At 49.5% G+C, this 115,343-nt stretch carries 104 protein-coding genes, 1 tRNA gene, 1 other RNA gene and 3 pseudogenes (2 of these 109 cut by a window edge); 64 read left to right on the forward strand and 45 right to left on the reverse strand.

Going from position 1 to position 115,343, the window contains the following annotated elements:
* The 3 genes from AB1552_00280 to AB1552_00290 all read left to right on the forward strand — a co-directional run.
* Positions 1-568 carry the 3' end of an ATP-binding protein gene (locus tag AB1552_00280; GenBank protein MEW6052214.1) on the forward strand. The gene continues 851 nt to the left of window position 1, outside the view, so only the last 568 of its 1,419 coding nucleotides appear in the window; its start codon lies off the left edge, out of view; it ends in the stop codon at positions 566-568.
* Between the two features lie 58 nt (positions 569-626).
* Positions 627-2,003 (forward strand): sigma-54 dependent transcriptional regulator, encoded by a 1,377-nt coding sequence (locus AB1552_00285; protein ID MEW6052215.1) that lies wholly within the window; start codon positions 627-629, stop codon positions 2,001-2,003.
* A gap of 139 nt (positions 2,004-2,142) precedes the next feature.
* Positions 2,143-2,577: a hypothetical protein gene (locus tag AB1552_00290; protein ID MEW6052216.1), complete on the forward strand. Its 435-nt coding sequence runs from the start codon at positions 2,143-2,145 to the stop codon at positions 2,575-2,577.
* A gap of 38 nt (positions 2,578-2,615) precedes the next feature.
* On the opposite strand, the gene AB1552_00295 is transcribed toward AB1552_00290, so the two are convergent.
* Positions 2,616-3,524 (reverse strand): cyclic nucleotide-binding domain-containing protein, encoded by a 909-nt coding sequence (locus tag AB1552_00295; GenBank protein ID MEW6052217.1) that lies wholly within the window; start codon positions 3,522-3,524, stop codon positions 2,616-2,618.
* A 114-nt stretch (positions 3,525-3,638) separates the two neighbouring features.
* On the opposite strand from AB1552_00295, the gene AB1552_00300 reads away from it, so the two are divergent.
* From AB1552_00300 to AB1552_00310, 3 genes are all read left to right on the forward strand, one after another.
* Positions 3,639-4,799, forward strand: coding sequence for an LL-diaminopimelate aminotransferase (locus AB1552_00300; protein ID MEW6052218.1), 1,161 nt, complete (start codon positions 3,639-3,641; stop codon positions 4,797-4,799).
* Positions 4,800-4,950: 151 nt separating this feature from the next.
* Complete coding sequence (gene folK, locus AB1552_00305; protein MEW6052219.1) at positions 4,951-5,418, forward strand: 2-amino-4-hydroxy-6-hydroxymethyldihydropteridine diphosphokinase; 468 nt, start codon at positions 4,951-4,953, stop codon at positions 5,416-5,418.
* A 4-nt stretch (positions 5,419-5,422) separates the two neighbouring features.
* Positions 5,423-7,420, forward strand: coding sequence for a diguanylate cyclase (locus tag AB1552_00310; GenBank protein MEW6052220.1), 1,998 nt, complete (start codon positions 5,423-5,425; stop codon positions 7,418-7,420).
* A 4-nt stretch (positions 7,421-7,424) separates the two neighbouring features.
* Here AB1552_00310 and hisH read toward each other — a convergent pair whose 3' ends face one another.
* Positions 7,425-8,036 carry an imidazole glycerol phosphate synthase subunit HisH gene (gene hisH, locus AB1552_00315; protein ID MEW6052221.1) on the reverse strand — a complete coding sequence of 204 codons (612 nt, stop codon included), beginning with the start codon at positions 8,034-8,036 and terminating at the stop codon, positions 7,425-7,427.
* A gap of 235 nt (positions 8,037-8,271) precedes the next feature.
* Between hisH and AB1552_00320 the strand changes: the two genes are divergently transcribed.
* The 12 genes from AB1552_00320 to AB1552_00375 are packed head-to-tail and all read left to right on the forward strand — an operon-like array spanning position 8,272 to position 21,918.
* Positions 8,272-9,396 carry a DUF4388 domain-containing protein gene (locus tag AB1552_00320; protein ID MEW6052222.1) on the forward strand — a complete coding sequence of 375 codons (1,125 nt, stop codon included), beginning with the start codon at positions 8,272-8,274 and terminating at the stop codon, positions 9,394-9,396.
* A gap of 48 nt (positions 9,397-9,444) precedes the next feature.
* Positions 9,445-9,816, forward strand: a complete 372-nt coding sequence (locus AB1552_00325) for a response regulator (GenBank protein MEW6052223.1) — start codon at positions 9,445-9,447, stop codon at positions 9,814-9,816.
* Positions 9,813-11,774, forward strand: a complete 1,962-nt coding sequence (locus tag AB1552_00330; GenBank protein MEW6052224.1) for a chemotaxis protein CheA — start codon at positions 9,813-9,815, stop codon at positions 11,772-11,774. The genes AB1552_00325 and AB1552_00330 overlap by 4 nt, the downstream gene beginning before the upstream one ends.
* Positions 11,767-12,585 (forward strand): AAA family ATPase, encoded by an 819-nt coding sequence (locus tag AB1552_00335; protein ID MEW6052225.1) that lies wholly within the window; start codon positions 11,767-11,769, stop codon positions 12,583-12,585. Before AB1552_00330 ends, AB1552_00335 begins: the two co-directional genes overlap by 8 nt.
* Complete coding sequence (locus tag AB1552_00340) at positions 12,566-13,327, forward strand: chemotaxis protein CheW (GenBank protein ID MEW6052226.1); 762 nt, start codon at positions 12,566-12,568, stop codon at positions 13,325-13,327. Before AB1552_00335 ends, AB1552_00340 begins: the two co-directional genes overlap by 20 nt.
* Positions 13,328-13,362: 35 nt before the next feature.
* Positions 13,363-16,251, forward strand: coding sequence for a PhnD/SsuA/transferrin family substrate-binding protein (locus AB1552_00345; GenBank protein MEW6052227.1), 2,889 nt, complete (start codon positions 13,363-13,365; stop codon positions 16,249-16,251).
* 53 nt (positions 16,252-16,304) lie between these two features.
* Entirely contained in the window at positions 16,305-16,781 is a 477-nt protein-coding gene (locus tag AB1552_00350) for a chemotaxis protein CheW (protein ID MEW6052228.1), read from the forward strand.
* On the forward strand, positions 16,756-18,735 hold the full coding sequence (locus tag AB1552_00355; GenBank protein MEW6052229.1) for a HEAT repeat domain-containing protein: 1,980 nt from the start codon (positions 16,756-16,758) through the stop codon (positions 18,733-18,735). Before AB1552_00350 ends, AB1552_00355 begins: the two co-directional genes overlap by 26 nt.
* 34 nt (positions 18,736-18,769) lie before the next feature.
* Positions 18,770-19,633 (forward strand): protein-glutamate O-methyltransferase CheR, encoded by an 864-nt coding sequence (locus AB1552_00360; GenBank protein MEW6052230.1) that lies wholly within the window; start codon positions 18,770-18,772, stop codon positions 19,631-19,633.
* Positions 19,626-20,678, forward strand: a complete 1,053-nt coding sequence (locus AB1552_00365; protein ID MEW6052231.1) for a chemotaxis response regulator protein-glutamate methylesterase — start codon at positions 19,626-19,628, stop codon at positions 20,676-20,678. Before AB1552_00360 ends, AB1552_00365 begins: the two co-directional genes overlap by 8 nt.
* Before the next feature lie 26 nt (positions 20,679-20,704).
* A complete protein-coding gene (locus AB1552_00370; GenBank protein ID MEW6052232.1) occupies positions 20,705-21,529 on the forward strand; it encodes a GAF domain-containing protein in 825 nt (274 codons plus the stop codon).
* A gap of 23 nt (positions 21,530-21,552) precedes the next feature.
* Positions 21,553-21,918 carry a response regulator gene (locus AB1552_00375; GenBank protein ID MEW6052233.1) on the forward strand — a complete coding sequence of 122 codons (366 nt, stop codon included), beginning with the start codon at positions 21,553-21,555 and terminating at the stop codon, positions 21,916-21,918.
* Position 21,919: 1 nt separating this feature from the next.
* On the opposite strand, the gene AB1552_00380 is transcribed toward AB1552_00375, so the two are convergent.
* The 16 genes from AB1552_00380 to AB1552_00455 form a co-directional block, all read right to left on the reverse strand.
* Complete coding sequence (locus AB1552_00380; GenBank protein MEW6052234.1) at positions 21,920-22,498, reverse strand: response regulator; 579 nt, start codon at positions 22,496-22,498, stop codon at positions 21,920-21,922.
* A gap of 142 nt (positions 22,499-22,640) precedes the next feature.
* Complete coding sequence (locus tag AB1552_00385) at positions 22,641-23,558, reverse strand: peptidyl-prolyl cis-trans isomerase (GenBank protein MEW6052235.1); 918 nt, start codon at positions 23,556-23,558, stop codon at positions 22,641-22,643.
* A 107-nt stretch (positions 23,559-23,665) separates the two neighbouring features.
* On the reverse strand, positions 23,666-25,924 hold the full coding sequence (locus AB1552_00390; GenBank protein MEW6052236.1) for an EAL domain-containing protein: 2,259 nt from the start codon (positions 25,922-25,924) through the stop codon (positions 23,666-23,668).
* Positions 25,921-26,982, reverse strand: a complete 1,062-nt coding sequence (locus AB1552_00395; protein ID MEW6052237.1) for an FIST N-terminal domain-containing protein — start codon at positions 26,980-26,982, stop codon at positions 25,921-25,923. The genes AB1552_00390 and AB1552_00395 overlap by 4 nt, the downstream gene beginning before the upstream one ends.
* Before the next feature lie 854 nt (positions 26,983-27,836).
* A complete protein-coding gene (locus AB1552_00400) occupies positions 27,837-28,646 on the reverse strand; it encodes a nitroreductase family protein (protein MEW6052238.1) in 810 nt (269 codons plus the stop codon).
* 34 nt (positions 28,647-28,680) lie between these two features.
* Positions 28,681-29,973 carry an IMP cyclohydrolase gene (locus tag AB1552_00405; protein MEW6052239.1) on the reverse strand — a complete coding sequence of 431 codons (1,293 nt, stop codon included), beginning with the start codon at positions 29,971-29,973 and terminating at the stop codon, positions 28,681-28,683.
* A gap of 198 nt (positions 29,974-30,171) precedes the next feature.
* Positions 30,172-30,972, reverse strand: a complete 801-nt coding sequence (locus tag AB1552_00410; GenBank protein MEW6052240.1) for a YkgJ family cysteine cluster protein — start codon at positions 30,970-30,972, stop codon at positions 30,172-30,174.
* Positions 30,973-31,139: 167 nt separating this feature from the next.
* A complete protein-coding gene (locus tag AB1552_00415) occupies positions 31,140-33,212 on the reverse strand; it encodes a sodium-translocating pyrophosphatase (protein ID MEW6052241.1) in 2,073 nt (690 codons plus the stop codon).
* A 117-nt stretch (positions 33,213-33,329) separates the two neighbouring features.
* On the reverse strand, positions 33,330-34,583 hold the full coding sequence (gene qmoC, locus AB1552_00420) for a quinone-interacting membrane-bound oxidoreductase complex subunit QmoC (GenBank protein MEW6052242.1): 1,254 nt from the start codon (positions 34,581-34,583) through the stop codon (positions 33,330-33,332).
* A gap of 34 nt (positions 34,584-34,617) precedes the next feature.
* A complete protein-coding gene (locus AB1552_00425) occupies positions 34,618-36,846 on the reverse strand; it encodes an FAD-dependent oxidoreductase (protein ID MEW6052243.1) in 2,229 nt (742 codons plus the stop codon).
* A 9-nt stretch (positions 36,847-36,855) separates the two neighbouring features.
* Positions 36,856-38,109, reverse strand: a complete 1,254-nt coding sequence (locus AB1552_00430) for a CoB--CoM heterodisulfide reductase iron-sulfur subunit A family protein (GenBank protein MEW6052244.1) — start codon at positions 38,107-38,109, stop codon at positions 36,856-36,858.
* Between the two features lie 171 nt (positions 38,110-38,280).
* Positions 38,281-40,284: an adenylyl-sulfate reductase subunit alpha gene (aprA, locus tag AB1552_00435; protein MEW6052245.1), complete on the reverse strand. Its 2,004-nt coding sequence runs from the start codon at positions 40,282-40,284 to the stop codon at positions 38,281-38,283.
* A gap of 20 nt (positions 40,285-40,304) precedes the next feature.
* The gene (gene aprB, locus AB1552_00440; protein ID MEW6052246.1) at positions 40,305-40,724 is read right to left on the reverse strand and encodes an adenylyl-sulfate reductase subunit beta; all 420 of its coding nucleotides are present in this window, start codon (positions 40,722-40,724) and stop codon (positions 40,305-40,307) included.
* A 165-nt stretch (positions 40,725-40,889) separates the two neighbouring features.
* Positions 40,890-42,110 (reverse strand): sulfate adenylyltransferase, encoded by a 1,221-nt coding sequence (gene sat / locus AB1552_00445; GenBank protein ID MEW6052247.1) that lies wholly within the window; start codon positions 42,108-42,110, stop codon positions 40,890-40,892.
* Positions 42,111-42,159: 49 nt separating this feature from the next.
* A complete protein-coding gene (locus AB1552_00450) occupies positions 42,160-42,804 on the reverse strand; it encodes an adenylate kinase (protein ID MEW6052248.1) in 645 nt (214 codons plus the stop codon).
* A 256-nt stretch (positions 42,805-43,060) separates the two neighbouring features.
* On the reverse strand, positions 43,061-43,654 hold the full coding sequence (locus tag AB1552_00455; protein MEW6052249.1) for an XTP/dITP diphosphatase: 594 nt from the start codon (positions 43,652-43,654) through the stop codon (positions 43,061-43,063).
* 143 nt (positions 43,655-43,797) lie between these two features.
* On the opposite strand from AB1552_00455, the gene AB1552_00460 reads away from it, so the two are divergent.
* The 10 genes from AB1552_00460 (at position 43,798) to AB1552_00505 (ending at position 52,143) form a co-directional block, all read left to right on the forward strand.
* Entirely contained in the window at positions 43,798-44,796 is a 999-nt protein-coding gene (locus AB1552_00460) for a hypothetical protein (GenBank protein MEW6052250.1), read from the forward strand.
* Between the two features lie 24 nt (positions 44,797-44,820).
* The gene (locus tag AB1552_00465) at positions 44,821-45,288 is read left to right on the forward strand and encodes a universal stress protein (protein ID MEW6052251.1); all 468 of its coding nucleotides are present in this window, start codon (positions 44,821-44,823) and stop codon (positions 45,286-45,288) included.
* A 109-nt stretch (positions 45,289-45,397) separates the two neighbouring features.
* Complete coding sequence (locus tag AB1552_00470; protein ID MEW6052252.1) at positions 45,398-45,823, forward strand: RDD family protein; 426 nt, start codon at positions 45,398-45,400, stop codon at positions 45,821-45,823.
* Positions 45,823-46,857, forward strand: coding sequence for a rod shape-determining protein (locus AB1552_00475; GenBank protein ID MEW6052253.1), 1,035 nt, complete (start codon positions 45,823-45,825; stop codon positions 46,855-46,857). The genes AB1552_00470 and AB1552_00475 overlap by 1 nt, the downstream gene beginning before the upstream one ends.
* Positions 46,857-47,639, forward strand: coding sequence for a rod shape-determining protein MreC (gene mreC / locus AB1552_00480; GenBank protein MEW6052254.1), 783 nt, complete (start codon positions 46,857-46,859; stop codon positions 47,637-47,639). Before AB1552_00475 ends, mreC begins: the two co-directional genes overlap by 1 nt.
* Positions 47,636-48,088 (forward strand): rod shape-determining protein MreD, encoded by a 453-nt coding sequence (gene mreD, locus AB1552_00485; protein ID MEW6052255.1) that lies wholly within the window; start codon positions 47,636-47,638, stop codon positions 48,086-48,088. Before mreC ends, mreD begins: the two co-directional genes overlap by 4 nt.
* Positions 48,089-48,100: 12 nt before the next feature.
* The gene (gene mrdA / locus AB1552_00490) at positions 48,101-49,867 is read left to right on the forward strand and encodes a penicillin-binding protein 2 (GenBank protein MEW6052256.1); all 1,767 of its coding nucleotides are present in this window, start codon (positions 48,101-48,103) and stop codon (positions 49,865-49,867) included.
* A 13-nt stretch (positions 49,868-49,880) separates the two neighbouring features.
* On the forward strand, positions 49,881-50,786 hold the full coding sequence (locus AB1552_00495; GenBank protein MEW6052257.1) for a cysteine synthase family protein: 906 nt from the start codon (positions 49,881-49,883) through the stop codon (positions 50,784-50,786).
* Positions 50,787-50,879: 93 nt separating this feature from the next.
* Positions 50,880-52,001: a rod shape-determining protein RodA gene (gene rodA, locus AB1552_00500; GenBank protein MEW6052258.1), complete on the forward strand. Its 1,122-nt coding sequence runs from the start codon at positions 50,880-50,882 to the stop codon at positions 51,999-52,001.
* 65 nt (positions 52,002-52,066) lie between these two features.
* A tRNA-Met gene (locus AB1552_00505) sits at positions 52,067-52,143 on the forward strand.
* A 101-nt stretch (positions 52,144-52,244) separates the two neighbouring features.
* On the opposite strand, the gene AB1552_00510 is transcribed toward AB1552_00505, so the two are convergent.
* From AB1552_00510 to AB1552_00535, 6 genes and pseudogenes are all read right to left on the reverse strand, one after another.
* Positions 52,245-52,367 (reverse strand): hypothetical protein, encoded by a 123-nt coding sequence (locus AB1552_00510; protein MEW6052259.1) that lies wholly within the window; start codon positions 52,365-52,367, stop codon positions 52,245-52,247.
* Between the two features lie 209 nt (positions 52,368-52,576).
* Positions 52,577-53,878, reverse strand: a pseudogene (gene ltrA, locus AB1552_00515) (group II intron reverse transcriptase/maturase).
* 670 nt (positions 53,879-54,548) lie between these two features.
* Positions 54,549-55,742, reverse strand: coding sequence for an O-antigen ligase family protein (locus AB1552_00520; protein ID MEW6052260.1), 1,194 nt, complete (start codon positions 55,740-55,742; stop codon positions 54,549-54,551).
* Positions 55,743-55,758: 16 nt separating this feature from the next.
* Positions 55,759-56,895 (reverse strand): glycosyltransferase, encoded by a 1,137-nt coding sequence (locus tag AB1552_00525; GenBank protein MEW6052261.1) that lies wholly within the window; start codon positions 56,893-56,895, stop codon positions 55,759-55,761.
* A gap of 4 nt (positions 56,896-56,899) precedes the next feature.
* On the reverse strand, positions 56,900-57,745 hold the full coding sequence (locus AB1552_00530) for a lipopolysaccharide kinase InaA family protein (protein MEW6052262.1): 846 nt from the start codon (positions 57,743-57,745) through the stop codon (positions 56,900-56,902).
* Positions 57,723-58,805, reverse strand: coding sequence for a glycosyltransferase (locus AB1552_00535; GenBank protein ID MEW6052263.1), 1,083 nt, complete (start codon positions 58,803-58,805; stop codon positions 57,723-57,725). Before AB1552_00535 ends, AB1552_00530 begins: the two co-directional genes overlap by 23 nt.
* 237 nt (positions 58,806-59,042) lie before the next feature.
* Here AB1552_00535 and AB1552_00540 point away from each other — a divergent pair, with 237 nt between their 5' ends.
* Complete coding sequence (locus AB1552_00540) at positions 59,043-59,981, forward strand: sulfotransferase (protein ID MEW6052264.1); 939 nt, start codon at positions 59,043-59,045, stop codon at positions 59,979-59,981.
* Positions 59,982-60,038: 57 nt separating this feature from the next.
* A complete protein-coding gene (gene cysC, locus AB1552_00545) occupies positions 60,039-60,644 on the forward strand; it encodes an adenylyl-sulfate kinase (protein MEW6052265.1) in 606 nt (201 codons plus the stop codon).
* A 5-nt stretch (positions 60,645-60,649) separates the two neighbouring features.
* Here the strand turns inward: cysC and AB1552_00550 are convergent, their stop codons facing one another.
* Together AB1552_00550 and AB1552_00555 are read right to left on the reverse strand one after the other, a co-directional pair.
* A complete protein-coding gene (locus tag AB1552_00550; GenBank protein MEW6052266.1) occupies positions 60,650-62,359 on the reverse strand; it encodes an ABC transporter ATP-binding protein in 1,710 nt (569 codons plus the stop codon).
* A 62-nt stretch (positions 62,360-62,421) separates the two neighbouring features.
* The gene (locus AB1552_00555) at positions 62,422-63,159 is read right to left on the reverse strand and encodes a DUF3108 domain-containing protein (GenBank protein MEW6052267.1); all 738 of its coding nucleotides are present in this window, start codon (positions 63,157-63,159) and stop codon (positions 62,422-62,424) included.
* A 50-nt stretch (positions 63,160-63,209) separates the two neighbouring features.
* On the opposite strand from AB1552_00555, the gene hisA reads away from it, so the two are divergent.
* Both hisA and hisF read left to right on the forward strand, forming a co-directional pair.
* The gene (gene hisA / locus AB1552_00560) at positions 63,210-63,932 is read left to right on the forward strand and encodes a 1-(5-phosphoribosyl)-5-[(5-phosphoribosylamino)methylideneamino]imidazole-4-carboxamide isomerase (protein MEW6052268.1); all 723 of its coding nucleotides are present in this window, start codon (positions 63,210-63,212) and stop codon (positions 63,930-63,932) included.
* Complete coding sequence (gene hisF / locus AB1552_00565) at positions 63,932-64,813, forward strand: imidazole glycerol phosphate synthase subunit HisF (GenBank protein ID MEW6052269.1); 882 nt, start codon at positions 63,932-63,934, stop codon at positions 64,811-64,813. Before hisA ends, hisF begins: the two co-directional genes overlap by 1 nt.
* Before the next feature lie 7 nt (positions 64,814-64,820).
* Here the strand turns inward: hisF and AB1552_00570 are convergent, their stop codons facing one another.
* The 3 genes from AB1552_00570 to AB1552_00580 form a co-directional block, all read right to left on the reverse strand.
* Entirely contained in the window at positions 64,821-65,822 is a 1,002-nt protein-coding gene (locus AB1552_00570; GenBank protein ID MEW6052270.1) for a hypothetical protein, read from the reverse strand.
* 36 nt (positions 65,823-65,858) lie between these two features.
* A complete protein-coding gene (gene rfaE1, locus AB1552_00575) occupies positions 65,859-66,854 on the reverse strand; it encodes a D-glycero-beta-D-manno-heptose-7-phosphate kinase (protein MEW6052271.1) in 996 nt (331 codons plus the stop codon).
* A 309-nt stretch (positions 66,855-67,163) separates the two neighbouring features.
* Positions 67,164-68,576 carry an alginate export family protein gene (locus AB1552_00580; GenBank protein ID MEW6052272.1) on the reverse strand — a complete coding sequence of 471 codons (1,413 nt, stop codon included), beginning with the start codon at positions 68,574-68,576 and terminating at the stop codon, positions 67,164-67,166.
* A 525-nt stretch (positions 68,577-69,101) separates the two neighbouring features.
* On the opposite strand from AB1552_00580, the gene AB1552_00585 reads away from it, so the two are divergent.
* Positions 69,102-70,292 carry a DUF401 family protein gene (locus tag AB1552_00585; protein MEW6052273.1) on the forward strand — a complete coding sequence of 397 codons (1,191 nt, stop codon included), beginning with the start codon at positions 69,102-69,104 and terminating at the stop codon, positions 70,290-70,292.
* Positions 70,293-70,381: 89 nt separating this feature from the next.
* Here the strand turns inward: AB1552_00585 and AB1552_00590 are convergent, their stop codons facing one another.
* Both AB1552_00590 and AB1552_00595 read right to left on the reverse strand, forming a co-directional pair.
* Complete coding sequence (locus AB1552_00590) at positions 70,382-71,317, reverse strand: transporter (GenBank protein ID MEW6052274.1); 936 nt, start codon at positions 71,315-71,317, stop codon at positions 70,382-70,384.
* A 281-nt stretch (positions 71,318-71,598) separates the two neighbouring features.
* Complete coding sequence (locus tag AB1552_00595) at positions 71,599-73,044, reverse strand: RtcB family protein (GenBank protein ID MEW6052275.1); 1,446 nt, start codon at positions 73,042-73,044, stop codon at positions 71,599-71,601.
* A gap of 85 nt (positions 73,045-73,129) precedes the next feature.
* Between AB1552_00595 and AB1552_00600 the strand changes: the two genes are divergently transcribed.
* Positions 73,130-75,088, forward strand: a complete 1,959-nt coding sequence (locus AB1552_00600; protein ID MEW6052276.1) for a PAS domain S-box protein — start codon at positions 73,130-73,132, stop codon at positions 75,086-75,088.
* A 90-nt stretch (positions 75,089-75,178) separates the two neighbouring features.
* On the opposite strand, the gene AB1552_00605 is transcribed toward AB1552_00600, so the two are convergent.
* On the reverse strand, positions 75,179-75,625 hold the full coding sequence (locus AB1552_00605; GenBank protein MEW6052277.1) for an archease: 447 nt from the start codon (positions 75,623-75,625) through the stop codon (positions 75,179-75,181).
* 59 nt (positions 75,626-75,684) lie between these two features.
* Entirely contained in the window at positions 75,685-76,602 is a 918-nt protein-coding gene (locus AB1552_00610) for a peptidylprolyl isomerase (GenBank protein ID MEW6052278.1), read from the reverse strand.
* A 103-nt stretch (positions 76,603-76,705) separates the two neighbouring features.
* On the opposite strand from AB1552_00610, the gene hemL reads away from it, so the two are divergent.
* The 4 genes from hemL to AB1552_00630 all read left to right on the forward strand — a co-directional run bounded on the left by hemL (position 76,706) and on the right by AB1552_00630 (position 79,467).
* Positions 76,706-77,992, forward strand: coding sequence for a glutamate-1-semialdehyde 2,1-aminomutase (hemL, locus tag AB1552_00615; protein ID MEW6052279.1), 1,287 nt, complete (start codon positions 76,706-76,708; stop codon positions 77,990-77,992).
* A gap of 88 nt (positions 77,993-78,080) precedes the next feature.
* Positions 78,081-78,326 (forward strand): AtpZ/AtpI family protein, encoded by a 246-nt coding sequence (locus AB1552_00620; GenBank protein ID MEW6052280.1) that lies wholly within the window; start codon positions 78,081-78,083, stop codon positions 78,324-78,326.
* On the forward strand, positions 78,301-78,690 hold the full coding sequence (locus AB1552_00625) for a hypothetical protein (protein ID MEW6052281.1): 390 nt from the start codon (positions 78,301-78,303) through the stop codon (positions 78,688-78,690). The genes AB1552_00620 and AB1552_00625 overlap by 26 nt, the downstream gene beginning before the upstream one ends.
* A 216-nt stretch (positions 78,691-78,906) precedes the next feature.
* Complete coding sequence (locus AB1552_00630) at positions 78,907-79,467, forward strand: tetratricopeptide repeat protein (protein MEW6052282.1); 561 nt, start codon at positions 78,907-78,909, stop codon at positions 79,465-79,467.
* Positions 79,468-79,473: 6 nt separating this feature from the next.
* Here the strand turns inward: AB1552_00630 and AB1552_00635 are convergent, their stop codons facing one another.
* The gene (locus AB1552_00635; protein ID MEW6052283.1) at positions 79,474-79,788 is read right to left on the reverse strand and encodes a PilZ domain-containing protein; all 315 of its coding nucleotides are present in this window, start codon (positions 79,786-79,788) and stop codon (positions 79,474-79,476) included.
* A 322-nt stretch (positions 79,789-80,110) separates the two neighbouring features.
* On the opposite strand from AB1552_00635, the pseudogene AB1552_00640 reads away from it, so the two are divergent.
* A pseudogene (locus tag AB1552_00640) lies at positions 80,111-80,173 on the forward strand (hypothetical protein).
* Here the strand turns inward: AB1552_00640 and AB1552_00645 are convergent.
* Both AB1552_00645 and AB1552_00650 read right to left on the reverse strand, forming a co-directional pair.
* A pseudogene (locus AB1552_00645) lies at positions 80,173-80,298 on the reverse strand (DDE-type integrase/transposase/recombinase). The pseudogenes AB1552_00640 and AB1552_00645 overlap by 1 nt on opposite strands.
* Before the next feature lie 51 nt (positions 80,299-80,349).
* A complete protein-coding gene (locus tag AB1552_00650; GenBank protein ID MEW6052284.1) occupies positions 80,350-82,185 on the reverse strand; it encodes a tetratricopeptide repeat protein in 1,836 nt (611 codons plus the stop codon).
* Positions 82,186-82,520: 335 nt separating this feature from the next.
* Here AB1552_00650 and AB1552_00655 point away from each other — a divergent pair, with 335 nt between their 5' ends.
* The gene (locus tag AB1552_00655) at positions 82,521-82,739 is read left to right on the forward strand and encodes a hydantoinase B/oxoprolinase family protein (protein ID MEW6052285.1); all 219 of its coding nucleotides are present in this window, start codon (positions 82,521-82,523) and stop codon (positions 82,737-82,739) included.
* Between the two features lie 43 nt (positions 82,740-82,782).
* Positions 82,783-83,469, forward strand: a complete 687-nt coding sequence (locus tag AB1552_00660) for a hydantoinase B/oxoprolinase family protein (GenBank protein MEW6052286.1) — start codon at positions 82,783-82,785, stop codon at positions 83,467-83,469.
* Between the two features lie 2 nt (positions 83,470-83,471).
* On the opposite strand, the gene AB1552_00665 is transcribed toward AB1552_00660, so the two are convergent.
* The 4 genes from AB1552_00665 to epsC all read right to left on the reverse strand — a co-directional run bounded on the left by AB1552_00665 (position 83,472) and on the right by epsC (position 87,472).
* Entirely contained in the window at positions 83,472-84,926 is a 1,455-nt protein-coding gene (locus AB1552_00665) for a sigma-70 family RNA polymerase sigma factor (GenBank protein ID MEW6052287.1), read from the reverse strand.
* On the reverse strand, positions 84,923-85,069 hold the full coding sequence (locus tag AB1552_00670; GenBank protein ID MEW6052288.1) for a hypothetical protein: 147 nt from the start codon (positions 85,067-85,069) through the stop codon (positions 84,923-84,925). Before AB1552_00670 ends, AB1552_00665 begins: the two co-directional genes overlap by 4 nt.
* Positions 85,070-85,540: 471 nt before the next feature.
* Positions 85,541-86,467: a cysteine synthase A gene (gene cysK / locus AB1552_00675; protein ID MEW6052289.1), complete on the reverse strand. Its 927-nt coding sequence runs from the start codon at positions 86,465-86,467 to the stop codon at positions 85,541-85,543.
* 63 nt (positions 86,468-86,530) lie between these two features.
* Positions 86,531-87,472, reverse strand: coding sequence for a serine O-acetyltransferase EpsC (gene epsC / locus AB1552_00680; protein ID MEW6052290.1), 942 nt, complete (start codon positions 87,470-87,472; stop codon positions 86,531-86,533).
* Positions 87,473-87,661: 189 nt separating this feature from the next.
* On the opposite strand from epsC, the gene AB1552_00685 reads away from it, so the two are divergent.
* On the forward strand, positions 87,662-87,946 hold the full coding sequence (locus AB1552_00685; protein ID MEW6052291.1) for a hypothetical protein: 285 nt from the start codon (positions 87,662-87,664) through the stop codon (positions 87,944-87,946).
* A gap of 121 nt (positions 87,947-88,067) precedes the next feature.
* Here AB1552_00685 and AB1552_00690 read toward each other — a convergent pair whose 3' ends face one another.
* A complete protein-coding gene (locus AB1552_00690) occupies positions 88,068-88,421 on the reverse strand; it encodes a hypothetical protein (GenBank protein ID MEW6052292.1) in 354 nt (117 codons plus the stop codon).
* Positions 88,422-88,563: 142 nt separating this feature from the next.
* Between AB1552_00690 and AB1552_00695 the strand changes: the two genes are divergently transcribed.
* The 3 genes from AB1552_00695 (at position 88,564) to AB1552_00705 (ending at position 90,223) form a co-directional block, all read left to right on the forward strand.
* Positions 88,564-89,286: a PilZ domain-containing protein gene (locus tag AB1552_00695; GenBank protein MEW6052293.1), complete on the forward strand. Its 723-nt coding sequence runs from the start codon at positions 88,564-88,566 to the stop codon at positions 89,284-89,286.
* 173 nt (positions 89,287-89,459) lie between these two features.
* A complete protein-coding gene (locus AB1552_00700) occupies positions 89,460-89,663 on the forward strand; it encodes a GSU3473 family protein (protein MEW6052294.1) in 204 nt (67 codons plus the stop codon).
* Between the two features lie 176 nt (positions 89,664-89,839).
* A complete protein-coding gene (locus AB1552_00705) occupies positions 89,840-90,223 on the forward strand; it encodes a hypothetical protein (protein ID MEW6052295.1) in 384 nt (127 codons plus the stop codon).
* A gap of 162 nt (positions 90,224-90,385) precedes the next feature.
* Here the strand turns inward: AB1552_00705 and AB1552_00710 are convergent, their stop codons facing one another.
* Positions 90,386-90,856 carry an ATPase P gene (locus AB1552_00710; protein ID MEW6052296.1) on the reverse strand — a complete coding sequence of 157 codons (471 nt, stop codon included), beginning with the start codon at positions 90,854-90,856 and terminating at the stop codon, positions 90,386-90,388.
* Positions 90,857-91,120: 264 nt separating this feature from the next.
* On the opposite strand from AB1552_00710, the gene hcp reads away from it, so the two are divergent.
* From hcp to AB1552_00725, 3 genes are all read left to right on the forward strand, one after another.
* Positions 91,121-92,746, forward strand: coding sequence for a hydroxylamine reductase (gene hcp, locus AB1552_00715; protein ID MEW6052297.1), 1,626 nt, complete (start codon positions 91,121-91,123; stop codon positions 92,744-92,746).
* A gap of 465 nt (positions 92,747-93,211) precedes the next feature.
* Positions 93,212-93,838 carry a LysE family transporter gene (locus AB1552_00720; protein MEW6052298.1) on the forward strand — a complete coding sequence of 209 codons (627 nt, stop codon included), beginning with the start codon at positions 93,212-93,214 and terminating at the stop codon, positions 93,836-93,838.
* 177 nt (positions 93,839-94,015) lie between these two features.
* Positions 94,016-94,780: a hypothetical protein gene (locus AB1552_00725; GenBank protein MEW6052299.1), complete on the forward strand. Its 765-nt coding sequence runs from the start codon at positions 94,016-94,018 to the stop codon at positions 94,778-94,780.
* 58 nt (positions 94,781-94,838) lie between these two features.
* Here the strand turns inward: AB1552_00725 and AB1552_00730 are convergent, their stop codons facing one another.
* Both AB1552_00730 and AB1552_00735 read right to left on the reverse strand, forming a co-directional pair.
* Entirely contained in the window at positions 94,839-95,804 is a 966-nt protein-coding gene (locus tag AB1552_00730; protein MEW6052300.1) for an EamA family transporter, read from the reverse strand.
* A 163-nt stretch (positions 95,805-95,967) separates the two neighbouring features.
* Positions 95,968-96,348, reverse strand: coding sequence for a hypothetical protein (locus AB1552_00735; GenBank protein MEW6052301.1), 381 nt, complete (start codon positions 96,346-96,348; stop codon positions 95,968-95,970).
* Between the two features lie 555 nt (positions 96,349-96,903).
* Here AB1552_00735 and AB1552_00740 point away from each other — a divergent pair.
* From AB1552_00740 to AB1552_00765, 6 genes are read left to right on the forward strand one after another with little or no spacing between them, the layout of a single operon-like run.
* The gene (locus AB1552_00740; protein ID MEW6052302.1) at positions 96,904-102,183 is read left to right on the forward strand and encodes a hypothetical protein; all 5,280 of its coding nucleotides are present in this window, start codon (positions 96,904-96,906) and stop codon (positions 102,181-102,183) included.
* Between the two features lie 2 nt (positions 102,184-102,185).
* Positions 102,186-102,713 carry a GspH/FimT family pseudopilin gene (locus AB1552_00745; GenBank protein MEW6052303.1) on the forward strand — a complete coding sequence of 176 codons (528 nt, stop codon included), beginning with the start codon at positions 102,186-102,188 and terminating at the stop codon, positions 102,711-102,713.
* Complete coding sequence (locus AB1552_00750) at positions 102,700-103,128, forward strand: prepilin-type N-terminal cleavage/methylation domain-containing protein (GenBank protein MEW6052304.1); 429 nt, start codon at positions 102,700-102,702, stop codon at positions 103,126-103,128. Before AB1552_00745 ends, AB1552_00750 begins: the two co-directional genes overlap by 14 nt.
* A complete protein-coding gene (locus AB1552_00755) occupies positions 103,125-104,291 on the forward strand; it encodes a prepilin-type N-terminal cleavage/methylation domain-containing protein (protein MEW6052305.1) in 1,167 nt (388 codons plus the stop codon). The genes AB1552_00750 and AB1552_00755 overlap by 4 nt, the downstream gene beginning before the upstream one ends.
* 8 nt (positions 104,292-104,299) lie before the next feature.
* Positions 104,300-105,040, forward strand: coding sequence for a hypothetical protein (locus AB1552_00760; protein ID MEW6052306.1), 741 nt, complete (start codon positions 104,300-104,302; stop codon positions 105,038-105,040).
* A gap of 34 nt (positions 105,041-105,074) precedes the next feature.
* Positions 105,075-105,797 carry an Ig-like domain-containing protein gene (locus tag AB1552_00765; protein ID MEW6052307.1) on the forward strand — a complete coding sequence of 241 codons (723 nt, stop codon included), beginning with the start codon at positions 105,075-105,077 and terminating at the stop codon, positions 105,795-105,797.
* Positions 105,798-105,842: 45 nt separating this feature from the next.
* Here AB1552_00765 and AB1552_00770 read toward each other — a convergent pair whose 3' ends face one another.
* Positions 105,843-106,622 carry a class I SAM-dependent methyltransferase gene (locus tag AB1552_00770; protein ID MEW6052308.1) on the reverse strand — a complete coding sequence of 260 codons (780 nt, stop codon included), beginning with the start codon at positions 106,620-106,622 and terminating at the stop codon, positions 105,843-105,845.
* A 172-nt stretch (positions 106,623-106,794) separates the two neighbouring features.
* Between AB1552_00770 and AB1552_00775 the strand changes: the two genes are divergently transcribed.
* The 10 genes from AB1552_00775 to rph form a co-directional block, all read left to right on the forward strand.
* Positions 106,795-107,553 carry a lipopolysaccharide kinase InaA family protein gene (locus tag AB1552_00775; protein MEW6052309.1) on the forward strand — a complete coding sequence of 253 codons (759 nt, stop codon included), beginning with the start codon at positions 106,795-106,797 and terminating at the stop codon, positions 107,551-107,553.
* Between the two features lie 94 nt (positions 107,554-107,647).
* Complete coding sequence (locus AB1552_00780) at positions 107,648-108,775, forward strand: glycosyltransferase family 4 protein (protein MEW6052310.1); 1,128 nt, start codon at positions 107,648-107,650, stop codon at positions 108,773-108,775.
* A gap of 1 nt (position 108,776) precedes the next feature.
* Positions 108,777-109,631, forward strand: coding sequence for a lipopolysaccharide core heptose(I) kinase RfaP (gene rfaP, locus AB1552_00785; GenBank protein ID MEW6052311.1), 855 nt, complete (start codon positions 108,777-108,779; stop codon positions 109,629-109,631).
* Positions 109,632-109,736: 105 nt separating this feature from the next.
* Positions 109,737-111,038: a UDP-glucose/GDP-mannose dehydrogenase family protein gene (locus tag AB1552_00790; protein MEW6052312.1), complete on the forward strand. Its 1,302-nt coding sequence runs from the start codon at positions 109,737-109,739 to the stop codon at positions 111,036-111,038.
* A 19-nt stretch (positions 111,039-111,057) separates the two neighbouring features.
* The gene (gene smpB, locus AB1552_00795; protein MEW6052313.1) at positions 111,058-111,501 is read left to right on the forward strand and encodes an SsrA-binding protein SmpB; all 444 of its coding nucleotides are present in this window, start codon (positions 111,058-111,060) and stop codon (positions 111,499-111,501) included.
* A 58-nt stretch (positions 111,502-111,559) separates the two neighbouring features.
* Positions 111,560-111,909, forward strand: a transfer-messenger RNA (tmRNA) gene (gene ssrA / locus AB1552_00800).
* A gap of 143 nt (positions 111,910-112,052) precedes the next feature.
* Positions 112,053-113,051 (forward strand): N-acetylmuramoyl-L-alanine amidase, encoded by a 999-nt coding sequence (locus AB1552_00805; protein ID MEW6052314.1) that lies wholly within the window; start codon positions 112,053-112,055, stop codon positions 113,049-113,051.
* A 102-nt stretch (positions 113,052-113,153) separates the two neighbouring features.
* A complete protein-coding gene (locus tag AB1552_00810; GenBank protein ID MEW6052315.1) occupies positions 113,154-113,714 on the forward strand; it encodes a GerMN domain-containing protein in 561 nt (186 codons plus the stop codon).
* Positions 113,704-114,519, forward strand: coding sequence for a glutamate racemase (gene murI, locus AB1552_00815; GenBank protein ID MEW6052316.1), 816 nt, complete (start codon positions 113,704-113,706; stop codon positions 114,517-114,519). Before AB1552_00810 ends, murI begins: the two co-directional genes overlap by 11 nt.
* A gap of 194 nt (positions 114,520-114,713) precedes the next feature.
* On the forward strand, positions 114,714-115,343 hold the 5' portion of the coding sequence (gene rph, locus AB1552_00820) for a ribonuclease PH (GenBank protein MEW6052317.1). The gene runs 102 nt beyond the window's last position; only the first 630 of its 732 coding nucleotides appear in the window; it begins with the start codon at positions 114,714-114,716; the stop codon falls past the right edge of the window.

The raw sequence follows: 115,343 nt of genomic DNA on the forward strand, positions 1-115,343 counted from the left end.
ACACGCGCCTGCAGAAGAAAAAGACAGGGTGGTATTTGAATCGCTTATCACAAGCATAAAACATGAAATCCAGAGACTGAATAAGCTTGTCGGCGATTTCCTCGATTACGGGAAACCGTTAAAGCTCAGCCTGCAGGAGGTCAACCTTGCAGGTCTCATAAAGGAAATTATTTCCCTTGTATGGGCAAAGGCAGAGAAAGACGGGATCAGGATACATTTCCTTGATCAGGGAATTCCAAAACTTTCAGTTGATCCGGAACTCCTCAAGACATGTATTCTCAATATTGTCCTGAATGCATTCCAGGCGATGCCGTCAGGAGGGAAACTCTCGATAGATGCAAAGAAATCTCAGCACAAGGTTTACATCGTCATTGAAGATACGGGAATCGGTGTCCCAAAGGAAAACCTGCCGAAACTGTTCGATCCGTTTTTCTCGACAAAAAGCACCGGACTCGGACTCGGACTTGCTATGACCAGACGGGTTATCGAAGAACACGGAGGAAAGGTCGACTTCCAGAGTGAAGAAGGCAGGGGAAGTATAATAACGATATCTTTACCTGTCAGGTAAAGCGGAAATATCTGCCGCTTCCTGTATCAAAAAAACGGTGACGCGGCTGGAGGAACCCATGGCTGTCATATTGATAATAGATGATGAACCCCTGCAAAGGGATATCCTGAAGACGATACTTGACGATGAAGGATATGAGACTTATACCGCTGCTTCCGGTGAAGAAGGATTACGGCTTCTCGGTGAAATAAAGCCTGATGTCATACTCACTGACCTGAAGATGGAAGGCATTGATGGCATAGAATTCATCGAATCAATGCCTGATGCATACTTTACTCCTCCGGTAATCGTGATGACCGCATACGGAACTATTTCGTCTGCCGTTGAAGCAATCAAAAAGGGGGCATTTGACTATTTTACCAAGCCGCTTGATAAGGATCTGCTCCTGATTACCGTAAAAAGGGCGGCGGAAAAAGCCGAACTGCTGAAGGAAAATCTCCAGCTTCAGAAGGCACTGTTTGACAGATTCAAAATAGAAGGCATTGTAGGCAAGTCCCGCAAAATGGTGGAAGCAATGGAGATCATGAAAAAGGTCTCCTCAAGCTCTGCAACGGTTCTCATCTTCGGGGAAAGCGGTACCGGGAAGGAGCTGGTTGCAAGGGCCATTCATTATAACAGCCAGCGGAAGGCCAGGCCCTTCTTCGCGGTAAACTGTGCGGCAATCCCGGAAAACCTCATTGAGAGTGAACTTTTCGGCTATGAACCCGGGGCCTTTACCGGTGCAACAGCAAAAAACATCGGGCTTTTTGAAGCCGCAAACGGCGGCACCATGTTCCTGGATGAGGTCGGCGACCTGCCCCCGCTGACACAATCAAAAATCCTGCGGGTACTCCAGGAAAAAGAGCTGCGCAGGCTCGGGAGCCGTGAGAATATCAAGGTGGACGTAAGGATTCTGGCAGCGACAAACAAGGATCTTGAAAAAGAAATCGCCAGCAAAAATTTCAGGGAGGATCTCTATTATCGGCTCAAGGTGATTACGATTGAACTGCCTCCCCTGCGTGAAAGAAGAGAAGATATCCCTGATCTGGTCACTTTTTTCATAAAAAAATACAATCAGGAGTTCGGCAAAAGGATTAAGGGCATCGAGGAAAACGCCCTGAAGGCGATCAGGGAATACCACTGGCCAGGAAATATACGACAACTTGAATCCGTTATTGAGCGGGCGGTCCTGATGTGCGACACTTCCAACATCAGCCTTAAGGATATCAAAAGCGAGCTGAGATTCTTTCAGGATAAGGACGTCCTCGATTTCGAACTGCCGGACGAGGGCATAGATATTGAGGAACTCGAGAAAGATCTTTTGCGGAAGGCAATGCACAAGGCAAATGGCGTCGCAGCAAAAGCAGCCAAGCTACTGGGGATGAGCTATAAGACGTTCTGGTACCGGTGGGAAAAGCTCAACCTTCAATCCCCAAAAAAGGATTCCCTTTCCTAAAAGAGGAAGAGGAGATATTCCACCTTCCGTTATTTATAAGCCTTTTCCCCCCTGGCATGCAGCTTGCTATCCTCCTTCCTGCTGAAATCATTGATTGCAGATGCTCAGTACACACGACAATTGAAAGGAGGTGATTTTGATGAAGAAAGCAGTCGCGATTATCGTTTCAGTCCTCTTCGTATTTGCCATTACCTCAGTGTCCTTCGCAACAGAGAAGGCTGCCTCTGCTCCGGCAGAGAAGAAAGCGGCCCCTGTAACGATGGAGGAGAAGAAGGCCCCTGCAAAGATCAAGCAGGTCACCGGTCCGGTCACCGCAATTGATGCAAAGGCCAAGACAATCACCATCAAAGGCAGAAAAGGCGATGTCACAGTCAGCACCGATGACAAGACAAAGGTTGTAATTGGCAAGGATGCGAAGACAGTCGGTGATGTGAAGACTGGAGACAAGGTAACGGCGAAATATTCAGAGGCTGACGGCAAGAATGTAGCAAAAAGTATTGCCATTAAGCCAGCAGTGACCGCAGTGCCTGCCGAGAAAAAGACCGAGGCACCGAAGCCGGCAGAAAAAAGATAATACTTGCCTTACAGAAAATAGGGCACTGAAAAAGTGCCCTATTTTTTTCTTGCCGATTTCACCTTCTCAACGGTGTCCCGGACACGGTACTCATAAAAAACATGGAGCTTGTTCAGCACTTCCGGATATCTCTCAAACACATCCTCCAGAAGCGGTTTGTTGAACTCAAGGATTTCTATACTCCCCGAAGCAAATACAGAGGCTGTTCTCGGTCTTCCGGTCAGAAAAGCAACTTCACCAAATACATCACCGGGGGAAAGGGTTGCGAGCTGAATCTCCCTGCCGAACATACGCGTAACAACAATCGCATGTCCTGACTTAATAAGGAAAACGGCGTCTCCCGAATCTCCTTCTTCTATGATGCAGTATCCGGAAGGATAATTCCGCGGGCTGGCTTTTTCGATCAACCGTATTATTTCTTCAGGCGGCAGCGAATCGAATACTGCGGGGATATAGAATGTCTCTTCCTGCCGTACATCGTCAGCGTCTGATGCTGCCGGTTCAGGTTTGATAAAGCGGTCCTGCAACTCCTCCTCTTCTCCCGGTACAAGCGGCAGCCCCTTTTCTTCCTCAGGTTTCTCTTCGTCAGACTGGGCAGCGGCAGAAAAATGCCACGCACTCTTCTGTCCCGCAACCTCTGCTTCCAGCATCAGTTCCCGTGACAGCTTCAATGCCTCTTCGTTCTCAGGATCGATCCTGAGGATTATCTTGTAGAGGGCAATTGCCCTGTGCAGGAAACCCTGCTTCTTGAGAAGCCATGCGGACCTGTGATAGGCCGAAACAGCATCAACTGTCTTCCCCATCCGCTGATAGATATCCCCGAGTTTCAGTTCAACCCTAGGATTGGCCTTTTCAATCACCGTCAGACGCTGCAGACATGCTTTTGCCTGTCCCCAATCCTGCTTCTTCACTGCGTTATAGTACAGTTCCCAGAATTTTTCGCTCATGGCATCTCTCCGCAAAACTTCATATACCCGGTTATCACACCCTTCATATTTTCTCTCTGGCTATAGTATATAATATACAATTCAAGAAACCAGGAGGCAGCATTGAAAAAAAAGATGACTTTTAAACTTTCTTCCCGAATACAACATCTCCCTCCGTACCTCTTCGCATCCATAGATAAAATGAAGCATAACGCACTTGCAAAGGGTATTGACCTTATAGACCTGAGCATCGGTGACCCTGACATCCCGACTCCGTCCCCCATCGTCAACGCAATGAAGAAGGCTGTCGCAAAACCTGTTCATCACCGTTATCCGTCTTACGAGGGAATGATCTCCTACCGTGAAGCAGTCGCCGGATGGTATAAAAAACGGTTCAATGTCAGGCTTGATCCCGTTGCAGAGGTCCTCTCCCTTATCGGCTCAAAAGAAGGCATCGGGCATATGCCACTGGCGTTTGTAAACCCCGGAGACACGGTTCTCGTTCCTTCACCGGGGTATCCCGTATATTCCATCGGCACTCTTTTTGCGGGTGGAGAGAGTTACTTTATGCCGCTCACGGAAGAAAACAGATTCCTGCCTGATCTGGATGCGATACCGAAAAAAATATTGCAGAAAGCCAAGCTCATCTTTATTAACTATCCCAACAATCCAACTGCAGCCACTGCACCCAGGGAATTCTTCGAGGAAATCATCAGGATTGCCCTCAGATACAATATCATTGTCTGCCACGACGCCTCGTACACAGAGATCTACTATGAAAGAAAGCCCCTGAGCTTTATGCAGATCCCCGGAGCAAAAGACGTTGGGATCGAATTCCATTCTCTGTCCAAAACCTATAACATGACCGGCTGGAGGATAGGGTTTGCCGTTGGAAACAGTGAGATTCTTGCAGGTCTCGGAAAAATAAAGACCAATCTTGATTCAGGAGTATTTCAGGCAATACAGGAAGCAGCCATAGTTGCACTGGATATGCACCAAGAAAGCCTCCAGCGGATAAGAAAAATCTATCAGCAGAGACGCGATGTCATGTATGGCGGACTGAAGAAAATCGGGATGCAGCTCATGAAACCAAATGCCACATTTTATATTTGGGGAAAGGTACCCGGTCGCTTTGATTCCATGAGCTTTGTATCCCATATGCTGGACACGGCAGGGGTGCTCGCGACCCCTGGCAACGGATTTGGTGCTGCAGGAGAAGGATATGTGAGATTCGCCCTCACAGCCAAAGCTGACAGAATACAGGAAGCGGTCAACAGAATCGAAAAGATCCTGTAGGGCTCTTGCATCCTCACAGGAGGCGTAACGCCTCCTGCGCTCAGGAACAGGAAATAACCAATGGCGCTTGTCCAGCGATTCTTTAACTGTCCGGATTTTCGATGAATTTTTCCTGGTTCAGGGTTTTTCCGATTGCTTTTTTTTGCGCGAAATGTCTATTGTATATTTAGGTATCGGTTCAAACCTCGGAAACAGAGAAAAAAACTGTCTTCATTCCATAGAGCTTCTTCAAAATAGGGGGGTATCCGTCAGGAAGAGGTCTTCCATGCATGAGACAGCACCATGGGGAGTGGAAAATCAGCCTCCGTACCTGAACATGGCAATAGAAGTCGAGACAGAACTCGGGCCTGAAGCCCTTCTGCATGTTTTGCAGGACATTGAATCTGAAGTTGGCCGTGCAAAAACATACCGATGGGGTCCGCGCGTTCTTGACCTTGATATACTGCTCTTCAATCAGCTTGTGATGAACACTGAAGAGCTGACAATTCCCCACCCGTATATGCACCAGAGGGTTTTTGTCCTGAGGCCGCTGAATGAGATTGCCCCTGGTGTGAAGCACCCGTTGCTCCAATCAAGCATCAGCGAGTTACTGAAGAAGGCTGAAAGCAGGTCATCCTGAAGGTATGGAGTTCCCTGATATTGATAGTATTTCCTCGTTCCAGATACATCTGTCCAAACTTACAGGGTTTCATCTTTCGATCTACGGCCTGAACGGCAATCTTGTGCTCCCGCCGGCACAGGAAAGCCGCCTGCTTACTGCGATAAGGTCAACCCTTAAGGGGAGAGACGACTTCCATGCCTTTATAAAAAGGCATATTGAAAAGACCTCGTACCGGAACACTATTTCTTTCTTCAAGGGTCCTGCGAACCAGTATTATTTCTTTGCCCCGCTTCGCATTGAAAAAACAATCTTTATCCTGACAGGGAGCGGAGGATTCATCTCTCTCCAGGATTTCGAGGAGTTTTACAAAACAGATGGTCCTTCATACGGTCTGCTGCAAAGGCATATGAAATCCTGGTATCCTGAGATCACGGTAAGGGAATATCCGGAATTTCAGCAGACCGCCCGGCATATCCATGGCATCTTCAGGCTCGTTCTCGGAAACAGCCACAGACTGTCCGTGCAGGAAAAAAGATACCGTCTGATGAAAACCATCCTCAGCCTGATCGCGGATATGAAACCGGGGCAGCATCCTGATGACATTCGTGACCTCCTGATAGATGTCATCCTTTTCCTGTTCAGTGCCGAGAGCGTCTCCGTCATGTCAAGGGAAAAAGACGTATTCATCCCGATAAAGGCCGCCGGCAGATTCAGGGATCACCTGCAGGCAATGCCGATCAGGATCACAGGGATTATGTCAGACTTTCCTGAAAAAAAGACCCGCGTACACACGGACAACGTTCTTGACCTTCTGCGGATGGGTTTTCCCGATGACGTCACATCCTTTCATGCATTTCCCATCATATCTGATGACAGCGTTACCGGCCTGCTGGGCATTCTGAATTCTGATATCAGCCAGGAGGATGCGGACATTCTTCTGGTCATCTGCAGGGTAGCTGGTTTTGTTCTGAGCCTTACAGAACTTCACGCGCTTCACAACAGATACATGAAAGAGACGGATGCGCTCAATTCTGCTGCACGGCGTCTCAATGAGATTAAGGAGCCGGAAATGTTGTATGAGGCAATCCTTGATGCATCAGTCGGTCTTACGGCAGCAGAGAAGGGATCCCTGATGCTGGCCGAAGACAATACCTCATGCCTGACTATCAAGGCTGCACGAGGAATCCACAAGAGACTTTACAGTGAAGTGAAAATCCAGGCAGGTGAAGGGATTGCGGGTAAAGTATTCAGTGAAGGGATCCCGCTCGTGGTTGATGACATAGAAAGAAAAGATCTTGGGCTCCAGAAAAAAAGACCGAAATACCGCACAGGATCGTTTATCAGTATTCCGCTGAAATCCGGAGAAAAGACGATCGGGGTGCTCAATATTTCTGACAAGATTACAGGGGAGATTTTTTCCCATGAGGATCTGTCAGTACTCTGCGCCTTTGCCTCCTATGCGTCGATCGCCCTCGAACGGTCAAATTATTACAGCCTCGCAGGTCACCTGAAGGAGCTTTCCATCACTGATCCCCTTACGGGGCTTTTCAACAGGAGGTATTTTGAAGAGCGTTTTTTTGAAGAACTTCACCGTTCAGAGCGTCACACATTGTCCTTTTCCTTAGCTATGCTGGACATCGATGACTTTAAACTCTTTAATGATACAGAAGGCCATCTTGCAGGTGATGAGGTATTGAAACATATTGCGAACATCGCAAAGGATTGTCTCAGGGTCAGCGATGTTTTTGCACGATTCGGCGGGGAGGAATTCGCGATAATCATGCCCCAGACAGAAAAAGAAGAGGCATTCTCTGTTGCCGAGAGAATACGGCAGTCTATCAAAGAACAGTTGCCCAAAACCTGGAAAACCTTTCCAAGAGACAATATCACCATCAGCATCGGGCTTGCGACTTTCCCCTTTGACGGGAAAGACCGCAAGGAGCTCATCCGCAATGCTGACAGGGCACTCTACAGAAGCAAAATGGAGGGAAAGGACAGAACGGTGGTATGCAGCAGTTAGGGGATTACCCTTTTTTCACAAACTCGGCAAACCGTTTCAGGATCTTAAGCCCGTTTTCCTGACTTTTCTCAGGATGGAATTGTGTGGCAAAAATATTCTCCTTCCATATCATTGAGGTAAAGGTTACCCCGTAATCAGTAGTCGTTGCGATAACGTTCCTGTCTTCTGGCACAACATAATAAGAATGGACAAAATAGAAGAACGATTCATCGCTGATTCCGTTCATGACAGGCGGTTTTCTCAGAAATTTCACCGTGTTCCACCCCATATGAGGGACTTTCAGATCCGCCTGAAACCTCACAACCCTGCCCGGCAGGATATCCAGGCCCCTGTAAACCCCGAATTCCTCCGATTCAGTAAACAGAATCTGAAGCCCCAGACATATTCCGAGATAGGGTTTCCCTTTGCGGATCGCTGTCACCACTGGATCGAGAAGTGACATCTCCCCGAGATTTTTCATGCAGTCCCTGAACGCTCCGACACCGGGAAGCACAATGGCTCCGGCATCATCAACCGCTTTCGGTTCCGTAACAATCTTTACATCGGCGCCGACCTTGAGAAATCCCTTCTCGACACTCCTCAGGTTTCCCATTCCGTAATCGATAATCGCAATCATAGGCTGTTATTATACAATAAATATCTTGCCGGCATTTTTCCAATGGCTCCGTGAAACGGAACCTTCATTGACACTCTATAATTTTCCTTGATATACTCGATTATAATTCATAATTATTAACATATAAACCTGCACTGAATGAGGTCATTACTGTTAAACGCCCTTATTCGACTGCCGGCATTTTTAGGTTACCGTTTCAGAAAACGGAGAAGATCCCGGAGGTATGTGAACACACATGAGTCTTGTAGGAAGGCTTGAAGACCTCGCCCTTTCAGATATCTTTCAGATACTCAGCATCGGGAAAAAAACCGGGATTCTCATTCTGAAGGGGAGCCGGGGCAATGCCCTGGTCACTTTCAGGAACGGTCTGGTGGTAAGGGCAGAGACGAGCGATATTGAGAGAAACCTCGCCGAAGACCTGCTGAATGCAGGCATTATCAAAGACACCATATATAACCTTGCTGCTGAAGTCAAAAAAACCCTCCCCTCGAAGTCCTATCCGGAGATACTGTACGAGCTCGGCTCGGCAAACAGGGAAACACTCGAAAAAACAACAAAAAAGAGGATAGAAAGAGTTATTTGTCAGCTCCTGTACTGGCATGATGGTGATTTCCAGTTTGAACTGGATGATACAGACCCTGCGGGGAAGGTCGATATCCCTGATCTTGGATGGGAACTCTCGAAAGGGATGAGTCCGGAATATCTGCTGATGGAAGGCGCGAGGGTTCAGGACGAATCCTCCCAGACTGCCTCAGGTCAACAGAGAGAACTGGGCGACCTGAGAGAAGGCGAAGATATTTGGGAGGAAGACTGGGATATCCAGCCGACGACGGAGAGGAAAGATATCTCTTCTCTGAAATCGCTGACCCAGGAACTGAGATTCCCGAATTCGACGTCAGAAATAACCCTGTTGATATTGCGATTCGCGAGTGACATATTCCAGAGAGGCGTCCTGTTCATGGTTGGCGATACGGAAATAGTCGGTCTCGGGCAATTTGGACTTACCATTGAGAGGCCTGACGAAAAAATCAGAGGGATCACGCTCCACTACAGTGAAAGCGTGACTCTCAAGAAGATCATATCAGAAAAACGTCCTTACAGAGGCATTCTCGAAAAAGACCCGATCACCGAGTTCTTCATCAATGAAATAGGCGGAGGATGGCCGGATGAAGCAGTAATGTTCCCGTTAATAGCGGAAGGACGGGTTGTCGCCCTTCTCTATTGCGACAACATCATGTCCGGTGAGACGATCGGGGAGACAGAAGGGCTCGAGATTTTCATAGATCAGGCCGGAATGGCCCTTGAAAAGTCTCTGCTCCAGAGAAGGCTGCAGGAGATGGAAAAAAAGTCACAACGGTAATGTTTTTTTTGTTTTAATCTGATAAAATTTAAAAATATGCACCAGGAAATGATAAAATCCATCCTTATCGTTGAAGATTCAGCCACAACACGGGCGCTCATTAGGGCTGTCATCGATGAGATGGGCGATTTCAATACTGTTGAGGCTGCCTCAGGGTTTGAGGCCCTGAAAATTCTGCCTACGGAGGAATTCAGCCTTGTGATCACTGATGTGAATATGCCGGATATCAATGGTCTTGAACTTATCAGTTTTATCAAGAATACCCCGAGATACAGCCATATCCCTCTGATAATCGTCAGCACCGAAAGAAGCGAGGAAGACAAGAAAAGAGGCATAGCCCTCGGTGCGAAGGCATATGTCACCAAACCATTCAAGGCACATGAGCTTCAGGAAGTAATCAAACAGTCTATAATCGTATGAAAGCCTCCAAAAAGGAATTCATAGCCGAGACAGAAGATCTCCTGTTTGAATGCCAGCAATATGTTCTTGAGATCCAGGATACGTATCTCACCACAATCAATCCCGACACCATCAATGCGCTTTTCCGCTCTATCCATACACTGAAAGGGCTTTCAGGTCTTTTTGGAAATCAGGGGGTAACCGATCTCAGCCATGCAATGGAATCCCTGCTGGATGACATCCGTCTTGGGAAGATCCCTGTGACTGAGGATGTCGTGGATTTTCTTTTCAAAAACATCGATCACCTGAGGTCTGCTGTTGATGCGATCAAGGAAGATAAGGAAAAGGATCTCACTGAACAGATAAACGATATCAGGAAATTCAGGTCATCGCTCCAGGAAAGCTCCGGCTCTCTGGAAATAAAGGGACTTATTGATGATTCGATACTGAAAGTACTTTCAGAGTATGAGGAACACCGGCTCAAGGCAAATATAAAAACCGGGAACAGTGTTTTTCTCATGAAGGCGGTATTCGAACTCGCAACCTTCGACACCTCTCTGGAGGAGCTGACAAAAAAAATTAAGGCACAGGGGGAACTCATATCCACCCTTCCGACTTCTTCCGATGTTCCCGATGGTTCAATCGCCTTTAATCTGATGTTCGCATCAGACCGGCAGTTCAGCGAACTGAAAGGGCAACTGGGGGAGAATCTGGAGATACTGGTAAAACCCAGATCCCCGGAAAAACCACCGGCAAAAAAGCAGGAGAAGTCTATTAAAAGCTCAACAGCAACCGTGAGAGTCGATATCGACAAGCTTGACAGGATACTCAACACCATAGGTGAACTTACTCTCGCAAAGGATGCGGTGAAGAGAATAGCGAGAGAAATGTCCGAAGCACACCTCCTGTCCTCTCTGGTGCGGGATATGCACAAAATCTCTCAGACTCTCGAAAGAAAACTGACCGAACTCCAGGATGAAGTCCTTGAAATACGGATGGTCCCTGTAGGCCAGATATTCTCCAGGCTCGCTCAGGTAATCAGGCGTTACTCAAGAGAAATCGGCAAGGAGATCGATCTTGAACTCTACGGGGAAGACACGGAACTTGATAAATCGCTTGCAGAGGAAATCGTCGACCCGCTCATGCACCTTGTAAGGAATTCCCTGGATCATGGCATTGAGTCATCAGAAGAAAGGAAAAGGAATGGTAAAAGGGAACACGGCACTATCATTCTAAGGGCATTTCAGAGCGGCAACCATGTGGTCATTGAGGTGACAGATGACGGCAAAGGGATTGATATAGAAAAAGTCAGGGCAAAGGCGAAGGAAAAAGGTCTCATAGAGAAGGACAAGGAAATGGAAGACCGCGATATTGTCAATCTCATCTTCACCCCGGGGTTCAGCACAAAAGACGTAGTGAGTGAGATTTCCGGAAGGGGTGTCGGAATGGATGTGGTGAAGGAAAAACTCAGTGCGCTGGGAGGGTTTATCGAGGTAAATACAATAAGGCATAAAGGCTCGACATTCACCATGACCCTGCCGATCACCCTCGCAATCATAAAGGCCCTGCTCGTGAAAGTCGGGGCAGAAAAGTTTGCCATACCCCTCACGACTATTTCCGAAACAATCGCAATAGAACACAGCGATATCCAGACCATAGAATGGAAGGATGTGTACTACCTAAGGGGAGAAATGCTCCCCATACTGAGTGTCAGCAAGATTTTTCATATCACAACAGCACAACAGGAGGCATCCTTTGCGGTTATTGTCGGCTTCGGGAAGAGGAAACTGGGGCTCCTTGTCGATGAAATAATCGGCCAGCACGAGATAGTCATCAAGTCGCTGGGCGAGTACTTCAAGGGCGTCAGTGGATTTGCCGGTGCGGCAGAAATAGGCAGACATGAAGTGCTACTCGTTCTCGATATCGAATCCATCGCAGAGAAGTCCCTCATGAGGCAGGAAGGGGTGTCCCATGTATGAGAATTTCTATGGGTTGAAACTGCGGCCATTCAGCAAAACCCCTGACCCGAGATTTCTCTATTTCAGCAAAAGCCATGAGGAAGCGCTCGCCAGACTGCAATACGCGGTTGAAGAAAAGGAACTTATCCTGCTTACCGGTGAGGTCGGAAGCGGAAAGACGACTCTCACCCGTGCGCTGATGGATTGTCTTGGCGAAAAATTCAGGGTTGTTCTCATTCTGAATCCCAGACTCACCCCTGCACAGTTCCTCAGGACCGTTGCCAAACGTTTTGACATAGACGTTCCCTATAATTATAAGGATAACCTTCTCGACACCGTGTATGAAAAGGTTTACGCAGACTATGCATCCGGCATAACGCCGGTGATCATCATAGATGAGGCGCAACTCATTCCCAACAAAAGCACCTTTGAGGAAATACGGCTACTTACAAATTTTCAGCTTGACCACGCAAATCTGCTGAGTCTTGTGCTTGTCGGCCAAACAGATCTCAAAAAGAGACTGAACCATAAGACTTATCTCCCGCTGCGCCAGAGGATCGGCCTCTTCTATCATCTCGGACCACTGACGGAAAATGAAGTAAAAGGATACATTGAGCACAGATTAAGGATATCGGGGCTTCATGAACCCCTCTTTACCGAAAGTGCACTGAAACGTCTGTATCATTATTCAGGAGGGATCCCGAGGGTAATAAACAGCCTGGCAACATCCGCACTTCTTGAGGGATTTGGCAGGGAACTGCCGGTCGTGGATGAATATCTTATTCATGAAGCAGCAAGGGAACTCGGGTTGAATGGATATCGCGAAAATTAGAAAAAAACTTAAGAAGTCCGAAGAAGACCGTGAGAAAAACGGCGCGGCTGCACACACTCCGCACGCAGATGATGAAAGTGGCTCAAGTCCCGCTGACACCGGGACTGAAACAACCGGGAAAAAAACACCTCTGTCTGAAAGCGAACCAGAATCCTCTTCTGAGGACAGGGAGAAAGCCGATCCCGGAACCAGTGATTCTGCACAATCACCGCCTCCTGGAAAGGAACCCAAGGCCGAGCACATCAAGGAACAAAGCAGTTCCCGGGAAAGTGCCGTCAAAGAAAGGGTCTCAGCAGAACAGGAGGAGGAGAGTGTTGAGATTCTTACCTTCAGCCTGTTGAAAGAGGAATTCGCGTTCAGGATCTCCCAGCTCGAAGAAATCATACGGCATCAGAGAATTACAAGGGTTCCCAAGACCCCCGCGTATGTTCTCGGCATAACCTCACTCAGGGGGAAAATAATCCCGGTTATTGACCTCAAGCTGAAGCTTTCCCTTTCCGACAACGTATCACTTGATACAAATGTGGGCAAGATACTGATCATTAAGAGCTCGCGAGGGCCCATGGGCGTTGCGGTCGATAAGGTCACCGGTGTTATCCCGGTTGCCAAGTCACAGATCCTTCCGCCACCTTCCCATCTTTCGGATATAGAACTGAAATTTATTGATGGGATAGCGGTCATAAACAAACGTTTCGTATCGATTATCAATATGGGAGAGGCAACAGCACTGAATCTGAAATAACATTCAGAACTCTTTAATCCTTTTAAGGGGGGCTTATGCTAAAGATGTCAATAAAAAGCCTTGAACTGAAATACATCCTTTTTGTCGGCATCCTGTTGCTTGCCGGCATTCTGTTTGCCGGAATTCTGTCATTCATGGCAAAAGACAACCTGTATTCCCTGGCAGAAGACAATATCAGCTCAGCTTCCGAGATTATCGCATTACAGATCAATCGGATAATGCAGGAACCGGCTGAAAGAAAGGGTGCTTTGGCCAGAGAGACAATCGATGGTCTGAAAAGGATACAGGGCATTGAGGACATCAGGATAATCAATATGTTGGGGAAAGAGTCCTTCAACAAAAATTCAGAGGCTGCTGATGCAGCTGCAATGCAGAAGATTTCTGCAAGACCCGGTCCGTTGTCCATTAAAACAGACAAATCACTGACATTTTACAGGCCGCTTGAAAACACCGCTGCCTGCAGAGGGTGCCACTCTCGTGAAGGACCGTTATTAGGTGCGGTAAAACTCTCCGTCCCGCTTGACAGGATTTACAGGAAAAGCCAGCATTTTATACTCTGGACTATAATCATCACCATCGCCGGCATCGCTGGCCTGACCCTGCTCTTCTGGGCCGTTTTGAGAAAACTTGTATTCATTCCGATAAAATCTGTTGAGAAGGCAGCGAAATCAATGTCTGACGGAGATCTCACCCTGCGGCTTGACTTCAGAGAGAATGACGAGATAGGAAGGCTGGGCAGCGCAATCAATGAATCCGTGCTTTCTCTCGGGAATATCCTTCAAAAAGTCAGGAATGGGTCAAAACGCGTATCAGACATAACGCAGAAGGTAGATGGAGAATTCAAAACCATTTCGGAGAACACAAAGCTCGAATCTGAAGCAATAGCCAATATTGCCAGTTCTCTTGAACAGATGAATTCAGCGTCAAAAGACATATCTGACAGTACAGAGCGTCTCGCCACTACCACAGAGGAAAAGGCAGCTTCAATGGAAGAGATGGTAATGAGCATCAGTGAGGTTGCAAACAGCGCACAGGATCTTTCACATGTGGTTGATACGACCGCCGTGTCAATCGAGCAACTGTCTGCAACGATCAGGGAAGTTGCAGACAAGGCGGAAGACCTGAGCGTCGCTTCCGAAGAAACGCTGGCTGCAACGGAAGAGATATCCTCCTCCATTAAGGAAGTTGAGCAGCATGCAAAGGAATCGGCAATGCTGTCGGAAAAGGTAAAGAATGAAGCCTCATCCTTCGGAATAGCTTCTGTTGAGAAGACAATACAGGGAATACAGGATATCAAATCCTCTTTTGAAAAAACTGCAAGCTTCATACAGAGGCTCGGCGGAAGGTCAGATGAGATAGGCAAGATTCTGAACGTGATCGATGAGATAACCGATCAGACAACCCTGCTCGCCCTGAACGCCGCGATACTTGCTGCACAGGCAGGGGAGCACGGAAAAGGGTTTTCCGTCGTCGCCGATGAGATCAAGGACCTTGCAGAGAGAACGTCCTATTCAACCCATGAGATTGCCGAACTCATCCTGGCGGTACAGAAGGAAGTCAGGGATGCGATACTCGCGATGGAAGAGGGTCTCAGGTCTGTAGAGGAAGGGTTAAGGGTCTCAAAGGATGCAGGCGATGCCCTGAAAAAGATTGTCGACAGTTCGAAACAATCTGCGGAGATGTCAATCTCGATCGAGCGTTCAACAGCCGAGCAGGCAAAAACAACGAAGCTCGTTTCAGAGGCCATGGAAAGGGTAAAGAACATGGTTGCCCAGGTAGCAAAGGCAACCGCTGAGCAGAGCAAAGGGGCTCAGCTCATTACAAAGGCAACGGAAAAAATGCGGGAGGTTGCCGCGCATGTGAGATCAGCAACAGGCGAACAGCTCATCAATACCAAACAGATTTCCGAAGCCATTGAACTGGTCTCAGAAAAGAGCCGTCATATAGCACGGGCTGTCAATGAGCAGCGTTCCGGGTCAGCCCAGATATTCGTCGCAATCGAAAAAATCAAGGATATTCCCAAGACTGTCGTTGACAGTGTCTTCAGTATAAGCAGATCTCTCGGAGGATTGAAGAAAAACACCGACCTTGTGAACAAGGAACTGGAAAGAATCAGGCTGCCAGACGAAAGCACAGTGTCTGTTGCCGAAAGAGGGATTATCGGGTTCGGCATCGAACCGGTCGGGATGACTTCCGTTGAGGCGAAGGAGAAATTCAGACCGATCGCCGAGTATCTTTCAGGGAAGATCGGGAAAAAAATCGAGTTGAAACTGGCATCTGATCATGAGGGTATTTTGCGGGATATCAGTACGGGAGCAGCACAGTTCTATTTTGTGTCCCCTGCAACCTATGTCATTGCACACAAGAAATACGGGGTTGCGCCTCTTGTGAAGGCGCTGACAGGGGGTAAATCAACATACCGTTCCGTTATCATCACAAAAAGCGGGGGTTCAATCAACTCTATTGAGGACATCAGGGGACGGACGTTCGCATTCGGGGACTCTCACTCCGTTTCCAGCTATATCGCACCGAGGGTCATGCTTCTCGATGCCGGGATGGACACAAAAGACCTTCTTTTTTATGAATATCTCGGTTCACATGAAGCAGTAGTCAAGGCTGTTTTGGAAGGCAGATTTGAAGCAGGTGGGGTCACGGAAAGCACCGCATTCAAATACAAGGATAAAGGAATCAAACATGTTGCGTTTTCAGGTGATTTGCCCGGATTCAGTATATGTGTCGGCAGGGAAGTTCCTCAGAACATACGATCTGCTATTGAATCTGTCCTTACCTCACTTTCTGATGCAAGGCCCGAGGAAGCCGCGGTCATTCATGCCATTTATCAGCGATACAGCGGCTTTGAAAAAACCTCTGACGCCGATTTTACCCATCTGAGAGCCATGATGTCCAGATTGGGCTTGATATAGATGATGACGGATATCGCCGTCAGTTTCACCAAGAGATACAGGAGCGTTCTCATATGAAAGTAGCGGTATTCATAATAGGATCAGACTATTTCGGGATTGATATCAAGAGAATCGTGGAGATACTAAATCCACAGAAGGTCTATTCCCTGCCCGAGCTTCCCGAATTTCTTTCCGGTGTTATCACAGTGAGAGGCGAGGTCATACCTCTTCTGGATCTCCGAAAAAGGTTCGGCATAAAGTCTGCCGCATCAAAAGAGCTTATCATTGTAGTGCATTATGACAATGAAAAGATAGGCCTGCTTGTGGATGAAATAAAGGGGATAATCCCCCTTAACCCGGATGCGATTACTTCCCCCCCTGCCATCTTCAAGGGACTGAAAAAAAGATATCTCACGGGCCTCGCAAGGCAGGAGGATAATATTATAATCCTCCTGAATATGGATTATCTGCTCACCTCGGAGGAAAAGATACTGCTCAGGGAATCAGAGGAGATTTTTGAAAAAGATGCAGGGACTGGAGAAACTTCTTAACGACAACGACATCGAGATCAGAAGGGAGGCCCTTGAACACCTCAGGGGACAGTCCGGAGATTTCGCGATTAAGATCCTCCTGAAGGCAATGGAGGACACAAGCTGGAGGGTCAGGAATACCGCAACAGATATTCTCATTCAAGATCATCCTGCGGAATCCTTTATTAAAGGTCTGATCAATCTGCTTTATTTCGAGGATAATGCCGGTGCCAGAAATTCCGCAATAGATGCGCTCATACGACTTAATACCAAAGTCACCCCATATCTGATAGAAGCATTTGATACCCCCAATAAGGATGTGAGGAAATTTATAATAGATGTGCTGGGTGAATATAAGGACAGCAGATCATTGCCACTGATGCTGAATGCGCTCAGGGACGAGGATGAAAACGTACGTGCCACAGCCATAGAGCATATCGGCAAAGTCCGCGAGTCATCCGTAGTTGATGCCTTAATAGAAATAACCGGGGGTGACGATATCTGGACAGCATATCCGGCTGCTGACGCACTCGGCAGGATAGGGGACCGCAAAGCTGTTCCCGCGCTTCTGAAGGCCCTCGAAAAGAAAACGCTCAGGTCACCGTCCATCAAAGCGCTGAGCCTGATTGGCGACCCTGATACCCTGAAATATATCATACCCTTTCTGGAAGACCCCACAAAAACCATTCAGGAAGAAGCCCTCCGGGCAACCGAACGGTTTTATCATAAGGGAACGAGCGAGGAGTTCATTACAGGCGAGATCGCGAAGCGATTCGGTGACCGGGCCCTGGAGATCCTCGTATCCCACGCATGGTCAAGCAAACCGAAGGTCAGGACATCCGCGATTCTGATTCTCGGCCTCATGAGAGATGAGAGGGCTTTCTCTCCGTTGCTGGAGATTTCCCAGGAGGAGGATTTGGCCGAGGATGTCAAGCGGGCATTCGTGTTTATCGGCAGGAACCGTCCTGAATCCCTTGTAAGGCTTTTTGATACGGAAAGTATTGCCCAGAAGCGCTTCATCTGTGACGTTGCCGGGAGAATAGCCTCTCATGTATATTACCCCGTCTTTGAGAAACTGCTGCAGGATGATGACGGACACATCAGGTCTATTGCCGCTCTCGCTCTCTCAAGAATCGGTGACCCGCGGGCAATAGAGCCGCTAAAACATCTGCTGGCAGACCCGTATGAGGATGTCCAGGAGGCTGCCGTTGATGCGCTTTCTCATTTCGGCAGCATGCTTGCAGTCAAAGAGCTCATTGAAATGCTCAGACATCCGAGTTCCCGCATCAGAAAAAATGCATCCCTGCTCCTCGGAAAAATAGGAGCCAAAGAGGCCATCCCGTATCTCGGTTTTGCATTGAAGGATGGTGATGTCAATGTCAGAAAAGCCTGTGTCGAGGCATTTTCGCTTCTGAAAACAGAGGATTCTGTCCGTTACCTCATTATTGCACTCACTGATGAGGACACGTCTATAAGGGTCTCGTCTGCACTCAGCCTCGGCCGCATAGGAGGAGAAGAAGTGTTTAATGCCCTTACCCTTCTTTTATCCGATTCGGATGATTCTGTGAGGGTTGCAGTCTCAAAGGCCTTCGGCAACCTGAAGGATGCAAGGGCAGTTGATCACCTCATCACACTCCTTACTGACAAAAACGGGTTTGTAGTGACAACGGCCATTGAATCTCTCAGCAGGCTGGGAGGAGCCAAATCAAAATCTGCGCTGCTTCAGATGCTTTCTGCCGATGACCAGGAAATCAGGAGGACGGCAATTAAGGCACTTGCGAATTTCGAGGCCGTAGATGATTATCTGATTCCTTTCCTGAAAGACAGTGACTGGGCGACGAGAATGGCAGCCGTCGAGGTTTTGGGAAAGAACGCAAAGGGTGCGGTTCGGAATGAACTCGAAAAGCTTCTCGACAGAGAGGAAGATCCGATTGTGAAAAAAGCGGCTGAAAAAAGCCTGAAAAATACCCCCTGATTCTCTGTCAACCGGATATGCTGAGAAAATGTCCATGTTTGAAAAAGAAGAGATAATTCCGCTTGAAGACGACGTCTTCAGGCTTTTGAGGGATTTTATCAGGGATTATTGCGGCATTTTTTTTGATGACGACTCAAAGTATCTCCTTGAAAAAAGACTCTCAAGAAGGATCCGGCTTCTTCATTTCAGCAATTTCAGGGAATACTTCAGGTACCTGCTCTACCACAAGAAACGGGACGAGGAACTCTCGTCCATTATCGATATCCTTACCGTAAATGAAACATATTTCTTCAGGGAACAGAACCAGCTCAGGACATTCAGCGAAGAGATACTCCCGGAGCTTAAGGAAACCAACGATGACATCAGATCCGTCAGGATATGGTCTGCCGGGTGTTCGACAGGTGAGGAGCCGTATACCCTTGCAATGCTTATACTTGAGAAAAGGCGGTTCCAGGAATGGAAAGTTGAAATCTTCGGGAGCGATATCAACCAGAGGGTTCTCCAGGTGGCGAGAAGCGGCATATACAGGAAAAATTCCTTCAGGACAACAGAACCGTATTTCCTGACAAAATATTTCGAGGAAAAGGAAGGCGGATTCAGAATATCAGACAGCGTCAGGCAATATGTAAATTTCAGCCACCTCAATCTCCTCGACCCCTTTAAGGTCAGGCTGGTCGGCAAGGTTGATGTTATTTTCTGCAGAAACGTGTTAATCTATTTTGATTACCCGTCAAGGAAAAAAGTCATCGACATGTTTTACGAAAGACTTTCGGGGGGGGGCTACTTGCTGCTGGGACATGCTGAATCACTGATTAACATATCGACCGCCTTCACCCTGAAACACTTTAAATACGATATGGTGTATCAAAAACCTCTGAGGAAAACCGCCCATGTCTAAAATCAGGGTATTGGTCATTGATGACTCTGCATACAGCAGGCAGATGATCAAAAGAATGCTTGAGACAGACTCTCACATAGAAATTGCGGGAATCGCAACCGACGGGATTGATGCAATGGCCAAGACCGTCAGACTTTCACCTGACATCATTACCCTTGATTTAGAAATGCCCGAGATGGACGGGTTCAGCTTTCTCAGGTGGCTGATGAAGCACAGGCCGACACCGGTTATCATTATCAGCTCCTATTCGGATTCAAAGACAGTTTTCAGGGCGCTCGAATTCGGTGCAGCGGATTTCATAGCCAAACCATCAAGGATTGCCGCGAGCGAAGCACAAAAGCTTGAGAGAGACCTCCTGAGAAAGGTAAAAGGATTAAAGGAGTTCCGCCTGGATAAGCTCAGCAGAAATCTTGAAATCCTTGAGGAGGAGCATAGCCGCCGCACAAGTTTCAGTACCTCTGACAACACCATAGAGGCGGTTGCCATCGGAGCATCCACCGGAGGGCCTGCTGCCCTGAAGATCATTCTGACAAAACTTGACGCGGATTTTCCTGCAGGAATTGTAATAAGCCAGCATATGCCGAAAGGGTTCACCGCATCATTTGCAGAAAGGCTTAACATGATATCAAAGGTTCCGGTTAAGGAGGCAAGAGATGGCGACGAACTGGAACGGGGCAAGGCACTGATATGCCCGGGAGGATACCATATCTCCTTCTCAAAAAAAAGGGAAAGAATCACAGCATCGATCAGGGAACCCAAACTTGCTGACAAATATATCCCTTCTGTTGATATCATGATGACATCGGTTGCAGACATTTTCGGCTCTCAGACTATGGGTGTCGTTCTCACCGGCATGGGCAGTGACGGAAAAAACGGCATGCTGGAAATCAAGAAGAGGGGTGGCTATACTATCGCAGAAGCCGAAGATACTGCGGTTGTATTCGGCATGCCCGCAGAAGTGATAAAGGCAGGAGCAGCAGAGAAGGTACTGCCCATCTCCCAGATACCCGGCGAGATGATGAAGGTAATCAGGAAAACAAAGTAGCCATATACACAGGGTGTGGAGGACTGATGGAAAAGGATTCCGGCATATCGAAAAAGGCAGATGAGTTTCTCCAGATTTTCAAGAGGGGTGAGGAATTCACAAAAGACCTGATCAAGGAGAATGAGAGGCTCAGGTTCAGGATCGCACAACTCGAAGAGTCGGTTGAAAAATCAGGGAGCGAAGAGCGGACCAGGCTCTACGAGGACCGTATAAAGATGCTTGAAGATGAAATCAACTCCCTTATGGAAAGATACCGGAAAACGGAAGAAGAGAACAAGGATTTCGCATCAAAATATGTTGAGGTTGAGGCAGAAAACAACATGCTGGCAAACCTCTATGTTGCAAGCTATCAGCTTCATTCGACCCTGGACTTCAATGAAGTGCTCAGGATCGTTATCGAGATTATCATCAACCTTATCGGCGCCGAGAAATTCGCCATATTCCTCATGGATGAAAAGACGAATGAACTCCTTCCAGCGGCGGCTGAAGGACTGTCTCTGCAAGATATCTCCAAGGTTAAAACAGGCGAAGGCATCATCGGGAAAGTCGCAAAAGAGGGAGAGAGCTATTTCCTGGAGGATATCACGAACGCAGCTTCAGAGATCTCTCTCTCGCAACCTGCGGTATGCATCCCTCTGAAGATTAAGGAGCACGTGATCGGCGTTATTTCGATTTATTCCCTGCTGATCCAGAAAAATGCCTTCTCGAATATCGATTATGAGCTTTTCAATCTGCTTGCAGGGCATGCGGCCACAGCAATCTTTTCATCCCGCCTGTATACACAGTCCGAAAGAAAGCTCACGACCATTCAGAGTTTTCTTGACCTGCTGAAAGAAAAACCGAAAAGGTAGAATGAGCATGAAGGAGGTTATCAATGCCGAATATCCTTGTTGTTGAAGATTCTCCGACCATGAGACAGCTTATCAGTTTCGCCATGAAGAGGATTCCTGAATCGAGGATTATTGAGGCAACCGACGGGGTTGATGCTCTGAAGAAGCTCGCCTCCGAAAAAGTAGATATTATCCTCGCTGACATCAATATGCCGATCATGGACGGACTGAAACTGGTGAGCCTCGTGAGAGGGAATCCTTCCTACAAGACTATTCCCATCATAATGATCACCACTGAAGGAGCGGAAGAGGACAAAAACAAGGCGCTTGCAATCGGTGCGAATGCGTATCTGACAAAACCTATACAGACACAGGAACTGATGAAACTCGTAAACAGCTTTCTCTCTTAGATCAGGTCTGGCACCGCGGACAAAAAAATCTTCCGGTAAACCATGGAGTTTCATGCGAAAAATCAGGGATTAGTTCGAGGAGAAGAGGCCCTTCGCATTTCCGGCATTTCTGTCCGTGCAGGTTGAAATCTGCGGTAAGTTTTGGTGCATCGTGTTCGTGTTCCTTGATTTCCACAAGATAACGCGTTATCTCCTGCTGCGATTTGGGCTTCTGGCTCAGCACCTTGCGGATCTGTTCAATGACCTCAACCGGACGTGTGGTTGCTTTCACAAAATAGCCGACTGCTCCCAGGTTTAAAGCTTTTTCCACTTCCTCCGGCTGTCCCCGTGCGGAAAACACCAGTACCGGTATATGTGAGAGTTTGGGATCTGTCTTGAGAACCTGCAGTACTTTGTACCCATCCATGACCGGCATCATAAGATCCAGAAGGATGATATCAGGCATATCCTGAGCGAGCAGCTTGATCGCCTCCATTCCGTTGTCTGCGGTAAGCACTACAAACTGCTCCAGTGTCAGTTTTGACCGGTACATCTGCTGGATGACTTTTGAATCCTCAACAAGCAGAATCTTGTTTCTCATATGCTAAAATTGTATAGGTGATTTGCGCGTGTGTCAACACATAATTGCGTTCTTTTCGCATTCAGCAGATTTTTTTTCGCAGACCTGACCAGAATATCTGAAAATAACCGAATTACTGCACGGAAAGGACTGCCAGCGTTTCTTATTCCTTTCCCAGTAAAACCTCTATTTTCCCCTTCGATCTGAGATCTGTAATCCATTTTTCCTTGAGCTCACGAGCGCGTTCTGTCTGCAGCTCCTGTTTGAGTTTATCCCTGACTTCGTCAAAAGACAGTTGCGTTGCTGGCTTCTTGTCCTCCAACCGTACCACATACCACATATTCCCTGCCAAAAAGGCGTCGCTCACGTCTCCCACCTTGAGCCTGAACGCAACTTCTTCAATTTCAGGAAGCATTCTCCCTTTGTGCATATATCCGATATCTCCGGATTTTACACGGTAGTCATCTTCCGACATGGTATATGCAAGGGTTCCGAAATCCTCACCGTTCTTGATTTTGGCGAGAATGTCCTTGACCTTTGTTTCCTGCTTTGTCGAGATAAGCCTCAACTTGACACTCTCAGGAATTTTGAATCGAGAAGTATTCTTCTCATAATAGTCTCTGAGCTGTGCTTCACTGATCTCTGCCGCATCAGTCACCTTTTTTGCAAACAGTTCCTGAACCAGCATTTCTTTCCCGATCTGGGTACGAATTGTGTCCTCGGTTATTCCTTCTCTCTCCAGAGCAGCCTTGTATTCCTCGGGAGACTTAAACCGATTCCTGATCCTTTCCATTTGGGAGTCAACTTTCTCCTTGTCAGGTTTCATGCCGTTTGCGAGGGCATCCTGATACTGAAGCTCCCGGTTGATAAGTTCCTCAAGCGCCCTGTCGTAGTACATGCTCCGCTTTTCAGGAGATACACTTCGATGGAAAGTAATCCTGGGTATCAGCCGGTCTACTTCAGCCTCAAGGTCTTTTTTTGTGAGGACGGTGCCGTTGACCTTCGCAACGATAGTCTCCCCGGCATACGATGATACAGCATACAGCAGAATCAACATCAGCGACAATAGCAGTCTGAACATGAAAACTCCTTTTTTTATTTATAATGCAAGATAGGTTTATGAATATGCAAGCGGAAATCCCGGTATCTGGACTCCTTTTGCCTTGCAGCATGCAGACACGACAAATGTTAGTTCCTGACAGGTTCCCTGAAGACTTTTCCTTTCTTGAGAATCTCCTCAAATGAAGCGGCAGGCATCGGCAGACCGAGCAGAAATCCCTGGATTCCGTCACTCCCTCTGTCCTTTACGAAAGCCAATTGTTGCTCTGTCTCAATCCCTTCAGCAATAACCTTCAGATTCAGATTGTGAGCAACGGCGATTATGGCACTCACGATCGAACGTTCATCAGCATTCGCAAAAAGATCCCTTATAAAAGACCTGTCGATTTTCAATTTGTCTATCGGAAAGCGTTTCAGATTGCTGAGGGAAGAGTACCCCGTGCCGAAATCATCTATGGCAATCTGCACCCCGAGGGCTTTCAAGTGCTGCAATGTCGCAAAGATGTTTTCCGTGGGTTTCATGACGATGCTCTCTGAAATCTCCAGTTCCAGATACCGGGGATCAAGCCCTGTATCGCTGAGGGCATCCCGGACCGTCTCCACAAAGTTGCTCTGCCTGAACTGCACATTTGATATGTTTACAGTTATTGTTACAGGTGCAAATCCGGCTGATTGCCATGTCACGTTCTGCGCACATGCGGTCTGCAGGATCCATTTGCCGATCGGTATAATAAGTCCTGTATCTTCAGCCAAAGGGATAAAATATTTGGGCAGGAGCATGCCCTTTTCCGAATGAATCCAGCGTATTAATGCCTCAGCGCCGATAATTTGTCTGTTGTTTGTATCGAATTGCGGTTGATAAAACAGTTCGAATTCGTTTCGGTCCATTGCCTTTCTGAGGCTGTTTTCCAGGGCAAGCCGCTCTGCAGTCGTGATATTGAGAGATTCCCTGTAAAACTGATAATTGTTCCTTCCCTGACTTTTTGCATCATACATTGCGGTATCGGCATTCTTCAGTAAGGCGTCAACAGTATCTCCGTCATGCGGGTAAACTGATATGCCGACGCTGGTGGTGATGAACACCTCATGGCCTTTTATGGTAAAAGAATCCTTGAATAAATCGATTAAGCGCTGCGATACTTTTGCGGCGTCATTTATGTTGGTGATTTCCGTAAGCAATATGGTAAATTCATCTCCGCCGAGCCGTGCTACGGTAGTTTCAGGAAACTCTGTTCCCGGACGGCCGACAGAATCGCTCCTGCGAAGGTATCTGACCAGCCGTCCCGAAACCTTTTGAAGGAGTATATCGCCGAAATCGTGGCCGAGGGTATCATTGATAAGCTTGAAGTTGTCAAGATCGAGAAACAGCACGGCAACCAGCCTCTTGTAATGCCGTGCAGATTCCAGCGCCTGCCTCAGGCGGTCTTTCAGCAAATGACGGTTCGGCAGGTCAGTCAGCGTGTCATGATACGCCATATACACAATCTGCTCCACTGCACGCTTGCGGTCCGTGATGTCCCTTACAATCTCCTGGATAACTGTTTTCCCTCCCACCTCGAACAGACTCGCAGAAACTTCGGCAGAAAACAGGTCCCCGTTTTTCTTTTTGAAATCAATTTCGAAATTTACGAAACCCTCTGACGACAGCTTCCGAAACGCCGCCTCAAATACGCCCTGTGCGTCTTCCGGGTGGAGTTTGGATATCTTGAGTGCCATGATCTCGGCCCTGGCATATTCAAACTGTTCCAATACCCTCTGATTGATATCTATGATATTGCCATCCAAGTCGTACAGAAAGATTGCGTCATTGGAATGCTTGAAGAGACTGCTGTATTTTGCTTCGCTTTCCCGCATCGCTTCTTCAGTAAGTTTGCGTTCGGTGATATTTCGTATTATCACCATATTCTGGCCTTCCAGCAACGGGATTAACCTCGCCTCATAAGAATACTCCCCGTCTGCGCTTTCCGCACTGTATTCAATAACCGTCATAGTTTTTTCTGTCCGTATCTTTTCGACTGCTTCCTGAAACATGGTATTTACCTTGCGGGAAAATATCTCTTGTATACGTTTTCCCACAAGGTCACGGGTTTCTGCGAATATCTCTGTCCTGCTCCCGGTCTTGTATTCAAGGATCGTTCCGCCTGAATCCGTCCTCAGAAGAACATCGGGAAAAGCCTGAAGAAGAACCCTCATCGCAGAGTTCGCCTGCATCAGCTCCTTGGAACTCAGATCCAGAGAGTGTTCGATCATACCCCTGTCAGCATCAAACTGGATGTACGCATCGTTTACTGCGCTGACAAACTGCTCCCATTCCGCAGGAACTGTAAACAGATCGCCGAAATACCGCCTTAACTGGCGCCTGAGAAGATTGTGGATCTGATCTTTCATCGTTTTTCTGCGTAAACAGTGACTGTCATGGTCTGGTTATGCAGCTCGCACCTGGTACGCCGGACAAAAGGGCTGATTTCTCCATACGAATAAAAACCGGCTATGACAGTCTGATTTCCGAGTATATCACGCACCCCCTCCACCTCTTCCTCTGTTCTCTGCTTGAGCACCATCCTCCGTCCCACGCAGCTGACCAGTACAGCTAGTTCAGGATAGTGTGAGCCGATCGCCTCGTAACCCAATTTTGCAGCACCTACAGCACCGTCGATAAGACGGTCGACATTGGCTTTCATGAGACGGGCATATGTTCCTTCCGGCATATCCCCGGCAAATGTCATGCTCTGCTCATCTTCATTGATTGCGAGTATTGTGCGGACCAGTCCGGTTGTGTTTTCCTTTGTCCGCAGACTGAGGGGGAAGAGCAAGCCTGTTGCAGGAAGCCCTCTGGCATGCTCACCGAGGTATTTTTTGTATAATTCAAGCGCGGAATATCCGTCCAGCTCATACAGCACATTTCCTTTCGATGCGGTGATCATGCGTTCAGGACCGAACGGGGCCCAGCCTCCGACAGAACCGTATCCCACCTGCAGACGGTCCCCATAAAAACCAATAGCTGCAATCGTGTTCTTTTCAGGATCGCTGTTCCAGAACACCCTGGTTTCCTGAAAACGTTCCCCATCACCTGCAAGTCCTCCGGTCACAGCAACCCCATTGGGCAGATCATCAGACAACCCGTTGACCAGTTCACTGCCATTCACACGAATTCCATCGGACAGGACAAATATATGCACAAGCCCTTCCTTCTCAAAAGACCGCGCGAGAAGCCTGCCTGCCTGATAACTGTCTACCGACTTGCTCAGCTTCACCTGTGCACCATGAACCTTTGTATGTTCGAAGCTGACAGCAGTAGCAACCAGAGAATCATCCTCGACCAGTGTCGAATAAATTTCCCCTGCAGTTGAACATCCGAAAAACTGTGCCTCAGGGTATGCCTTTTTAAGATCATCAGCATAAGTCTTCTTCATCAGCTGGCGGGTGGAAGCGAAAATCAGGACCAAATCTACTCTATTATCCGGAATCTGCGGCAACGGGGAATGCCATCCTCTATCGGGCATCAATCTGCTCTGGCTAATCTTCATATTGTCTGATTTGTATATAACCTTTCAGAATCATATGGAGATATCTCTTCAGATTCATCTCCTTCCAAAATGTAGCAGAAAAAATTCACTTTGCAAATGCCTGATCCTGTTGCATATGTACGCGAAAAAGCAAAAAACCCTTATGATACATATTGTCCCTACTACTCTGATGGAATCTCACGGAATAGTCAATCCTACCATGGTAGGGAAACACATTCGTCATCCCTGTAACTGATTGTTTTTTCTGTTCAATACGCTAAAATTACATAGAGAAATTTTCTTGTTTTTTGTACAGCGTATTGTTCGTTCTTAAAATCATTAAGATAGCTAATGATTAAATATGGGAATCTCATGTATACACGATATCTGCTACACAAAAAAGAAATACGAAGTAAATAGCAATAATAATAAGAAAAATGAGCATGGAGACTAAAAAGCAGGCTTTTTTCCCCTTGCAATAATACAGAAAAAGAGTATTATAGGAATTAAGAAAAGGAATTGCGAGACCCAGGACGGGTGTAAACCTGAGGATCAAGCAGTTGAATTAGGGAGCAGGAGTCAGTTACGGTGTGCAAGCCTCCAGCAGCGAGGAGGAAGCCTGAAGTACCTGACAAAGCACCCACTTAAACAAAGAGCTCATGGTTTCCCGGATCTGGGATCGCAAAAAAATTCTGGAGCCATATAAGGGTAATTGGTCATCCTGGAAATGTAAAGGCAGATTTTCGATATGCCGGCGCAAAGGTTGTCCAAACATACAGACCCTTAGAATGGCTCTATTTGTTTCTGAAAACAATATCCGTATTGAATCTGGCAACTTCCGGCCGGGTTAAGAACTCCCATTCCCCCTGAACACCATAACAGCGCAGAGCTGCCTCGATGTGGAGCATCGCGATACCACAGTCAAGCCGCTTGGAAATACTGTAGGAATCATTAAGGTTGTCCACTGCAACGGTAATACCGTTTCCGCTGATATGAAATCTCCACGGCTGACGGTTTACCGCTGAAGGAGCCAGTCGTGCAGCCTCAAGGGCTTTCGTAACCCACTCGGGCCAGATGTCTGCTCTCAGTCCTGATACCAATGCGCTGAGCGGCGTTCTTTTGTGAGTTCTTCCGAATCCTGTCATGATCTTTTCTTCAAGAGAGACCGTTTTCTCCGCGTACCCGAGCGGGGTAACCGCGAGTACCTTTTCGTTCTCCCTCATGTCTGTCAGAGAGGCAGCCGTATCAGGACGAAAGAAACCGCCGACCCAGCACGTGCCAAGGCCGCTTGAGGCAGCTTCCAGAATAATGCCTTCTCCTGTGTACCCGACCTTCTCCTGCACATTCGGATCCTTCATGTCTCCGATAAAGGCGATAAACGCGGGAGCGCCTTTTATCTTTCCATAACTTCCGATTGCGCCCCTGAATACGCTCTCCGGGGAGCGAGTGACCAGTGCTGCCCTGGCTCCGGAAAAAGGACGGAATGCATGACAAAATACCGCGAGGTCTTTGATCTGTTGTTCTGCCACCGGGCGCGCAGCAAACACCCGGCGTGATCTTCTTGCCGGAATTGCTGAATACCATCTTTCCCATGGGATATCCAAGGATGCCTGACTACCTCACTAAGCAGCAAAGGACTTAATGCTTAAACGCCCTTTGTCCGGTAAAGACCATCGTCACTTTCGGATTCGCCTCATTACAGGCCACGATGGACTCAAAATCCCTGTCTGATCCTCCGGGATGGACAATTGCGGTAATGCCTTCCCTAATGCCTACATCAACACCGTCCCTGAACGGGAAAAAGGCATCAGATATCATCACAGAACCGATGAGTCCCCCTCTGTTGCTCTTGGTCTCTTCATCCACTTCGCGGAGTTCATTCCTGTCCCTATTGCCGTGCATGACATCGAGTTCAAAAGCCTTGTACGGGACACCATGCTTTTGAAAGCATAACGCATCAGCGTATTTGGTATATGCCTTAAAGACAGCTATCTCTGCAACACCTACCCTGTCCTGCTCACCCGTGCCGATACCGACCGTCACGCCGTCTTTCACATAAATGACTGAGTTCGAAGTTATCCCCTGTTCCACACTCCAACCGAAAAGCATGTCAGCGTATTCATTTGCGGTAGGCTGCCGTTCGATTGCATATTCTTGTCCCTGGTACGTCGCCTTTGCGGGAAGGAAATCCTCCTTCGAACGAATCTTGTTCAGCGGAGACTGCTGTACGATGATCCCGCCGTCAATCAATGATTTGAAATCGACGCATCGCACATTCCTGTAACGTTCAAGCGCATTGATTCTGCTCACCTTAATGATCCTCAGATTCTTTCTTTTCCTGAGAATGGCGATTGTTCCTTCTTCAAACTCGGGGGCAGCAACCACCTCGAGGTAGTTATTGCCCACTGTCTCCGCGGTATCCTTATCCATAGGCCTGTTCACCACAAGACATCCGCCGAATGCGGCAATGCGGTCTGCCATGTTCGCCTTGTTATACGCATCTGCAATGGTAATTCCGTATGCAGCGCCGCAGGGGTTGTTATGCTTCAGGATTGCGGCGGCAGGCCTGTCCATAAGATATTTAAGAATATTCAGGCCATTATCGAGATCGGTAAGGTTTGTTTTCCCCGGGTGCTTCCCTGCCTGGATCATGTCCTCTTCCGTAATGCTGCTCACAAGGCCATTGCCGGGTTCTATGAACTGGCACCCGCCGAGAACAAGATTGCCGTTGATCAATTCATAGAGTGCCGCCTCCTGTTCCGGGTTTTCCCCATAACGGAGCCCCTTCTCAATAAGCTCCCCCGTCTTCTCATCCGGTATCCGCCAGGTCCTTTTCCTGTATATCAGAGTTTGCTCGCCAAACTTGATGATTATCTCGATCGGGAAATGATCATCCATAACAGTACGGTACATCTTTTTTATATCCGGCATAAGAGCGCCTCCTTTAAGAAATGGTTATAAAAAAAGCAATATATGCCACGCAGATGCCCCGAGAAACAAGGTATTGATGCACGAATTGAACTGCATCTGTTGGTTACCGGAAAATTGCCTGCTCCCCTGTCACTTTCGCTGCGAACTGCCGATCTGAAGGAACACCTCACTGTTCTCCGTCCTGCGGAAAAATCGTCGCTATTCCTGCCCGTCTTTCTTTGTCTTTATGTATTCTTTTCTCACCTTAAGGGTTTCCTCGAGCATCAAGAGATATTTGATGTACCTGAATCCCAGTTGCATGAGCGCTACTTCATCTGTCCTGATTTTCTCTGTCTCATCCTTATCGATATCAAACACCTCAAGGAATCTGCTCTCGAACACAAACCTCCTGAACCTGTCGAGATCATAACTGGCGGTATAAATCTGGGCCTGTTTATTGGAATCCAGGTTCTTGCCCATCGGATTTCTCCTGAGCTGTATTTCTTTCCACTCCCTGTTCATCTCATCATAGAGGCTGACTTCCTGATCATCCTTCCAGGACTGTATCGTCCACTCCGTGTCCTCCTCATAGCCCAGACAATGAGGTTCTCTGATGAAGAAATAGAACTCTTCCTTCTCGGGATTTTCGTTTGTCCCTTTTCGTACGGTACCCTGACCTATGGGATAATAGCGGCAGTTTGCAGGCCTGTCCGAATAAATCGTGCAGCCTTCGGCAGTAACGAACGGACATCTCTTCTCCGGACCGTCCAGCATCTTCAGTCTCACAAGCGGATGTGTAGACTTCTCCTCAATTTCCATATAGGTATGCTTCTCAAGGAATTCCTCGGAAGACATCCCGAGTCGTTTCTTGAGTCTCAGGATATCATATGGGGTGAGAAGGATATTGATATTGCTGCAGCATTTGGTAAAGCATTTGATATCCTTATGGCACCTGAACTTAAACTTTGATGTCAGGCTAAGTTGTGTCGGCTCTACGTCTTTCATACTTGGTAACGGCATGGCTATTCAATCCTTTCTGTCCGATTTGCGGCCCTTCCGGCAATGCGCAATACGTTGTAAACTTTACAGAAGAAATTTTCCGGTCATCATGAGTTTGCTGCGTTGTCTTTCATTATAATAAAAAAGGCCGGCAGAAATCCCTGCCGGCCTTACAAGCTCAGAGTTTACTACAGAAGCGGGACAATCAGCAGTGCAACAATATTGATGACCTTAATCATCGGGTTGATTGCAGGACCTGCTGTATCTTTGTAAGGATCGCCGACCGTGTCACCGGTGACAGCTGCCTTGTGTCCGTCGCTTCCTTTCTTGTGCACAACACCCTTATCGTCGGTAACGCCGTCTTCAAAGGCTTTCTTGGCGTTGTCCCATGCACCGCCGCCGCTTGTCATGGCAATGGCGAGGAAGAGCCCGGTCAGAATGCTTCCGATCAGAACCCCGCCGAGCGCCTTCGGCCCGAGGACAAACCCCACAACGATAGGTGTTACTACAGGAAGAAGTGCAGGCACCATCATCTCTTTGATGGCCGACTTGGTCACGATATCCACACATTTGCCGTACTCAGGCTTGCCCGTGCCTTCCATAATACCTTTAATCTCACGGAACTGTCTGCGAACTTCAATCACGACTCCTCCCGCAGCCTTTCCGACCGCAAGCATGAGCCTGCCGCCGAAATAGTACGGGATAAGACCACCGATAAAGAGTCCGGCGATAATGTAGGGATCAGACAGATCGAAGCTTAACCCTCCCATCTTCTTGCCCAGTTCTCGCGAATATTCCGCGAAAAGGACAAGCGCTGCAAGGCCGGCGGAACCGATTGCATAACCCTTCGTAACCGCCTTTGTGGTATTTCCGACTGCGTCAAGCGGGTCTGTGACACCGCGTACCTCTTCAGGCAGTTCAGCCATCTCGGCGATTCCACCGGCGTTGTCTGTAATAGGGCCGTATGAGTCGATCGCCACGACAATGCCCGTCATGGAAAGCATCGAAACTGCCGAAAGCGCGATGGCAAAGAGACCTCCACCCGTGTTTCCGCTGAAACCACCACCGAGGAAATAGGAACCCATAATAGCCCCGACAATAACGAGCGCGGGAAGCGCGGTCGCCTCCATGCTCATGGCAAGGCCGGCGATGACGTTGGTACCATGTCCGGTAAGGCTCGCCTGGGAAATTATCTTTACTGGTCTGTATTCCTTTGCAGTATAGTACTCAGTGATCCACACAATGAGGCCAGTGAGGGCAAGTCCGATTAGGGATATGAGGAATACGCTCATCGGAGTAAATCCGCCGGTATCGGCGCCAAGCTGACCCATAAACCATACTGTTACACCATAGAAACCGATTGCCGCGAGTATACCGGCAACCGCAAGGGCTTTATAGAGCGCGCCCATGATGTACTGCTTTGCGCCAAGCTTCACAAAGTAGGTACCTATGATTGACGCAATGATCGAGACGCCTCCCAGAAGAAGCGGAAACTCCACCCAGGGGCTTTCCGCACCAAATACTGATTTTGCGAGCAGCATCGCGGCAACCAGGGTAACCGTATACGTTTCGTACAGGTCTGCTGCCATTCCCGCGCAGTCACCTACGTTGTCGCCGACGTTATCAGCAATAACCGCAGGATTTCTCGGATCGTCTTCAGGAATGCCTGCCTCTACCTTGCCGACAAGATCTGCCCCGACGTCCGCAGCCTTTGTGTAAATACCGCCTGCGATACGGGCAAACACGCTCATGAGTGAGCAGCCAAACCCGAGTCCGATGAGAGCATGGAATGCGCCTTCACCCACTGCTGCTTTTGCAATATAATAATACCCTGCCAGTCCGATGATACCGAGACCGACCACCATGATACCGGTAACAGAACCGCCCTTGAATGAAAGCGTGAGCGCGTCCTGGAGGCCCTTTGATGCAGCCTGTGTTGTACGGACATTCGCACGGACGGTAACCCACATGCCGACAAAACCGGCAAATGCGGAACCCGCGGTGCCGATGATAAACCCGATTGCTGTCCAGATACCAAGGCTTGGAATCACCGCGATCACGATGATCAGGAAAACCGCAACCATGGCTACTGTTTTGTACTCACGTGCAAGGAACGCATATGCACCTTCTTTAACCGCATTCGATATCTCCTGCATGCGCGCACTTCCGGCATCCTGCTTTGATACCCACGCTGCGGTCATGAGGGCATACAAAACGCCAAGTCCTCCGCAGAATAAACTGAATAAAATGATTGAACTCATTTACCCCTCCTTTTTAGACTTGCTTCATGAGCTAAAAGTGAAAAGTGAAAAAAACGGCAACGTATTTAATTACCTTCCACCTCCCTCCTTATAATGGTATCTTTGCAAACCATGTTATTACTTAACCTCGACATCTCTTGCCGTTGCTTTTGCAAAAACCATCGCTGTTGCCCTGTAGAGCATATGCGCCATCTTTGAAAAAGGGGCATATGCGAATAGGAAAAAGACCACAACAAGGTGAGCAAAATATATGATGTACGCAAATAGTGCCATATCAGCAAGTCTTACCAGTTCAGACAGGATACCGGTTGCCATAACCGCAAACACTACATAAATGAAAAGCCAGTCATAATACCCGCCTTTGCCTGCCTTGCTCTCATTGCTCTTTCTGTTTTTGATAACAAGCACAATACCGACCAGCAGGGCAATCGCGCTGATGTTTGCGAGCCATTTCAGCGGATCAGTCAAGGGATACGGTGACGGGCCAAGCAGCCAGGGGTAAGGCGTTTTTCCCATCGCATGCATTATCTCGTATCCGTAGAGATAAAAGACAGCCCATGCGGTCGTGATCGCAAGCCCTATGAAGCTGAACAATACGAGCATGTGCGCCAGCTTTCTGTCTTTGGTAACATTGCACTTCTCGAACCGTTTGTGCGTAAGAATTTCACCGATAGTCTCTGTTGCCGCGCTGACAATACTTCCCTTCGGCTTGAGTCCGGTTGCTTTTACCATATCTTTCCAGTACCGGGAAACACCGATTGCCAGAGAAACAACCGCAAAAAAGAAAATCGGGACAAACACGCCATCGATGTAATACGACTTAATCAATGATGAGTAGGCAATTTGTCCTGCGTCATTCCTTATGCTTTCCAGATTCAGATGTCCGAGTCCCCAAAGAATGAGAAGAAATATCACCACCGGCACAGCAAGCAGGGGAACAAGTGCACCTGGATTCCCTACCATTTTCCCGAGAGAACGGGGGACAGAATAATTCTCGATGGACAACTTTCTGACCGCATTCAGTACTTCTCCCGGATTTGCGCCTCTCGGGCAATATGCAGTGCAGTCGCTGCACTGATGGCAGAGCCATATATCGGGATTGCCGAACAGCTTGTCCTTCAATCCCCACTGGGCATATATCATTTCTTTTCTCGGAAATGGCTTGTCATCCGGGGTCAGATTGCATACGACAGAGCATGTCGCACACTGATAACATTTCTTGAGCGACTCCCCCCCCCCTTTGATGATTTCATTGACAAACTGCAAATCCGGCTTCACGATATCTCCGACAAAAGGTTCAGGGGCCGGAGTCACCTCGGCCTGAGGCTCGGCTGCTGCCTCGGTTTTTACTTCGATTTTTTCTTCTGCCATATTCACCCTCCCTTAAAGGTCGTGGACAATCTATTTAAAATTCCTTGAACGGATTCGGCCCGAACTCTTTCACCTTTGCGGCAAAGGCGTTGATCATATCAGGAAGTTTGTGATATTCATCGATTGCGACCTGCATAAGCTCGACCCGTTCTGCCTCAAGCTGAAGCTTACTCAGTGTTTCACCGACCTTGCTGAAACGGTAGTTGGCAAGTTCGCTCCCCTTCACAAAGTGACACTGATAATTTTCACCGTATTTGCATCCCAAAAGAAGGAACCCGTCGATACCTTTTGACATGGCATCGGCAATCCACACCAGGTTCATACCGCCAAGACATCTGAGCGGGATAAACCGGACACTGGTATCAATCTGCTTGCGATGCATGGCGAGGGTATCCAGGGCAGGATATGCGTCGTTCTCACAGACCAGGCACACAATCCTGAAGACATCTTCCTCAGGCACGTCAATCGCTTTAATCATCGATCCGATCATATCGACGCTGTAATCCTTGAAGGATACAATCCTCTCAGGGCAGGCCCCCATGCATGTCCCGCACCGCCTGCATCTGTTGAGATTATATAAGGGGATGCCTTTCGCATCTTCTTCAATGGCGCCAAATGGACATTCCTCCGTACATCTCTTGCATGCGGTACACCTGATCAGCTGAGCGTCAGGGAAAGTGATATCCCATGCACGCGGATGCACGGAAACGCCTTTTGCAACGTGGTCTATACACTGTATGGCCTTAAAGGCTGCGCCGGCTGCGTCCTCCTGTGCTTCTGTCATATTCATGGGCTGACGTACCGTACCTGTTGCATAAATTCCGGTCCTTCTCGTTTCATACTGGAAACAGATAAAATTGGAATCCGCAAATCCGCAGGCGCCTTCGAGAGAAGGTATCTCGGGCCCCTGTCTGTAAGCGAGATTCAGGATAAACTCGGGCTTTGGCGTGGACTCAATATACTCCTTCTTCGGGTCGTCACCTTTTGCCGCTGCCTGGGTGAGACCGTCAAGATATTCCTGGGGCACTTTCGTCGTAGGCACAAGCCCTGTCGCGAGCACGACAAGATCAGCCTCAAATTTCACCTTTTCCCCGAGCAGGGTATTTTCGACTTCAACGAAGAGGCTGCCGTTTCCTGCATCGGAAACACCTCGCACCTCCCCTTTGGTAAGCATGACACCGGGGTCGTTCTGCGCCTCCTTGTAAAAGGCCTCCAGTCTTCCGGGAGTTCTGATATCTTTATAGAAGATCATCGCGAGAGCATCGGGATTCTGCCGCACATACCGCGCCTGTTTCAGTGATGCTCCGCAGCATACTGATGAACAATACGGCAGATGCTCAGGATCTCTCTGTCCCGCGCACTGAATGAACGCCACCTTCTCCACTTCCTTGCCGTCTGAAGGTCTTGCAATCGGTCCTTTTTTCGCGATTGCTTCGAATTCAACATTCGTTACGACGTTCTTGTATTTTCCATACCCGAGATGACCGAGTTTGGTCGCATCATAGGGAACCCATCCGGTAGCCATGACAATAGCGCCAATCTTTACCGTTTCGGTCCCTGATGCACCTGAAATTGTCACATTGAATAAGCCGGGCTGACCCTCGGTTTTTTCGACTTTCGATGATTTATACACCCTGATATTCGGGTGATTTTCAACCTCTTGTACAGTCTTCTCAATGCCCGTGTCGACAATGATCGGTTCCTTGAAATCCCTCGTCGGGATCTTTTTGTAGAGCTTTCTCGCAAACCCTCCGAGCTCTGCCTCTTTCTCCACAAGGAAAACCTTATATCCTGCACCCGCCGCTTCGAGCGCCGCAGTCATTCCGGAGATACCTCCACCGATTACAAGGATATCTTTGCTGAGATTTTCCATGATCGCAGGCGCGGGCAACTCTGACTTCTGTACCCTTACGGTTCCCATGGCAATATAATCTTCTGCCAGCGCCAGTGTTTCCTCGTCATTCGGTGGCTGTGTCCACGCGACAAGTTCACGGATATTGACACGTTCGGTAAGACATCCGGGGAAATCGAACTCCTCATATTTGACGCGGGGAGAACAGGCGACGATGATCGCGGTGTTCGTCCCGCCCTTGATATCATTCTTTATCACCTGGAGGCCTTCAGGACTGCATAATACATCATGGACTTTCACGTGCTCCTCTTTTATAGGGCCACGCTTCGATGCCTTGGCAAGTTTCTCTATATCAAGGGATTCCCCAATCCCGCACCCCTTACAGATGTATACGCCGAATTTCTTTTCCATCCCTACCTCCTATTTCAAGCTCCGGATGCTCTTCATCGCAGCACCGGTCGCATCCTGGACTGACCTTGCAACATCAGCAGGGCTCTTTATGGTTCCCACCGCATATATCCCTTTCTTCAGGGCGCTGTCATCGACAAGCCCGTCGACCGTATGGGAAATATTCATCCCAACCTTCGAGCTTTTTGTCGTGGCTTCCATGCCCGTCGCAAGGACAACCATATCAAAGGTCTCCCTGATCTTTCCGCCGCCGTATATGTCTTCGACAACGACGGTAACATCCTTCGACCTTGCTTCTTCAGTAATACTCGCCACCTTGCCTTTCACAAACGTGACATTCGGATCATCCTTTATTTTCCAGTAGAATCGCTGCTCATAAAGGCCGGGGGTTCTTATGTCCATATAGAATATTTTCACTTTTGCATCAGGATACTGTTCCCGGACATACATTGCATGTTTTATTGAAGCAAGGCAGCAGATGTACGAACAATAGGGAAGATGGTTTTCATCCCTTGATCCTGCACACTGGACAAAGGCGATGTTTTTTACTTCTTTTCCGTCAGAGGGACGGATAATCTTTCCCTGCGTGGGGCCGTCGATCGCGGCCAACCTTTCAAGCATCATATTTGTTACCACATTCTGCACATTGCCTGCACCCAATATGTCCAATTTGCTCATGTCGTAGGGATTCCAGCCGGTAGCCAGCACAACCGCGCCGACCTTCAGAGTGACTGTCTCGGGCTTCATGTCAAGATCGATCGCACTGTATGTACATGCCTCAAGACAGGGCTTCATGCAGTCCTTGGAACAGGCAGCTCCGTCAATGACATACTTGAACGGAAACGCCTGATCATGAGGCAAATACGCTGCCTTCGACTTGTTCATGCCAAAATTGAAGTCATTGCTCCTGGAAGCCGGGCACGCCTGCGCACAGGCGTCGCATCCCACGCATTTGTCGTTCACATAGCGTGGATGCAGCGTAACTGCCACCTCAAAATTGCCTTCCTCGCCCTTAATGTCTGCGACCTCCGCAAGCGTGTAGAACTTGATCCGCGGATTGTTTTTTATCCTCTTGAACTGAATCTCGAGGCCGCAGTTGGGGGGGCAGAGTTTCCAGAAATATTTGTTGATCTGTGCTACCCTGCCACCAAGATATGGGTTTTTTTCTACGATATAAGCATCATGCCCCGCTTCCGCCACTTCTATGGCAGTAGTGAGACCGCTCATACCTCCTCCAATTACAAGAACACTTTTATTGTCTGCCATATTAACCCTCCTTTAAGGCAGTAAGTCACAAAGAGATAGTTATGGCGCTCTAACCATCACTTTTTAACCTACTGTTCAGACGGGCTGTATTATATCATACTTGTCAAGAAAAATAGCATAGGGAAATTCAAAAAAAAGGGGAGGGCAAAGCCCTCCCCTTCCCATACAAAATTATGGAAACATCTGTACGTACGGTACTTTCTTGAACTCCCAGGTATTTGTCTCTGCATTGTATTTGGAGTTTGTGAAGCACTTCCAGTTGGCGTCATCGATCTTGTTGAAGTCGCCTCTGTAGTAGTAGCCAGGATATCTTGACTCTTCTCTGAAGAGGATATGCCGTGCATGTGCCTCAACAGACAGGATCCTGTGATAGTTCTCGAAGCATCTCAGGAGCTCATGGAGATTTGCTGCTGCCATCTTGTTGCAGTCCTCTTTGAGCATCTCGAGCTTCTCGAGGCCGGCTTCGAGCATGGTCTTTGAAGTCATATACCATGTCGCACAACCACCAAAGTACTCATCAGCGATCTTCATCAGCCTCAGCTGGAGCGCTTTCGGGCCGATGTAGTTGGGGTTGATATCCGGATCGGTGGTGTAGGTTTTGTATTTCTCATAGATCTCGAACGGCAGATAGAGCTCAGCCGCGATCTCGTCAAGGGACAGTTTCGGGTCCGGCTTGTAGTCTGCATGGTCGAGGATGTACGCGATTGCTGCCTTCGCTGCCATTCTGCCTTCTGCATGGGAGCCGGAGGAGAATTTGTGTCCTGATGCACCGACAACGTCGCCTGCCATGAAAAGGCCGGGCACGGTTGACATCCTGTTATAGCCCCAGGTGTAGTGCTCGGGTGTTCCCGGAAGGTCGCCAGGTCCGCTGACCCAGAAGCCTGCGCAGCCGGCATGTGAACCGAGGAGATACGGCTCGGTCGGCATGATCTCGGAGGGAACCTTGTCAGGTTCGACATTGTTTGCCGCCCAGAGGGATGCCTGGCCGATCGCCATGTCGAGGAAGTCTTCCCATGCTTCTGCCTCAAGGTGTTTCAGCTTCTTTGCGCCGACTTTTTCTCCGAGCTGGCCAATAATTCTCTCGGAGAACTCTTTCATTGCGGTATGGGTATTCATGAGGATCGGGCCTTTGCCGTCCTTCATGGCCCTCATCATCAGATGGTTTCTGATGGCGGTACCGAGGTTCTTTGCATAGTCGCCATATCTTGCGACTGCATCGTCGAAATACTCTTTATTGGTGCAATAATCCTCACCGTAGCTGTCGGTTGCTTTTGCCTTGAAGAAGAGGAACCATGCGCCGACAGGTCCGTATCCGTCCTTGAACCTTGCAGGGACGAACCTGTTTTCCATCAGGGACATCTCTGCACCTGCCTGCATGCCGAACGCATATCCTGAACCGGAGCAGAACACCGGGTACCAGGTTCTTCCCATACCTTCACCAACCGACCTCGGCCTGAAGCAGTTGACCGCACCGGCAGTTGCGCAAAGCATCGCCTTTGCCTTGAAGGAATAGATCTTGTTTTCCCTTACACTGAATCCGACTGCTGCCGCAACATTCTTGCCGTTTTTATCCATAACGGCCTTCACAATGAAGACCCTTTCAAAATGGTTCTCTGCAACACCGGTAGCAGCCCTGTTGGACTCAAGCGCCTTCTTTGCAGCTTCAGCAACGACAACCTTGTAGGATTCGCCGTTGATCATGATCTGCCATTTGCCGGAACGGCAGGGTGTTCCGCCGTCTTTCAGCATCGCGTGGCCTTTTTCCGCTGCCTCGTGGCCATCCATCGAGAATCCGTCCTCGCCCTTCTTCCAGATCGGGAGGCCCCACTCTTCGAAAAGGTGGACTGAATCATCAACGTGCCTGCCGAGGTCATATACGAGGTCTTCCCTGATGATGCCCATGAGGTCGTTTCTTACGTATTTTACGTAGTCAGCAACCTTATTCTCGCCGACGTAGGTGTTGATGGCTGAAAGACCCATTGCGACCGCGCCGCTTCTGTCTGTTGCAGCCTTATCGACCAGAACGACGTTCAGTTTCTTTGCGTTTGCCCAGCGGCATGCCTCAAACGCCGCGCCGCATCCTGCCATACCACCGCCCAAAATGAGCAGATCGCATTCTACTTCAGTAACTTCCGGCTTCTGACAATATGAAAATGTACAGGTTTCTTTTTCCATTTATATATTCACCTCCTTAATTATTCAGTTCTTGCAGGCTTGGTAAATAAGCCAGGCTGCTTAATGGTTGCGAAATCAGGCTCGGGTTTTCCGGCATACGGATCGACTGAACCTTCAACCGTGGTTCTGATCGGGAACTTGAATCTCTTGGTAAGCCCGCTTCTGAATTTGATCGTCCACATAATGGAATCGGTGCCTCTCATCGGAACGGTCTGGGATCCGAGGGGAACAAAGTCTGAGTAACCTCTCACTTCCACGGCCTGCTGAGGGCAGATTTTTACGCAGTTGAAGCACTCCCAGCACTGCTCAGGCTCCTGATTGAAAGCCTTCATCTTGTCCCTATCAAGGATCATGAGATCGTGAGGACAGATGTACTGGCAAGCGGTCTTATCCCCTGCCTTACAACCATCACACTTTTCAGTAATTACAAAACTTGGCATATAACAACACCTCCTTTTGGGTAATATGTTTAAAAACACAACCTATAGACATCATTTACCGCTCTCATGCTGCAAAACCTCGTGTTCCACCTCCTTTCCTTATGACAATATAATGAGCAGGAGGCTGATAAAGCTTGGCCTTATCACACCTCCGGCTGGTTCACATTATTTCTTTTCGCCTTCCGCATATTTGTGCAGTTTGATCTCTACCTTCTCGGTCAGGCCCTGATAGTACTCCTGAAGAATGGCGGCGACTTCCGGACGGCTGAACTGCGATGATACCGACTGGCCCTCGGAGAGCATCTTTCTGAGCATTGTACCGCTGAGGAGCACCCTGTCGTCTTTGCCGTGCGGGCATGTCTTCATTGATGCCATACCGTCGCACTTCTTGCAGTAGAATGTCCAGTCGATCTTCAGAGGCTTGGTCTCGAGAGAACCGGCAGGAATCTGATCAAAAATCTTCTGTGCATCAAACGGGCCGTAATATTCGCCCACACCCGCATGGTCACGACCCACGATCAGGTGGCTGCAGCCATAGTTCTGCCTGAACGTTGCGTGAAGAAGCGCTTCACGGGGGCCTGCATATCTCATATCAAGCGGATAGCCGGCCTGAATGCAGGTATTCGGGACAAAATAAAGCTCGACAAGTTTATCAATCGCTTTAACCCTGACATCTGCAGGGATATCACCCGGCTTGAGTTTCCCAAGGAGCTGATGGATGAGCACACCGTCACAGATCTCAATTGCAATTTTGGCAAGGAATTCATGGGAACGGTGCATGGGGTTTCTGAGCTGGAGGGCTGCTACAGTGCTCCACCCTTTTTCATCAAACATCTTCCTGGTCTGGGCAGGGGTTAAGAAGAGTCCGGGATATTGAGCCGGGAAACCTCCCTGGCTAAGGACTTTAACGGTACCCGCCAGGTTAACATCTGCCTGTTCCATAACCATCTTGACACCCGGGTGTTCCATATCAGTTGTGGTGTAGATATTCTTGCACTCAAAATTCTTGTCGATAGCATATTTCTCGGTCACCTTCATCGTAGCCATGAACTTCTCAAACTCATCGGACCAGAGCGCGATTTCGTCACCGGCTTTAATCCCGTCAGCGTCTGCCTTGGATGCCGATAATGTAATCGGGATCGGCCAGAAAGTACCGTCCGCCATTTTGAAGTCCGAGCAAACGCTTTTCCAGTCTGCCTCGCTCATAAAGCCCAAGAGCGGAGTGAAACCACCAAGGCCCATCATAATGAGGTCACCCGCCTCGCGGGATGTAATGCTGATCTTCTTCAGTCCCTCGGCCTTTTTCTTCTCTGCGTCCAGTTCCGCCCCTTCGAGTAAAAGGGGTTTCAGTTTTTTCTCTTTTCCATGCGGATTAACTAATGCCATTTCATATCCTCCTTGATTTATTCTTTCAAGACAAAGCTTGAAATTTCTGTTATAGACCTAACGTCTCGGTAACTTTCTTGAATATGTCATCGATACTACCGGTTCCGCTGACCGATTTCAGAATGCCTTTATTTTTGTAATACCCGATGAGCGGTTCCGTCTGCGCACTGTATACTTCAAGCCTTTTCTTGATCGTTGCTTCCTTATCGTCATCCCTCTGGAACAGTTCACCGCTGCACTTGTCGCAGACTCCTTCCTTTGCAGGAGCCTTGAAATATACATTGTACATCTGGCCACATGACTTGCATGTCCGTCTGCCGGTCAGCCTTTTCATAAGATCGTCAAAAGGCACATCGACGCTGAGCGCGGCGGTCAATGACATGTTCAGTGACGCAAGCATTTTATCAAGTGCCTCTGCCTGCGCGGTATTTCTCGGAAACCCGTCAAGGATATATCCTTTTTTGCAGTCATCCTGCTTCAGCCTCTCTTCAACCATGCCGAGAACGACGCTGTCGGGCACAAGCTCTCCTTTATCCATATATGATTTTGCCTCTTTGCCAAGGGGAGTTCCCGCAGCAACTGCGGCCCGTAAAAGATCTCCCGTGGAAATCTGCGGCATGCCATATTTTTCGATCAGTTTCTTCGCCTGAGTTCCTTTGCCAGCTCCCGGTGCACCAAGCAATACGATTCTCATAATTCTACCCCCATGTTTTTGAATGACTTTTTACAAAAACGGCTAAATTAGCTTAACTGATTGAAAACAATACAAAATTATAAAGAAATATGAGCTTTGTACAAAATAAAAAATGCGTGGCAGAGCGTATAATACACAAAAAATAGACATATAACTATATTCTGCAGCATGTTTTAAGTCAAATTCATATTTCTGATAGAAAGATAAGAATTACTTATCGTTCAAATTATAAATACAAGATAAAATAAAATTAGAACTATTTCATTTTAAGCATATGGTTAATATGCTGACTAAGCTTTTCGAGCGCCATTCCCCTGTGGCTGAGAGAGTCTTTTTCACGGCCACTCATTTCGGCAAAAGTTATTGTGTACCCTGCGGGATAAAATACAGGATCATATCCGAATCCATTGCTCCCTCTCGGCTCTGTCCCTATGGTACCTTCAGCGTATCCATTAAAAATTCTTATAGCACCACCTGGATATGCAAGGGCCATACAGCAGACAAACCGCGCTTTTCTGTTGGTGAGGGATTGCATTTCCCTGAGCAGTGCTTCGACGTTCTTCCTGTCATCTGCCTCTTCGCCCGCATACCTGGCTGAAAGTACGCCGGGAGCTCCGTTCAGCGCTTCCACCTCAAGACCTGAATCATCCGCAAGTGACGCTATTCCGGTAAATTGCGCTACCGTCACCGCCTTTTTTGTTGCATTTTCTTCAAATGTTGTCCCGTCTTCCTCCACTTCCGGGCATCCCGGGAAATCATCAAGGGTAAGAACCCTGACCCCCAGGTTATGGGTAATTCGCACTATCTCATCGATCTTCTTCCTGTTTCTCGTTGCAAGCACTAATTCCATTCTTGTTCCTTAATTAAGAGTCCGGGTGAAGTGAAAAAATTTCCCTGCGGATGCGATTTTATACCATAAATATATTTGGCAACGCAACACGCCCGTAAAAACCCCGGTCTTGCACACAGCCGCAAAATGTGGTAAAAAAGCATATGCATGAAATCCTGCGCGCAGAACATCAGCAGTTCAGCCACGAGGAACTCAGCGCACGTATCGCCAGGTGGGTAGGCGAAGACCGGGTTCCGAAACGTTTGAATATTATTACTGACACGACCGACTTTTACCGGGTCGATTACGACGACGTAGTAATCCTCGGGGGGAGACCCTATCTGATCCGCAACAATGAAAGGGAGGGCCGCTTCGGTATTGACGAACAGCAAAAATACTGGGTCAAGCGGGCACGGGATCTTTCGGACGGCAGTGTCAGGATCATCAAACTCGTGTTTCATGAACGGTTCAAGGCAAAGGTCGGTGAAATCGTCTTTGATTGCTACAGAAGCCCCAAAAAAGAGGCCCGGATCCTTGATCTCACCCGAGACCACCCCAGGTTCATGCACGGATTTTCGATACGCGATGCTTCAGACAATACCATACGGGTAATTGAATTTATCAGGGGCAGGACACTGGCCGACCATGTGCTCTCCCTGGGCAAAGACCATGAGGAGTATTTCCATACTCATTTGCCTCGCGTAATCGACGAATTCATCGACCTTGTGAAGGCGATACAGTTCATCCACAGCCACGGGGAAAAGCACGGAGATATCAGACGGGACCACATCCTTAAAGACGAAGCGTCAGGACTTGCGCGCTGGATTGATTTCGACTTCAACTATCTCCACAAGGAAAACATGTTCGGCTACGACCTCTTCGGGCTGGGAAACATTCTCGCATATCTGGCAGGGCGCGGAGATGTAACTATCCAGAATCTCAGGGAGCAGGCATCGCCTGCCTGTGCCCGTATTACGCGAAACGACATAAATATTATATTCAATAACAGGGTGGTGAATCTGCAGAAGGTGTATCCGTACATACCGGAAGCGCTTAACTTTGTACTCCTTCATTTTTCCGTGGGCGCAAACATCTATTATGATACTGCTGACCAGTTCCTGCACGACCTGCAGGAAGCACGGGAAAGTCTTCACCATACATGATTGCACTATCTGGAGGGTAACTGCATGAATACAGACGTAAAAAAGCACAGGAATATCCTTATCGCCGTCGATGCATCCGAGAACGCGAGACGCGCGGTTTCCTATGTGAAGGATCTCCTCGACGGGCTGCCGGGCTTTCATATTACCATCACGACCATCATTCCGCAGCCCCCGGAAGATTATTTCGTCTCTGAACGCGAAAAAACAGACTGGATCGAGAATCAGAATGACACCGCAACGCGCATTCTCGAAGAGTATCGTCAAATCTTCATTCAGGCCGACTTCCGGGAAGAAGACGTCACGTCACATCTCGTAATGAGGGAATGCACGTCACTGGCAGAATGTATCCTCGATGAACGCAAAAAACTTGCGTGCGGCACAGTCGTCATCGGTCGCCGGGGGATATCAAGGAAAGAGGAATTCATGTTCGGAAGCACGTCCAGTAAAATTCTCCATACCGCAAAGGACTGTACGGTGTGGGTAATCGAATAGCCGATGGAAAGGTCCTGAGGTGAATTTTCTTTATTTCATTCCCTGTTTTTCTTTATGTTCATCGTGCGGACCCTTGAAAAATCCTTCAGATCTCTGTTAAGATTTTTGGATGTCTGAGGAATTGAAAAGGGCAGGGTTGCTTCACAGGACCATCGCCAAAATCCTCGATTTTATACTCATTGCTGCAGTTATAGAGATAATTCCAAAGGCCGGTTTTTTTGCAGGGCTTGCCTATCTCTTGATAGGTGACGGCCTGTTTGACGGAAGGAGCCTGGGGAAAAAACTGATAGGTATTCAGGTTGTTTCAGCAGATACCATGAAACCCTGTCCTTTCAGGGACTCCATACTCAGAAACAGCATATTCGCTATCGGATTTCTTCTCTACAGATTCCTCTGGTTCGGGTGGATATTCGTTGCGATTGTCTGTGCCCTTGAATTTATCATATTGCTGGGGAGCAGAAACGGAATGCGTCTCGGTGACGAAATCGCAAAAACGGCCGTAATCGACCCCCCCCAGACAACACAGGAGGGATGATGTTTTTCCACAAAATACTCGGATTGTTCTCGAACGATCTTGCCATAGATCTCGGCACTGCAAACACCCTTGTGTATCTCAAAGGGAAAGGCATCGTCTGCAATGAGCCTTCTGTTGTCGTCCTCAGAAGAAACGACAAGAAGCCTGTTGCGGTGGGTGCGGAAGCAAAACGGATGCTCGGGAAAACCCCCGCAAACATTATTGCGATACGCCCCATGAAAGACGGGGTCATTGCGGATTTCGACGCGACAGGCGAAATGCTCAAGTATTTCATCACAAAAGTCCACAACAGAAGGAGCTTTGTCTCACCGAGGGTCATCATCGGGGTACCTTCAGGCATCACACAGGTTGAGCAGCGCGCGGTCAAGGATGCTGCCCAGGTATCAGGCGCAAGAGAGGTATATCTGATAGGCGAGCCCATGGCTGCAGCCATCGGTGTCGGGCTCCCTGTCGGCGAACCTTCAGGAAACATGATCGTTGATATCGGAGGCGGTACGACAGACGTTGCCGTCATTTCCCTTGACGGAGTCGTCTACAGCAAGGCGGTGAGGGTCGGCGGCGACAAGATGGATGATGCAATCATGGCATTCATCAAGCGGAGATACAATCTCATGATCGGAGACATGACTGCTGAACAGATAAAGATTACCATCGGGTCTGCCTATCCCACAGAAGGCAGCGATGCAAGGACCATGGAAGTAAAGGGGAGGGACCTCATTTCGGGGATTCCCAAGACCCTCACGATCAATGAAACAGAGATACGCGAGGCGCTCGCAGAGCCTGTGAATGTTATCCTCGACACCATAAAGGTAATCCTTGAGAATACCCCTCCCGAACTTGCGTCAGATATTGTTGACAGAGGAATCATCCTCGCAGGCGGTGGAGCCCTGCTCAGGGGACTGGACCTGCTCATCCGTGAGGAGACCGGGCTGCCGGTATTGGTAGCCGAAGACCCCCTCACGGCAATTGTCCGGGGTGTAGGCAAAATGCTTGATGAAATTGATTTGCTGAAAAGAGTAGCTATTAATCTATAATGCCTAAAAAGAGGCTTCTGCTTTTTCTGTTTGTCATCCTGTCTCTCAGCGTGATGACCTACCAGAGCAACAGGCAGCATTTCCTCCCTTTCAAATTCCTGAACGGAGTTTTCAACAAAGTCCATGATGCAAAACATGCGGTAAAGGAGTTTATTTCCTCTCCCTTCAGAAAAATGCTGCTGAGGGAACAGGAGAATGCTCGCCTGAAACAGGAAATCTCTCTGCTGATGCAGAAACAGCAGAAATGCCTGGAGGCCCTTTCTGAAAACCAGAGGCTCAGGGAGATTCTCGCGCTCCGGGAAAAAGAGCCGAAATACGTTACGGGCGCACGGGTCATCTCAAGGAATACCGACCAGTGGTCCAATACGCTCGTGCTCGACAAAGGGAGTGCGGACGGCGTGAAAAAAGACATGTCCGTCGTGACGGAAAAAGGCCTGGTGGGAAAGATCGCGGGAGTTTCCGGTTCCTATTCCTATCTCCTGCTCCTGAGCGACATCAACTTTTCCGTATCGGCAAGGCTCCAGGAAAGCCGGGCCGAAGGAGTCGTTTCAGGGACAGGGTTCAGAAAATGCCGGCTGAAATACCTCCCCTTTGAAGACGAGGTCAAGATAGGATCTGCAGTCATCACATCAGGACTCGACATGCTGTTTCCGCCGGGAATTCCGATCGGATATGTGACGAAGGTCAACAAAAAAGGGGTCGGGTTTTTTCAGGACATCGAGGTTCTCCCTTTTGCAGACAGCAACAAAATTGAGGTCGTTGCAATAATAAAAAAGGAATGACCTACTTTATCTGGGCAGTCATAATATTTCTCACGTTCATCCTGCAGGCCAGCTTTTCGCTGTTTGATGTCACCCCGAATCTCACGGTCATTCTGGCGTTTTATGCGGGGATCAGGAAGGGAGAGGTCAGGGGATTGCTGATTGGCGCGCTCATCGGCATTATCGAGGACAGTCTTTCCGGCGCGTTTCTCGGGCTGAATCTCCTGAGCAAAGGGCTGGTGGGATATTTTTCCTCTCTCATGTACAGCAGATATTTCATCTGGACTCCTTTGCTCGGAATCATCAGTATCATGGCATTTACCCTGATTGACAGTTTCCTTGTGTTTGCATCAAGAAGCATATTCGAGAGAATGCCGGGCACGCCGGGCTCCGCGGTATTCATCTTCCTCATACAGGCAATCATGAATGCCTTATTCGGGCTCCTGATAAAACCGGCAAAAAAAGAATGAGGGAACCACTGCATGAAGAACGGCTCTGAAAAAATATCGCTTATCAGCTATCTCGTGATCATAGCCTTTCTTCTGCTCGTGATGAGGTTGTGGCAACTGCAGATACTGCAGGGAGACGAGTACAGAAAGCTTTCAGAAGCCAACAGGCTGCGGATCATAAGCGTACCTGCCCCCCGCGGCATCATCTTCGACAGGAATGGGATACCGCTCGTGAAAAATGCCCCATACTATTTCGCATCAATAATCCCGGACCAGTTTGACAGAAACAGGATTGACCAGCTGGCAGCGGTCATTGCGATCCCGGCCGCGGAGATCACAGACAAGCTGGACAGAATGGAAGCGAGCCCGTTTGTCCCGATACGATTAAAAGAGGAGCTGTCCGTCCGCGAAATCGCATTTATCGAAGCGAGACGTTCAGACTTCCCCGGTCTTTTCATAGAAGTGCAGGTCAACAGGGAATACATGTTCGGAAATGTCGGTGCACATCTCATGGGATATCTGGGGAAAATAAGTCCTTCACAGGCAAAAGATCCGTCATACAGGAATATCCCCCCTGATATGTTCATAGGGCAATGGGGCATCGAAAAGCTTTTTGACAGTGTCCTCAGGGGGGCTCCCGGCAGAAGGATAATCGAGGTGAATGCACTCGGCAGGGAAATACGGCTGCTTGAGGAGGACCCGCCGGAAAAAGGGAATGATATCACCCTCAGCATCGATATCAATCTACAGAAGGGCGCTGAAAAAGCATTCGGGGACAGGGCAGGCGCACTTGTAGCCATTCAGCCCGATACCGGAGAGATACTCGGACTGGTCAGCAAACCTTCATTCGACCCGAACCTTTTCACGCGGGGGATACGCCAGGAGGACTGGACCGCTCTGGCAACCGACAAGAAATTTCCGCTTCTCAACAGGGCTCTCCAGAGCCAGTACCCTCCCGGCTCGACATTTAAAATCGTTACGGCAATCGCAGGGCTGGAGGAGGGGGTCATCACTCCCGACACGAAAGTGGACTGCAGGGGGAGCGTTTCTTTCGGCAAATGGCGTTTCGGCTGCTGGCGGAGGCAGGGCCACGGAGTGGTTTCTCTCCACAGGGCTATTGTCGAATCGTGTGATGTATATTTTTATGAGGTCGGCAAGCGTCTCGGGATAGACAGGATTCACGATTACGCGGTAAACCTCGGCCTTGGGAAAAAGTCAGGCATCGAGCTCGGCCTGGAAAAGAGCGGGCTGATACCGGACACCGCGTGGAAACTCGAACACAAAAAGACCCCCTGGTTTCTCGGTGAGACCTTCATCGCAGCAATCGGTCAGGGATATGTGTCGGTCACCCCGATCCAGCTCGCAATGATGACAGGTGCCGTCGCAAACGGGGGAATGCTCTACAAACCGGCTCTCATAAAAGACGCCCGGCCGGTAATCCTGCAAAACTTCAGCATCTCGAAACACCATCTTGAATCAGTAATAAAAGGGCTTTCCGGTGTGGTGAACGAGCCGTCAGGAACGGGGTGGGCTGCAAAATCCGAGATCACCGACACGGCAGGGAAGACCGGCACCGCACAGGTGGTAGCGATGAGAGGGGGAAAGCAATATGCCGGCGAACGGTTCAGAGACCATGCCTGGTTTGTCGCCTTTGCACCCGTGGATAGCCCGGAGGTCGCCATGGCTGTGCTCGTAGAGCATGGAGGGCATGGCGGCGCCGCTGCTGCACCCATCGCACGCATTGCGATCGAGGAATACATGAAATCACTCCGTTCCCTTGACCATTCAATACAGAGATAAATTATAATACCCAATGGGAATATTACAGTGCATCGGAAATACACCGATCTCCTCAATAGAGACAAATCCTAACCCCAAGGTAAAACTCTACGCAAAACTCGAAGGAAACAACCCCGGAGGCTCTGTGAAAGACCGTATCGCCCTTTACATGATAGAGGCTGCAGAGAAGGACGGAAGGCTCACGAGGGATAAAATAATACTCGAGGCGACCTCTGGGAATACAGGGATCGGGCTCGCCATGGTTGCCTCAGCCAAAAGGTACCGTGTGAAGCTCACCATGCCTGCATGTGTCAGCATCGAGAGGAGGCGGATACTCGAAGCATTCGGTGCAGAACTGATTCTGAGCCCGCCTGACGAGGCTACGGACGGCGCGATACGGCTGGCGCACAAGATACTGGCCGAGGCTCCTGACCGGTATTTCATGCCAAACCAGTTCGACAACGAAGCCAATATCATGGCTCATTACGAAACCACCGGCAGGGAAATCTACGAACAGACCGGCGGAGAAATTACCCACTTTGTTGCCGGAATGGGAACTACAGGAACGCTGATGGGAGTGAGCAGAAGGCTCAAGGAATACCGCGAGGATATCCGGATAATCGGCGTCGAACCCATTCTGCATCACAGGATACAGGGGCTGAAGAATATGACGGAATCGATCAGGCCGAAGATATTCGATCCCGCACAGCTTGACGAGAAATATTTCGTCAACGATGAAGAAGCATTTGACACCACGAGAATGCTCGCAGTGAAAGAGGGGATATTTGCAGGCATGTCAAGCGGCGCGGCAATGCACATTGCCCTCAGGAAATCCAGTGAGATTAGGGAAGGAGTCATCGTCGTCCTCCTTCCTGACAGAGGCGACCGTTACCTCTCCACATCGCTCTTTACGTCTGTCTGCGCAAAGTGTCCTCCCTAAAAGACCCGGTACAGGCAAAGGCTGATGCATGTGATATCCGTCCATATTTTTTGTGCACAGGGCCTTTCCTGAACCAGGGTGCCGAATGAATGTATGCTGAAAATAGACCGCAGGCTCATTCAGAATTTTGACTGGATCACCCTCGCGGTCACGATCCTCATAGCCCTCATAGGGATCATGACCATCTACAGCGCAACACGCCCCCTCGCAGAAGGAGAGCATCCGGTTTTCTATCTGAAGCAGATTTCATGGCTCGTCCTCGGAATCGTCGCCCTGTTCTTCATTACGAGCATTGATTATATCTGGTTCAGTAGATTCTCCCTTCCCTTCTATATCATGGGGGTTATCCTTTTACTCGCAGTCTTTATCTTCGGAAGGACAGGCATGGGAGCCCAGCGATGGCTGAGTCTTGGCCCCGTCTCTTTCCAGCCTTCAGAATTCTTCAAGCTGGTGTATATCGTCATGCTCTCGCAGTACCTCAGCACAGTCAGAAACCCTATCGATGCGCTCTCACTCCTGAGGATATTTTTTGTCATCACCCTGTTTCCTTTCATTCTCCTTGTGAAACAGCCTGATCTCGGTACCGCGCTGATTGTTCTTGCCATCTTTACTTCACTCATCATCGCCCGCGGTCTCTCGAAAAAGGTGATAATACTTTTGGTCCTGATAGGGCTCATATCCCTGCCGTTTCTCGGGAACATATTCTGGGGAGGGCTCAAGGACTACCAGAAAAGCAGAATTGTCGCCTTTATCGAACCTGAGGTGGACCCGACCGGCATCGGCTACCACCTGAATCAGTCGAAGATCACGGTCGGATCAGGCAAGCTTGTCGGAAAGGGCTACCTGCAGGGGACACAGGGACCGTTCAGGTTCCTGCCTGAAAAACATACGGACTTCATCTTCGCAGTCTTTGCCGAAGAATGGGGGTTCTTCGGAAGCGTGCTCCTTTTCTTCTTCTATCTCGTTTTGATCCTGAGGGGCCTTGATACCGCAAGGAAGGCAAAAGATGATTTCGGCCGGCTTCTCGCCATCGGCATCACCTCAATGTTCCTCATCTACTTTTCGGTCAACGTGGGAATGACACTCGGGCTGATGCCGGTTGTCGGAGTTCCGCTGCCGTTCATGAGCTACGGAGGAACCGCGCTCCTTTCGAACATGCTGGCGGCAGGCATTCTTATCAACATCAGAACCCGCCGCTTTGAACTCTTCCATTAAAGAGTTTCCTTTTGTTATAATTTTTATCTGCCTTGCGGTTATTTCTGTCCTTTTGTCCGTTCAAAGGCGGTGTAGCTCAGTTGGTTAGAGCATGCGGCTCATATCCGCAGTGTCCGGGGTTCAAATCCCTGCACCGCCACCACACTTTTTAAGTGCTCCATATGGCGTTGTCAGAAGCAGATGGTAATGGTTTCCCATGATGCAGTAGGCATAGAGGTCTATCCTGTATTTCTTGACTGCGATTTACAGTGTTTCGAGGAAGTATTCTTTGTCCTGATCCTCTGCGAAGATGTGTTCTCCCCTGTTGCCCCGCGATATGATGTGATATGCCGCGCCTTCATACTCTATCCTCAGGGGTCTTGCCATGAGGTCAATTATAAGAACCTATCGTCATATTCATGTAGGGTCAAGGAATGGCGAGTTGCTTTAGGATGCGCCTTGGCCGTGTCCGCCGTTTCCAGTTTCGTGCCCGTTTAGGTTATCCATAACACTTTTCCATCCCCTGCCTCATCAAACCGTACGTGAGGTTTTCCCTCATACGGCTTTCCTGTTCTCTTCGCAGCAAGGCATATTACCTATCGCGCCGAAGCCGCTTTCAGGCTGATATACTCAATCCGGTAGTCATAAAACAAACCCCATTTCTGATATATATCTTCCTTACTCCACCGCTGCCAGCCGAAGCCCTTCAGTTTCTTCCGCCTCATGACAAACTTCCTCACCCTCTTTTCTATGTAGTTTCTGACTTTACAGAAGGTACGGTGGCTGTTGCCCATCCTGAAATAATTCACCCAGCCACGTATTACTGCATTGACAGTGCTAATCACTTCGTTCAAGGGTTTAGCCCAGCTTGCCTTGAGCGCCGCTTTTATTCTCTTGCCGATTTCCTTGACCTTCTTTTTCCGGGGTGTCTTGCTGACATAGACTTTTCCTTCACGGTTCTTGTTCAACCGAAAGTCGAACCCAAGAAAGCTGAAGCAGCCTCCTTCTTTGAGGTTGACCACTTTCGTCTTTTCCTGGTTCATCTGCACTTGCAGTTTATCGAGTTCTTCACTCAACCGCCTCTGTACAGTACTCAACAGCCGGTCTTCATTAGGATGCCCGTGAACAAGTATTACCATCTCATCCGCACTCCGTATAAAAGCAAGATTGTCGTACCCTTTGCGCCGGGTTACGTCCCGCGCCCGTTCCATCATCTCATCCACATCGTTAAGGTAAAGGTTCGACAGCAATGGCGATATGATTCCACCCTGCGGCACTCCCTTCTTCCCATTTGCTTTGAGTATGAGTTTCAGAAGATGCATGATGTCGTCATCCTGCACCCTGCGGGCAACTTTCTCCAACAAGATATGATGTCTTATGTTGTCGAAGTATCCGCTCAGGTCTACGTCTACTACCCTTGTCAGCCCATGCAGTACTCCGGCAGTCACTTTGTCGATTGCCTGATGTGCATGCCGCTTCGGTCAGTAGCCGTATGAACAATCCTTGAAGTCAGCCTCAAATATCGGTTTGAGTATGAGCTTCAGCGCTCCTTGTACAACACGATCCTTTACAGTCGGTATCCCGAGGGTGCGGCTCTTTCCGTTTCCCTTCGGGATCTCTACCCGTCTGTTCGGCATCGGGCTGTATGTCCGGTTCAGGAGTTCCTGTCTTATCCCTTCCAAAAATCCTTCAACGCCCTCTGCTTCGATATCTGCAAAACTCTTTCCATCGATTCCGGGCGCTCCATCGTTGGCCTTTGCCAGCCGATAGGATTCTTCAAGGATTTCTTGCTTGCAGATATGACAGTAAAGTCCCCAAAACCTCCAGTGCTTCTCGGTCTTCGCCTTCCTGTATATCTTTCTTCTCAGTTCCTGCAGTCCCATGGAAGCCTTTGTCATTCTTCCCTGCCTTACCTATGTTGAAAGATTTAAGATACAGCAGAGCCCCTTTGCTCCGACAAGGTTGTGTTGTCCTTGCCATCGTCGCTCCTACGGACTCATCCGTCACCCTCTCGTCTGTCGGCACACTTCGTCGTGCAACTTATAGCGCCTACTCTTGCTCCCGATATTTCTGTCAGGGACGAGGAGGGTTTCCCCAGTTGACAGCGCTTCTTTCTATCCGTGTCGCCGCTGATACCCCGCCACCGTTCTTTTACCTGATAGCTGTTGTAGGTAAAAGAATGTTGCCTTCACCAATTATTGACAGGTTCGGCCAGTGGTACTCGTCTTTTACGAGGCTACATCTACGTTCACGTTAGTTACGACCCGGATATTTGCTCATCCCGCTATACGGAACTTTGTCGATGGGCTTCAGACGACAACGTTTCCATCACCCCCTGCCATCCAAGCTACATGGCCTCCGGCTTTTGCCATGACGGGACTCTCACCCGTTAGAGCGCGCTACCCTTCGCTGGGCACGCCACGATTCAAGGGCTGACCCCAGAGGTTTTATTGATGAGACCATGTGAAGCACGGGATATTGCACACCCGGTCTTTCCTCGTCTCCCTTTTGTCCGATCTTCCGTCAACTGCACCGTCTCCTGCATGCAGGAACAGATCGGCAAAGCCCTCAGGATTCTCCCCAGTATGTCCTGAAGCCCGGGTGGATCAGCGCATACCCGATGCCGATGAGCATCCAGAACATCTGTCCCGGCCATCCATGATACATGTAGTCGAAAGTATTCAGGCACAGGAAACCGGCAAAGGAAGCGAATATCCCGGAAATGATCAGTCTTTTTTCCAGGATCGTTTCAGTCCTGACCGCCCGGACAAAGTCTTTCATGATAATGCCAAGCATGGCGAGAAGAAGCAGCAGTCCCGGCACACCGTTCTCAACCGCGGTGTTGAGAAAAAGATTATGTGAATGCTTGACATATATGCCGGGGTAATACTTCTCAAAGGTTCCCTTTCCGTATCCGATGCCGGTCAGCGGATAGCTGCGGATTATTTCGGCAGAACGGATGATCGCGTCAATCCTCGGCTGCTCACTTCCCCGTTTGAACAAAGTCGGAGAAATAACCGATTTGTATGACAGCACAACGCCCGCCAGAGATACGGTGAGGACGGCCGCGAGGATCAGCATCCGGTACTTCTTCAAAAAGATAAATACAAGGATCAGGAGCTCGATCATGACCGCAATCCATGCTCCCCGCGTAAAGGTAAAAAACAGGGCAGCCAACGAGACCGGTATGCTGAAAAGAATGATGCGCCTCAGCCAGCCATCAAAAGAAAAGCCAAGCACGGTAACCACAGGCAGCGCAAGGACAAGGAATGTTGACAGCCGGTAGAATGCACCGGTGAACCCGTGAACCCTGTTCACAAAGAAATCGGGCGAAAGGTAAAATTGATAGCATGCATACAGAGACATGAGCACAGCAGAAAAAATCATGGGATAGAGCAGACCTTTCACTTTCCCCGGGAGAAATTCCCTCAGGCTGTAGTATGCAAAAAAATAGAGAAGGTACTGTTTGGACATTTTGGTCAGGACTTCCTCCAGGCTGTATGCCGGGTCTATTGCCTGCACCAGTCCGAAGAGCGCCCAGCAGAAAGAGACCGCCATCAACGCATGCAGCATGCTGTCCGGCGAAGAGGGTATGGGACCCTTCGCGCGGTTCGCGACCCGGTCTGCAATAAACGCGCCTGCCAGAAGGAAAAAAAGAATCTCCTTTATCGTGGTCATGCCGTTGAAAGGAAGAAGAAACAGAAGGCCGGACAGGCATATCACCTCGGTTGTCCTGAAATATGGAACTATTCGTGCGCTCATGCCCTGATCCGTCCGCTTACCGGTTATTCAGTACTGATTCATACAGCTCGGTCAGTTTTTTAATCATGACATCAGCCGTGAATTCCTCTTCAATCCTTGTGCGTCCATTAGCCCCGAGATTTTTTTTCAGGTCGTTGTCCAGGTAACTGATTTCGATCATTGCAGCAGCCAGTGATCTGACATCTTTCGGCTTGACAAGTTTACCACATTTGCAGTTCCCGAACACTTCGGGAATCCCTCCCACTTCAGAGGCAATGATCGGCAGCCCCGATGCCATCGCTTCAAGCAGTGCGATGGAAAGCCCCTCTGCAAGAGAGGGAAGCACGAATATGTCAAAGGCTCTCAGCATCTCGAAGACATTGTTTCTGTATCCTGTAAACAGTACCCTTGAAGCTACACCAAGATTCGCAGCCTTTTTTTGCAGTTCCCCGAATAACGGCCCGTTTCCTGTAATGACAAGGCGTGCGTTTGGAATTCTTTCCTTCACAAGGGCAAATGCTTCAATCAGATATGATTGTCCCTTTGTTGCGACAAGCCTTCCCACCGTGCCGAAGACAAACTCATCCTCTGCAAGGCCGAGTTGTGCACGGGATTCCCCTTTGCTGATCCGTATGCTGTCGATTGTGGAAAGATCAATGCAGTTCTTCACCGTAATCACCTTATACGGGTCCAGTCCCCAGTTGTTTTTGATAACATCTTTTCGCACGCTTTCAGAAACGGCAACGATTTTTTTCACGCCGCGCAAAAGGAACCAGTTTGTGAGTTTTCGCTTCCATGAACGGGTCCGGGCAAGACCATGGACGTGAGCGATTACAGAGATATTTCCGGAAACAAGCGCTGCCAGTGAACCGTAAATGGTGGGTTTATGTTTCTGGCAGTGGATTATGTCAATATTTTTTCGTCTGAGGATTCCGGAAAGTTTTGTGATGACAAAAGGATTAAAGACCTCCAGAGACTTCTTGCTGAACCCGAGATGGATAACCTCATACCCGAGATCGGTCAGGGTATTGTGATATCCGTGGTCTTCTCCGAGATAGCAGACAATATGGATAAACCGGCGGTTATCCACTCCCCGCACAAAGTTTATGAAAACAGGGAGATTTCTCTCAAATGCTTTTCTGAGGTGGAGGATGCAGTATTTCCCCTCTCTCATGGGGTTATCTCCGAACCTTGCGCACATGTCGTTTTCTGGTCATCCGGATAATTTCATGGATCAGGCCTCTCTTGCGGGAAAGAAGTCCCGGATTTTCCATGACATAGGCATTGAAAAACCTTAACCTGTCGGTTCTCGTAATATGCGGCAGGAGCACCATATTAAGCTGCACGAGATTCTTCAGTCTTTCCCTTTCGGGAATGGTCAGGTACGCCCGGGTCCTTTCATTGTCAATAAAGAAAAACTCCGCCGCAGAACCGGTGCCGCTGATGATGATATTGCCGACTCTCAGGTCTCCGTGACAGATACCCATTCCGTGGAGGCGTCCGATTGCATGGCCTGCGGCTTCAAGAAGGGACCGCTTCTCCGCCACTATCTGCGCCGTGACCGGCAGCGGGAAATGCGCCTGAAAATACTGATATGTCCTTTCTCCGGGGACTCCCTTGGTGATCAGGAAATTTCTCCGGACAAGACAGCAGGTCTTTTCAATGCCGTGGGCAACCGGAACAGGCGTCAGAAAACCCTTTTCGAGGAGCATCCATCCTGCCCTGTATGCGCGCTGACTCCTGGCAACCCCCAGAAGTTTCATCAGTTTGTCCTTTATTCCTCTGTTCAGGTACTCTTTAAAATAGAAGAATTCCCCGGTCTCCGGGTGCTGAAACCTCAGGACATTCGAAAACTGGGAACTTTTCATCTGCATGCCCTCCTTCCGGCTGAGAAGAAAGGGTATCTTCTCCTGAAGCCAATCTCTGTCACACTTCTCTGCAAAAAGGATACTCAGTGATGCGCCTTTTCCCGGCGTCATTTTTACCATCTCGCCGGCAGCGCTATTTTTTCCGGTAGTCTGCATGAACCGACAAGAAGAAAGCAGAGAGCTTCTCTGCCCTTTTCTCCCAGCTGAATTCATCGGCTGATGTATACGCGCCGATTGCAAGAGATTCTGCAAGGGCACGGTTATCCAGCACAAGGGAAATCTTTTCCGCAAGATCTTTGGGATCCTCCGGTCTGGCAAGGATTGCATCCCTGCCTTCCGTGACTTCCTCCCGGACCGACGGCAGGTCAACAGCGACGATAGGTTTTCCCATTGCCATGTATTCATACAATTTTGTATGCGCAGCATACCGCCTTTTCCCCCTGTCCAGTGCGCAGATAACCATCACGTCCGACTTCATGGCTTTTTCCATTGCCATGCGCGGACTGACAAAGCCGTGAAAATCGACTCTTTCTGCAACGTGAATCTCGGCCGCAAGCATTCTCAGCCTGCGCAGATCCTTTTCGCCGCCGCCGATAATACTCAGCCGCGCTTCGGGTATATATCTCAGTGCCTCGATGAGGATATCAGCACCCTGCATCGGATACAGCTGCCCGATGTAACCAATGATGCGCTGAGCAGACTGCGCATGCCGAAACGGGATTTTTTCGGCTGCCAGGGGAACCTTTGCAACCGGTATCCCCTCAATCCCGTAGGTCTCCCTGAGGATATCCGCGAACGTATTCAGAAGGACAACAATGCCGTCTGCCCTGCGGAATACATAGTGTTCGTTCGGGTCCTTTTCGGGGCAGGTGTCATAGAATTTCTTTATCTTCATATCATGCACTTCAATGACAAAGGGCAAATTCAGAAGTTTTTTGAATCTCAGAAGGAAACGGGCAAGCTTGATCTCCCTCAGGTAAATGATATCAGGAGCCTGCGCGCCTTTTTTGAGAGACAGGATTTTCAGGAGAGAGAAATAATTGAAGATGGCATGCCAGGAAAAAGGCTTTCCTCTCAGCATCGGAACCTGCACAATTTCCATTTCAGGGACAGGCGCTATCCCGTAATAGGAAAAAATGTCGTCATGTCCTGCGGGTCTTCCGGTGATGATCTTTACCCTGTGACCAGCCCGTGCAAGGGCATAACACGTTCTCATGATAACAATATCATGAGCCTTCCCTCCCATAAGACGCTGATTGTGAAGATAAATGATGGATAAAGGCTGTTGTAATCCTATTTTCATAGAATCGGGTTCGCAGGCAGTACTGCGTGTATAGCCTGATTTGAACGGTTCAATTATACTATAAAGGATATTGTATTTGCATAATCACGCGTTTTTTATCCATAATGGAGAGTTCATGAGCGAAACTCTCTCAGTAAGATACGGGATATTGTGTTACCGGTTTTCATAAGCGGACATCCCCGGAGCGGCACGACCCTGCTGGGGGCGATGCTGGGGGCTCATCCCCGGTGTATCTGCACGCCGGAGTCCCCTTTCAAGGCGCGGGTCTTCCGGAACTTGGGGAAGAAAGGGAGTGCGAAAATTGACATTGCCACCGCCTTCGCCATGATCAGGAACAGCTGGAGATTCAGGGTATGGAACCTTGAAATACCCCCCCCTGTTCCGGGCCCTGAGGTCGGTTCTTATCCTGACCTCATACTCTGGCTTGTGAAGGGCTATGCAGAAAAAGCGGGCAAGCCGGACGCTCATGTCTGGATTGACCATACCCCCGCGAATATTGAGCATGCGGATATCCTTACCGGGCTTTTTCCTGATGCAAAATTCCTGCACATCGTTAGGGACGGAAGGGCAGTTGCAGCCTCTATTATGCGCCTGGACTGGGGTGCAAATACCATAGACAGGGCCGCTGTTTCCTGGGTCAGAAAGGTCTCTCACTACCTTGCGGCGGAATCTGTCCTGGGACATGAACGGATCATGCAGGTGAAATATGAGAAACTGATCCGGCAGCCTGAACAGACCCTCACAGATATATGCCGGTTTGCCGGCATTGACTTTCAGGACGGGATGCTCAGGGGGACCGGATTCAAGGTGCCGGCGTATACCGCATCACAGCACTCACTCCTCGGCAAAGCGCCTGAGGTCGAAAGGATACACGCATGGGAAAAAGATTTGACGCCGAGGCAGGTCGAGATATTTGAGAGTATCGGGGGGAACCTGCTCCAGTCACTCGGATATTCCCTGCGATACGGAACGGCCGCAAGAAAAATGAACATCGCGGAGCACGTTGTCTCCGGCATCGAGGAGACCATCCGGGGGAAAATAGTCAACAAACTCAAGCGCCGCAGGAGGATCAGGAAGGGGATTGCCTGAACTCCCGCAAGATGGCGACATCATACTGCATGAAAGGAGGCTTCCCGTAACAGAGATATGGAGAATACGACACACAATACCATCACACACAAAAGCAAGGTAACCAGAGAAGACAGATGGAAACTGAACAGACACCGTTCTTCCCTTGTCTGGATCACCGGGCTGCCCGGTTCCGGAAAATCGACCATTGCACATGAGCTTGAGCACAGGCTCATGCAGGAAGGCGTGAGGACATTTGTGCTTGACGGCGATAATGTCAGACAGGGCCTGTGCAGAGACCTGGGGTTTTCGGCTTCTGACCGGAAGGAGAACCTCAGGAGGATCGGGGAAGTCGGAAAACTGTTTGCGGATGCAGGGATACTGACGATAGCTGCATTTGCCTCACCCTACAGGGCCGACAGGCTGATGGTAAGACGGATGTTCGGGGAAGGTGACTACATTGAGGTGTATCTGAAATGCCGCCTTGAGGTATGCGAGTCGAGAGACCCCAAGGGAATGTACCGGAAAGCCCGCTGCGGTGAGATTCAAAACTTTACCGGGGTATCAGACCCCTATGAACCACCGGAGAACCCGGAGATACTCCTTGAGACGGATACGCTGAGTGTGGGGGAGAGCGTAGCCAGAATACTGCATTTCCTGCAAGAGAAGGAACTGATACGCTGACCCCGCTAAGAAAATGCGTTGTACAGTTCCCTGTATGTGGCATTTTTTTCGATCAGGTCTTCATGCCTGCCGATGTCCGCTATTTCCCCCTTATCAAGGATCAGGATTCTGTCCGCGTGCCTGATTGTGGACAGCCTGTGTGCAATGACTATAGTTGTCCTGCCCTTCATGAGCATATCGAGCGCCTTCTGAACGAGGGCCTCCGAAACCGAATCGAGCGAGGACGTTGCTTCGTCAAGGATGAGGATCGGGGGGTTCTTCAGGATTGCCCTTGCGATCGCAATCCTCTGCCGCTGGCCGCCTGAAAGCTTCAGCCCTCTATCCCCGATAACAGTATTGTATTTTTCAGGCAGTTCCCGGATAAATTCGTCTGCGTATGCCATTTTCGCGGCATACAGTATTTCTTCTTCTGACGCTCCCTGTCTGCCGAACGCAATATTTTCCTTTACCGTGTCATTGAAGAGGATAACGTCCTGGCTCACGATGCCTATCTGTTCCCTGAGAGAACGGAGTTCGATTTCTTCGATATTTATCCCGTCTATCTTCAGCACACCGCCTGAGGGACTGTGAAATTTCGGGATCAGATCAACCATGGTTGACTTGCCCACACCGCTCCGTCCGACGATTGCAATGATCTCTCCCCTGTGTATTTCCAGATTCACCCCTGTCAGCACCGGGATATTATTCCCGGGAAAAAGAAACGAGACGTTTTCGAACGCTATGGACTTCCTGAAACTGTCCAGTTTTTTTGCGCCTCCCTGCTCGTGCTGCACGTCAGTAAGCGCATCAATCCTCTCGATGGACGCCCTTGATTCCTGCAAGGTGCTGTAAGCCTCTCCCAGCTTTTTAATCGGTGAAAACATCAGATAGACCGCGGCAAGGATAGACCCGAAATCGCCTGCGGTCATCACCCCGTCCCTGATCATCATTCCGCCGTATGCGAGAACCGCAGCTATTCCGGTCCCGGTTACCACATCAATGACAAGTTTGGTGAATTCCTTCAGTCTTATCACCCGCAGAAGCTCCCGGTAATATCTCTGGTTGTCAGCCCTGAATCTTTCGCTCATGGTTTGTTCCCGGTTAAAAATCTTGATGATCCTTGCACCGAAAACGCTTTCTCCTATTCTGTGAGTGAGAAATGAGAGCTTTTTCTGTGCCTCTTTTCTCTGCTTTTTTACCCCTCTACCGAACTTTCTGGTACTGTAGGCAACGAGCGGCAACAGGATGAGGCTCAGGAGCGTCAGATCCCATTTTCTGTAAAGCGCTACACTCAGGAGAAACAGGACCGTGGGGACTTCAATAAAAAATGTTTTCATGACATCAGAGATCAGCCCGTTGAGCAGCTCGACATCATACATGACTTTTGATGTGATCACTCCCGAGGATTCCCTGCTGAAATATCCTACCGGCAGGTTCAGGATATGGTTATACAGTCGCGTCCTCGTTTCCCTGACAAGTTTCATCCCCGCAGACTTCATTAGGTAGGACTGGCCGAAACTCAGGAACCCCTTTATCGTGAAAAGCAGAAAAACCCCTACCGCAAGGAGTATGAAGTACTCGTACTTTTTCCCGACTATTACTTCGTCGATTGCAGGCTTCACCAGCCACGCAATCGCACCGGTTATTCCGGATACCGTTACGCTCAGGAGAATGCCGGCAAAGATTCTCGGCCAGTAGGGTCTTGTAAGTTGAAGGATCTTCTTCAGAATCTGCATGGCTGCTACATAGTATATACAATTGCCTGATTATAGAAAAGTAACCGGGGGGACAGGAAACCTTAGTATATGCCCTGAACCAGGGTTGCGGTGATATGTCCTACCGCAACTTTTGTCTGCATCATCACGGGGATATGCTTCGCGTCATCGGTGAGCCAAATGTATATTTCGCCTTTCCTGGAGAAGATCCCTTCCGACTGCATTAAGGGCTGGACCACAACGGTGTTGAATGTCCCGACGGGCAGGCGTACTTTTTCTTTCCTCAGAACCTTTACTTCGACATTCCAGACTTTCTTGCTATCGAAAACGGTTACGTAGACAGACTCTCCCACCACAAGCCTGAGGGTTCTGAGGTAATAGAAACTCGCTATCGGATCCAGCACAGAGGCCGGCACCGTATACTCCTTTTTCTCTTTCTTGAGATAGTCAGTGTAATAGGCCCTGTTATGCTTATGGTTGAAAATTACCTCCTTGTCCCTCCTGTGTCTCCCCTCCCTGATTTTTATTCGGTAGTTTTCGGACTGTCCGAAAGACGAAACCGAGGGGTTCACGGCGAGTGTGCTCTCGATTCTGTCATCAACCGTATAAAAGACCGATACCCATTGTGCTGACCGTGCGGTGGAGATGATTTTCATCTTTTCCCCGGTATTCTTCATTTCGAGTGAGGCGGTACCCGCCTTGATACCTGTCCAGGTAAGGTCATACACAAATCGTTCAGGAATCTGAAACGGTTCGGCGGACGCGGTCACAGCAATCATTGTCATGAATAACATGCAGAATACCATCGTTCTTGAGAACATGTGCTCCTCCGGTTGTCAAAGACTGTATTTCTTTTATGTTATATTAATTGATGCGCGTTATTCCAGCGATAGATTTGAAAGACGGCAATTGCGTAAGGCTGCTCCAGGGAAAAAAGGATGCGGTCACGGTGTATTCGGATAACCCGGCAAATACCGCACAAAAGTGGGAATCCTGCGGGGCGAAGCTGCTTCATGTCGTGGATCTTGACGGCGCGTTTTCAGGCAGTCAGAAAAACCTCAGCGCGATCACGCAGATCAGGAAGTCGGTAAAGATTCCCCTGCAGGTCGGGGGCGGAATCAGGAACATGGGCAACCTCATGAACCTTTTCTCGGCAGGCATCGACCGGGCCATCATTGGAACCGCTGCAATAGAAGACCCTGAATTCCTGACGGATGCATGCACAAAATATCCCGGCAGGGTGCTGATAGGCATCGACGCAAAAGACGGCATGGTCGCAATTAAGGGATGGGAGGAAGTTACCACGCTCAAGGCAGGCGAATTGGCGAATCGTCTGGAGACCATGGGAGTGGCCGGCATTATCTATACGGACATCAGCAGGGATGGAATGCTTACCGGTCCGAATATAGAAGCTACACGGGAAATGGTCAAAAGCGTCGGAATCCCTGTCATCGCATCAGGCGGAATCTCCGGAATAGAGGATATCAGGAATTTGCTGCAGATAGAGGGACTTTGGGGCGCGATCACCGGCAAGGCAATCTATACGGGATCACTTGACCTCAGGGAAGCCATCAGTATCGCAGAGGGCGCGTGATGTTGGCCAAACGCATCATACCGTGTCTTGATGTAAAGGATGGCCGTGTGGTGAAGGGGGTCAGTTTCGTCAACCTCCGCGATGCAGGTGATCCGGTCGAGAATGCAAAATTTTATGATGATCAGGGTGCGGATGAGCTGATATTTCTCGATATTACCGCGTCGCATGAAAAAAGAGAAATCATCCTCGAAGTTGTCAGGAAAACCGCAGAGGATGTATTTATGCCACTTACCGTCGGAGGAGGCATCAAGACGCTCGATGACATCAGGGCCCTCCTGAATGCAGGATGTGACAAGGTGTCAATCAACACAACAGCGGTGAAGGACCCGCATTTTATCAGCAGGGCTGCGGAAAAGTTCGGAAGCCAGTGTATCGTTGTCGCAATTGACGCAAAAAGGGCAGGTGCTGATTTCTCTGACGCAACCGGTGAAGACTGGTTTTCCGATCCTTCCCTTCAGGAAGTCTGTCTCGGTCCGGCCGCCTCCCCCCCCGTCGTCTCTGTGCTTTCTGGAAAAGGGGAAACGAACGGATTGACATGGGCCATCTCCACGCACGGCGGAAGAATGATGAAGATGATCGACGCAGTGAAATGGGCAAAGAAAATGGAAGAACTCGGTGCCGGGGAGATCATGCTGACGAGTATGGACAAGGATGGCACAAAGGACGGATATGATATCGAACTCACCCGTGCTATTTCCGAATCAGTGTCTATCCCGGTAATCGCTTCGGGCGGGGCAGGCAATCTTGAACATCTCTACGAGGCGCTGGCCGAAGGAAAGGCAGATGCGGTACTTGCTGCATCCATTTTTCATTACAGGGAATATACGATAAGAGAAGCAAAGGAATTTCTGCGTGCAAGGCGAGTTCCTGTGAGGCTGTAACGCTCTCTTATGAGATGCGCAGTCTTTCAAGGGTCTCCCTGCCCGCCGGAGAGACTTTCATCCTGACCGTCATCCCCTCCTTCGTGATTGTCACTTCCACCTCAGGGAGATGTTTTGCATCAGAGTATCGTGCGCAAATGCCTGCCGCAGTCTTCAGGGCCTCATCGGAAAGCTTTCCGGTCACCAGAGTTGTCGGACTTCCGGCTGCCTCTACTTTCATAATACAGTCGTGATCTGACGATAAAGACTCAATGACGGAGTTTTCGGTCGCATCCCGTCCGACAATGATTTTGCATTCAGGGGAGAACCTGAAATGTCGCCCTGTCCTCAGGAGGTCAATCTCTCTCCTTGCAGGAAAAGGCGAATGCAGCAGCAAATCTCTGAGTTTTCGGGCATAGTTCTGCTCCGTGAGAAGACAGCCGCCGGCGGGTGCCGGATAATCCGTAAGGCCGAACTCCTCTGCAAGCGCCATCTGCGGCTTTCTCGACCGGCCGCTGAAACCGTAAAGCTTTTCTCTGTCAACTACCCCCCTTGCCTCCGGCAGGGTGATTTTCAGAAGATGCGCACTGAGCGGCCTCATCACAAGACCGGGAACCCCTGCCTCTTTGTCGATATGATACAGTATTTCCTTTCTCTGGCTCATCGGCCTCTGGCCGAGCACCTCGCCGGTGACGATAAAATCCGCTTCCACCTCAGCGAGGAGTTCTTTCGCCTCTCTGAGCATAAGGATCCTGCAGTCGATACACGGGTTCATGTTCTTTCCATACCCGTGCGACGGGTTCCTGACCATCTCGATAAACTGCTCACCTAAACGGCATGTCCTGACATGAAAATCATATTTCGCTGCAACTGCCGATGGGTCTCTCAGCGGCGAGGCTCCATCAGAGACCGCGCAGTCAAACGGTGTCAGAAATTTTATCGCTTCTATCCCGATCCCCTGTCTTCGCATGATCAGTATCGCAAGGGTACTGTCGAGGCCACCTGAGAGTAATGCGATTGCTTTTCCCATAATAAATTATTAATTAATGAATCGGACGAGAAAGCGTCAGGCGAAAGAAGATTCTCTGACCTGCAACCCCTGATAGGTTTTCAATGAGCTTTTCAACTGATCCGGAGTGACTACTGCTGTTCCGACTTCACCAACCACTATCCCGGCTGCATGATTTGCGATGACTGCAGATTCTTCCATGCTCGCGCCTGCTGAATACGCAAGAGTAAATGTTGCGATGACAGTATCTCCGGCACCCGTGACATCGAATACATTCTTTGCTGCGGTAGGGATATGGACTGCCCTGTCCTTCTGAAAAAGACTCATGCCATGCTCGCCCCGTGTAATCAGTACCGCGCCGCATCCGAGTTTTTTCAGGAGTGCCTTCCCTGCCTTTATCAGGGACTTTTCATCCCTGATCTCTATGCCCGAGGCACTGGACGCCTCATGCAGGTTCGGCGTGACGAGAGACACTTTCCGATAGCAGTGGAAATGGCCGATCTTCGGGTCGACCGCGACAAAGATTTTTTCCGGCTTCGCCCTTTTCAGCACTGCCTTGACAAGTTCAGCCGAAACCACCCCCTTTTTGTAGTCAGAGACAATTACTGCATCATGCAGAGGAATTTCCCTCTGCAGATATTCCATGAGATTATTGAGGAGTTTTCCCTCTACCCTGTTTTTGTCCTCCCTGTCGAACCTCACAACCTGCTGGCTGTGCGCAATGACCCGCGTTTTCATTGTCGTGGGCCGTGAGCCGTACAACACGCCCTCACTCCTCAATCCTCGTTCTGCAAGCATACCGCTGAGGATTTCACCGCCCCGGTCACGACCTGCCACACCCGCTACGGTTGCGTGGCCACCGAGTGAGGCGATATTATGCGCCACGTTTGCTGCCCCGCCAAGGAGATAATTTTCACTGGTTACCTCCACAATCGGCACCGGCGCCTCCGGGGATATCCTGCTGACCCTTCCCCAGATATACCGGTCAAGGATCAGGTCTCCGATAACCAGTATCTTCCTGTTTTGTATCCCGCTAAGGATTCTGCTGTACATACTCCCTTTCGTTACGCTCACTGCATACGAAAATCTTTCCCGGATTTGCAGTTCGGCAAATGGCGGCACTGATTGACAGCATGTCATTTCTCATATTCGTCCGGTGAGAAGTCCCGAATCCGAAAGATTCCGAACATTTCCGGGACAGCACCTTGCACATGCCCTATCCGCCATGTTTACCATACAATTTCATGAATGACACTGCGGGGTAAAAGCAAAATTCAGTTTATCAGAAAAGAATCGGAAAAGACAATAAAAAGGGCGGGTCTGCACGACCCGCCCCTGTCAAACAGCTACATGACGCAATGATTAGAAAGTAAGCGATAATCCGTGAACTGCCATTGTGGTGGTCTTTTCACTGATGTCAAATGCGTCCTGGTAAAAATCGTTCGGCTTGAATACACCGGCTTCGATGAAGTAGGTGAGGTTCTTGGCAAGCTTGTAGGATATCTTGGTGTCAATTTCCCAGCCGATATTCTTGTTTACGCTCTCGCCTGTTTCAGCTTCCCAGAGATCGGTCTTTGATGCCCTGAGGAGGTACCCGTCGAGCGAGATGCTGAGCTCTTTGAGCGGCTTAATATCAAAGCCGAGGTTGTAAAACGTGGTGTTGGCAATTCCGGTGCCAAGCTCGTTTCCGGTGAGCACCTGGTTGTGTGCTGCGGTTTTGATCAGGCGCTCATAAATAGATGTGTAATGGGCAAACCTTGCGACCGGTCCGGTCCCGTCACCAGGAGTTGTTACCACAGTCTGGAACTCTTTGATGTCGTTGTCTTCAGCATCACTGTCACCACTACCATAGGCAAAAGATGCCCTGATATTGACCGGGTCGAGCATATAGCCGAGCTTCGCGATCGCGCCCCATCCCTTGAATTTCATATCTTCTTCGGTCGTCATTTTGATCTTGCCGAACTGGAAATCAGCCTCTGCTGCATAGCTCAGACCTGCAATTTTACCATTGCCATGCACTGCAAAGTTGTAAATATTGAGTTCTTCAGGATCTTCGCCTGCGACATCGCTCTTCACCCAGGTGAAATGCATGCCAAGGGTATTGTCCTTGTCAAGCATGTAGGAACCGACAATACCGTATGCATCAAGGTCATCGGAGTGGCTGATCGTGCCGGGAGATACAGAACCTTCGTTCAGCTTCAGAGTGTGGAGTACGAGATGAAGTTCTTTCATCGGGTCTACCCACACGAGGATCCCGTCTGTACCGAACCTTGAAGTGTCGAACCAGATTTTCTCACCAAGGGTAATAAGGGTATGGCCGAGTTTTACACCGGCTGGCATGCCAAGAAGGCCTGAACCGGTATACTGCATCCATGCCTGACGGATAACGACCCTTGAATTCGGTTTTGAATCCAGGGAGCCCCAGTAATACACGCCACTGGTGTCTGAGGTATCGCCTGCCGCAGTTTCGAGTTCCACATATGCCTGAACGTTGTCGGTGATTTTTGCATCAACCATCAAGTATACGTTAGTAAAATAAATCGCCTCAGAATTTGATTCAACCGGGAGGAGATAATCGCCTGAGTCTGTCTCAACTATGCCTACATTGTGGTCGTACCATCCCCTTGAGATGATTTTACCGCCCAGGGTAATCTTAGAACCGCCCGCGGAGATTACTGTCTCCTGGGGCTGATCCGGTTCATGGATCGCATAGGCAGTAACAGACAAGCTTAAAATAAAGATTACTCCAAGTAATACTGCCAGATATTTTCTCACTTGTTAACCCTCCTTAATTTAGATTGCAGAGTTTTTAATCCTCTTCATTCTATCGCCGCCAATGACGGCCTTACTCTGTATATCTTCTCTGAAATTATGATAACTCGATTTATCACCTCCTCTTCAAATAGTTGGGGCCTTCACCGAAGGCCGTCTGCCATCTGAATGCTCTTCTATGCTTCCTAACGTCTTTTTTTTTCAAAATAAATCTGCAAAATTTATATCATTACTCGCACAAATTTGTCAAGAAATTTCTCTCACTCCCTGACAGGTTTGTCAAGCTTTTCCGGAAATAAAAGCAAGAAAGAGGCCAGATGTTTCATGCCATTCAGGGGCGCCGCAGCAACGTTACAATATATTGAAATCATTAGAAAAAAGTATTTGCTCAAGAAAATAAGCATCTGCATGTATGCATACATGCGATCAGACGGTTCTGTATCCTTTTTACCACAGGTGTGTAGATTATATGTCTCATCAAAAACCCTTGTTCTGCCAGCAGAAAAAATGGATATGCTACAATGATAAATGCAGGATTTACTAAAGATATCCCTTATCTTTGCGCTCATACTGATACTGCTGAGAAAAAAAATCCACATTGGTCTCGTTATGCTCATTGCCTCTGCCGGACTGTTTCTGTTTTACCGTATGCCATTCGCCTCGATAGGTGAAACAGTGCAGCAGGCTATCCTCAGTCCAGTTACAATCAAATTGCTCCTTGCCCTGTCGTTCATCAGGATTTTCGAGATGATCCTCAGGGAGCATGCCGTACTTGCGGATATGATGAATGCCGTGAAAGCACTATTCAGGAACAGAAAGATCGTTACCGTTTCGATGCCTCTGCTGATAGGGCTTATGCCTTCAGTAGGAGGAGCGTATTTTTCCGCCCCGATGGTTGCAGAAACAACGAGTGACATCAGCATAAGCCCCGAGGAAAAAGGATTCATCAACTACTGGTTCCGACATCCATGGGAATTTATCCTTCCGTTGTATCCCGGGATACTCCTTGCGTCAGCCATATCCAGAATAGAGTTGTACGACCTCATTACCGTCAACCTCATTTACGCAGTACTCATGCTCATCACCGGCTTTGTCTTTTCAATGCACGGGATGAAGGGTTCGGTTGAAGCGGCAGAACATGCACCAGGAAAAAACCTGTGGAGTTTCCTGCCGTTCGTTGCTGTCCTGCTGCTTGTGGTGGCATTCCGCATTGAGCTGCATTATGCCCTAATAGCTGTTGTCCTGCTGTTGCTCATCTTTTACCGTTACAGTCTGAAGGCTATGTTTGCGGCTTTCAGACACGGGTTCTCTGCTGACGTCATCTTCCTGATAATCGGGGTGATGTTGTTCAAGGAAGCGATGGAGCATTCAGGCGCTGTCATCAACCTGAGCAGGTTCTTCCTCAATGAGGGGATTCCTGTAATGCCGATTCTGTTTCTCCTTCCTTTTATTACCGGGATACTTACCGGCATAACAGTTGGTTTTGTGGGTGGAACCTTTCCCCTCTTAATAAGCATTGCGGGACATGCTTCGGCCGGTGCAATATCTTTTGCATTCGTATCCGGATTTCTGGGCGTCCTTCTCTCTCCCGTGCATATCTGCCTTGTGCTGACAAGGGAATATTTCAAGGCCGATCTGTGGGGAATGTACAGGCTGATGATTCCGGGATGCATCGTGATTTTCGCAAGCGCCGTTCTGGCATACCTCATACTGCAGTAAAGAAAAAAAAGGAACCCGTATCCGGCTATCCTGATGCGGGTTCCTTCAGCAAAACAACTGATTAATTCCCGTGCCCGTTCCTTCCCAGATTAAAAGGCATACACCAGTTTAAACCAGACTTTGTCGCCTTCCGGCTTGTTCTCGACACTCATCTCTTTCTGATACTTGAGGTTCAGGGTCACATTCTTGTGGTCATACTTGATCGACGGACCGACAGCGAACACCTGCCCTTTGAAGCCGCCCGGGACCTCGTCTCCGTCAATTTCATCATCGGTGATCTGTTTGTAGTAATACCCGCTCAGACCAATTCCCCATGAATCAAACTTATACCCGACGAGATAGTCAAAATGGAATTCCTGCCCGGATTTGTAATCAGTGTCACTGTTTTCCGTATTGAAGTCATACATGAACTTGCTTGATACCTCGAACCCGCCGTCACTGACATAGGTAAAGGCAATGATTGGTTCAAACGTCCAGTAATTCCTTCCGACATTTGCCAGGTCCTTTTTGTCGAACTTCCCGGTCGGGATATAGACATCAACTCCTGTGGCGGCATGGAAGTTCTTTGAATGCCAGGAGAGAATAAACGGGTTCACAATAATGTCTCCGAGGCTGAACTGGTCATCGCTTGTTCCCATCATTTCAACATCCATATACACGAGCGGAACAAACACATGCATTCCCCAGAAACCGCCGAGGATCTGATGTTTGGTGACATGGATCAGGCGGAAGGTATTGGCGACAACACTCAGATCGAAATCCGGGTCCGGGCCGTCCTCGACCTTGAACTTGTCGGCAGAATAATACGTGAGATAGTTCAGGAAATAGGTGCCGGGAGGAGGAACAGCTCCGGCCATAAAACACTCGGCCCCGTTTGGATAGGCGCCACCGCCAAATTCAGTGGCGGATACGTCTTTCTGCGTCATGAGCAGGACACAGAAAGCTGAAAACACGATGCACAGCACTGTCAGATATTTTCTGAATTCCTGAGAAAAGATTGCTTTGCTTGCGAATGATCGTTTCATTATGCCTCCTTTGATTTTGTTCCAGAAAACCGCCTCTCTCCGGTACGTATACTTTCCTGAGATCTTCACCTCCCTCCCCTTTGAGGGGCTTGAATTGTCTGAATATTTTTCAAGGAAGGTAACATAGATTATCCGGAACGGTCTAATAAGATTAATTAATAAATTTATAACATAAGATATAAGAAGAGGTTTTGCAGATACTGCGGACTGCGGGTTTCGTGCAGATATATCCTGCGGAAAACGATAAGGAGAGGCAACAGGAGAGACAGAAAGATTTTTCGCTATCCCTTGATCACACCGAGAGGCCTGAGCCTTACAACTTTTCTGGAAATGCCTGCATTATGGACAACATCCACGACATTCGAGATGTCCTTGTACGCCTCCGACATCTCCTCTGCGAGTGTTTCACGACCGGCGGCCCTGACAATTATCCCCTTGTCTTCCATTTCCCTCCAGATCGCGCGTCCTTTTGCCTTTTTTATCGCCTGGTGCCTCGACATAACTCTGCCCGCCCCGTGGCAGGTCGAACCGAACGTCTCCTGCATCGCCTTCTCGGTGCCAAGGAGCACATATGATGCTCTTCCCATATCACCCGGTATCAGTACCGGCTGGCCCGTGGCCTTATAGATTGCGGGTAATTCAGGGTGGCCGGGAGGGAATGCTCTCGTAGCACCCTTTCTGTGGACAATCAGTTTCATGGGTTTTCCGCTTACGGTATGTTCCTCTATTTTTGCGATATTGTGTGCAACATCATACACGAGTCCCATCCCGAGCTGTCTCGGAGAAAGACTGAATACCCGGGAAAACGTCTCCCTTGCCCAGTGCATGATACACTGTCTGTTTGCCCAGGCATAGTTTGCCGCAGCTCGCATTGCCGCAAGATAATCCTTTGCCTCGGGACTTTCAAACGGAGCGCATGCAAGTTCCTTGTCAGGCAGTGTTATGCGGTATTTGCCCGCAGCCCTCTCCATCACCTCGAGAAAGTCCGTACAGACCTGATGACCGAAACCACGCGAGCCCGTGTGAATCATTACAGTAACCTGATCCCTGAAAAAACCGAGGCTGCCAGCCGCTTCTTCATCATAGATCTCATCGACGTACTGTATTTCGAGGAAATGATTTCCTGATCCCAGGGTCCCCTGCTGTGCCCTGCCCCGCTCATATGCCTTTTTGCTGATCAGGGAGGGGTCCGCTCCATCAATGCATCCGTTTGATTCTGTCTTTTCGAGGTCTCCGGCATCTCCAAACCCCTGTTCAACAGCCCAGCGAGCGCCTTTCCGCAGTATCTTTTTTTCGTCTTCCGCATTGAGCCGCACCTTGCCTTTTGAGCCGACACCTGACGGAATCTCATTGTACAGGACACTTATAAGGTCTTTCATCTTCGGCAGGACATCTTCCTTATTGAGGCTGCTTCGCAACAGGCGAACCCCGCAGTTGATATCGTATCCGACGCCACCCGGCGAGACGATTCCTTCCTTCAGATCAAATGCTGCAACCCCGCCGATCGCAAACCCGTAGCCGGTATGGACATCAGGCATCGCCATTGATGCCCCGACAATCCCGGGCAGCATTGAGACGTTCGCAACCTGGTCTACCGACTGGACTTCCAGTTCCTTCTCAAGAACATCATCGACGTAGATGATTCCCTTAACCCGCATTCCCTGCCGGTAGTCAACCGGAATCTCTATCCTTGTACCGTCTATTCTCCTCAGTTTCTCAAAAGACATGGGGTCCCTTTCTGAAAATTCAGGAATTCCTTGTGGTTGTAATAATTCATTTTTTATTATATACATTAATCATGAGAAAAGGCATATGCATGAAAAGATTCCTGCCATGAAAGAAGCCGCGCATCCGGACACTCAACCTTCAAAAACAACTAAACGGAAAGTGAAATGCTGGCAGGTATTCCGGTGTGGCATGAAACAATGTCCGGCTTACAGGGCGAGAAACCTGAATTGCTGGCTTGTTTCCGGCACCTGCTGCAGGGATGCGCTCCAGGGAAAGTTCATCGATAAGTTAGAGATATGTATCGACTGCACGGTATTCAAAAAGAATCTGGACGCTGCCGGCCTGAAAAAAACCTACAAGATTTTCAGCACACAGTTCCGGGAATACAGGAAGATGGCCGCACATGGCACCCAGCAACTGAACGAGATAAACAGAGAGCTGGAATCCGGGATGTCGGAAGTCTTTGAAGCGCTTGACAGGATAGCAGCAGGAGACCCTTCGGTGAGGGTTTCCGAGATTTCAAAGATTGAACTGATCAGAATACTGAAACATGCGGTGAATACCACAGCCCGGAAGATCGGGCAGATTGTGGACCAGTCCCATGAATTTGCCATCTCCCTTGCGGAACACTTTGATGTGATGCACAGGGTCTCAAAAGGGGACCTGAGCGCACGGGTGACGGGAAGTTCGGAGGTTGAACTGCTGGAAGCGCTGAAGCATGTCTACAATGAAATGATAGAGAGTGTGAACAAGGAAATCACTCATCGCAGGGAAGTCGAGAGAGAACTGAAAGAAAGCGAGGAGCGTTTCAAGGATATTTCCTTCAGTATGGCAGATTGGGTTTGGGAGGTGAATGAAGAAGGCAGGTATACGTACTGTTCAGACAAGGTAAAAGATGTTTTGGGATATGTCCCGGAAGATATCCTCGGCAAGACTCCTTTCGATTTCATGCCTTCGGATGAAGCCGAAAGGGTGGGCAAAATATTCTCGGAAATAGTCAGGAACAAGGATATGATCAGGGATCTGGAGAACTGGAACATCCGCAAAGACGGCAGAAAAGTATGTCTTCTCACCAATGGCGTCCCGGTCATCGATGAATCGGGGATATTTAAGGGATACCGGGGGGTTGACAAGGATATCACTAAGAGCAAAGAGGCGGAGATGGCACTCAGGGAGAGCGAGGAGAAGTTCAGGACCATCAGTTCCTCTGCCAAAGACGCGATTATCATGGTTGACGATGAGGGAACCATTTCATTCTGGAACAATGCCGCAGAGCAGATATTCGGCTATACAACAGAGGAAATCGTCGGGCAGAAAATACATGAGCATCTCGTTCCCGTTCAGTATCGGGAGGCTTCCAGAAAAGGTATCAGCAGTTTCCAGTTAACGGGATTTGGCCCGCTCATCGGGAAAACCTCTGAGTTGTCGGCGATCCGGAAAGACAGCACTGAATTCCCGATATCCCTGTCAATCTCATCAGTAAGACTGAACGAGAAATGGAATGCAATCGGCATACTGAGAGACATAACCTCACGGAAAAAAGCGGAAGAAGAACTGAAGGCTATGTCGCTTCATGACGAGCTTACCGGGTTGTACAACAGGAGGGGGCTCATGGCCCTTGCCCAACAGCAGCTCAGGATAGCCGACCGGATGAAGAGGGGAATGCTGATGCTCTTTGCAGACCTGGACGGCATGAAACAGATCAACGATACCCATGGTCACCACGAAGGCGACCTTGCCCTGAAGAAGACCGCACGTATCCTGAAGGAGACATTCCGGGATTCCGACATCGTTGCCAGGGTCGGCGGGGATGAATTTGTCGTCCTTGCACTGGAGACGAATGAGTCATACTGCGATCTGCTTGCAAACCGGCTGAAGGAAAATCTGGATTTGCATAACAGGGCGTCACAAAGGCACTATGCACTCGCTCTGAGTATCGGTATCGCTCATTATGATCCTGAATTCCCCTGTTCTGTGGAAGAACTGATATCCCAGGCCGACACGCTGATGTATGAGCAGAAAAAAAGAAAGCTGCAACATTAGCTGCGAAACACACCCCCGCATAGTTTGATCGCTGTCTTTATGCGGATTATTCATAATTACCTTGCACAGCAGCGCCCGGAAAAGACAAGACTATATATCAAAGATTACGTCGATTTCCCAGATGTCCGCGGGCTTTTCTACTCTGAGCATGTGGTAGGTTGCTGCCTTAATGAGAAGCTTTCCGTCATGTCGTTCAGGATCAAATTTTTCCCCGGATATGACAGCTGTGAGCCTGCAGGTCTGTTCGCTCTCCGGCTGGCCATCTTCGCAGACCAGCTCATTGATGTGGATGGTCTTTCCTATAAAGCCATACGCATCGAAATGAAATATCAGTTCATTCAGCCATGAAACCAGGAGCCCGTCGAGGGAATGGCTTTCAACCGCCGGCGTGACTGTTTCTTTTTCTTTTATAAAATCGGGGTCTGTAATCAGGCTGTACATGCCGGCTGCGGCATTAACGAACGCCTCTTTGCTGCTCCTCCCGAACGCTCTGAGTCCGACATCACCTGATATATCAAGGACGGTATATTTCTCCATGAATAAAATATCATCCCGGGAATCCGGGACAATAAACGAATGCCCGGGGATGGCGATCCCTATTTCTTGCCTGTTTCCTGTTTCGGCTTCTGTTGCGGTTCAGCTTCCTGACCCGGTTTTTCCTGCTTTTCCTCCGCTGCGCCGAGTTTGGAAACCGCGTCCCTGTTTATCTCAACCTTGTAGGCTTTTTTCAGGTCCTCGATATACGTATCAAAAAACTCTTTCTGTTTTTCGGCGGAAAGTCGCTGCATCAGCACATGCTGAATCTTGTCAAACTCTACCGGTTTCCCCATTTTCTTGTCTGTTGTCTTGATGAGATGGTATCCGAACCTTGTTTTCACAGGCCCGCTTACTTCTCCGGGTTTCAGTTTTGCCGCTGCTGATTCGAACTCCGGAACCATCTGGCCTGCGGAGAAGAATCCGAGATCCCCGCCATTGGGCGCGGAACCGGGGTCTATCGAAAGCTTCTTTGCAAGTGCGGAAAAATCCTCACCTTTCTTGAGTCTTTCCTGTACCTTTTTCGCTTCCTCTTCGGTCTTTACCAGGATATGGCTGGCCCTGATCTGGCTGACAGATGCGAGTTCCTCCTTGTGTTTTTCATAATAATCCTTTACGTCCTTTTCCGTAACCTTTGTCTTCTCCTCGATCTCTTTTTCGAGGAGCTGGCTGATGAGCGTCAGTTTCCTGAACTCTTCAACCTTTTTCTGGAATTCAGTGTCTTTGTCAAGCCCCCTCTTTACCGCCTCCTGATACAGCATTTCCTTCTTGATAAGCTCGTCGAGAAACTGCTCCTTGCCCTTACTGTCCTCGAACATCTTCTGTGCAAAATCGGGAAGATTCTTGAATTCCCTTTCGAGATCATTCTGTGTGATTTTTGTATTTCCGACCTTTGCGAGATAAGGCCCTTTCTGTTCCCCCTTTTGTGCACACGCAGCAAGGAGGGAAATGCTGAAGACAAGAACCAATAACTTTCTCATGAACTCCTCCTGTTCGATGAATTTTACTTTTATAGCATAAGATACATTCTTTTTGACACATAAAAATTTTTGTGATAGAGTAACTGAATTTACCGGTATTCCCATGGTGCGGAAGAAATCTCATACATTGTTCCAAAAAGCAGGCACGCTAATCCCGGGCGGTGTCAACAGCCCTGTCCGGGCTTTCAGGGCTGTCGGAGGAAATCCGGTATTCATCCGGAAGGCAAAAGGATCAAAGCTCTATGATGTGGACGGCAATGTCTACATAGACTATGTGCTTTCCTGGGGTCCCCTTATCCTCGGGCACGCGCACGCAAAGGTTGTCAGCGCCCTCAAGAAGGCTGTGGAAAATGGCACAAGTTATGGTGCGCCCACTTCCCTCGAAATCCAGCTTGCTGAACTGGTCCTGAAAGCCTATCCTTCAATGGACAAGGTGAGGATGGTAAATTCCGGCACAGAGGCAACCATGAGCGCCATTAGGGTTGCGCGCGGATTTACCGGAAGGGATAAGATAATAAAATTTGAGGGATGCTATCACGGACATGCCGACGGACTGCTCGTAAAAGCCGGCTCCGGTGCAACAACCTTCGGTGTTCCGGATAGTCCGGGTGTCCCGAAATCATATGCAAAAAATACAATAACACTGCCTTTCAATGATATCAGCGCGCTCACCTCAGTTATCAGGAATGAATGGAAATCCCTTGCCTGTGTCATTCTTGAACCTGTCGTCGGAAACATAGGCTGCGTGCTCCCGAAGCCCGGGTTCCTCGAATCTCTCAGGAGATTGACCAATGATCACGGCATTGTCCTGATATTTGACGAGGTGATGACAGGGTTCAGGGTATCATATGGAGGAGCACAGGAATCCTTCGGAATCACGCCTGATATGACCTGCCTTGGCAAGGTTATCGGAGGCGGTCTTCCTGTCGGTGCGTATGGCGGGAAAAAGGAGATCATGTCAATGGTGTCACCTGAAGGCCCTGTATACCAGGCAGGCACACTCTCCGGGAATCCGCTCGCGATGACTGCCGGGATTGAGACCCTGAAGATTCTCGCCAGAAAGGATACATACAGGAAACTTGAAAATACCGCCGCACTCCTTGAGCGCGGACTCAGAGATGCTGCAAAATCATCCGGAGTCAGTACCCGATTCTACCGTGCCGGCACTATGTTCTGCACCTATTTTACCAACACCGATGTAGTCGACTATGCAACTGCAAAGACTTCCGACACTGCGCGGTTCTCCAGGTTTTTTGCTTCCATGCTCGAACACGGTGTATATCTCGCACCGTCACAGTTTGAGTCCGGATTCATATCCCTCGCCCATACCCCGCACGATATCGAGAAAACCGTGAAGGCCGCATACAGGTCATTCACTGCACTCAGGTAAGCACTCCCTTTGTAATTATGTCGTTTCAGTCGTTTTATCCGGTTTATTTATTCCATGCCTGTGCTAAAATCTTAGAAAGGAAAAGAATATGGGTTTTTCTAATTTCAGGGAGTATATGCAGGCATGGATTGTCGGGCTGCATCTTGTCTTATCCACCTTTATCGGCCTCGCAATGGGGTATGGCCTCGATTATCTTATGGACAGATGGTTCGGCTGGCATACAAAGCCCTGGCTGACAGTCATTTTTCTCATATTCGGCATCATTGCAGGGTTTAAAGAACTCTACCTGATGGCCAGGAAAGCAGACCGTGATTCAGATAAAAAGAATTTATAAGCAGGGCATCCCCATTCTCGTTGCGCTGGCCTCTCTCTCAGCGCTCATGGAATGGAAAAAGTTTCCGGTCAGTATTCTTGTCGGAGGCATCCTCGGTCTCGCAAACCTGAAAGGACTCGCCTGGGGACTGAGGGATTTCGGCAGTCACCCCAGTCCGAGCGGCAAGGTGATTTTTCTAAGTCTGGTCAGGTTTTTTATCCTCGCCTGTATCCTGATTGTGCTGGTCATAGCAAAACTGATCAATCCTGTGGGAGTCCTGATAGGATTCACCGTAGTATTTGTGCTGGTCTTGATTGAGGGGCTGCGTATCGCACGTGAGTCATCTAGACAAAGCATCCATGATGACGGGAACCCGCAGCCATGAATCAGATGCTTCTGGAAGGACCGTTTATCCCTGTCATTTTTGAAATCTGATATCACTCAGTCTGTTTTTTTCACATGTATATGATATGCACTTTAAGGATGCTAACCCGTTGCACCATTTGCAGTGCGTACCATCGATGCATGCGTTTCTTGTTTTATTAAAATCTTATATGTTTATATAAACATACTTAAATAAAAGTTTTAAAGGAGGCGTATTATGGATTCCCAGGAACTGCTGAAGCAGGCGCAGGTGCTTCTCGCTGAAGGCAAGGATGCAGAAAGCGCTGATGCCTTTACAAAAGCTCTCGAAGCAGGGGCAGACCCGTATATATGCTATTTGAGCCGCGGAGTCGCCTATATCAAAATGCAGGAAATAGACAAGGCGGTTGATGATTTCAGTCAGGCTGCAAACGCCAACAGTCAAAGCCCGAGGGCCTATTTGTATCGCGGCATGGCATACATGATGAAGGTGGAATTTGAAAATGCAGTGGCAGATTTTACGAGGGCACTGGAACTCAAGACCGACTTTGGCATGGCAATGTTTGCACGGGGGGTGTCCTATGCGAGACTTGGCAGATTCGAAGAGGCATCACGCGATATGATGACTGTTATGCCGCAGATGGAACAGAACCTCCAGAGTTTTGCCGATTCCTACGGGATTGTGAGAACAGAAATGTGGAAAGTAATGGCACAGCTTTCGGGGGAGGCAAAGACACCGACACTTGACCTGAATGAGAAAGACATGAACACCCTGAAAAAGTGGCTTGGTGATGCATAGAAGCTGCTAATTCTGCAAAGATTTCATGAACTCAGAGAATCTTGGGTCTCCCTGGGTCAGTTCAATACCCATCCCGTTTTTGCGTTCTATCAAATTGACATTGCGGACATATTTGACTATGCCGTGCAACCTGCACACACTGTCATCCAGCAGTCTTAGGTTGATTGCGACTGATGTCCCTACAGGAAAGTTTCTCTGAGATCTGATAAAAAAGCCTTTTTGAGATACCCTCACGGTGATTCCCTGAATCATATAATCCCGGAAGTGTATTTCTGCGGGCAGTTTCACCAAATACCGTTGATGCTGCCTTTTTATTCCCACAATGTAATACTATCAACTTTTGCGTGCCGAAACCAGTAAATTGTGGGGGGGCTAGTGGCAGGCAGTCTCGCTCCGATTATTCAAAAACTGTGTGTACGATGACAGGAGAGAGTATTTTCGCCCAGGCCCGTTTTTCACAACGAGATCGACACGGCCTCATTTCACTCTTCCTTGCGATGGCAGCATAATAAAACAAGCGCCTGTTATGCAACAGGTATTAAACAGTTGAAATGCGTATCCCCTATTTGGGACATTCAGATTTGAACGGATCCGGTTTTTGCGTTATAGTTGTTCCTGGAAATCGATTCCGCAATGAATACTCATGACTGAACAGAAACACAGATGGCGGTTTGCGATCGACAGGGGCGGGACTTTTACCGACATCGTTGCCCTCCATGCCAGTACCCGGCAGCTTGCCCAGTCCATGATCGCTATAAGATAGCAGAATCCCCTATACATCGGCAGATACGTTATATCTGCTGCCCAGCACTGATTGGCTTTAGTGATTTCAGAGCTGGCTGGGAAAAACTGGACAGGTGTTGAATCTTCTTAGTAAATTCATTATCTGTTGAAACTCCAAAAGAAATTTCCATAAACAGGACCATTGTATGGATAGTTGGTATACCCTCCGCTACACAACCTATAAGGTGAGTAATCAAGCTTCTTTACAACAGGACATATCACTCCTCTTTCTTTCCAGCAATTAATACCGCAGTAGGCACCCGTTGGTGAATACATTGGAACAAATCTATAACAACCATCAGTTCCCCACTGCGGGTTCCAATACCACTCAAGTTTACCTGCTCTAAATTCTTGTCCACTTTGAGAAGCCCAAAAAGAATTCCAGATTCCAGAAGATGTGCATGTTCCATTGCATTTTTCACCACTCATAGTTCCATAAAGGCATTTCCCAGCAATAGGGTCTGGTACTCTACCATTAAATACATCCTCATATACTTTTGCGGAGCCCGAAGTGTAACTGCCAATCTTCAATCCCTCATAGACTCCTTTCTCTATAACGTAATAATAACGCTTGTGTAGAGCAGTTACATCACCAGCAGGAATTGTATAGCCAGGTGCGTTATGGAAACAATATTGAGTCCCAACGCAATCTATGGTACCACTCAAAATATTTACCCGGGTTCTGATATTCCAGCCGACTGCACGCATCATCCCAACAGTACCTGAACCGAAGGAACCAGCCTTTTCAGCCTCTCCATTAATAGTCCAGACCATATAGTATCTAGCTTTACATGCCCAATCGGTTGAACTGCAATATGGAGATGTGTCTCTTATATCTGCAGCTGATACTGTACCAGATTTCAAACTCTCACCATCTTTTGAATTTTCACTTTTAAAAAAGATATCCTTTTGAAGCTTACTCCCAGGAATTTTATATTTTGTTGGTAAAGGTGCTCTATAGCCGCCAGTATCACTGAATTTCAAGTATTTTTTGTATTCCTCTTCTGCCTTTTTGAGCTTGCCCATTCTTTCCAATGCAAAGCCCTTGAGAAAGTAAGTATAAGAATAATCTTCAGAAGGGTTAAGTTGTTGCAGTATACATAATGCCTCCTTATTTTTCCCTCTGTCTAACAGATACTCTGCATATTCCACGACGGGATTAATGTCCCCATCCTGCCTTATGGTTAAAACCTTCTCAAAAAATTCTTCCGCCTTTGGATCATTTAGCTTGGAAAGTACCTTAGCATAATTGAGATATGTGTAGGTTATAGTTGGGGTTATCAACCGAGAAAAATATTTATCCACCCGTTTGCGATCACCCACGATGGAAAGGACTTCGGTCATCTCATCTACGTAGTGCATCCCTATAAAGGGGTTGCCCTCTATTGCATGCACAGCTCCCAGATCCTCAGCCTGTGTAAATGCATCAGCCGCCTTCTCCAGGTATTCTTTTCTCTGGCTATGGTAGTATAATTCCCTATAGATTCTACCTAACCCTTCATAAAGATGGCGACTTTCAGGATACTTATCTCTCATAGAAAGCAATCGTCCCACTGACTTCTCAAGCCATACTACTATAGACTCGCCTTCTGTATCTATCGGCTCACCAAAACCCCGGCGCTTAATTGAATGTTTTACCTTCTCAACTTCTTCGAGGTACGCACGTAACGCTTCAACTGATTCATTCCTGTCTGGAAGATTGCTTGCCTTAACAAATTCAGTGTTCTCAATAAATGCTTCAACTTCCGGTGAGAAAGGCGATGGCATTTGGGCAACCTCTTTCTCTTCCTCAACAACCTTAGGCGTTGTTACTGCAAAGCCATCTGCTATTCTTTCCTCAGTTACTTCCGCTGCTATAACCTGTTGGTTGGGAAACAGTACAAGACAAACGATAGTTATTACTGCTTCCAAAAGCCAATGTCTTTTCGTAAACATAGTTATTCCTCCTCCTGAACTATTGATGTTTTTTAAAGTTCCAAATCATCTTTTTTTGGATACTATAATATTCTTACTAAATCTTATGGGATATTTAACAAATTCTTGAATTATTCGTGAAAGCATAATTAACCTATTATATGATTAGTCACAGATTAGAAATAAATTACCAAAATTCAGCGATAAATAACTCAAACGTCTGGTAAACAGGTCATCTCTGAAAGGTGTGTGACAATCTCAGATGATAAGACGAGATTCTTTCTGCTTCGGTCGTTCCAGCGACTCGCTGATGAGGGCGGACCCACTAAGGAAGATGCTCCGTCCTGACTGAGTACATGGGACACATTCAGGATAATGCCGAGTACGCGGTTAAAAAAGCTCTTCAGAAGTTTCTTGGGCACGATAACAATTTCTTCGGAGCATTTGCAGATCATCTGGACGACGGGACTCCTGTGAAGGCAACAGTATCAATTGACGGAGGGGATGACCCTCCTTCCACGCTCACGATCACCGTAGATTTTACCGGCACCGGTACGCAGCATCCGGAACGATAATCTGAACGCACCGGTCTCTGTTACCCGTTCTGCAGTCCTGTATGTGCTCAGGGTGATTACGGGTGCTGACATCCCGCTGAACAGCGGTTGCCTCAATCCTGTTGAAATGATTATCCCCGCGGGAACATTACTTGCCCCTGCATATCCGTCTCCTGTGGCAACCGGCAATGTGGAAACTTCCCAGCGGGTCGTTGATGTCCTTCTCGGTGCATTCGGCATTGCTTCGGCATCCCAGGGAACGATGAATAACCTGCTTTTTCAGGTCAACGGGGAGCAGCCATATTATGAGACCATAGCCGGAGGAGCCGGGGCAATCGATGGATGCAGGGGAGCCTCAGGTATCCAGGTACATATGACCAATACGAGGATTACCGACCCTGAAATCCTGGAATTCCGGCATCCGGGGGTAAGGCTCGAACGGTTTACCCTGCGGAAAAATTCCGGTGGCAACGGGAAGTTTCCCGGCGGTGACGGGGTAATCAGGGAGATACAGTTCCTAAGGCACGCAATCGTTGCGATTCTCTCCGAAAGAAGAATTTATCCTCCTTACGGAATCAGAGGGGGAAAGCCGGGCAAAAAAGGCGTGAATATGCTGAAAAAGGCTGACGGCAGCAGTGAAGTTCTTGGTCACAGGGCTGTTCTTGAAGTCTGTCCGGGAGATGCGATAATTATTGAAACACCGGGGGGAGGAGGGTACGGACCCCCCGGGAATACGATGAATCAGGAATAATCCTATGAGGCATTCAGAACTTTAAGGTTCCTCAGCCGGTTTGGATGCTTGAGTTTTCTCATGGCTTTTGCCTCTATCTGCCTGACCCGCTCACGGGTAATAGAGAGACGTCTCCCGACTTCTTCAAGCGTATGGTCTCTTTCAGCGCCGATACCGAATCTCATCCTGATCACTTCCTCTTCCCGTGGTGTGAGCGTGTGCAGGACTTCGAGGATCTGTTCGGTAATGTTGTTCTTTTCCATATCAGCGTATGGAGACGGAGTATTGCTGTCCCCGATGAAATCCTCGAGCGTTGCGTCTTCATCTCCGATAATGGTCTGAAGGGCTACCGGGTCCTGCATCGCCCTGAACACCTCCTCAATTTTCCTGGAAGGCACCTCGAGTCTTTCGGCAATTTCTTCAACAGAGGGCTCCCTGCCGAGATACGTCACAAGGTCTTTGGACGTCCTGGTAATCTTGTTGCAGAGTTCCATAACGTGGACAGGAACCCTAATGGTCTTTGTCTGATCAATGAGCGCCCTTGTGATCGACTGCCGGATCCACCAAGTAGCATAGGTGCTGAACTTGAAGCCGCGCTTGTAGTCGAATTTGTCTATCGCCTTCATGAGGCCGATATTTCCCTCCTGGATGAGATCGAGGAGCGAGAGGCCCCTTCCGAGATAATGCTTGGCAATATTGACCACCAACCTCAGATTGTGGGTTATCAGCGCATTCTTCGCCTCATCAACAAGGGCCCTTGCCCTTGAGATTCTCTCATATGTTGTTTTCAGTTCTTCAAATCTGCTTCCTGACTCTGTCTCAATGCGTTTTCTGACATCATGAAATGCCTTCACAATATTCTTTATCTTGTCACCGCCTGCAGCTGTTTTTCTTTTTCCCCTCACGAATCTCCTGACATCCTGCAGATCCCCGTTTCCGCCGAGGAGTCTTTCCGTATTGCGCACTTCAAGCATAAGAGCGTCAAGTACTTCCAGGCTTTTTCTGAGCGCCTCATCCGCCAGTTCCTCCGGTGTCTGATATGTATCCCTGTGATCCCAGTCTTCCAGATCCTTTTTTATTCTCCTGTACATCGGAAGCGAGGCAATCGTTTCCCGGAGTATCTTTTTTCCCTGTTCTATGCTCCTTGCGAGTTCCCCCTCTTCATCCTTGGAGAGCACAGAAATATCTCCCATGGAGCGGAAATATGCCTGGACGAGGTCTTCGGTCTTTTCATCACCTTCCCGCTCCCCTACAGCATCATCCTCTTCATTTTCCGTTACCGTATCATGACTCTCCACGACCTGCACGCCCATATCACTGAGAAGAGCCAGAAGGTCCTCCAGTTCGTCCTGCGATGCAAATTCCGAAGGAAATGCCTCGTGTATTTCATTGTAAGAAATAACCCCGCGTCTTTTTCCCAGATCTATAATCTCTTCAAAAATATCCCAGTCTTTCATGGCCATATTCCCCTCTTTCATTCCTTATCCCTGGATGGTCTCGTATCTTCCGGAATCAGAATGGGAACGAATTCCTCGTGTCTGACAAGCGCCTTCTCGATGTCAAGCCGGTTCCATATATCCGCAAGGGCCCTCGCTATTTTCTGGAGAATATTATTCATCATAAATTGTTTTTGCAATATTCGTACCACCTGATCCCTGCATTTCCTATATTCTGCGAGTTGTATTACTCTTATTTTATACTATATCTATATTATTTAATATGCAAATCGTATACCACATTCTTGCTATGTGTACCAGCCATAAGCAGCCGGAGTAATGATGATCTGCAATCGCGCATCAACACACAGCCCATGTATTCACAATTTCTTGCTCAATACAGAAGAGATGCAATATCATCGCTCATTCTCGGTCCGCGTTGCAGACCTCCGAGGTACAGAGTGTTCTTCGCTTTATGGCATCGAACACTCTGTAAATCCGCGCTGATACCGCATCTCTTCTGTTATTCCACGCTTCAGTAATACTCTGGGCTAGGAATGTTCCTCTGAAATTGTGTAGCGGACTTCCTATGAATAGGTAATTTGCGTTATATTCTGTGGAGTATAGTGTTCTGCGATTCTGGAGGAGAGTATCTGTCAGTCCTGAAACAGATCCGTGCTCAGATAGCGTTCACCGGTGCTTGGAAGAATTACCACAATCTGCTTCCCGGCATTTTCCGGCCGTGCGCCAATCTGAAGGGCAGCCCGCACAGCTGCACCAGAAGAGATGCCGCACAGGATTCCTTCTTCTTTTGCCATCATCCGCGCGGTTTCGAACGCCTGAGCATTTGATATCGTGACAATTTCATCAATGATGCGGGTATTCAGCACCTTGGGAATAAAGCCCGCCCCTATCCCCTGAATCTTATGGGGACCGGGTGCACCGCCGGACAATACAGGAGAATCTGCCGGTTCAACGGCAACGGCCCTGAAGGACGGTTTGCGCTCTTTGATCACCTCGGAAACACCGGTAATAGTCCCTCCAGTCCCAACCCCTGCAACAAGAATATCAGCCGCACCACCGGTATCCCGCCAGATTTCTTCTGCAGTGGTTTTCCGGTGAATATCTGGATTTGCCGGGTTGCTGAACTGATCCGGCATGTAGGCATGCGCTGTCGCCGCAACAATCTCTCCGGCCCGCCTTATCGCACCCTTCATCCCCTCACTTCCCGGGGTCAGCACTATCTCTGCGCCGAGGTGCTTCAGGAGCTTTCTCCTCTCAATGCTCATGGTCTCCGGCATGGTCAGGATAAGCCGGTATTGTCTGGTTGCACATACAAAGGCAAGTGCAATGCCCGTATTGCCGCTGGTCGGCTCAACGATTACCGTATCGCTGTGTATCAGGCCCTCTGCTTCTGCAGATATGATCATGGACAACCCGATTCTGTCCTTTACGCTTCCGAGTGGGTTTCTGAACTCCAGTTTTGCCAGGATGGTTGCATCTGTATCCTTGGCAATCCTGTTCAGACGGACAAGCGGGGTAGCGCCTATCGTCTGTGCAATATCCAGAAAAATCTCAGACATGGCGATTTCTCCATTCTCTCATGCGGTTCCTGATACAGCATTATTGAGATGCGGAACCACGTGTTATTTGTATACCAGTTCGGGTTTTTTCATAAACACTTTTGTATCAGGCGGCACAGATTCGGTGAGCCATACATTGCCGCCGATCACAGAGCGTGCCCCGATCACTGCTTCGCCACCGAGTATGGTCACCCCGGCATAAATCACTACGTCATCTTCGATGGTTGGATGACGTTTTTGGCTCCTGAGACGTTCCACCGCGTCCTTGGGCAGCGAAAGGGCCCCGAGTGTCACTCCCTGATAGATCCTCACCCGGTTGCCAATGCTCGTCGTCTCCCCTATCACTACTCCGGTACCATGGTCGATAAAAAAACTTTCACCTATCCGTGCGCCCGGATGTATGTCAATTCCCGTCATACTGTGGGCATATTCTGTCATTATCCGGGGAATCAATGATACGCCCTGGTTGTGAAGCAGATGGGCTATCCGGTATACGGTAATCGCAAAAAGCCCCGGATAACTGAAAATGACTTCATCATAGCTCTTTGCTGCCGGATCCCCCTCGTGTGCAGCACGAATATCTTTTGCAAGGAGCCTTCTCAGCTGCGGAAGTTCCTTCAGGAAATTTGCGGTGATCTCCTGCCCACGCTCCTCACAGTTTACACAGACCATATCATGCCGGCGGCATTCATGACGCATTGCGAGGGTAATCTGGTCGGAAAGCCCTTCAAAAAAGTTGGTTATTTCCTGACCGAAAAAGTACGGGATATTGACTTTGTCGATGCGGATCTGTGAAAAATAGCCCGGGTAGAGAATCCGGCAGGCCATATGAATGATGCCGATGACTGCTTCTCTTGAAGGCAAAGGCTCCAGGTCCACATGATCAAAGCACTCCTCGGTATTGCATGAAAGTACAAGCTGACTGACAATATCAGGGATTTCTTCCCTGAATTTTTTTACTTTTTCCCTTTCTATTTTACATTGTTCAAGTTTTGACTCTTCCATGGCAGGCGTTTCCTCCCTGCAGTAGTAGTGTACACCTTCATAGGTGACGTAAATAAGAAATATATTTTTATTGTAGCGTATCCTGCACCCGTCCACAAGGGCACCCCGGCAGGATCTATGGTAAAACAGCTACTTATCATATCCCTGGCAAAGGTGTAGAATATATAATCTGGTACAGGAACTGAAAAGATGATTATTCTGGACGAGTTTGAGGGAAAGACGATCAGTCTTGATCTTTATGACGGCGAGCTATCTCACGTCCTGTCGCTCCTGGCAGATGCTGCCCGACAGGATGGATTTTTTCTCGTGGTTGATAAACAGATAAAAGGGAAAATCCAGGTACAAATGGATGAACCGTGGAACATCATTCTTATAGAAATACTGGCAGGTGTCAATTTCATGACAATGCTGGTCAATAACAAGATACTCATCTCTCTGATGGATGGCATACAGGAAGAACCTGCCGAACAGTAATGCCTGCCTGCAGATACACGCATGCTGCCTGATATTCAGTATGCGACAATCCCCGTCAGGGAATGTGTCACATACTGTGAGGCATTCTTTGTAGTTGCATATCCGGCATTCCGATGTCCGGTTACATATCACTGAGGGAACAGCCCAGGAGAAGCCTTACCCTGCAGTTTCCGTCTGAATCTACAGCTTTGAACTCTGAATATGTGATCGGGCCTCTGCAGTATGGTGTATGGCAGGTGAAATCGGTAAACAGTTCGATAGTATCTCCCTGAAGTATGTCAACCATATAATTGCGCTTCAGAATGGTGCAGTCATTATTGTTTTTTTTGTAACGAAGGTCGACCAAGGTAAGGTTTTTCATCACTATTCCCTTGCCTTCGCAGGTGTCCCTGCCGGTTTCCGCGAATACGGCCGGTACTGAAAAGAACAGGGGCACCAGAATCGTACAGAGCAGAAACTCTGTTTTCCCGTACATAGTTCACACTCTACCAGCAACTCCGGGTTTTGTCAATGAGATGCGGATATCTTTTCAGGATATCATTTCCCGCATTTCATCTCTGTCAATATGAGTATTTTCTGGCTATAATATATGAGGAGTTGCACCCTATATCTTCCATATGAAGGAAAGAAGACGCTATAAACGGTTCGTCGTTGATATTCTGGATATCAGCACGACCATGACATTCGCAAAGAATGTAAAAATTTATGATATCAGTATCGGCGGGGTTGCGCTCAAGGTCAACAAACGATTGGATATCGGTAGTGAATATGACCTGAAAATAGAGGGAAAGGGGAGAATATTATCCCTGAGAGGGGTCGTCATATGGTCTTTCCTGAGCGAAAGCCTGGTCGACACCTCCGGCAATATCATCCCGGTTTACCGGGCGGGAATGAAATTCATCCCTGTCACCAATGACATGAAGGCTGAAATTGAACATTTCATTGACACCCACAAAAAACAGCTGCATAAGCAGGTGAACGTATCTGAGATCAAAAGCACCCGACTGCATGTGCGGTTCACGATCGAAGATCCGGAAATGGCCCTCCTGAGTTTTCACGAGAGGTTCAAAGTGAAAACAATCGGCCTCGGCGGAATGCTTGTGGAAAGTGAGCAGCCGATCGAAAAAGAACAAATATTTCCGATAGAAATCGCGTTTACCGAAGACAAGGCAATCAAATGTAGCGGTCGTATTGCATCATGCAATGAGATACCACATGGGGATATGCGGCGTTACCAGATCGGGATAGAATTTCTTGATATCTCGGAAAGAAACAGGGCTGTCCTGCACGAATTCGTCCGCCTCCTTGACAATATGGAGAGATGGACCGCATCCACATAGCAGATTTTTCAGCGTTGTGGGGATTATCAGAAACAGGGGAACAGATGCCGAAGCCGGATCCTCCTCCCGCCTGTCGGGAGATAATTGTCTGAGTAAACACCCGGGCCCGCTCCCATGCAATTGACAGTTGGCAAAGAAGATTGTAGCATTAACAGAAGAGGCCCTGTGCAACAATGCTCATAACCGTCAAATACAGGAATGGCAGAACCGGAAAGGTTCATGCATACCAGCTTGAGGAGATGATCTCAGCGAATAAGATCACGCAGTTTCTCCGCTCGGAAGGCTGGGTTACTATCGGTGTCGATCCGATAAGGCAGAACGGGCAGAAGAATATGCTGTCAGGAAGTGCAGACTCGGACAAGCAGACCCTGCGATAACCTTTCATTATTTCCCGTCCTTACCGGGATTTTCAGTCCCTTCGTTTCCCTGCACAGGATACCCTGCACCGGCCCTTTTTAAAATATTCATGGGTTCTTCATATTGTCTTCATCATTTCTTCACAAGCGTTCCTGTATTCTAAAATCAAGAGTACAATTCATTTGGAGGTTGGGCAATGAAAAAACTAATCGCGGTATTGGCAGGAGCAACGCTTCTCATATTTGCAGCAGTCGCCTATGCACACGGCCCGGGATGGTTCGGCAAAGACCAGGTCTGTCCGGTGTATGGTGAGAAGCTCCCGATGAAAGGTCCGGGTTATCACGGTCACGGACCGGGCAAGAGGGACATGCTTGACCAGAAGTTTCTTGACAGCACTGCAGACCTGAGAAGGGAACTCCATAATAAGAAGTTCGAATTTTTTGAAGCACAACGCAACCCTGATACCCCGCCGGATACCATCGCAGATCTGAAGGATGATATCCGCCAGCTCAGGTTGCAGATACGGGAAAAGGCAAAAGGCAGGACATTTGGAAGACCTGGCAGATATGGTTGCATGTAACAGCCGGCAAGTCGTATTCTCACTTTCCCTCCGGACAGCCAGCCCCCCCTGGCTGTCATCTCACTATCCTTCTTAAGGCAGCCGGTTCTCCTTCCGGCTGCCTTAAGTATTTGGAGCAGACAGTGGCCTTGATTATTCACCGCATTCCTGTCGCCCCACATGTCATACCCTGAGCGTTGCGATAAGACGCTTGGGAAAGAGAAGAAGGTCAATTGCGTCTTGAGGGGATTTGACAAAAACCCGTGAAGCTTTAAGGGCTTCAGCCGAACAGCCTTCTGCGAGACAGAGGCAAATCCCTAATCCCGCAGCCCTGAGCATGGCGGCGTCATTGTTGCCGTTGCCGAGGGCAACGACCCTGTCCGGACCAAGTGCGAATACATATTGCTCTTTCTGGTACAGGTGCCCTTCTCCCTCCAGCACATGCAGGATACAGTTTACCCCTGCAAGTTCGGCTTCTGCCTTCCCGAATGTGTCCGATGTCAGCACATGGATGCTGAGACGCTGCGAGAGCATATTCAGTTTTTCTCTCAGTCCGTGCAGCACTTTCCCGTCTTCGGAAAGCGTGCCCGAAAAGTCGGTAACAAAATACTCAAGCACAAGAAGTCCGTATCCGGGGATATCGATCGTAATCATGGCGTTTCAGGAGTATTGTACCAGTTTTTCCCCTGAGATTCCCTGTACTGGCACTGACAGTCCACCAACTGAGATGAGAATACCGGGACATTATTTACTTGCACATTCCCCGGTCTCGGTTGCAGCAATCCGCAGTGTATTGCTCGTTTCCTTCTTCCCTTGACTTAAGTCAAGGATATTCTCTTCTTTCTCCGGTAAATTTTCTGTAAGAGGAAATTGCACCAAACGCACATACTTTATTATTCCTGAAAGGAGGAACGTAAAATGTTTTGTTATCAATGTGAACAGACCGCAAAAGGGCAGGGGTGTACGAATGTCGGGGTATGCGGAAAACAGCCTGACGTTGCAGCGCTTCAGGATCTTCTGGTATATGCACTGAAAGGCGTTTCCCTGTACGCAATCGAGGGAAGGAAACTGGGAATCAGTGACAGGAAAGCAAATGTCTTCACTGTTGAGGCGCTGTTTTCCACTCTGACCAATGTGGATTTTGATCCGCAAAGATTTGTTGCGCTCATCAACACCGCGGTGCAGCTCAGGGAAGACCTTAAGAAGAAGGTCGGCGCAGCAGGAGGGAAAATCGATTTCCCTGATGCACCTGCACATTTTCAGCCAGAACCCACCTTGGAGGGGATGGTAAGACAGGGTGAATCTGTGGGGCTGCACTCAGATGATACCGATCCTGATATCCGCTCCCTCAAGCATATACTTCTGTTCGGGATAAAAGGAGTTGCGGCATATGCAGACCACGCACAGATCCTCGGACAGGAAGATGAGGCAGTCTACGCGTTCTGCCAGGAAGCGCTGGCAGCCATGCTGAGGAAAGACCTCGCGCTCGGGGACTGGCTGAACCTCGTGCTGAAATGCGGAGAAATCAACCTGAAAACCATGGAGCTCCTCGATGCAGGCAATACCGGCACCTATGGACACCCGGTTCCGACACAGGTGCCGCTTGGAGTGAAAAAAGGCAAGGCCATACTCGTCTCAGGGCATGATCTGAAAGACCTCGATGCGATACTCAGGCAGAGCGCAGGAAAGGGGATATTTGTATATACCCATGGAGAAATGCTCCCGGGCCACGGCTATCCTGAACTGAAAAAATACCCCCATTTTTACGGACATTACGGGACCGCGTGGCAGAACCAGCAGAAGGAATTCTCCGAGTTCCCCGGAGCGATTGTCATGACCACGAACTGCCTCCAGAAACCGCGTGAGGGGTATCAGGACAACTTATTCACCACCGGGCTTGCAGGGTGGACAGGGGTGAAACACATCGCAGACAAAAACTTCGCGCCCGTCGTCGAAAAGGCACTCTCACTTCCGGGCTTTCCTGAGGACGTCAACGGCAAGTCGGTTATGGTAGGTTTTGGAAGAAATACCGTGCTTGGCGTTGCGGATCAGGTAATTGAAGCGGTAAAGAACAGGGATATACGGCACTTTTTCCTGGTTGCCGGCTGCGACGGAGCCAAGGCCGGGAGAAACTACTATACCGAATTTGTGGAAAAGGTTCCTGCAGACTGTGTGGTCCTTACCCTCGCCTGCGGGAAGTTCCGTTTCTTTGACAAAGACCTCGGGAACATCGGGGGTATCCCGAGGCTGCTTGACATAGGCCAGTGCAACGATGCGTATTCGGCAGTCCAAATCGCGCTCGCCCTATCGAAGGCACTCAACGTCGGGGTGAATGAGCTCCCCCTTTCGCTCGTGCTCTCCTGGTATGAACAGAAGGCGGTTGCCATTCTTCTTACGCTCCTGTATCTCGGCATAAAGAATATCAGGCTCGGCCCCTCATTGCCGGCCTTCGTGTCGCCGAATGTGCTTGATGTCTTGGTGAAGCAGTTCGGGATTCAACCGATTACCACTCCTGATAAAGATTTGACGTCAATTCTGGGGTAACCCACAAGGGGGGCGAACCCTGCCCCCCCTTTATAGGATTATCTCTCTTTCGCATTTTCCCCCGCCCGAAAATACTGCCTATGGCAAAACACAAAATCATGCATTAACCCATATTATTCATAAAAATAGGAAGAGTGGCTGAGGATAGCGTATTTGCGCGGATTCTTTTGCTGATAGTCAAATACACTATGTGAAAATAAAGAGGCAAAAGCCTTGCAGGAAGGAACGACCGAGAATGAGAAAAAAATACGCTGTCCTCAGCACAATCAGAAAAATGTATGAATAATATGGGGCAAGCGGGAGTTCCCCCGTATGCCGCGTGTCGGAAGCAGGAACAAGGGCTGACGCTGACTGCGCGACAATCCGGGTTAAGTACGCTATAATTCCCTCGTACTCTGCAGCATGGCAACCACCGGACATATCCGGGCGGGAAAGCCGAATACCTTTTCACGGAAAGGAGCAGCCGTGGGTGACGCGATCTCATTTCTCATATCAGGTATCATCCTTGGTCTTGCTGCAGGCATTTCTCCTGGTCCCCTGCTGACTCTGGTCATATCTGAAACACTGAAACACGACAGGAAAGCCGGCATCGCTGTCGCCATGGCACCGGTCCTGACCGACCTCCCGATAGTGGTCATATCCCTCTATTTCCTCGCGAAAATTGCCCATTCCCATCTTCTCCTTGGCGCCATGTCAATTATGGGAGCGTGTTTCATAGGATATCTGGCATACGAGAGCATTACTGTCAAAGGGACAGAACCCCTGCTCCCCCGGTCGGAAAAAAGATCTCTCCGCAAAGGAATAATTACAAACTTCCTGAGCCCCCATCCCTACCTTTTCTGGATCATGGTAGGGGCTCCGACAGTTCTCAGGGCGTATGCGATCAATTTCATGTCCGCAGTGTTGTTCATATCAGGATTCTATGCCTTTCTGGTGGGATCCAAGATCGCGGTTGCCCTGATCGTGCATACCTCAAGACCTTTTCTCAACAGTCATCAGTACCTTTTCACTATTCGGGCGCTCGGGGTCATTCTCCTCGTGCTTGCGCTGATATTTCTCAAAGACGGGCTGCAATTTCTCGGAATTCTCTGAGGTGATCTGCGTGTGCCATACGTTATTCGTCTGATGATCCAGATTCTTTGTACGGGCTTTTGGAAGTCATAGAAAATTTTTTTGATAGTGTATTTCTGCAGTTCAAGGCTACCATTATGAAAAACGCTGAGCATACAGGTTTTCATACAGATTTTGCTATAATTTTCACAAGAATCCATGCTGTCATCCACACAAGGCGATCTGAGGAACTGCTGTGAGCTGCTGAAAAAAGCAATTGAGGCTCACGGGGGAATCGGGACATGGCGCTCGGTTCAGGAATTCGTGGTTCGCGTTCATACAGGCGGGATCGCCCTTCCGTTGCGATTCCAGTCTTCTGCGTTCAAATCTGTAGAAGTAATCGTTTCCACAACAGAAGCGAGGACTGTCATACATCCGCATCCTGTCGAAGGGCAGAAAGGCATATTCGAGGGAGACATTGTCAGAATTGCCGACAGGAATAACAGAGTATTACAGGAGAGACATGACCCGCGCGCATATTTTGGCAGCCTGAAGAGAAACATCCTCTGGGACGAACTTGATGTGCTTTACTTCGGAGGATATGCCTTATGGAACTATCTGAATCTGCCTTTCCTCCTTGCAGGTCCCGGCTTCTCTGTCACAGAGATTGCGCCCTGGAAGGAAAATGGGAAAACCCTCAGAAGGCTTCATGCGGTTTTCCCCCCGAATATTCCTACGCATTGCAGGGAACAGGTATTCTATTTTGATCCGGAATATCTCCTTGTGCGCCATGATTACACTGCGGAAGTATTCGGGCAATGGGCAAAGGCTGCGCACTACAGCGGGAATCACAGGGACTATGAAGGGATCATCATCCCCACCAGGCGGAAAGTCTTTCCCCGGCTTTCATCGAACAATCCGCTCCGCTTCATCACTCTCGTATCGGTTGATATCGAAGTGACCAGGGTAGTCAAGAAACATTAACCCGGAGAACGTGTGATGCAACAGTTGCAGTATCATCACTCGGGTCTCACGGGTAAGGTCAGGATGCGATGCTATTTTTCTGTACGCTTTTCCGGCCTGTCTGGAGAAATACGATTGAGGAGATGACGAGGCCCGCGCCAACAACCTGCCACAGTTCCATGGTTTCGCCCAATAAAATATACGCAATAAATGCGGCGGTAATCGGCTCAAGGGTAGCAGTAATGCTTGCATGGGTCGGCCGGATGAGGCGTATCCCTTTGTTATAAAACCCGAAGGGCAGGATAGTCCCCACTATGCCGATAAACAGTATCCACCACCATTGCACAGTGGTATAGGAGAAGGTAAAGGCCTGAAGCGGAGGGATGAGGATGTTCCATGCGCACGCAGCGAACACAAGGGCATAGCAGAGAACGGTCCACGGCGAATAGGTCCGCATCCCGATATCACTCTGCACGGCGTACCAGGCAAAGGCGACTGCAGAAGCCACCCCCGAGAGAATGCCGGCACTGTTCAAATGCAGGAGGTCCATGCTGTACGCGCCGACCACAAGATAGCAGCCGGAGAGCGCTCCTGCCATTGCAGCAAGAGTCCTGGCCGTAATCTTCGTACGGGTAAAGGCAACCATATAGAGTGCCACAAAGAGGGGTGCCTGGTACTGCAGGAGAATTGCTGCTGCCACCTGAATCCTGCTGATCGCATAGAGATACGTAAACTGTGCACTGGCGAGGCTCATCCCGAGGAAGACAAAAAAGGCAAGGTCTTTACGGCTCACTCTCAGGAGAGAAGGCCGTCGGACCGCAATCCACAGCAGGAGTGCAGCCGCTGCCATCGTGGTTCTGAGCTGTATGAGCTGGAAAGGGGTTACGCCGCTGTTGAAGAGAAACTTGGCAGCAGACCCTGAGCATGCCCACAATACCGCAGCAAACATCACAAAGACATATCCGGACCTGTTCGTGCGGAATGTGGCGTGATGCGGGAAGCCGGCTTCCCCTGCCCCGCGATAATTGTCAGCGTTCCTTTTCATGAATGAAAGATGGTAACCCAAAAGACGATTTTTATCAAAGGAACGTGGGAGAGTCAGTCTGCAAAGCATGGAGTACTGGCATAGAGTATAAAAAAAGAGTGCCGGGAAAAGGCCGGGTTCTTACCTCCGGAGACAGTGGTATCAGGCCCACACTGAAGCGGAATCAGATGATCTCGTACTTCAGCTTTTGCCTTCCAAAAACAACTGCTTCAGAATACTCCCACATATAGATGTCAAAATTCTCACATCCGTACCGGCGGTTCATCCTGTCCTGAATTTCGAAAATCCTGTCATTCACCCTGATCTTCGTTCCGAACGGAAGGCAGTTATTGGCAGCGATTCCGTCTCTTACTTTCTGATTGCTCGCAGTTATCGTAGGGGTGCTGTCGGTTTCGGCGGCGGTTGCGGTATACGCGGTGAAGATGCCGGTCTGTTCAAGCGCTTCTGTCTCGACTCGAAACTCATACCGCAGGGAAAATGCCAGCAGCCCTATGACCGCGAATTTCAGGAAAAACAATGTTCTGAGAGTACGTTTCTTATTCATTTCTCTATTATTTTTCTGCTTGAACAACTCAAGACGGGGTTATGTAGTTTAAGGATTCTATATTAATAAAAGGGTTTATATTTTTGTCAAGTATTTTCTGAATGGGGTGTTTTCTGCACGAATGCCTCCACGTCAGTCCCGCGCGCCCAACTATGTAATTCATTACATACTTCATAACACAAATTACCCATATTGCTTTCCCGCATCCACGGGATCAGCAAGTTCCCGGATACGTTACAAGCAAGGGAATTATGCGTGTAACACAAGGCAATCACGCGGTTTTCTGCAAGATTGCCCCCTCCTTTCAGGCGAACGCGATAAAACAGGGATCAACCGCCTGAGATAGTTGCCGCCTGATTTCGGGAAGCTGCAGAATGGCACAGGAATTGCTTCTCTTCCTGATGTGTCTTATATGTATTGCATGAAAAAAAATACACCGTTTTTGAACAATGAATCTCCACGAGGTGCCTTATGAAGACTGGAAGCAAAGCATTTCTGTGTCTGTTATGTTTCGTTTGCATACCCCTTTCCATACTGCCCCCCGCTGACGCGGCCATGAACGATTACTGTATCGTGCCTCCTTTTGTCATCGCAGGGGTGAAACCCAACCTTCTCCTCATGATCGACAATTCAGGCAGCATGTTCGACCTCACGTACATCGATCTGGGCACTGCCACCCGAAAACCCTTTTACTGCTACGACAAAACGTATAAATTCGCAAACCACTATACGGGATATTTCCAGGATACCGTAGCTCCCCCCAATCCTACAAATCCTGCCTGGTATGTATATTATGAATATGATTTTACCAATGACTACTTCTACAAGGTTTCCGAACCGACATGGGCAAGCTGCAACGTCTATATCCCTGGCACACTCTGTATAAACGGCACCAACCTTACCAATACCAGCACGCCGAAAACCCTCACAAAATTCGTTGCGGAAGGGAATTATCTGAACTGGCTCACCTCATCCAAGTTCGATATCCAGAAGCACATACTGACAGGCGGCAAATACGATACCGCTACCAATAACCTGATTTCCGAAGGAAGGGGATGTGTCGGGAGGAAGTTCATTAAAGAGCCGATTGTGAACCAGTCGTATGTGGAGGGAGGCGCCAACACCGGGCTGGGGGTGACCTTTGCGATAAAAGGCCCGGACCATCCCTACAGTGAGACATTAGTCTCACCCGGCGGCCAGACATATATAGAAATATATGCGGGAGACTACACCGAGAGCAACTGCCAGAAGGCAGTGACAGATATCATCAATCAGGAGAACAAAAATACCATAACCAACGATATCGAGCTTTGCCTGAATTATGATTCCAAGGGGAAATACTGCTCTCTCGATATGTTCACGAGCTGTACGAGCGACACGGATTGCGCCGGGACTCCGGGCACCTGCGCGATAGTAAACGACGGTGTGTGCACAGCCGCAAGCAACGGCATATGTACTGTCTCCACTACCGGGACATGCACCTCCAATGACGGAACCTGTTCGGGAAGCAAATACTGCATTGGCGGAAGCAACGCCGGCGCAGCATGCAATAACAATAATCAGTGCAACAGCGGGGTCTGCTCCAAGAGATGCAACGGCGGCGGCAAGGACGGAGCGACATGCAATAACAACAACGACTGCAAATTCAAATCGTGCACGACCGGAAAAGTCGGAAGCACGTGCAGCGCGAACGCAGACTGTGACGTGAAAACATGCTCGGCAGGCCTTGTGGGAAACCTGTGCATTGCAAACTCTGACTGCAATACGAAAGCCTGCTCGGCTCCTGCTGCGAAGGTGGGAACCGCATGCGCGGTCAACACGGACTGCAATTCGGGTTCAGGCACCTGCACTGCAGGCAACATCGGCGCCGCATGCCTTGTCAACACAGACTGCGCGATAGGCTATAAAGGATACTGCCAGAAGCCGGTCACGCAGCAGATCAAATCCACCTTCGGCCAGAGCATACACGAGTGCTATCAATACTGGAACACCGGCTCCCTTGTTGGAAACAACTGGTGGACAATGATGACCAACCCGCAGGGATGCAACCAGATATACAAGGAGCTCTATACCTGTAACGGAGGTGCGAGAGACGCAAAAACATGTGTGGTCGCTGCTGACTGCCCGGGCGGCACATGTATCAACGGCCCGGCAGCAATACGGCAGGGGAGTCCGATACTGGTATGCGGCCTCGGGTTTGTCGGGTATTGCGCCGGTTCTACCGATAACTGGCAGACCACCAACTGGTATGCCAGGGAGTATGCAACACCGGAAGCATGCGTGAAGGCGAAATTCGAGGCATTCTGCGCAGGCGCACAGGTGCCGCCGGTCATCGACCCGACCGACGACCCGTCCACGACGGAGAACTTTGACAACCTGCCGGCAATTATCGGCGATATGGGGATCGGCGCGCAGCTCGGGAACCCCATTGACGTGCTTACCGTAAAACTGAACACCGCGACAGTCCCGAAAGGGTTGATGCAGGACTTCCAGAACCTCATCCACTTCGGGGCCATGACCTTTGACGCTTTTGGTTCATATACCGAATGTCCCGCAAATATCCCCTGTTCGAAAAAATGCGCAACCGCCCTCTCTGTCTGTATGGTAGACGCAGACTGCCCCATTGGTGACACCTGTGTCGTCGCAAACAACCTGGACGGCGGCTATATCCTTGACAGCGGCAATAAGGAAGGGTATATTTTGGGCAGATGTTCGGTTACCAGTTCAACGACATGTGCGTTTGATTCCCAGTGTCCTGTAGGGGAAAGCTGCGTATTTTCCGTCGGCAGCCACAGTTCCGGTCTGATCAATGCGATCGGCAATATCTTTGCCAGCACGTGGACGCCTTTTTCCGAAGGGTTTTACAATGCGATCGGCTACTTTGCCCAGAGAACGGACAGGCGGCTGAACGCTACCGATTTCATTACGGAAGCAGAGAATGCTGCCTACAAGAAGCCTGTGCAATACAAGTGTCAGAAGAACAATATCCTCCTCATAACCGACGGCATGTCCACGGCAGACCTGCATCCGGACGTCACCAGTCTTGTTTCTATGTATAACGAGGGTGACGGCCAGATCGACACGTCGGCTTCCGCAACCTGTCCCAAGTTTGCCGGAAGCAGAAACCTTGACGATCTCGCGTGGCTCGCAAAGAATAGAAATATCAAGAACTTCACCGAAACACCGGCAGCATCAGATCCGGAACTGAACAGCAAGACAATCACTACCTTTGTGGTGTTCAACGGAGTCCCGAGTACCGATCCCGGCGAATGCAATCCTGACACCCTGTTGAGGGAGACCGCAGAAAACGGCTGCGGGACTGCCGCGGGATGCTATCAAAGGGCTGAAACCCCGGACCAGCTGAAGAACGCGCTCCGGCAGGCCTTTCTGACCATCTCTGCGAAGGCCGCATCCGGAACCGCTGCATCGGTGCTTGCATCGGGCGAGGGGAGCGGCGCAAACCTCCTGCAGGCGGTCTTTTATCCCAAGCGTTTATTCGGCACAACAGAGATAGAATGGACCGGCGCACTCCAGAACTACTGGTATTATATCGATCCCCTGCTGAACTACAGCTCCATTCGCGAGGACTCAGCAACCACCAATATCCTCGACCTGAGGACCGATTATATCATGAGCTTCTTCTTCGACACCGATAACCAAACGAAGGTGAAGCTCTTTGCTGACGCGGACGGCAACGGCATACCTGACAGTGCGACACCGGTCCAGATAAAATACCTCGATGAGACGATCGATCCTGCAAACAGGATAAAGTATATCTGGGAAGCAGGCAGGCTGCTCTGGGACCGTGACCCCGTAACAAGAACACTCTATACCTTTGATGGAACAGGCAGGGTGCAGATCCCGAATACCACGACTCCCGTTGCTGCGGGCTCGCCGCTGATCTCGCTTCTTCAGGCTGCTGATGTGAATGAGGCAAATGCGATCATGCGGTACGTACGCGGCGAAGACACGCCCTTCAATCCTGCGATCGCCGGCTTCACCCCGACCTACAGGAACAGGACTGTTACCATCAGCGGTACCACCCGCACATGGAAGCTCGGGGACATCATCAGCTCAACGCCCAAGGTGTCTTCATGGATACCGCTGAACGTCTATCATCTCCTCTACAACGACAGCACTTATGGGCCTTTGGGGCAGAACCCGAAGCTGAACGACCCGGTCAACAACAACCATTTCATCACGACCAGCGCCTATAAGGGAAGGGGGATGGTCTTTGTCGGCGGAAACGACGGCATGCTCCATGCCTTCAAGCTCGGGTCTATTGAGCTTTCTGACGACAAGTTCACGAAGGCAACCCTGACCGGTGCGAATATCGGGCAGGAGGCCTGGGCGTACATTCCCCAGAATGCCCTGCCGTACCTGAAGCATCTGGCAGATCCCAATTACTGTCATCTGTATTATGTCGATGCGGTTCCCGCAGTCTTCGATGTCAGCATCGGCGGGAACCCCGGTGACGTGAAGACCGCGAGCAGCTGGCGGACCGTGCTGGTCGGCGGCATGCGCTTCGGAGGCGCATGCAAGGACGCGGCATCAACGTACGGGGTGCAGACGCCTGCAGCCGGCCTGGGGTATTCCTCGTACTTTGCCCTCGATATCACAGACCCGAATAATCCGCAGGTGCTCTGGGAGTTCTCGAATGCGAACCTGACCGCTGCAGAGAAGGCAACGGGCGGACTCGGGTTCGCCACTTCAGGGCCTGCGATCCTGAGGGTCGGGGAAAAGGACAAGAACGGCAGATGGTTTGCGGTATTCGGCTCCGGCCCGACAGGCCCGATCGACACGACTGCACACCAGTTTAAGGGCTACTCGGACCAGCCGCTGAAACTCTTCATTGTAGACCTAAAAAACGGTCCTACAGGCGGGAATTTCTGGGTAGTCAATACAGGGATTCAGAATGCATTTTCCGGTTCGATGGTCGGCGCGCCGATAGACCTTGACCAGAACAATCCCGGCGGAACAGGATACTACCAGGATGACGCCATGTATTTCGGCTACACACAGGCCGAAGAGAATCCGCTCACGGCCAACACCAAATGGACAAAGGGAGGCGTCATACGTCTCGTCACAAAGGAAAATGCAGATCCGACCCAGTGGACATGGAATAAGGTTATGGAGAATATCGGGCCGGTCACCGCGCCTGTCGCCAAACTGCAGAATTACAAGGCCGGGAATGAAAACATATGGCTGTATTTTGGCACCGGAAGGTACTTCTTCAAGATCGCTTCGGTGATTGATGACTCTGACAGCCTGAGGACAATGTACGGGATAAAAGATCCCTGTTTCAACAGCCCGTCGTATCCGCTGAAACTCGATCCGAACTGCACTGACACGCCTGCCTGGATAACCGATGCAACCGCATCCTCTTCAGCTTCCGCAGGCAACTGGAAGATCAACCTCGACCTCTGCACAAACGCATCGGGTGCTTTGGTTGCATGCAACGATGCGAGTGTCCTGTTCAGGGCAGAGCGCGTGGTAACCCCGCCTGTCGTCTCCCCAACCGGTGCGGTCTTCTTCACTACCATTAAGCCGTCCGCAGATGTCTGCGAGTTCGGCGGCGTCTCACACCTCTGGGGCCTGAAATATGACACAGGAGGTTCGGTAAACAGGGGGCTGCTGAAAGGAACCGCGCTGATGCAGGTTTCAACAGGCAGCATTGAGGAGAAGAAACTCAGCGAGATATTCACCGAGAAGGTGGATTCAACCACTGGCGAAGGAAGAAGATCCACCGCGATTATCGGTGAAGCTTCATCAGAGCCGGTGATTCCTGTGCCGCCGAAGCCTGTCAACAGGGTGCTGCATATACGGGAGAGATGAGCGTGCTGCGCGCAGAGTATAATCAACGCGGTGTCACACTGGTGGAACTGATGGTGATTGTAAGCATCATCAGTGTGCTGGTCGTTGCCCTCGGATTTTCCTACGAGGGGTGGATAGGGAACTATAAAATCGAAAGCCAGACGAGACAGCTCTACTCTGACCTTATGGATGCCCGGACCAGGGCGATCACACAGAACAGGATGCATTTTGTCGTGCTGAATGCCGGCAACTATGCGGTCTATGCAGATACGAACGACAACACTGCAGCGGACCCGGGTGCAGGCGATATTCCGCTTCCCGAATTCCGGGACCCCGGCACCCTGAACGTCAAACCGAAGAACGTAGAGTATACGCTGGGATGGACTGGGACAATACCGTTTAATACGAGGGGACTTACGACGTCTGCAGCAGAAATTACCATCCCCCTCACCCTTCCTTCCGGAACACATCCGGACTATGACTGCGTCCTTGTACACCAGTCAAGGATTCGGACAGGGCTGATGACAGGAGGTGTATGTGTATCTAAATAACAGGGGCGTTACCCTCATTGAGGTCATGCTCGCGCTGGTGGTGCTCCTTCTCGTCTTTGTGGGGCTGGTCCAGACCGCGTTGCTGAGCATCGACAATAACCTCCGAAATATTTATCGCGACGAAGCGGTGGCCATCGCGACAGAGCGGATGAGCGAGCTGAAGACCATGTCGTTTGACGCACTCACCGCACTGGCAGGCACAGGTTGCCAGACAGATACAAAAGACTTCAGAAATATAAAGAACAAGCAGTTTACCACCTGTGCACGCATCGATGCGCTCGATGCGGATACCAACAGGATACGGATAACAGTAGGATGGGACCACAGACTGGAAACCGCTGCACCTCCGGTCAGCCAGGACCATCCTACCGGCAGGGAATTTGATTTCAGTATCGCATCAGTGAGGAGACGATGAAAAACAGACAATCCGGATTCACGATGGTCGAACTCCTGATCACCATGGCAGTATTTGTGCTTACCATCGCTGCGGTGGCAGGCATATTTGTCCCGCTGCTCACCCAGTTCAAGCAGCAGAGCAAGATCGCAGAGACCCAAATCGAGGGACTCGTCGGGCTCGGCATTCTGCGCCGGGACATTGAACACGCGGGCTTTGGTATTCCCTGGGAAATACAAACAGGGGTTACCTACCAGGAAGCAGCAAACGCTCCCGGCAGTACGTACAATGAGCCTACCGCCGGAGGGACAACCGCGCCGCCAAGGGCGATCCTGAGCGGAAATGACATCGCCATTGCCGGCATTGTGAACAGGTCCGATTATCTGGTGATCAAGGCAACAAACGTTGCTCCATTCAACGCGGCAACAAAGTGGACTGATGTCCTTACCATGCCCGACGGTTCACGGAGGGTACGGGTCTGGGGTTCTGCAATCGAGGATTTGAATGCAAACGACAGGGTGATTGTGATGATACCGAGCCTCGGTGAAACCCGCCAGAGAATTCTCGTGAACGACGGAGCGACTTTTTTCACGAGGTTTAACCAGGCAGCATTCCCTGCGGCATTTGCAGCAGGAACAACAGGGGCCGTGAACCTGGTATACGGGGTTACCGACCCGGACAACACCCCCCTGAGAATGCCGTTCAACAGGGCTGATTATTTTATCAGGACGGGAAACGCTCCCCAGAGGTGTGCGCCCAACACCGGTGTCCTTGTGAAGGCAGTGCTGCGGCAGGCAGACGGGGTGTATGATGAATGGCCCCTCCTTGACTGTGTCGCAGACATGCAGTTCGTGTACTGCATTGACAACGACAATGACGGAGACTGTGAACCGGGCGCTGCCGGCAGCACAGATTTTTATACAAACGACCTTCCGGGTCTCGGGTACGATGCCCAGCAGACAAGAACCCGGGTAAAGGAGGTAAGGGCGTTTATCCTTGCCCATGAGGGCCAGAGGGACTGGACGTATACCTTTGCCCCTCCGGTTGCGCCGAACTCGATCACTGTCGGAGAGTTCGGGTTGGGCAGAAATTTTAATCTTGCTACATCCATAGGAACCGGGTGGCAAAATTTCCGGTGGAAAGTATTTTCCTTAGTGATACAGCCGCGGAATCTGATGAGGTGAGAGCGACCATGAAATATACAAACAACATAGCGCACAGAACAAAAAAGAAAAGACACTCGACCGAACATCTTTCCGGCATGCACATCCTACGGTCTGAAAAGGGCATCGCACTCGTGATGGTGCTTGTGCTTGCGCTGATCGCGCTTGCGGTGGTGTCCACCATGATATATCTCGTGATTCAGGGAACGAAGTATTCGGGATATTCAAAGAGATATACCACCGCCCTTGATGCCGGACACGGGGCTTCCGAGATTACCACCGCGCTCATCAACAACCGGGGCAATCTGGTAATCGGCGGGCTGGGGATAAACCTCTCTCCCCAGTGTGTATGCGGGTTTGATGCGAATCCGCTTGATGATCTCTATCCTGATCCGTCCCCGAACACCTGCCTGTGCAGGAAACTCTGCATGCCGCCCTATTCCGGGGCTATCTACAACTGGGGACAGGGGCCGGCCCCGTGTAACGCAGACGGTGCGAACATGGACCCGACCGCAAGCCCTGACATGCAGTTCGACCTCACCGGTTTTGGCACAAACTACCGGGTCACCACAAAAATCGTGGACACTACCATTGGCGCAACTGATCTTAGCGGAGAGCAGCTTTCCTGCGGAACAGGCGTAGGCTATCAGTGCGGTTCACTGGAAGGGATCCCGACGCCATACCTGTACCGGGTAGAAATCAATTCACAGGATGCAAACCCGTTGAACGTGAGAGAAAGATCGCGCCTGTCGGTCCTTTATGCATATTAGGAGACAGATAAAATACCTTGCTCCGGTAGCTCTAATGCTGCTCTGCACCGCAATGCTGTGCTGGGGATGCCGGGGGAAGGAGGAAAAACAGGCAGCGCTTCCCGTTTCACCCGGGCCAGGGCAGCAGGAATCTGTTCCTTTGCCTGCTCCTTCCGGAAGACCTTCCGGCGAATCCCCGGCAATTCCTCCTGAAGTAATGGCCGATACCCCTCCGCAGGTGACTTCCATTAAGGTCACACCGGGAACACCAACCCTGAAAGACCCCATTAAAGCCCTAATCGGCGTATACGACAAGGAGGGGGACAACATCACCCTTGCCTATTATTGGTACAGGAACGGTGAACTTCTCCCTGAGACATCCGACACCCTGTCCGGGGGCTTCAGGCGGGGAGACAAGATAACCCTGACTGTTGTCCCGGATGACGGAAAAAGAAAGGGGAACCATGCCTCAGTCCTTGTAACCATCGCCAATTCACCTCCCGCGATAAAGGCATCCGCAGACACCCATGCATTCAATGGCAGGGAATACACCTACCAGGTGAAGGCAACGGACCCCGACGGTGATCCGCTTACGTATTCTCTTAAATCCGCACCGGCAGGAATGACCATTGATCCTGCGACCGGTCTGGTACGGTGGAAGATTACCCCGGACTACAGCGGGACTATCCCGTACATTGTGGCGGTTGCTGACGGCAGCGGCGGAGAAGGCTTGCTGGAGCTTTCTTTCGAAGTCAGACGAAGCCTTAAAACAAAATAACTCCATTCTTCTGCATTCATTGCTGGCACATTCGAGTGAAAAACGTTACTTCTTCCTGTACATTACCAGCAGATACGGACTCCAGTATTGTGAAGGGAATCTTCTCAGGAAGCTCATCCGGCCGGTCACACGGGTCAGGATCTTGAAAAATACCCTGATTATCCTGTTCAGCAGGGTTCTTCTTTCACATCTCCGGCAATTGTGCAGATCAAAGCCTCCCAAATAGCCCTTAAAGATCGGCTGCAGGCGATATTTTTTTTCAAGACGTTCCCATGTATGCAGATCCATTGCACGGAGATTGTGCGTGGAAAGAATCCGCGGGGCCGTCCTTTTCAGGATGCGATGCGTAATCCCGAGGAAATTCGGCATGCCCACCATAAGAATGCCTTCCGGCCTGAGCATTTCGAGATGTTTTTCAAGGATCAGATCCAGATCATCGAAGTGCTCGACAAACCCGAATGAGTAGACAATATCAAAACGGGGAAGCGCTGAAAGGTCATCGGTCAGGATATTGTTATTGAAGACAGACGCCCTGAGCTGCAGCAGGTCGAAGTTCTCCTGCATCTTCCGGCACCCGGTCGGGGAATAGTCTATTCCGGCGATATCATAGTGAAAATTCTTTTTGAAATAGGCGAGCCACTTGCCGGGGGCGCCTCCTATTTCCAGAATCCGGAGGCTATTTCCTTTCGGCAGGTATTTGTCAAACAGCCCGATGAGATCCCTGGTCACAAACTTCATGGAGTCCCTCGTCACCTCTGCCGGGAGTTCGACCTTTTCCCAGCGACTGTCCCAGTATTCCCGTTCAGTCAGTTCCTGTCTTTCCACCAATCTTCCTCTTTCATGGCTCTATCGCAGCGCTACCGGATGACCGGGCATATGCGCACCATTCTGCACCGCAGAGTATAAATAACTGACTTCTCATTATATAATAAAAAAACACTGAACGTCTTTTGGATACCATGTATCCCTGATCAATACAAGAAATGCAGAGAAGAGCATGTCCAGCGGACCACGATATTACGTAAGGGTACAAAACCCGGAACTGAATGCGATTGTCGAAAGGAGCGAATCATTCATGCTGAGGAAGCATGATGTGTCGACCACGGTCGGCATTGTGAAAGGCCGTGAACTCGGTCTGACCCCCGATGTACTCATCAAGCGGTTCAATGACCGGGGGTTTTTTGATTTTCTGATCCATACGTTCAGCAAGAGCAGGGCAAGGCGCCTTTGGGATACCAATGTAAGACTTTATCAACGGGGACTGCCTGTCCCGGAACCTGTTGCGTATACAGAGCCGCTATTGCGCGATAGGGTCTCTTTTCATCTTTCAGTTGCTGTCGAAAATGCGGAAAAGCTCAGCACACGCTACCGGGAAGGGCTTTTCAGGAACAACAGGGAACTGCTGCTGCCCCTCGCCCGGACGATCGCAGAATGGCACCTGAAAGGCGCGGTGCACGGCGACCTCAAGTGGCCGAATATCCTTGTGCAGGAAAAAGAGAACGGATATGCCTTTTTTTTCATAGACCTTGATCAGTCGAGGCTGTATTCGGCCCCGTGCACTGCGGGCATGAAAAAAGACCTGAAACGGTTCTGCCGTTTCGGCCTCGAAATGGGCGCAGAATCATGGGTCGAATCAGAATTCTTTCCCGCTTACCTGTCTTTTCTGCCTCAGGAAATCAGAAAGAAGATCGACCCGGTTCAGATCAGGAACGAAGCACGCAGGGAATGGATCAGGAAAGGAAGCAAAAAGTGGTAACAACGAGGAACGGAAGACCGGTCAGGGAATTTGTCATGCACATGGAAACTTATTATCAGAAAAAGGTCGGAAATATGTGTGAACGACTCTCACGATGAAACTGGCATTCTGTCTGTTTAAGTATTTCCCGTTCGGAGGGCTTCAGCGCGATTTCAGCCATATCGCGCAGGCCTGCAATGTCCGCGGGCACTCGATCCGGGTATTCACCATGTCGTGGGAAGGCGGGATTCCCGAAGGATTTCAGGTCTCCCGCGTAACAGGACATGGCATAACCAATCACCGGCGCTGCTGGAACTTCTCAAAAAAGGTCAATGAACACCTGGGAAAAGACCCTCATGACCTGGTAATCGGATTCAATAAAATGCAGGGGCTGGATGTGTACTATGCGGCTGATCCGTGTTACAAAGCCAGAGTAATGGCCGAAAAAAGCCTGCTCTATCGGCTGGGGCCCCGTTGCCGGACATACCTTTCCATGGAAAAGGCGGTGTTTTCACCTTCTTCGGCTGCACATATCCTGCTCATTTCCGAGAAGGAAAAAGACAAATATATCCGGTATTACCACACACAGGAAAACCGTTTTCAAAATCTCTCGCCGGGCATTTCTGCTGACAGGGTCCTGCCGGGAAACCCCCGTGAGGTCAGAGAAAAGGTCCGCACCGAACTGGGTGTCGGCAGGGATGAATTATTGCTTCTCATGGTCGGTTCGGGATTCAGGACCAAGGGACTCGACCGCGCGCTTCAGGCACTGGCAGGCCTGCCGGAGACACTCAGAAGCAGGACAAGACTTTTCGTAATCGGCAAAGGGAAGGCTCAGCCGTTTGCATCGATCGCACAAAAACTGCGGGTCGACAGGCAGGTGCATTTCCTTGGCGGCCGAGACGACGTCCCGCGGTTTATGGTGAGTGCCGATCTCCTGCTACATCCTGCATATTCAGAAAACACGGGGACCGTGCTGATTGAAGCAATGGCGTCCGGACTGCCGGTGCTTGCAACCGACATCTGCGGATATGCCTTCCATGTGGAAAAGGCAGGCGGAGGCCTGCTGATACCGTCGCCTTTTGCACAAAAGGTACTTGACAGGCTTCTGCTGCACATGCTCACCTCCCCTGAACGCACGACATGGGCACAGAACGGCATGCACTACGTAAAAGTGAATGATTTTTTCCGCATGCCGGAAAAGGCTGCGGATATTATCGAAGCCCTGGCTTCAAAAGGAACCTGAAGTGATCGATCTCCGCACAGATTTCCGGGAGTATTTCAAGGGGGACGATGTATTTGATCAGATACTGCACCTTCAGGGCAGGGTATTCCGGGAACACAAGAACCGCAAGACCCTCCGCATCGTGAAAGACGGAAGGGGGTATTTCGTGAAGATCCACCGCAAAACGGGATTAAAGGAAATCTTCAAGAATATCATGAATCTCCGCCTGCCTGTGCTTGGAGCCAGAAACGAGCTGAATGCCATCAAAAGGATGGAAGAACTTGGCATTGATACCATGAAAGTGGCCGGATTCGGCGAGCGGGGGATTGCCCCTGCCTGGCAGGACTCCTTTCTTATCACCGAGGAACTCGAAAACACCGTCAGTCTCGAAGACCTTGCCCGAAGGTGGAAGACCGATCCCCCCGAATTGCGCCTGAAGCGCGCTATAATCGCAAAAGTCGCAGACATTGCACGTGTCCTTCATCAGAATGGAGTAAATCACCGCGACTTTTACCTCTGTCATTTCCTTCTTGAGCTGACCGGAGACCCCCGCTCGCGTACCAGTCAGAAAGGCGGGGGTACCGAAAAAGACCGTGTGAAGATCTACCTCATTGACCTGCACAGGGTCCAGATCCGCGATCGCACCCCTTCACGATGGATAGTCAAGGATCTCGCAGGTCTTTACTTTTCAGGAATGGATGCCGGTCTCACCCGGCGGGATCTGTTCAGGTTCATGAAAGCTTACCGCGGGAAGCCCCTGCGGACTCTTCTGAGAGATGAAAAGGAGCTCTGGGGTCGGGTTTCCCGGCGTGCCTTCAGGTTATACAAGAAGCATTTTCATCGGGTTCCCGGATTTTCCGGCAAGTATAAGGGCTGACCCTTTGACTGCCGATTCCCTTCATTGACCGCCGTATTTATAACATTCTATAATCGTAACGATCGGAGAAAATACCATGACAGATTCCAATTTAACGGAGGATGTATGCATATCGGAATAATCGGCACAGGGTATGTAGGTCTTGTAACAGGCGCATGTTTTGCCGAATTCGGCTTATTCGTGACCTGTATGGACAAGGATGAAAAAAAGATCAGTGCGCTCAAGAAAGGCGATATCCCGTTCTATGAACCGGGCCTCGCTGAGCTGGTGAAGAGGAATCTCGCTCAGGGAAGACTCTCCTTCACGACAAAAATCGCAAAGGCAGTCGAATCCTCCCTGGTAATTTTTATCGCGGTGGGAACGCCCCGGCGGGGAGATGGCTCTGCTGATATGAAATATGTGGATGAGGTTGCGCGGGAAATTGCGAAACACATGGACGGCTACAAGGTAATCGTTACCAAGAGCACGGTTCCTGTCGGGACAGGAGAACGAATCCGCGAGATTATCCTGAAGAACCAGAAGGACCGGATTGACTGTGATATTGTTTCAAACCCGGAGTTTCTAAGGGAAGGTTCGGCGATTGAGGATTTTATGAGGCCCAATAGGGTAGTGTTAGGGGCAAAGAGCCCCCAGGCTGTTGCAATAATGAAAGATCTGTACAAGCCTCTCTACCTCATCGAGACCCCATTTGTGGTGACCACTATCGAGACCGCTGAACTGATCAAGTATGCATCGAACTCCTTTCTTGCGGTAAAGATCTCGTTTATCAACGAAATGGCGAACCTCTGTGAAAAAGTCGGCGCAGATGTCCATATGGTGGCAAAAGGCATGGGGCTCGATCAGCGGATCGGGGCAAAGTTCCTTCACCCGGGCCCCGGGTACGGGGGCTCCTGTCTCCCAAAAGACACCAATGCCCTTCTGAGGATAGCCAAGGAACATGATGTCTGGCTCGGCATCGTGGATTCAGCAGTGAAGGCGAATGAAACCCAGAGGGAGATGATGGTCAGAAAGATCATGGAGGCGGCAGGTCCGCTGAAGGGTAAAACACTCGCTATGCTCGGGCTCTCGTTCAAGCCGAATACCGATGACATACGCGACGCACCTGCGCTGTTCATCATCGGCAGACTTCTCGGGGAGGGAGCTAGGATAAAGGCGTATGACCCAGTATGCATGAAAGAGGTGGAAAAAATCCTTCCCCGCGTGAAGTACTGCAAGGATTCGTATGATGCGGCAAAAGGGGCTGATGCGCTCGTGATTGTGACTGAATGGAACCAGTTCAGAAACCTCGAGCTTGATAAAATTCAACGCCTCCTGAAGGAACCCTGCTTTATTGATCTGCGAAACATCTACGACCCGCAGAAACTCAGGGAAAAGGGGTTCCGCTACTACTGTGTGGGCAGGGCATAGAACATGGTAAAATGAAACGGTGAAGGTCATATGCCAGAACAGAAAAGCCTACCACGATTACCATATTGAAGAAGCGGTAGAGGCAGGTATTTCCCTGCTGGGGACAGAGGTGAAATCCCTGCGGGAAGGCAAGGCCAATCTGAAGGACAGTTATGTAGTAATCAAGGCCGGGGAAGCGTTCCTTCTGAACTGTCACATCAGCCCTTACAGCCATGGAAATATCATGAACCATGACCCTGTGAGAACGCGCAAGTTGCTCCTGCACAGGAAAGAAATCGACAGGATGGGAGGAAAGGCTGCAGCCAAAGGGTATTCACTCATCCCTCTGAAAATATATTTCAAGGGGTCGTTTGCAAAAATCGAGGTAGGCCTTGCAAAAGGCAAGAGGCTTTTTGAAAAACGTGATACAATAAAAGAAAGAGAAGCCCGCAGAGAAATCGAGCGGGCGATGAAAGGCAAATAGCCCTGGCCAAGGAGCAGAACTCCCGATGCTCAGGGCTGTGCGCGATTCGCAATACACCGGGGGCGAAAGGGCTCGACGGGGGTAGCGAGGATCAGGTTGCATGTCGTGGTTCCGTCACCACGTAAAAAGGCGGAAAAACTCACAAACGCCAACAACGAACTGGCACTCGCTGCTTAATTAACTAAGCAGCCGCTGCCCTGAAATTGTCTGTGTTTCAGGTAACGGCGTCATTCAGCAGGCTGGTTCCGGGGAGTCTCCCCTGGCTCCGGGGCAAGACATAAGGGGATGGAATTCCGGGACGCCCGCCTTCCGGCAGCCCGGGATTTGAGATGCAATAGGAAGGATACACATGTAGAAGCCTGAGAGTAGCGCTTTCGGACGCGGGTTCAATTCCCGCCGCCTCCACCATTACAGTCGGGTATGCTGATGGCATCCCGTTGCGTGATCTGACAGAGTATTCCAAAAATCTGACGATTAGCGGTACACTAAGGAAGCAAATAACAATAATTTGTTCATAAAGTCGGTTTTTCCGACGGGGAAAGAGAGGATATGTGCGGGTAAAAAAGACGGCAGGTGCGTTCCTGTGCATAATGGTATGCATGGCGCTCACCCTCTCTGCCCAAACCAAGCACGATGTCCTTCTCAAATTCAGCCTGCAGGAAGGCTTGTTGCGGATTGTGCTTGAGACGAATGAAACCTTTGTGAACAGGGCAAAGATCACTACGTCCGCTTCGGATATCAAGATAGATTTTCCCGAACCTTTTCAGCTGTCCTCCGAAAAAACGCTTCCCTTTGAAATCACCGCGTCCGATCGTTCCCTTGCGGTTTCCCTCAAAGAAAGGAGCGAAATAAAATTCTTCCGGCTTGCGTCGCCTTCGCGGCTGGTGTTCGATATTCAGAAAAAAGAACCTGCTCCGGAAAAACTGCCTCCTCAGCAGCATGAAAAGAAACCTGAGCAGCAGCCGGAAAAACAGACAGCCCAGATTCTTCCCAAGGTTTTTGTGATCGACGCCGGACACGGCGGCTATGATTTCGGGATAACGTCCGGTGCGGTCAGCGAAAAGGAGATCAACCTCAGCCTTGCAAAGGACCTCGGCGCCGCCCTTGCCAAGAAAGGCAAAAGGGTGCTGTATGTCAGGAAGGTCGACCAGTATGCAACAATTGCCGACCGTATCTCGATGGGTAACCAGAAAAACACGGATGTCTTTATCAGCCTGCATGCTTCATCATCAGGGAGCTTTGTGATCTACAGCCCGAAATTCGAAGAACAGGAATCAAATGACGTCCTTGACACCTACAGCCTCTCCCTGAGACAAAAGAAATACACAGGAAAGAGCAAAGCCCTGGCCGACAGCATCGAAAAAGCGATAACGGCAGATTTCAAGGAACAGGTCATACGAAGGGAAATGCCGCTTCCCGTCCTGAACTCAATCGGTGCAGCCGCCGTCCTCGTCGAATACCCTTCGCCAAAAATGGCAACCTATGACCAGCCGACAAGGTCCAGACTGACAACCGCACTCATGAACGGCCTTACCGCATATGGACAATAAACGTATCTTTATCCGCATAGCAACGAATATCTCCCGCAGACGCTTCTCTCGTCACTCTCTGCGATTGGCTGCCGGCTACATGACCGTCCTGGAGCATATGGCATGAATATCAACAAAACGACCCGCCTGATTCTCCTGGTTCTGCTGTTCGTGTCCGGCGTCGTCGGCGGATATTTCTATTTTGCGAAGATTATTCCCGGGGAAAAGGCATCCGAGGGATTGCCCGGTTCCTCAGCCGGTCATGAAGAGCTTTTTTCACTCAGGCTATATTATCCGGTCGAAAATCACCTCCAGACCGAGGAACGGAGGATCCCGAGGAAAACAGGGCAGATCACAATCGCCGAAGCCGTGGTGCTCGAATACCTTCAGGGACCATCAGCCGGAACTCCTTCGTATATGCCGAAGGACGTGAAGATTCTCGGCATCTATAAGGGGGCGGACAGAATACTTTACATCAATCTCTCGGACGAGTTCCGCAGGAATTTTCAGGGAGACGCAATAGCAGAATTTCTTCTCCTGAAAGGCCTGTATGAAAGCCTGATTTCAAATGTCGAGAACATCCAAGATGTAAAAGTCCTTCTTGAAGGGAAGGAAGTCGAGACACTCGGAGGGCATCTCTATCTCCTGTATCCCCTGAAGGATATTGTTTCATATGAGTATTGATACGAGGAACAGGCCGATCGGTGTCTTTGATTCCGGGATAGGAGGGCTGACGGTTCTGAAGGAACTCCTGAGGGAACTTCCGGATGAAAACACCATTTATCTTGGAGATACCGCGCGCGTTCCTTACGGTATCAGGTCAGCCGAGACGGTCATCAGGTACTCATTCGAAAACACGAGGTTCCTCTGCGCAAAGGATATCAAGCTCCTGGTCATCGCATGCAACACCGCTTCCTCCGTAAGCCTTAGTGCGGTAAAAGGCAGCGTGTCCATTCCTGTAACAGGGGTTATCGAACCAGGGGCGAAGGCAGCTGCCGGGGCTACAAGGAACAAAAAGGTCGGCGTAATCGGAACCGAGGCGACAATAAGGAGCAGCGCTTACACAAAAGCAATCAATGCCATTGATGAGAGCATTGAAGTCTTCGGGCTTGCATGCCCGTTGTTTGTTCCTTTGGTCGAGGAAGGCTGGACCGAGGGACAGATAGCTACCATGATCGCCAGACAGTATCTTCACGGGATCAGAGATAAGGGGATAGACACGGTGGTGCTCGGATGCACACATTATCCTCTTCTGAAACAGGTAATTGCTGATGTCATGGGTGATGGTGTTACCCTCATCGATTCTGCGGTTGAGACCTCACGGGAGATCAGGCTGATCCTTGATGCACTCGGATTGAGAAAAGACGGCGCGGGCACTCCTTCACGGGAATTTTTTGTCACGGACTCCGCGGACAGGTTTCTCAAGGTGGGAGAGAAATTCCTTGGCCGGAAAATAGAGAACATAGCGCAGGTTGCAGTCGGAATTTAACCGAATTAATGACAAAACGGCACCTGATGTCCTTTCAGCAAACGAGTGTTCCCGCTCTGTCATTCAGGGCACAGTGGGGCATATTGGGGAGAAACATCATGTCACTGTTCCCCGATATGACCGGATAAAGAATCGTCCGGAAACACCACCAGAATTGACATTGGATAACTGACATTCACGCATATGGAGGATAGATGAGGATTGACGGAAGGAAAAACAACGAGATTAGGGATGTAAAAATCCAGAGAAATTTTCTGGAAAATGCAGAAGGTTCTGTATTGATCTCCATGGGAAACACACGGGTCATCTGCACTGCATCGATTGAGGAGAGGGTGCCTCCTTTTCTCAAGGACCAGAAACGGGGATGGATAACTGCAGAGTACTCGATGCTGCCGAGAGCCACACCCACAAGATCCATGAGGGAATCCTTCACCGGAAGAATAAGCGGCAGGACCCATGAAATACAGAGGCTGATCGGCAGGGCGCTCAGATCAGTGGTAAACCTTTCAGGGTTCGGGGAAAGAACAATATGGATAGACTGTGATGTGCTTCGGGCTGACGGGGGGACCAGGACAGCAGCGATCACCGGCGCGTTCATCTGCATGTCCGATGCATTGGAATATGCCTTCAGAAACGGGCTTATCGAAAATATTCCGATAACCGACTATCTCGCTGCCATCAGTGTCGGGATCGTCAATAATGAGCCGATGATCGACTTATGCTATGCAGAAGATTCTTCTGCAGAGGTAGATATGAACATCGTAATGACAGGGAACGGTCAGTTTGTCGAAATACAGGGAACTGCCGAAGGAAGTCCTTTTTCG

It is taken from the genome of Nitrospirota bacterium, from assembly GCA_040754395.1.
Taxonomy (GTDB): domain Bacteria; phylum Nitrospirota; class Thermodesulfovibrionia; order Thermodesulfovibrionales; family SM23-35; genus JBFMCL01.

What these genes read in the sequence shown, in the direction of transcription:
- AB1552_00285 (MEW6052215.1), top strand. Translation starts at nt 627, where the DNA reads ATGGCTGTCATATTGATAATAGATGATGAACCCCTGCAAAGGGATATC.
- AB1552_00290 (MEW6052216.1), top strand. Translation starts at nt 2,143, where the DNA reads ATGAAGAAAGCAGTCGCGATTATCGTTTCAGTCCTCTTCGTATTTGCC.
- AB1552_00295 (MEW6052217.1), bottom strand. Translation starts at nt 3,524, where the DNA reads ATGAGCGAAAAATTCTGGGAACTGTACTATAACGCAGTGAAGAAGCAG.
- AB1552_00300 (MEW6052218.1), top strand. Translation starts at nt 3,639, where the DNA reads ATGACTTTTAAACTTTCTTCCCGAATACAACATCTCCCTCCGTACCTC.
- folK (MEW6052219.1), top strand. Translation starts at nt 4,951, where the DNA reads ATGTCTATTGTATATTTAGGTATCGGTTCAAACCTCGGAAACAGAGAA.
- AB1552_00310 (MEW6052220.1), top strand. Translation starts at nt 5,423, where the DNA reads ATGGAGTTCCCTGATATTGATAGTATTTCCTCGTTCCAGATACATCTG.
- hisH (MEW6052221.1), bottom strand. Translation starts at nt 8,036, where the DNA reads ATGATTGCGATTATCGATTACGGAATGGGAAACCTGAGGAGTGTCGAG.
- AB1552_00320 (MEW6052222.1), top strand. Translation starts at nt 8,272, where the DNA reads ATGAGTCTTGTAGGAAGGCTTGAAGACCTCGCCCTTTCAGATATCTTT.
- AB1552_00325 (MEW6052223.1), top strand. Translation starts at nt 9,445, where the DNA reads ATGATAAAATCCATCCTTATCGTTGAAGATTCAGCCACAACACGGGCG.
- AB1552_00330 (MEW6052224.1), top strand. Translation starts at nt 9,813, where the DNA reads ATGAAAGCCTCCAAAAAGGAATTCATAGCCGAGACAGAAGATCTCCTG.
- AB1552_00335 (MEW6052225.1), top strand. Translation starts at nt 11,767, where the DNA reads ATGTATGAGAATTTCTATGGGTTGAAACTGCGGCCATTCAGCAAAACC.
- AB1552_00340 (MEW6052226.1), top strand. Translation starts at nt 12,566, where the DNA reads ATGGATATCGCGAAAATTAGAAAAAAACTTAAGAAGTCCGAAGAAGAC.
- AB1552_00345 (MEW6052227.1), top strand. Translation starts at nt 13,363, where the DNA reads ATGCTAAAGATGTCAATAAAAAGCCTTGAACTGAAATACATCCTTTTT.
- AB1552_00350 (MEW6052228.1), top strand. Translation starts at nt 16,305, where the DNA reads ATGAAAGTAGCGGTATTCATAATAGGATCAGACTATTTCGGGATTGAT.
- AB1552_00355 (MEW6052229.1), top strand. Translation starts at nt 16,756, where the DNA reads ATGCAGGGACTGGAGAAACTTCTTAACGACAACGACATCGAGATCAGA.
- AB1552_00360 (MEW6052230.1), top strand. Translation starts at nt 18,770, where the DNA reads ATGTTTGAAAAAGAAGAGATAATTCCGCTTGAAGACGACGTCTTCAGG.
- AB1552_00365 (MEW6052231.1), top strand. Translation starts at nt 19,626, where the DNA reads ATGTCTAAAATCAGGGTATTGGTCATTGATGACTCTGCATACAGCAGG.
- AB1552_00370 (MEW6052232.1), top strand. Translation starts at nt 20,705, where the DNA reads ATGGAAAAGGATTCCGGCATATCGAAAAAGGCAGATGAGTTTCTCCAG.
- AB1552_00375 (MEW6052233.1), top strand. Translation starts at nt 21,553, where the DNA reads ATGCCGAATATCCTTGTTGTTGAAGATTCTCCGACCATGAGACAGCTT.
- AB1552_00380 (MEW6052234.1), bottom strand. Translation starts at nt 22,498, where the DNA reads ATGAGAAACAAGATTCTGCTTGTTGAGGATTCAAAAGTCATCCAGCAG.
- AB1552_00385 (MEW6052235.1), bottom strand. Translation starts at nt 23,558, where the DNA reads ATGTTCAGACTGCTATTGTCGCTGATGTTGATTCTGCTGTATGCTGTA.
- AB1552_00390 (MEW6052236.1), bottom strand. Translation starts at nt 25,924, where the DNA reads ATGAAAGATCAGATCCACAATCTTCTCAGGCGCCAGTTAAGGCGGTAT.
- AB1552_00405 (MEW6052239.1), bottom strand. Translation starts at nt 29,973, where the DNA reads ATGCCGGATATAAAAAAGATGTACCGTACTGTTATGGATGATCATTTC.
- AB1552_00410 (MEW6052240.1), bottom strand. Translation starts at nt 30,972, where the DNA reads ATGCCGTTACCAAGTATGAAAGACGTAGAGCCGACACAACTTAGCCTG.
- AB1552_00415 (MEW6052241.1), bottom strand. Translation starts at nt 33,212, where the DNA reads ATGAGTTCAATCATTTTATTCAGTTTATTCTGCGGAGGACTTGGCGTT.
- qmoC (MEW6052242.1), bottom strand. Translation starts at nt 34,583, where the DNA reads ATGGCAGAAGAAAAAATCGAAGTAAAAACCGAGGCAGCAGCCGAGCCT.
- AB1552_00425 (MEW6052243.1), bottom strand. Translation starts at nt 36,846, where the DNA reads ATGGAAAAGAAATTCGGCGTATACATCTGTAAGGGGTGCGGGATTGGG.
- AB1552_00430 (MEW6052244.1), bottom strand. Translation starts at nt 38,109, where the DNA reads ATGGCAGACAATAAAAGTGTTCTTGTAATTGGAGGAGGTATGAGCGGT.
- aprA (MEW6052245.1), bottom strand. Translation starts at nt 40,284, where the DNA reads ATGGAAAAAGAAACCTGTACATTTTCATATTGTCAGAAGCCGGAAGTT.
- aprB (MEW6052246.1), bottom strand. Translation starts at nt 40,724, where the DNA reads ATGCCAAGTTTTGTAATTACTGAAAAGTGTGATGGTTGTAAGGCAGGG.
- sat (MEW6052247.1), bottom strand. Translation starts at nt 42,110, where the DNA reads ATGGCATTAGTTAATCCGCATGGAAAAGAGAAAAAACTGAAACCCCTT.
- AB1552_00450 (MEW6052248.1), bottom strand. Translation starts at nt 42,804, where the DNA reads ATGAGAATCGTATTGCTTGGTGCACCGGGAGCTGGCAAAGGAACTCAG.
- AB1552_00455 (MEW6052249.1), bottom strand. Translation starts at nt 43,654, where the DNA reads ATGGAATTAGTGCTTGCAACGAGAAACAGGAAGAAGATCGATGAGATA.
- AB1552_00460 (MEW6052250.1), top strand. Translation starts at nt 43,798, where the DNA reads ATGCATGAAATCCTGCGCGCAGAACATCAGCAGTTCAGCCACGAGGAA.
- AB1552_00465 (MEW6052251.1), top strand. Translation starts at nt 44,821, where the DNA reads ATGAATACAGACGTAAAAAAGCACAGGAATATCCTTATCGCCGTCGAT.
- AB1552_00470 (MEW6052252.1), top strand. Translation starts at nt 45,398, where the DNA reads ATGTCTGAGGAATTGAAAAGGGCAGGGTTGCTTCACAGGACCATCGCC.
- AB1552_00475 (MEW6052253.1), top strand. Translation starts at nt 45,823, where the DNA reads ATGTTTTTCCACAAAATACTCGGATTGTTCTCGAACGATCTTGCCATA.
- mreC (MEW6052254.1), top strand. Translation starts at nt 46,857, where the DNA reads ATGCCTAAAAAGAGGCTTCTGCTTTTTCTGTTTGTCATCCTGTCTCTC.
- mreD (MEW6052255.1), top strand. Translation starts at nt 47,636, where the DNA reads ATGACCTACTTTATCTGGGCAGTCATAATATTTCTCACGTTCATCCTG.
- mrdA (MEW6052256.1), top strand. Translation starts at nt 48,101, where the DNA reads ATGAAGAACGGCTCTGAAAAAATATCGCTTATCAGCTATCTCGTGATC.
- AB1552_00495 (MEW6052257.1), top strand. Translation starts at nt 49,881, where the DNA reads ATGGGAATATTACAGTGCATCGGAAATACACCGATCTCCTCAATAGAG.
- rodA (MEW6052258.1), top strand. Translation starts at nt 50,880, where the DNA reads ATGCTGAAAATAGACCGCAGGCTCATTCAGAATTTTGACTGGATCACC.
- AB1552_00510 (MEW6052259.1), bottom strand. Translation starts at nt 52,367, where the DNA reads ATGGCAAGACCCCTGAGGATAGAGTATGAAGGCGCGGCATATCACATC.
- AB1552_00520 (MEW6052260.1), bottom strand. Translation starts at nt 55,742, where the DNA reads ATGAGCGCACGAATAGTTCCATATTTCAGGACAACCGAGGTGATATGC.
- AB1552_00525 (MEW6052261.1), bottom strand. Translation starts at nt 56,895, where the DNA reads ATGAGAGAGGGGAAATACTGCATCCTCCACCTCAGAAAAGCATTTGAG.
- AB1552_00530 (MEW6052262.1), bottom strand. Translation starts at nt 57,745, where the DNA reads ATGCAGACTACCGGAAAAAATAGCGCTGCCGGCGAGATGGTAAAAATG.
- AB1552_00535 (MEW6052263.1), bottom strand. Translation starts at nt 58,805, where the DNA reads ATGAGAACGTGTTATGCCCTTGCACGGGCTGGTCACAGGGTAAAGATC.
- cysC (MEW6052265.1), top strand. Translation starts at nt 60,039, where the DNA reads ATGGAGAATACGACACACAATACCATCACACACAAAAGCAAGGTAACC.
- AB1552_00550 (MEW6052266.1), bottom strand. Translation starts at nt 62,359, where the DNA reads ATGCAGATTCTGAAGAAGATCCTTCAACTTACAAGACCCTACTGGCCG.
- AB1552_00555 (MEW6052267.1), bottom strand. Translation starts at nt 63,159, where the DNA reads ATGTTCTCAAGAACGATGGTATTCTGCATGTTATTCATGACAATGATT.
- hisA (MEW6052268.1), top strand. Translation starts at nt 63,210, where the DNA reads ATGCGCGTTATTCCAGCGATAGATTTGAAAGACGGCAATTGCGTAAGG.
- hisF (MEW6052269.1), top strand. Translation starts at nt 63,932, where the DNA reads ATGTTGGCCAAACGCATCATACCGTGTCTTGATGTAAAGGATGGCCGT.
- AB1552_00570 (MEW6052270.1), bottom strand. Translation starts at nt 65,822, where the DNA reads ATGGGAAAAGCAATCGCATTACTCTCAGGTGGCCTCGACAGTACCCTT.
- rfaE1 (MEW6052271.1), bottom strand. Translation starts at nt 66,854, where the DNA reads ATGTACAGCAGAATCCTTAGCGGGATACAAAACAGGAAGATACTGGTT.
- AB1552_00585 (MEW6052273.1), top strand. Translation starts at nt 69,102, where the DNA reads ATGCAGGATTTACTAAAGATATCCCTTATCTTTGCGCTCATACTGATA.
- AB1552_00590 (MEW6052274.1), bottom strand. Translation starts at nt 71,317, where the DNA reads ATGAAACGATCATTCGCAAGCAAAGCAATCTTTTCTCAGGAATTCAGA.
- AB1552_00595 (MEW6052275.1), bottom strand. Translation starts at nt 73,044, where the DNA reads ATGTCTTTTGAGAAACTGAGGAGAATAGACGGTACAAGGATAGAGATT.
- AB1552_00600 (MEW6052276.1), top strand. Translation starts at nt 73,130, where the DNA reads ATGCATGAAAAGATTCCTGCCATGAAAGAAGCCGCGCATCCGGACACT.
- AB1552_00605 (MEW6052277.1), bottom strand. Translation starts at nt 75,625, where the DNA reads ATGGAGAAATATACCGTCCTTGATATATCAGGTGATGTCGGACTCAGA.
- AB1552_00610 (MEW6052278.1), bottom strand. Translation starts at nt 76,602, where the DNA reads ATGAGAAAGTTATTGGTTCTTGTCTTCAGCATTTCCCTCCTTGCTGCG.
- hemL (MEW6052279.1), top strand. Translation starts at nt 76,706, where the DNA reads ATGGTGCGGAAGAAATCTCATACATTGTTCCAAAAAGCAGGCACGCTA.
- AB1552_00620 (MEW6052280.1), top strand. Translation starts at nt 78,081, where the DNA reads ATGGGTTTTTCTAATTTCAGGGAGTATATGCAGGCATGGATTGTCGGG.
- AB1552_00630 (MEW6052282.1), top strand. Translation starts at nt 78,907, where the DNA reads ATGGATTCCCAGGAACTGCTGAAGCAGGCGCAGGTGCTTCTCGCTGAA.
- AB1552_00650 (MEW6052284.1), bottom strand. Translation starts at nt 82,185, where the DNA reads ATGTTTACGAAAAGACATTGGCTTTTGGAAGCAGTAATAACTATCGTT.
- AB1552_00655 (MEW6052285.1), top strand. Translation starts at nt 82,521, where the DNA reads ATGGGACACATTCAGGATAATGCCGAGTACGCGGTTAAAAAAGCTCTT.
- AB1552_00665 (MEW6052287.1), bottom strand. Translation starts at nt 84,926, where the DNA reads ATGAAAGAGGGGAATATGGCCATGAAAGACTGGGATATTTTTGAAGAG.
- AB1552_00670 (MEW6052288.1), bottom strand. Translation starts at nt 85,069, where the DNA reads ATGATGAATAATATTCTCCAGAAAATAGCGAGGGCCCTTGCGGATATA.
- cysK (MEW6052289.1), bottom strand. Translation starts at nt 86,467, where the DNA reads ATGTCTGAGATTTTTCTGGATATTGCACAGACGATAGGCGCTACCCCG.
- epsC (MEW6052290.1), bottom strand. Translation starts at nt 87,472, where the DNA reads ATGGAAGAGTCAAAACTTGAACAATGTAAAATAGAAAGGGAAAAAGTA.
- AB1552_00685 (MEW6052291.1), top strand. Translation starts at nt 87,662, where the DNA reads ATGATTATTCTGGACGAGTTTGAGGGAAAGACGATCAGTCTTGATCTT.
- AB1552_00690 (MEW6052292.1), bottom strand. Translation starts at nt 88,421, where the DNA reads ATGTACGGGAAAACAGAGTTTCTGCTCTGTACGATTCTGGTGCCCCTG.
- AB1552_00695 (MEW6052293.1), top strand. Translation starts at nt 88,564, where the DNA reads ATGAAGGAAAGAAGACGCTATAAACGGTTCGTCGTTGATATTCTGGAT.
- AB1552_00700 (MEW6052294.1), top strand. Translation starts at nt 89,460, where the DNA reads ATGCTCATAACCGTCAAATACAGGAATGGCAGAACCGGAAAGGTTCAT.
- AB1552_00705 (MEW6052295.1), top strand. Translation starts at nt 89,840, where the DNA reads ATGAAAAAACTAATCGCGGTATTGGCAGGAGCAACGCTTCTCATATTT.
- AB1552_00710 (MEW6052296.1), bottom strand. Translation starts at nt 90,856, where the DNA reads ATGATTACGATCGATATCCCCGGATACGGACTTCTTGTGCTTGAGTAT.
- hcp (MEW6052297.1), top strand. Translation starts at nt 91,121, where the DNA reads ATGTTTTGTTATCAATGTGAACAGACCGCAAAAGGGCAGGGGTGTACG.
- AB1552_00725 (MEW6052299.1), top strand. Translation starts at nt 94,016, where the DNA reads ATGCTGTCATCCACACAAGGCGATCTGAGGAACTGCTGTGAGCTGCTG.
- AB1552_00730 (MEW6052300.1), bottom strand. Translation starts at nt 95,804, where the DNA reads ATGAAAAGGAACGCTGACAATTATCGCGGGGCAGGGGAAGCCGGCTTC.
- AB1552_00735 (MEW6052301.1), bottom strand. Translation starts at nt 96,348, where the DNA reads ATGAATAAGAAACGTACTCTCAGAACATTGTTTTTCCTGAAATTCGCG.
- AB1552_00740 (MEW6052302.1), top strand. Translation starts at nt 96,904, where the DNA reads ATGAACGATTACTGTATCGTGCCTCCTTTTGTCATCGCAGGGGTGAAA.
- AB1552_00755 (MEW6052305.1), top strand. Translation starts at nt 103,125, where the DNA reads ATGAAAAACAGACAATCCGGATTCACGATGGTCGAACTCCTGATCACC.
- AB1552_00760 (MEW6052306.1), top strand. Translation starts at nt 104,300, where the DNA reads ATGAAATATACAAACAACATAGCGCACAGAACAAAAAAGAAAAGACAC.
- AB1552_00765 (MEW6052307.1), top strand. Translation starts at nt 105,075, where the DNA reads ATGCTGCTCTGCACCGCAATGCTGTGCTGGGGATGCCGGGGGAAGGAG.
- AB1552_00775 (MEW6052309.1), top strand. Translation starts at nt 106,795, where the DNA reads ATGTCCAGCGGACCACGATATTACGTAAGGGTACAAAACCCGGAACTG.
- AB1552_00780 (MEW6052310.1), top strand. Translation starts at nt 107,648, where the DNA reads ATGAAACTGGCATTCTGTCTGTTTAAGTATTTCCCGTTCGGAGGGCTT.
- AB1552_00790 (MEW6052312.1), top strand. Translation starts at nt 109,737, where the DNA reads ATGCATATCGGAATAATCGGCACAGGGTATGTAGGTCTTGTAACAGGC.
- AB1552_00810 (MEW6052315.1), top strand. Translation starts at nt 113,154, where the DNA reads ATGAATATCAACAAAACGACCCGCCTGATTCTCCTGGTTCTGCTGTTC.
- murI (MEW6052316.1), top strand. Translation starts at nt 113,704, where the DNA reads ATGAGTATTGATACGAGGAACAGGCCGATCGGTGTCTTTGATTCCGGG.